Here is a 115,343-nt window from a genome sequence, read left to right on the forward strand (position 1 = left end):
AATACATATAGAAAAGTAGAATGGCACGCATTCCATAGTAACTGAAACGCTCCCACATTTCCGTAAAGAACAATGTTGATAGTCCTCTTGGTTGTCCAAAGAAGGACTTATCATTGCTTACGTCGCTTTTGTTATTCAATTTATTTCTTCCTCCAAACATCTCTTGGTAATTAAAATTGATTGTTTCTAGCAGTATTGCTTCCCAAATTCTCCTAAAAACAACAAAAGACACCTTTTGAGGTGTCTTACAATGCCGGCTAGGCGACTTGAACACCCGACCCTCGGTTTACGATACCGATGCTCTACCAACTGAGCTAAGCCGGCATTATAGAAAAAGATGCTAACTTTCAATTCAGAAGGTTAACATCTATCACTACTCCGGCAGGCGGACTCGAACCGTCGACAACCTGATTAACAGTCAGGGGCTCTACCAACTGAGCTATGCCGGAATAAACGCATGGCAACGTCCTACCCTCGCAGGGAGCGATCCCCCAACTACTCTCGGCGTTAAGAAGCTTAACTTCTGTGTTCGACATGGGAACAGGTGTATCCTTCTCACTATCGTCACCACACTTCTCCGATCCACTTCCGCGGCTCGTGTGAAAGAAATTTATTCTCTCAAAACTAAATAATATCGAAATCTTCTCTTTGAGAACACCACTTTGTGGTTAAGTCCTCGACCGATTAGTATTGGTCCGCTCCATGTATCACTACACTTCCACTCCCAACCTATCTACCTGATCATCTCTCAGGGGTCTTACTTCCATAAATGGAATGGGAAATCTCATCTCGAGGCGAGTTTCACACTTAGATGCTTTCAGCGTTTATCTCATCCATACGTAGCTACCCAGCGATGCTCCTGGCGGAACAACTGGTACACCAGCGGTATGTCCATCCCGGTCCTCTCGTACTAAGGACAGATCCTCTCAAATTTCCTACGCCCGCGACGGATAGGGACCGAACTGTCTCACGACGTTCTGAACCCAGCTCGCGTACCGCTTTAATGGGCGAACAGCCCAACCCTTGGGACCGACTACAGCCCCAGGATGCGATGAGCCGACATCGAGGTGCCAAACCTCCCCGTCGATGTGAACTCTTGGGGGAGATAAGCCTGTTATCCCCAGGGTAGCTTTTATCCGTTGAGCGATGGCCCTTCCATACGGTACCACCGGATCACTAAGCCCGACTTTCGTCCCTGCTCGACCTGTCTGTCTCGCAGTCAAGCTCCCTTGTGCCTTTACACTCTGCGAATGATTTCCAACCATTCTGAGGGAACCTTTGGGCGCCTCCGTTACTCTTTAGGAGGCGACCGCCCCAGTCAAACTGCCCACCTGACACTGTCTCCCGCCACGCTTAGTGGCGCGGGTTAGAGGGTTCACACAACGAGGGTAGTATCCCACCAACGCCTCCACCGAAACTAGCGTTCCGGTATCTACGGCTCCTACCTATCCTGTACAAGTTGTACAAACACTCAATATCAAGCTACAGTAAAGCTCCATGGGGTCTTTCCGTCCTGTCGCGGGTAACCCGCATCTTCACGGGTATTATAATTTCACCGAGTCTCTCGTTGAGACAGTGCCCAGATCGTTACACCTTTCGTGCGGGTCGGAACTTACCCGACAAGGAATTTCGCTACCTTAGGACCGTTATAGTTACGGCCGCCGTTTACTGGGGCTTCATTTCAAAGCTTCGCCGAAGCTAACTCATTCACTTAACCTTCCAGCACCGGGCAGGTGTCAGCCCCTATACGTCATCTTACGATTTTGCAGAAACCTGTGTTTTTGATAAACAGTCGCCTGGGCCTATTCACTGCGGCTGATCTTGCGATCAGCACCCCTTCTTCCGAAGTTACGGGGTCATTTTGCCGAGTTCCTTAACGAGAGTTCTCTCGCACACCTTAGGATACTCTCCTCGACTACCTGTGTCGGTTTGCGGTACGGGTAGTTAAACTCTAACTAGAAGCTTTTCTCGGCAGTGTGACATCAGGAACTTCGCTACTTAAATTTCGCTCCCCATCACAACTTGTCCTTAAAAGATAAAGCATTTGACTCTATCTAAGACTTGTTGCTTGGGCACACTTATCCAACTGTGTGCTTTCCTTAGCCTACTGCGTCCCTCCATTGTTCAAACAAGTTTAACTAGTACAGGAATCTCAACCTGTTATCCATCGTCTACGCCTCTCGGCCTCGACTTAGGTCCCGACTAACCCTGGGAGGACGAGCCTTCCCCAGGAAACCTTAGTCATTCGGTGGACAGGATTCTCACCTGTCTTTCGCTACTCATACCGGCATTCTCACTTCTAAGCGCTCCAACAGTCCTCACGGTCTGCCTTCATCGCCCTTAGAACGCTCTCCTATCACGCCACCTTACGGTGGCATCCACAGTCTCGGTAATATGTTTAAGCCCCGGTACATTTTCGGCGCAGAATCACTCGACTAGTGAGCTATTACGCACTCTTTAAATGATGGCTGCTTCTGAGCCAACATCCTAGTTGTCTATGCAACTCCACATCCTTTTCCACTTAACATATATTTAGGGACCTTAACTGGTGGTCTGGGCTGTTCCCCTTTCGACGATGGATCTTATCACTCACCGTCTGACTCCCGGACATAAATCAATGGCATTCGGAGTTTATCTGAATTCAGTAACCCTAGATGGGCCCCTAGTCCAAACAGTGGCTCTACCTCCATGATCCTAAGTCCGAGGCTAGCCCTAAAGCTATTTCGGAGAGAACCAGCTATCTCCAAGTTCGTTTGGAATTTCACCGCTACCCACACCTCATCTCAGCACTTTTCAACGTACACGAGTTCGGTCCTCCAGTGCGTTTTACCGCACCTTCAACCTGGACATGGGTAGGTCACTTGGTTTCGGGTCTACATCTGCATACTCAGTCGCCCTATTCAGACTCGCTTTCGCTACGGCTCCGTTTCTTCAACTTAACCTGGCATGCAAACGTAACTCGCCGGTTCATTCTACAAAAGGCACGCCATCACCCATTAACGGGCTCTGACTTCTTGTAGGCACATGGTTTCAAGAACTGTTTCACTCCCCTTCCGGGGTGCTTTTCACCTTTCCCTCACGGTACTGGTTCACTATCGGTCACTAGGGAGTATTTAGCCTTGGGAGATGGTCCTCCCGGATTCCGACGGAGTTACACGTGTTCCGCCGTACTCAGGATCCTGAACTGAGGGATCTTCATTTTGCCTACGGGGCTATCACCCGCTCTGGCCAGTCTTCCCAGACTGTTCGGCTATGAAAATCTTTGGTAACTCAAATGTTCAGTCCTACAACCCCAGGAAGCAAGCTTCCTGGTTTGGGCTGTTCCCCTTTCGCTCGCCGCTACTCAGGGAATCGATTTTTCTTTCTCTTCCTGTGGGTACTGAGATGTTTCAGTTCCCCACGTCTACCTCCAGCCACGCTATGAATTCACGTAGTGGTAACAACGGATTAATGTTGTTGGGTTTCCCCATTCGGAAATCTCCGGATCAAAGCTTACTTACAGCTCCCCGAAGCATATCGGTGTTAGTCCCGTCCTTCATCGGCTCCTAGTGCCAAGGCATTCACCATGCGCCCTTTATAACTTAACCTAACTTTATCGAAGATAAAGTGGTTTTGAGTTTAGCGATTATTTTAAGAACTAATCTTGTTGTAAAACTCTATAAAACGCAATGTTCTCGGTTTAATTATCTGATAATTAAAATTAGAAAATTTTTCGATATTATTTAGTTTTCAAAGAACAAATTCGACGGCTAAGCCGTCAATGGAGAATAGCGGGATCGAACCGCTGACCTCCTGCGTGCAAGGCAGGCGCTCTCCCAGCTGAGCTAATTCCCCAAAAATGTATCAATGGGCCTAAATGGACTTGAACCATCGACCTCACGCTTATCAGGCGTGCGCTCTAAACCAGCTGAGCTATAGGCCCGTTTCGCGCGGTATACATTTGAGAGTAGACCTCTCAAAACTAAACAAAGTTTCGACATATGTGTAGGTTTCCGTTTCTAAATATCCTTAGAAAGGAGGTGATCCAGCCGCAGGTTCTCCTACGGCTACCTTGTTACGACTTCACCCCAATCATCTGTCCCACCTTAGACGGCTAGCTCCCGAAGGTTACTCCACCGGCTTTGGGTGTTACAAACTCTCATGGTGTGACGGGCGGTGTGTACAAGGCCCGGGAACGTATTCACCGCGGCATGCTGATCCGCGATTACTAGCGATTCCAACTTCGTGCAGGCGAGTTGCAGCCTGCAGTCCGAACTGAGAACGGTTTTAAGAGATTAGCTTAACCTCGCGGTCTCGCAACTCGTTGTACCGTCCATTGTAGCACGTGTGTAGCCCAGGTCATAAGGGGCATGATGATTTGACGTCGTCCCCACCTTCCTCCGGTTTATCACCGGCAGTCTCACTAGAGTGCCCAACTTAATGCTGGCAACTAATAATAGGGGTTGCGCTCGTTGCGGGACTTAACCCAACATCTCACGACACGAGCTGACGACAACCATGCACCACCTGTCATTCTGTCCCCGAAGGGAACGCCTAATCTCTTAGGTTAGCAGAAGATGTCAAGACCTGGTAAGGTTCTTCGCGTAGCTTCGAATTAAACCACATGCTCCACCGCTTGTGCGGGCCCCCGTCAATTCTTTTGAGTTTCAACCTTGCGGTCGTACTCCCCAGGCGGAATGCTTAATGCGTTAGCTGCAGCACTGAAGGGCGGAAACCCTCCAACACTTAGCATTCATCGTTTACGGCATGGACTACCAGGGTATCTAATCCTGTTCGCTACCCATGCTTTCGAGCCTCAGCGTCAGTTACAGACCAGACAGCCGCCTTCGCCACTGGTGTTCTTCCATATATCTACGCATTTCACCGCTACACATGGAGTTCCACTGTCCTCTTCTGCACTCAAGTTTCCCAGTTTCCAATGCACTTCTTCGGTTAAGCCGAAGGCTTTCACATTAGACTTAAGAAACCGCCTGCGCTCGCTTTACGCCCAATAAATCCGGATAACGCTTGCCACCTACGTATTACCGCGGCTGCTGGCACGTAGTTAGCCGTGGCTTTCTGGTTGGATACCGTCACTGCATGAGCAGTTACTCTCACACACGTTCTTCTCCAACAACAGAGTTTTACGACCCTAAAGCCTTCATCACTCACGCGGCGTTGCTCCATCAGACTTTCGTCCATTGTGGAAGATTCCCTACTGCTGCCTCCCGTAGGAGTCTGGGCCGTGTCTCAGTCCCAATGTGGCCGATTACCCTCTCAGGTCGGCTACGTATCACAGCCTTGGTGGGCCTTTATCTCACCAACTAGCTAATACGCCGCGGGTCCATCCAGAAGTGATAGCCGAAGCCATCTTTTAAAAGAAAACCATGCGGTTTACTTTATTATGCGGTATTAGCATCTGTTTCCAGGTGTTATCCCCCACTTCTGGGCAGGTTACCCACGTGTTACTCACCCGTTCGCCACTCACTTTATAGTTAAAATCATCTTCGATGCAAGCATCTCTAAATCATTCAACGAAAGTGCGTCCGACTTGCATGTATTAGGCACGCCGCCAGCGTTCATCCTGAGCCAAGATCAAACTCTCATATTATACTTGAGTTTTTACAAGCTCATTTGTTGTTTCATTGTTTAAAACGAATTGACTTCGCAAATGTTTGCTTCAAAATTTTCATTTGAAGACCCTACACATTTTACTTTGTCGAAACTTTGTTCAGTTTTCAAAGGTCTACTAGGACGCTGTTAAAAGATATTAATTAATTTTGACAGCTATATAATAATAGCATCAGCAATTAATTGTGTCAAGAAGAATTTGAAATAACTCTTTTGCCTCAACACCACATCTCTTAAGCAACGGGTACTAGTATAACCAAAAAAGCGTCCATTGGTCAATACCCAATTTCATCATAATTCCATATCATATTGATGCGAATCTTATAAAATCTAAAAAACACGAACGATTATATCATTTGACGCCTTTTTATTTCTATTTATCTCATTCATAGATCAATTTTATCATTTTTAATATATTACTATCTGCAAAACAAAAAAATAAACTATTTGCAAAAAAATGCAAATAGTTTATTTTATCTCTATTTATCTGGACGCATTGTTGGGAATAATAACACATCACGAATTGAAGGTGCATCTGTTAAAAGCATAACTAACCGATCAATTCCAATTCCAAGTCCACCAGTTGGCGGCATTCCGTATTCCAAAGCTTCGATAAAGTCTTCATCAATACCTTCGGCTTCATCATTTCCTTGCTCACGTTCAGCAACTTGTGCTTCAAAACGTTCACGCTGGTCAATCGGATCGTTTAACTCGGTAAAGGCATTAGCAAATTCATTACCCTTGATGTAGAGCTCAAAACGATCTGTGAATCGAGCATCGTCAGGGTTTTTCTTAGCCAAAGGGGAAATTTCTACTGGATGACCATAAATAAAGACCGGTTGCGTTAATTTATCTTGAACTAACTGTTCGAAGAATTCATTAATGATATGACCAACTTGCCACCATTCTTCATAGTGAATCTTATGTTCATCAGCTAATTTGCGAGCATCTTCCAAATACATCTTGGGCCAGAAATCAACCCCAGTATACTTTTTAATTGCATCAACCATGTGCATGCGATCAAAATCTTTGCCTAGATCTAGATCAGTTCCCTGATAAGTGATTTTACCATCTGGCGAAACTGCTTTAACGGCTGCTTTAAAGATTCCTTCTGTTTCGTTCATCACATCATGAAAATCAAAATAAGCAGTATAAGTTTCTAGCATTGTGAACTCAGGATTATGACGCGTATCCATCCCTTCATTCCGGAAAACACGGCCAATTTCATAGACTCGTTCCATTCCGCCGACAATCAGTCGTTTTAAATGAAGCTCCAAAGCAATTCGGAGATACAGGTCAATATCTAACGCATTATGATGGGTAACAAATGGACGTGCATTTGCACCACCGGCTTGACCATGCAAAACTGGTGTCTCAACTTCGGAATAATCCAAGTTGTCCAAGTATTTACGAACTGCACTAATAATCTTGGTTCTTTTGATGAAGCGTGCAAAACTATCATCATTAGAAATAAGATCCAAATAGCGTTGACGATAAATTTGTTCCACGTTTTGCAAACCGTGATATTTATCAGGAAGTGGACGTAGGGCCTTTGTAAGAAAAGTTAAGTCTGTTGCCTTAACCGTTAATTCTCCCATATCCGTTTTCATCACTTGTCCAGTAATACCGATAAAGTCACCTAAATCAGCTTGTTTAAAAAGTGCATATTCATCTTCACCAACCGTATCTTTACGTACGTAAATCTGCATCGTACCTTTGCGATCTTTAAGATCTGCAAAGCCTACTTTGCCTTTACCACGTTTAGACATCATTCTTCCGGCAATCGTTGCCTGAACATTCTTTTCCTCTAACTCTTCTTTATCTAGATCACTGTATTGTTCATGAAGTTGATTAGTTAAATGGGTCCGTTTAAATGCATGTCCAAAAGGATCAATCCCCTTATCACGTAAATCCTGCATTTTCTGGCGCCGAACTTTCAACTGATCGTTCATATCTTGCTCTTTTTGTGCCACTTAAAAATCCTCCTCTACCATTAGTCTCACGTATCTATGATGCCTATTTTGCACCAAAAAAGCAAGTGGATAATCACCTTGCCATTTGTTGACGTTTAATTTCTCGCTCTTGTTGCTTCTCTGCAAACTGGTCAAAGATGTCATCCATCTCTTTCTCAGATTCCGCATTATTCAACGCAACCTTAGTTCTTGCAGAATGGGAAATTCCCTTAAGGTAGTATGCAGCCTGCGTTCTAAATTCCCGAGGGCCAACATAATCGCCTTTTAGCTCTACCAAACCATGTAAATGTTCCTTCGCAATTCTGATCTTTTCGGCTGGTTCTGGCTCGTCCACCAGTTCACCAGTTTCAAGATACTTGGAAACTCGGTTCAGCATCCAAGGATTTCCTAAAACTGCCCGACCGATCATCACTGCCGTCGAACCAACTTCGTCCAACATCCGTTTTGCATCTTCAGCAGTCCGGACATCCCCATTTCCCATAAATGGAATTGTGAGTTGATCTGAAACTTCTTTTAAAATGTTCCAGTCGGCGTGTCCTGTATACATTTGTTTTCGTGTTCGACCGTGCATAGCTAATGCCGAAGCACCGGCACGCTCTGCAGCCAATGCATTCTCAACCGCAAAAATATGATCGGAATCCCAGCCAGTTCTCATCTTAACAGTCACTGGCTTCTTAACAGCGTCTGTTACATAAGAAACCATCTCATAAACTTTGTTGGGATCTAGAAGCCAACGTGCGCCAGCTTCTGTTTTGACAACTTTATTGACGGGACAACCCATATTAATATCAATAATATCGGCTTCAGTATGCTGATCCACAAACTTAGCAGCTTCTACCAAAGTTTCTTTAGTGCCCCCAAAAATTTGAATACTCATTGGATGCTCATGAGGATCCACATTCATCATACTCAAAGTTTTCTTATTTTTATACATGATTCCTCGATCAGAAATCATTTCACAAACAACTAGTCCTGCGCCAAATTTTTTACAAATTAGACGAAAGGCAGAATTTGTTACACCGGCCATCGGTGCCACAACAAGCTGATTGGGAATTGTTACATCACCAATTTGCCATTCCATATTTTTCACCTCATAAAAAGTGGTCTAAGTTACGTTAATTAAATCAGTTCATTGGGATACAATCTCTCGTTTACTGACATCATGAGATTTATCATAGCACACAACTGATATCCTACCAAACAAAACTCAATTCTGAGCTTGAAGTAAAATAGTTTTCAGTTCAGTTTCGTCAAATTGATATTTGTTTCCGCAAAAACGACAATTAACTTCTGCACCATGGTCCTCTTGAATCATCGTTTCAATTTCTTTGGCAGGCAAACTTGCCATTGCAGCTGCAAACCGTTCTTTGGAACAATCGCAGACAAAAGAAACGGGCATTTTATCCAAAACTTTTATTTTGTCATCACTAAATAACAACTTCAAAATATCTTCAGGTGTTTTTCCTTGTCTCAATAAATCTGACACAAGGGGTAAATTGGATAAGGTGGTTTGTAACCGATTGATGGCCTCATCACTTGCCCCGGGCATCACTTGAATCATGAATCCTCCAGCAACTTCAACACTCTCATCTGGATTCACAAAAACAGATACTCCAACTGAAGATGGAATTTGTTCTGATTGGGCCAAGTAATACGTGAAATCATCACCGATTTCACCGGAAGCCAATCCAACGTTACCAGTAAATGGATCCTTTAAACCCATATCCTTAGTAACCGATAATGTTCCTTGATTACCAACAGCCTTGCCCACATCGATATGATGCTGCTTGTTCAACGGTAATGAGACATGCGGATGCTGTAGATATCCTTTCACCGTCCCATTAGCATTGCCGTCAACGATAATTCCGCCAACCGGGCCGCCACCATTAATTCTAACGGTCATTTTATCGTCGCCCTTTAGTAACGATCCAGCTAACATGATCGTACCCACTAGTGAGCGACCTAGCGCAGCGGTGGCAGCACTCCATGTATCGTGCCGCTTTTGAGCTTCTTGAACCAGATTGGTGCCATTAATCACATAGGCCCGAAACATCCCATCGTTAATGATACTTTTTATTAAATAATCTTTCATGTTTTCTCCTCAGCTTTTCTTTTCACCGTCTTATATTTTCACACATTTTGTTGTCGAAACCAACCCAATGATACAAAAAACAGTAAACTTTGGAATTTGTCCAAAAGTTTACTGTTCTATAGTTTGAATTTAAAGATTTGTGTCATCATCTGAATGATCATCTTGTGAATCCTTTGAAGAATCACCAGAATTTTGATCGTGAGAACTTGGCAAACGATGATCACTGCCAGATGCATCCGAATCATGTTCACTTGGTGTATTCAGAGTTGTATCTGAATCATCCTTGTTATCATCATCCGCATGACGTTCAGCTTCTTTACGCTCTAATTCACGTTTGGATTCTTCGAATGTAGCAGCTTTTTCACTTGGAAAATCAGATGCTGCCCCACTTTCAGGCATCTTTCCGGTCTTAAACAAGCTTAAAATTTGCTTTTCATCCAAAGTTTCATACTTCAACAAGGCTTCAGCAATGATCTTATGCTGTTCACGATGTGAAGCAATGATATCTAATGCAGTCTGATGGCCTTCATCAGTAAGCCGACGAATTTCATCATCGATGACACCGGCCGTCTTTTCAGAATAAGCAGGACCGTTTTCGCCATAGTATGATTGTCCAGGTGCTGACAACTCAACTTGACCAATCTTGTCGCTCATCCCGTACTGAGTAACCATTGCTCGAGCGATTCCAGTGGCTTGTTCAAAGTCATTAGAAGCGCCAGAAGATTTAGAATTAAAAATCGTCTCTTCAGCAGCACGACCACCCATTAAACCAGCAATCTGCTCCATGGCGTCTTTTTTAGACATCAAGTTTTGATCTTCACGAGGAAGCATGATGGCATAACCGCCAGCACGACCTCGAGGGACAATTGTAACTTTATGAACAACTCGAGCGTCATTCAAAACTAACCCAACAATTGTATGACCGGCTTCATGATAAGCCACCGTCTTACGTTCAACAGGACTAACAACAGCATTCTTCTTGGCTGGACCAGCAATAACTCGATCTTCAGCTTCATCCAAATCAGAAGCATCAATAACCTTCTTATTACGGCGTGCCGCAAGTAATGCAGCTTCATTTAGCAAGTTTTCAAGATCTGCACCAACAAACCCTGGAGTCTGTTTTGCGATCTCATTTAAATCGACATCTTTATCTAAAGGCTTGTTTTTAGCATGAACTTTCAAAATTGCTTCACGGCCACGAACATCTGGACGACCAACTAAGATCTTTCGATCAAATCGGCCAGGACGGAGTAAGGCTGGATCTAAGACATCAGAACGGTTAGTAGCCGCCATGACAATCACACCTTCATTACCCGTGAATCCATCCATTTCAACCAGCAATTGGTTCAAAGTTTGTTCACGTTCATCATGGCCACCGCCAACGCCACTACCACGTTGACGACCAACCGCATCAATTTCATCAATGAAAATGATCGAAGGTGAATTCTTTTTAGCTTGATCAAATAAGTCACGTACTCGACTAGCACCAACTCCGACAAACATTTCAACGAAGTCTGAACCAGAAATTGAGTAAAACGGTACACCAGCTTCACCAGCAACTGCTTTTGCTAATAAAGTTTTACCAGTACCAGGAGGCCCCTCCAAAAGGACACCAGCCGGTATGCGGGCACCTAACGAAGAAAACTTACGAGGATCCTTCAAGAACTCAACAACTTCAACTAGTTCTTGCTTTTCTTCTTCTTCACCAGCAACATCAGAGAAACGAACTTTATTGGCTTTTTTATCAGCCGGTTTAACCTTTGACTTACCAAAGTTCATAACACCTTTGCTACCGCCACCGCCACCTTGGCCGGCCTGGCTCATCATCATATAGAAGAAGACGATAAAGATAAGAAGTGGTAACCCAGTGATTAATAACTGTACCCAGAAGCTATTAGAAGCTTCTGGTTTTGTGTTCATTTTAACATTTTCCTTTTGTGCGGCTCGCGTAATTTGTGCAGTCGTAGAATCATTCTGCAAAACTGTTGTAGTAAAACTATCTACTTTTGTACTCGAACTTGACGCTGGGAATAAACCAGATTGTGTAGAACCCTTTTGTGCAGTACGATACTTACCGGTAATTTTATAAACCCCGTTCGTAGGTTGCACGTCAAAGCTCTTAACTTTATTCTTTTGCAATTGCGACACAAAATCGCTCGACGAAATCGTCTTGGTTTGTGTAGAAGTGCCTTGTCCAGTGAAGAAATAAATAATTCCTACAATAGCCAAGAAAATAACGATATAAAACAAACTGTTTTTTAAAAGTCCGTTGTTATTCCCTTTTTTATTCATTTGAATCCTCCTTGATAACGGTTTTACGAATGGAGAGCAATCCTCTGCTTTACCTTCGATAGATAGATAATATCACACTTGACCAATTTTGACCAATTATTTATCCAGATAAATTTTAGGCTTCAAAACACCGACGTATGGCAGGTTACGATACTCACCTTTATAATCGAGACCGTAGCCGACAACAAATTCATCAGGAACTTCAAAACCAACATAATCTGCTTTAACTTCCAAAACCCGTCCGGTTGGCTTATCTAATAAAGTACAAACTCGAACGCTTTTAGCATGGCGCTGTTTTAAAAGATCAATAATATACTTCAAAGTTCTTCCAGTATCGACAATGTCTTCAATAATCAAAACATCACGATCGGCAACATCTTGGGTGATATCTGTCACTAGCCGAACTTTTCCAGAAGACGCTGTACCGCCGTTATAGCTGGAAACATCAATAAAGGCTAACTGCGTGTACACATCCATTTGGCGCAAAACATCTGTGGTAATGAAAACAGCTCCGGACAACACACTAACTACAACTGGCGTTTTGTCCTGATAGTCGTTTGTTATTTCTTTTCCCAACCGTTCACATGCTGTGGCAATCTCTTCTTGACTATACAGAATGCGCTCAATATCATTATTCATCAATTCAATTCCTCCAGATTATTTGTTTTCCAGATTATAAAGTACGGTTTCTGCTGATCATCAAATGGCTCTTTCAGCCAACTTTTGCGAATCCCCAATAACCAAATTGGTTGGTGATTAGCATCCACTAGGACTGGCCAACTCTCTCGTTGTGCGATTGGCACTTTAGCATCCAGCAATACGCGCCGAACAACTTTATGTCCGCCAGCCTTCAAACGCAGATTCTCATCTGGTGACGATTTTTCAACGCTAAAAGGCTCTTCAATTTGATTTTCACTTAATTTCATGACTTGACTAGTATCCAGCAAGTCTTGGGATAGTTCATCTGCTTCAAACACACCCACCATACCGTACCCGGAAATTTCATGCCATTGATTTAATTTTAACATAGAATCCGGCGTTTCAAGGCTTTTTTTCTGCAATTCGTTTGCCGGATAAAATCCAAATTGTTGATAGTTCTTCATAAATACTAACTGATGGGAAATCTGAATGTTCCCCGTTGGCTTCTGCTTATTATGTAAGAGTTGTAAAATCTCGTGCCGTTGTGCATCCGTCAGCTGTCCTGCACCCAATTTTTTTGTAGCAATCTCTTGTAAAACTAAATCTTGCCACTCCAGACTGAATTTCAAAAAAAGGGTTGTCTTAAATCCGTCTTTTTCAATTAATTGTTGCACAAGTTCTTGCGCACGTTGCCTGGTAGCCCGCATTAAAATTTGGAGCTGGTTTTCATAGTTTTGAATATGCGCCAAAAGCTGTGGATTTTCTTGTTTGAGTCTTGGCACAATCTCTTGTCGCATGCGATTTCTCGCGAGATTTTGATCCGTATTGGTTTGATCTTCATACCACTTTACATGATTTAAAGTTGCAAATTCCCGAATCTGAATTTTTGAAAAATTTAGGAGCGGGCGTTGAATTTGCGTCTGCTCAGTTAATTGGCGTGCGCCAATCCCTTTTAGTTGTTGTAAGGAGCCCCCACGCACTAATTTCAGCAAAAACGTTTCAGCTTGATCATCTGCATGATGGGCCGTAAACAGGAATCGTGCCCCTGTTTGGTCGGCAATGCGCGTAAAAAAATTGTACCGTACTTTGCGAGCCGCATTTTCAATCCCTGTTTTGGGATGTTTAGCTACCGGCCAAACTTCGATTTCTAATTTTAGGTGATGTTCTTTTGCGTAAGCTTCAATAAAAGCTTGCTCTTCTTCGCTTTGCTTCCTCAACTTATGGTTCACATGAGCAATCACAATTTGGGGCCGTTTTGAACGGGGAAGGTTCTCTAACAAAGTAAGAAGTACCATTGAATCCACACCTGTAGAAACTCCCACAACAACCGTTGTTTTCGGAGTTAGCTCGTAATCACGAATGACTAAATTGAATTTATTTGATAACTGACCTTTCAATGTGCACTCACCTTCTACCCTTTTAAAAAAAGCCCGACCAAAACGACAGTTTTGCATCGGACCTCATATTCTATTTTGTTATATAGGACAAACCTTTTTAGCTACGACGACCACCACGGCCACCACGTTTGCCTTCAGTATTGTGTTTTAAGGTTGTCAGACGTACTTCACTGTCCTTCAGAAATCCAGACAACAATGAGTCAAAATCTTTTGGTTCTTCATGATGACTATTATTGCTATGTCCCTGATAATGAGAGCTTGGTTTTGAAGAATGATGTGAACTAGTGGTATGTCCAGCATGATTTGAATGCGTCGAATTACTATGCTGCTCTTGTGCCGGTTGTTCCTCAGCTTTACGAATTGATAACCCTATTTTTCCATCATCGCCGACCGTTAGCACTTTTACTGTGACCGTATCACCTACAGTTAAAACATCATGAATATCCTTCACAAATCCATTGGAAACTTCACTGATGTGGACTAATCCAGTTTTATGATCACCCAAATCAATAAACGCACCAAAATTAGTGATTCCCGAAACCTTGCCAGATACTTTTGACCCAACTTCAATTGCCATAAAAAAGTACTTCCTCCTTAGACTATGTGTAATTAGTATAGCACCACATACAGTTGAGTGCGAGTAAATCATAGGTGTGCTTTTACAATAAAAGAGACCAATTTGAACTTGAAGTAATCGGCTTCAATAAAATTAGTCTCTTTTTAAAATTTCTTAACGCTAGTTTTGACTTACATCTGAAGAATGATCAGAAGGTAAACTGTAAATAATTTCACCAGCCTTGCTGTAATAATACTTCTCTCTAAGTAGTTTTTGTAAATAATTATCGTTATTTAGTTGTTTAACCTGAGTATTTAGGGTTTCATTTTGGCTCTTGGCCGATGCGTAACTTTTCTTACTTGTTTGAATCTGTTGATCGACTGCCGACCTTTGATAATGCGTATGTATAAGCTGAAAAGAAAAAATCCCAACAAAAACAATAAAAATTCCCATAATAATATAGAAGCGATGCAGGCGAGCAGTACGAATGTTACTTATTTTTTCAGTAGCTGTTGTGCTATGTTTTTTTGTATTATTCATATTACTTACCATTTTATAACCCCACTTCTAAAATTTCACCATCTCTACCTGCAATTATAACAAGGTCCCATGAGCCTGTCCATGGCTTTGCAGCAAAGAATTCATTAATTTTTGTAAGTGGTTTCTTAAACACTAAAAAAAGGTCAGCTTACCAACAAAGTGGAAAGCTGACCCCAAATAATTCAATTCTACAGGTAACTGTGGGAATTTTTTTAATTTTTTATTTTCGATAATCTTTTTCGTAATCTTCTGCCAAAATTGTAAACATGCGCTCGGCATCATCCTTTTTAGTCGTTTCCAGGAGTTCATCCACTCGTATGGTGAGGGTTTTATTCCCGAATTTGATTACTAATTTGTCATCGACCACGACATTAGATGATGATTTTGCTACCCGATCATTAATCGTGATTCGTCCTTGATCTGCAATTTCTTTGGCAATTGAACGCCGTTTAATAATTCTAGAGATTTTTAAAAATTTATCTAATCGCATCTTTTTCCTCATTTCTTGTTATCTAATATTTTTTTGAGTAATTTTTTCCCATAGGGGATCGTTAGCCATTCTCGAATGGTAAACAATCGCAATCCAATCGCTACGCCACTAAAAGTTAAACCGCCTAATAAAACAACCACCACAATCATGATTCCTAATTCTATGCGTCCCGAGTTAAAAAAAAGTGATAGTAGCACCATTTTACTCCAATTCACCACAAGTACCATACTTCCGCTTGCAAGGATCAACTTTCCGAAAAAGCCGATATCCAGTCTGAGATTGCCTTTTAAGGAATCTGAGCTACCAAGTTGCATGAACACTAAAATCACAGCTAAGCTCAAAATGGTTACCAAGCTTGCACCATTGATCCCATATTGCTGTACAGCAACTCTATTTAATAAAAGTTTGACACCCAAACCGACAAAGAAAGCTACAATAGCTGGTTTGAACACATTCACACTTTGAAGAACGCTATTATATGTGGCAATTAAAGCGGCCAAAACGATGGCCACCACATAAATCATAATTGCTGACGTTCCCTCGGTATTTCCAAATAACAAGCGGTTAATCTGGGGCATTAAGGTCATCATCCCTACCGTTGCAGCCACCGAAATTGCCAAACTAATGTGTAACATTGATTGGACAGTTCGTTTAAACTCATAACGATTATGTTTTTGTACCGCTTTGGTTAGCGACGGCAGTAAAGTTGTTGAAAATGAAGTTGCCACCACTAATCCTAATTGAACTAAGGGTTGCCCTCGATCATAAATTCCTTTTAAAGATTTAGCTGCCTTGTTAGAAACTCCGCTCGCAACTAACCCATTCTTAACAGTAAAGGAATCAATTAATTGCAATAAAATGATAATTGCTGCAAATAAACAGATTGTGCCACCTTCAATTAAAAACCGCTTGCTTAATTTCTTATAACTAGCAATCGGCCCCGTTTGCGTCGGTAGTGGCCCAAATATTTTCTTTTTAAACAATCGTAAAAAATATAGTGTGCTCACAATGGCAGCCACAACGGCTCCGGACATTGCCCAGGTTCCCATCCGGTAAACATTCCAGTCCTGATTAACAGCTGTATATGCCACGCCAATAATAATTACTACCCGAACAACTTGTTCCATCACTTGTGATCGCGCCGTTGGAATCATTTGAAAGATTCCCTGATAATAACCCCGACCAACTGCCAAAAAGGGCATAAAAATAAACATCAGTGAAACGCAGCGGATAAGAGGTGTCAACCCAACATCCCCCATACCATGAGCAATTTCTGGGGCAAAACTTAATAATGAAACAACAATCACCAATGAAATGACACTTAGGATAACAAACGCTTTTTGAGCAACTTTGATTTTTTGACTTTCAGTCTCTTGTTCTGCAACTAATTTGGACACAAAGACAGGAAAGCCACTCAAGGCAAACGTAATCCCAATCCCATAGATGGGATAAATTTGTTGATAAACGTAAAATCCGGTGTTGCCCACTAAGTTTTGAAGTGGAATTCGATAAATAGCGCTTAAAACTTTAGCAACTAATGACGCGAGGGTTAAAATAAACGCTCCTTGCATCGCATTTTTCATCTTGTTATTTTGCACGGGAGTGCCCTCCTATTCAGCTACGCCACTTTTTTGATCAACGCTTCAACAAACTCTTTTAATTGCTTTAACCAATCTTTTTCTTCCATTTTTGGCTGAATCACTAACTTAATCTGCATTTTCCCACCGTCGACATTCACCATAGCTTTCAACTTGGTTGCAGACAAGGCTTCAAAAATATCAGCTTGTTGTAATTTTCCAGTCGCTCGAGGAGAGAGCGTGACTTGAATTGCATCTTCATGTCGCTGAATTTTTTCTATTAACGCTTCATCGGCCAACATCTTAATTTGGCCAATGGCAAGGAGGTTAGTAACCTCTACTGGATATTCTCCAAATCGGTCAATTAAATCTTCTTGGATTTCAACATACTGATCTTGATTTTCAATTTGCCGAATACGTTTATACAGTTCAATCTTTTGCCGTTGATCTTCAATGTACGTGCTTGGTAAATAAGCTTCAACACCCAATTCAACTTCTGCATCAGTTGTGACTTTGGCTTTTTTACCTTGTTTTTGATTTACCGCATCTGTCAACATCTGCGTATATAAATCATACCCAACTGAATCGATAAATCCATGTTGTTGCTTGCCGAGTAAGTTTCCAGCACCACGAATGGATAAATCACGCATAGCAATTTTAAAACCTGAACCAAGTTCCGTAAAATCTTTGATAGCTTCCAAACGTTTCTCACTAACTTCGGTCAACACCTTATTAGGTTTGTACGTAAAGTAGGCATACGCCACCCGGCTACTTCGCCCAATGCGTCCTCTCAACTGGTACAGCTGAGACAAGCCCATGTGATCAGCGTTTTCAACGAACAAGGTGTTCACATTAGGTATATCTACACCAGTTTCAATGATCGTTGTGGTCACTAACACATCGTATTCTCCTTGGACAAAGTCATACAAAACGTCTTCCATTTGTTTTTCAGACATTTGCCCATGAATGTACGTCACACTGGCTTCCGGCACTAGCGCTTCGACCTGGCTTACCGTCTCTTCAATATCTTCCACCCGGTTATGCAAATAAAAAACCTGTCCACCTCGTTGCAGCTCGCGGTGAATCCCATCGCGAATTGCACCAGCGTTTTCTTCCATTACATAAGTCTGAATTGGATAACGGTTGGTTGGTGGTGTTTCAATCACGGACAAATCACGGACACCAATCATCGACATGTTAAGGGTCCGCGGAATTGGCGTTGCCGTTAAAGTCAAAACATCAACTTGGGACTTAAGGCTCTTAATTTTTTCCTTATGTTTCACACCAAATCGTTGCTCTTCATCAATAATCAGTAATCCTAAATCTTGAAACTTCACATCCTTGGACAATAACCGATGAGTTCCCACCACAATATCAACCGTGCCATTTTGTAAACCAGCTAAAGTTTCTTTTATTTGTGGTTTCGTCCGGAATCGGGACAATACTCCGGCTGAGACCGGATAACCACTAAATCGATTGATCATGGTTTCATAATGTTGTTGCGCCAAAATGGTTGTGGGCACTAAAAAGGCAACTTGTTTTCCATCTTCAATTGCTTTAAATGCCGCCCGCAAAGCAACTTCCGTTTTACCGTAACCGACATCCCCAACTAATAAGCGATCCATCGGTTTTGCCCGTTCCATATCTCGTTTAATTTCCGTGACACTGCGCAATTGATCAGGAGTCTCGGTGTACGCGAAATCGTCTTCAAACTGGCGCTGGTAATCGTCATCTTTTGAAAAGGCGAATCCTTTTTCTGCTTCTCGTTGGGCATACAGATCCACCAACTCGTCAGCAATATCTTCAATTTTTGCAGCTACTTTACGTTTTGTTTTGGCCCAGTCGCTTCCGCCAAGCTTGCTTAATCTAGGATGCTTTCCTTCAGAAGCAACGTATTTTTGAACTAAATTTAGTTGTGTAACCGGAATAAATAGTTTCCCACTGCCGGCATATTGAATGGTGATATAGTCTTGATGGACGCCATCTACAAACATTGTGGTCATGCCAGTGTAGCGGCCAATTCCGTGATTCACATGCACAACGAAGTCTCCGGGCTTTAGTTCCGTGTAACTCTTAAGTCGTTGCGCGTTTTCCATTTTTTGCCGCTTAGGCCGTTTTTTAGGAATTTTCGCAAATAATTCATGCTCTGTAATCACAACTAAATTAGCATCAGGATATTCGAAACCACTCGTTAGTTGTCCTTGGATGATGGTAACGGCTCTTGGTTGAACCTCTTGATCACGTGCGACAACCGCTGAAATTTCAAAATCTCTAAGCGTTGAACTAACTTTATCCAGGCGATCCTTTTTTTGAATAAGGACCACGATGGTCTGGGCTTGTTTTTGCCAACGGTCCATTTCGGTTTTTAAAACCGGCATTTGCCCATAAAACTCTTGCATTGCGCGTGTTCTAAGATCTACCAACTGGTCTAGTCTTAATCTTCCAAGACCCTTTTGGAATAGCGATAATAAAATCTGTGGCTGTTCATGCTCCTTCATTAACTTACGAACTTCAAACCCAAATTTTTCCGTTGAGATCACTTGATGTTTTTTTAATTTATCAGCAACCCACTCGGCATCGTCATCTTGAAGATCACGTTCGGCTTCTAGGATTCGAGAATAGTCATCAAAAACAAGCACACCAGAATCGTCCATATAATCCAGTAGGCCATCTTTTTTATCATAAAGATAATCCGCAAGGACAATATCTTCAGGTTGCACATTTCGGTCTTGCCAGCGGGCCAAAATATTCTCCGCCTGGGTCTCTAACATCTGAATGTCATTATCGGTTTTTAAACGCTTTTTTTCTTTTTCAACCGCCTTTTGATAATTTTCAATCCCTTTTTGTAGCATCGCTTTTGTCACAATAAAGTCGGTGGCCGGCAAAATGGTCACCGTCTCAATATTTTTCACACTACGTTGGTTTTCTGAATCAAAATAGCGTAAAGAATCAACTTCCGTATCAAAAAAATCAATTCGCACTGGATAGTCGGCGTTTAGCGGATAAATATCAACAATTGACCCACGCACCGCAAAGTCTCCTGGGCGCACAACCATTTCTTCCCGCACAAATCCCATATCAACCAATTGATCTTCAAGATCGGTCAGCTCAAATTCTTTGCCAACCTTCACTTCAAGAACAGCCTGTTGCATAATCTTTTTTTGAGGGAGGAACCGGCGCAATCCCGAAACAGAGGTCACATAAACTCCCGGTTCATTGGCAATCAGCGCGTGTAAAAATTCGGTTCGTTGCCCACGATAAATTGGCGCACTAGTTGCCGCTGAGGCCGCTAAAGTTTCCTCGACCGGAAATAAATGAACTTGTGCGTCATCAAGGATATTCTGTAAATCATCAGTTAATTGCTGAGCGTGATACAAATTATCTGAAATTGTTAAAATTGGCGCTTCTTTGGCGCTAAGTAACTCACTTAGCAAAAGCGTTTTTGCGGACCCAACTAGTCCTGTAACCAATTGACGACTATTCGGAATTGTAGCAGTCAGAACCTGTTGAACTTCTTGACTTTGGGCAAAGAAATTCTGAATGTTCATAATAGTCTCCTTTTAGGCCTTAATTATATTTGTTCATTAAATCTGCAATCGACATGCCGTTTACCCAGTCTTCTAAGCCGCTAATACTGTGATCAACACTTTCATCAAACAAGGGTTGCTGGGTAGCCGTAAATTTGCTCAGCACATAATTCACAACCGTTGTTTTTTGGGGATGATCTGTCCCAACTTTTAGGCGATCAAAATCTTGAGTCTTTAAATGAGCAATTAAACTTTTTATACCATTATGGCCGCCAGCTGCTCCTTTTTTCCGAAACCGAATTTTACCGACTGGCAAATCCATATCATCGTAAACAACAATCAAATCAGCAATGTCGATTTTATAATAATCTAGTAAAGGCCGAACAGCTCTTCCAGAGTCATTCATATAAGTTGAAGGTTTAACTAATAAAACTTTTTCTCCATTAATGACTGTAGTTGCAAGGCTCGCTTCCATTTGATGTTTAGAAAAGGGTGCCTGGTGAATCCGGGCAAACTCGTCCACAACCATAAACCCAGTATTATGTCGTGTGCCATCATATTTTGTGCCAATATTTCCCAAACCAACAATCATTTTCATTTTGTATTTACTCTCCCATTATTTTTGCCTGAAACATGCAAAATGGCCGAACAGAATTAATCTGTTCAGCTTTCCGTTTAACAATTACTCAATTGTAGCATATTCCCCTATCCGTTGCAGTTTTGGCTTCTTAATATCAGTTAAAAATTCCAAAATAAATTTTTAAATCTAAAAATTAAAACCCAATCAATTCTCAATGTTTTTATAAAAATTTGAATTAGGCAATGCGAAGTTAAAGGGTAACGTGGTATACTGGTAGCTGAAATCATAAATTGAAAGGATGTTACTATATTGTCTAATACACCAAATCATCAAAAAGTTGTTTTAGTCGGCGACGGCGCTGTTGGTTCTAGTTTTGCATTTGCTATGGCTCAACAAGGAATTGCCGAAGAATTTGTCATTGTGGATGTAATTAAGGATCGTACTCAAGGAGATGCACTTGACCTTGAAGATGCAACCCCATTTACTTCACCAAAGAAGATCTATTCTGGCGAATACTCAGATTGCAAGGATGCTGACTTAGTTGTTATCACAGCCGGCGCACCTCAAAAACCTGGCGAAACTCGTTTAGACCTTGTAAACAAGAACTTGAAGATCTTATCAACAATCGTTAAACCAGTTGTTGACTCAGGTTTCGATGGTATTTTCTTGGTTGCTGCTAACCCAGTTGATATCTTAACTTACGCTACATGGAAATTCTCAGGATTCCCTAAGGAAAAGGTTATCGGCTCAGGAATTTCATTGGATACCGCTCGTTTACGTGTGGCTCTTGGTAAGAAATTCGATGTTTCACCTGCTTCCGTTGATGCTTACATCTTAGGCGAACATGGTGATTCCGAATTTGCTGGTTACTCAGCTGCTACAATCGGTACAAAACCATTGCTTGAAATTGCTAAAGAAGAAGGCGTTACAGCCGACGATCTTGCTAAAATTGAAGACGATGTTCGTAACAAAGCTTACGAAATCATCAACAAAAAAGGCGCAACATTCTATGGTGTTGCAACTGCTTTAACACGGATCTCAAAAGCAATCTTACGTGATGAAAATGCTGTTCTCCCTGTTGGTGCTTACATGGACGGCCAATATGATGGTTTGAAAGACATTTACATCGGTACACCAGCTGTTATTAATGGTTCTGGTTTGGTACGTGTTATCGAATCACCATTAAACGCTGATGAAAAACAAAAGATGGCAGATTCTGCTAAGACTTTGAAACAAGTTTTGACAGATGGTTTGGCTAACTTAGAGAAATAAAGTTAGACTTAACATTAAATCCGAAAATAGACAATTCGCGAAGTTTCTTTTAGCGAATTGTCTATTTTTTTGTTTCCAAAAAATTTCAGTTGAGAGCTTTGGCAGTTTAAAATAGCTATTGCGGTCTTATCACTTTTTTGGTATCTCGAGTTATGTATGTATAAATTAGAAATGAGGAGAATAGAATGAGACATCAAGCAAAACATTCATGGCGTTTTCTTGGCCTTTTCGTTGTTTTATTGGCCATCATTTATGGCATTGGCAGTTACCACTTCGCCAGCAATGATCGTTTCCTACCAAACACCAAGATTGCGAGCGTCAATGTAGGAAATAAAACGACCAAGCAAGCAACTACGCTAATCACTAGCAAGCTGACCAACCGGGAATTTTCCATTACCCAAAACGGTAAGACTTTAACCAGTTTTAACACAAATCAAACGGGACTCAAGTTTCAATCTCCTTCCCTAAAGTCAGCCTTAAAGAACCAAAATAGTTGGGCTTGGCCCCTCCACCTTGTAGGTAGAGTGGAAGCCAGCAAAACAACAAAGTTTACCAGCACGACTACAAATAGCAGCGAGTTTAATAAATTGGTTGCAACCGAAGCTGCTAAACTAAATCAGAATCGAACGGCTGCCAAACCGGCCACGCTTAAATTGCGTAACGGTAAGGTAACCACCACAAAAGCCACTCAAGGTAACCAAATTGACGCAACCAAGTTAGCAGCCAGCCTCAAAAAGGCTCTCAATAATGGAAAAACTAGCCTAAATCTTAACTCCACAGTCTACAAGACTGAACCAACTAGTTCTTCAACCAAAGCTGCTAGCGATGCTAAGTTGGCTCAGGCAATCGCTAACGAAAAGGCAGTATATCACATTGGTGGTTATACGGTTACGATTCCCAAAACCGAACTTGCAAAATGGATCACCTATAACAATAATCAGGTTTCTCTGAATCAATCGCTTGTAAAAGCATATGTCACAAAACTTGATAATAAATACAAAACTTATGGAAAAACAAAAACATTTAAGAGTACGCTTCGGGGGACTGTGAAAGTCAGTGGTGGTCTCTTTGGCTGGAGTATCAAGCTAGACGATGAAACAGCTGCCCTCACAAAAGAAATTCTCAAGGGTAAGAATTTTGAACGGACACCTGTGATTCAAGGAACTGGCTATAACACTAAGAAACAGATTATCGGAAATACCTATGTTGAAGTTGATAAAACCAATCAAAAAATGTTTATCTACGTTGACGGCAAACTCAAACTAAAAACAAACGTTGTAACAGGCTTGCCACCAAAGCAAACTACCACAACCGGTGTTTGGTCCGTTTGGGCGAAGAAACGAAATGCCACTCTAAGAGGTAACGAACTCGACGGCTCATCGTATGCATCTAAAGTTAGCTACTGGATGCCAATTGATGATACCGGAATTGGGATTCACGATGCCTCATGGCAACCAACCTTTGGGGGAACCTGGTATAAAACTCATGGTTCAAATGGCTGTATTAATACACCCCCATCTGTGATGCCAAAAGTTTATAAACTCGTTGCACTGGGAACGCCAGTCATCGTCTTTTAATTGAATAACTACAAAGAATGCGATAGATTAATGAGAGTTCTCATTATTTTATCGCACTCTTTTTGAAAACATGCTATTATTAAGTTTGTGAAGACTACTTTTATTCAGTTGGAGGGATGTTATATGCTCTTAAAATCACTTGTTAAACCAAAGGAACGTTTAACCACCGTGCGTGAAGACGCGATTTTGGAAGAAGCATTAAAAATTCTTGAGGATTCTGGCTTTCGTTGTGTACCTATCTTAGATGAAACAGGTCAGTTATTCCGCGGAAACATTTACAAAATGCACATTTATCGTCATAAATCACGAGGTGGTGATATGAGCCTTCCCGTGACAACCTTATTAAAAAATGCTACGAAATTTATTTCCGTTAACTCAGCATTTTTTAACGTTTTCTTCTCTATTAAAGATTTACCATATATTACTGTTTTAGATGATAACAATCATTTTTACGGTATTTTGACCCATGCGCGACTATTAGACATGTTATCTCAATCATGGAACGTAAATGTCGGTAGTTACGTCTTGACCGTAGTTTCTATTGGTGAACGTGGCGACTTAGCCTCAATGGCTAAAATCATCACTAAATATACGTCAATCTCCAGTGTAATGTCATTGGACGCTCAGGGTGGTGAGCTGGTTCATCGGACTCTCTTTACGCTCCCTTCTGATGTTGGTAAGAAGAAGCTCGATCGGATCGTGGATAATCTTGAACGTAAAGAATTCCGAGTCCCTGAAATTGAAGATTTACAATCCTATGATCATATCTAAGGGTTTAAAAAAACGATCGCCAGTTAAAGGCCATCGTTTTTTTGCGCTTATTTATCCTCAATCCGTTGACTAAAATGCACGAATTTATCTAGATAATACATAATTGGAGCTGTAATGGTCATGATGATGAGCTCTGAAACAGCCGTTGTAAAGTAAGTCCACCAAAACGGTAGGTTTAGTGTCAGCTTTAACTCCAACGCGACTAAGCACATCGAAACCGTGAATAAGATAGTATTTAAAGCCATCTTTTGCCAAGTCTTTGGTAATTTGGGGCTCACATACGCCACAATCAACAAAGCTAGTAATGTTTGGCCTGTTCCAAAAATCACATTTGGAATTGAATTTCCGGGACCAAATGCATTAAACAACAATACTCCTGCCACGATTCCCCAAATATATTTCTTGTTAAAGACTACTAAATGATTCAAGCCTTCAGAAATCCGAAATTGAATTGCATTAGAAGCCAATCCAAAAACACCAACTAGTAGCGATAAAACAATATACAATGCAGCTACCATCGCATTGATAATCCAGGATTTCGTTTGATGATTACTCAATATAAATACCTCCTTAGTTTTTTTGTGTGGGATAATTGCGAACCACGAACCTTTTTATGATATCATAAAATCATCACTAAATCAGGAGGCTCCTATGAAAAACGCACTGATGATCCGGCCATTTTGTCAATCTGATGCCGAATCACTTTATAAAATTGAAAACAAAATTTGGAATTCAAATAATACCCCCGTTGTAATTGACTATCCAACTCCTCAAAGTTATTTGCAGGATCATTCCAGTGAAAATACCATTGTGGCGCTCGTTAATGACCTGCCAGTTGGTTCGATTGAATATCATCCTGCCACTTCAAAACCCGCATCCAAATATACCTGGACTTTCGGAATCGGCGTATCACCAGACTATCAATCAGATGGTATTGGTAGTCAATTACTGGAGCATTTCAAAAAGTTTGCCCAGAAATCTGGCGTTCATAAAATCCATCTCAGAGCGTTAGGAACTAATCCTGGTGCAATCCATTTTTATCAAAAACATGGTTTTGAAACAGAGGGAATCCTAAAAGACGAATTTTTCATTAATGGTATTTTTGTAGCTGACTACCAAATGGCTTATTTTTTCGACTAAACCTGAAATTTTTCTTCAATGTAGGCCTTTAACACGATTGCTTGGTTGTGCGTTTCATCTTTAGCCCCATAAAGAAAAATAACGTCTTGAGTTTTCAGTTGTTCCTTGATCTTATCCAGAAATCCCCTAGTAAATTCGGAACTGTTGAGTTCCGCTACATATTTTTTTGTGAATTCAGTAAACTTTTCGGGATCATGTCCGAACCATTTCCTCAGGTCGGTACTTGGTCCTATTTCTTTTGCCCACCAATCTAACTGAGCGTTAACTTTAGAAATTCCTCTTGGCCACAGCCGATCTACCAGCACCCGATAGCCACCTAAATATGCCGGTTTGGTATAAATTCTTTCCAACTTGATTTGCATCATCAAATTCCTCCAAAAGAAAAAGGCAACCACCGACTAATCGGCGCTGCCCTTTTCTTATTATGTGCTATTTCAACAATTCCTATGTATGTTGAACGTTTTCGGCTAGTCCGACACTAACCTTTAAGGCTGCATCTACCTCTAGCATTTTGCTGGTGGTCAATTGTCCGACTTGATCCTTAAGCCGTTGTTTATCAATTGTCCGAATCTGTTCCAGCAAAATAACTGAATTTCGTTCAACGCCTGTCTCTGCAGCTGTAATTCCAACATGAGTTGGCATTTTTGGTTTTTGTATTTTAGCAGTAATAGCTGCCACAATCACAGTAGGACTATAGTGATTACCGATATTGTTTTGAACAATTAGAACAGGGCGCAAGCCACCCTGTTCAGACCCAACTACAGGAGACAAGTCAGCATAAAAAATGTCGCCACGTTTAACGTTGGCTTCACTCATTACGTTTGTCACCCCTATTTAATTTCTCAAAAATTCGTTAGAACACTCGTCATCACAAGCTTGAAAATCTTGTACAATCTGCTCATTCAAATTAGCCATCGTTGCATAGCCTTCAATTAGCTGTTGAATAAGATCAAATTGGTGATTTGTAAAATAACTTTTTACCATTTCATCGGAAACTTCATCCTGACTCACACCAAATAAATCACAATAAGCTTGTAAGTGACTCACTGTTACATCATTATTAGTTACAACCATTTTTTGCAGATTATTTTCCATGATCAAAACTCCCGTCTTTATCCGTGAATTACCATTACTATATCACGTTTTGATGGTAAATGGTAACAAATTTGTTAAGATTTTTGATTATGAAGATAGATTCGTGGAATTCGTGCAGAAAATCCACACACAATCTCATAACTAATGGTATGGGCAGCTTCCGCAACTTCTTCCATTTTAATTTCTTGATCTCCACTTTTACCAACTAACACAACCTTGCTACCCACCGCATATTCACGGGGCAACTGAATCATCAGTTGATCCATACAAACCCGGCCAACAATTTCACAGAATTGACCATCAACCAGAACATGGAACCCTTGCAGATTGCGTGGATAGCCATCAGCATATCCGATCGGAACTGTGCCAATCCATTCATCTTCTTGGGCGGTGTAAGTAGCACCATATCCAACTGACCGGCCTTTTTTTAACCGCTTAGTAAACACTAGCTCCGAACTGACAGCCATCGCTGGTTTTAATACGTAAGGTGACGGAATCGCTTCTCCAGATGGGTTTAGCCCATAAAGCGCAATCCCAAACCGAATCATATTGCCTTCGCAAACCTGATGCCATAGACTCGTCGCAGAATTAGCCACATGCACATAACGTGGGCGCTTAGGGACAACGGACATAAACTCGTTGAACCGTGAAAGTTGCAGTTTGAAATAGCGGTCGTCTAACTCATCAGCCGTTGAAAAATGGGTAAAGATTCCTTCAAACAAAAGCTGCTCTGAATGTGCCTGTAGATAATCAATTGCGGGTTTTAATTCGTCTCGATCTTGAAAGCCGATTCTGCCCATTCCCGTGTCCAATGCTAGATGAACCCGGAGCGGCTGATCACTTTGCAAAGCTTTTGTTGCCTCTTCAAGCCAGGTCAAACTGCCCACAGCTACTGATATTTTATTATCAGCTAATAGCTGGGCATATTGTGGCTCCACAATTCCTAATATCAAAATCGGTTGTGAAAATCCGGCTGATCTCAATTCCAATGCTTCATCTAAAATAGCGACACAAAAACCTGTCGCACCAGCTTCTACTACAAAGCGAGCAACTTCAATCAAGCCATGCCCATAACCATTGGCCTTGATTACCGCAAATAAGTCGTTACCTTGATACAGACGTTTTATTTCGTGATGAATATTTTCGCGAATGGCTTGTGCGTCCACTTCAATAATTGTTGGTCGGTGTGTGCCTGCATTCATAAGAACGATTATCCTTCCTTTTCTAAGATTACCTGAGTCATTACATATTGTTTTGTATGCGTAATGGAAACATGCGCAATGCCATTAAAGGGTTGTTGAGTTACTCTAGGACGTCCAGAAGGTTCATCCAGAATCTCAATATCTTGAAAACCAACCCCGGAACCAAGGCCCGTACCAAAAGCTTTACTGTATGATTCCTTGGCTGAAAAACGACCTGCCAAAAATTCATGGGCACGAACACCAGAATATTTTTGATAAATTTTTTGTTCTTTGGGTGTTAATACACGTTTGGCAAATTTGGGGTGCTGCGTCTGAACTTTTGTCACACGGTCAATTTCAGTTAGGTCAATTCCCGTTCCATAGATCATAGGCTCATCTCCAAGATAAAGTTTACTACATGTTAACAGAAAACTTTCCATCCACAAAAGTTTTCATTCTTCCGTAATATTAAACCTTTTTAAGTGTAAGGCGGAAACCATAGAAAGTAAAACTCATCTTTCTCAAAATAAGATGAGTTTTTTTCATTTTGACCTTTTAGATTATAGCAAAAAAGAGGGTCTCTGTCAAATCGTATTGGTGGAGATTTTGAACGGCACATTCACTTCGGTGAATGTGCTTTTTGTTTACTCATGAATTAAACTAATCCGGATAAAGAAGTTGTCAATATTTCGAAAACCAAAACAGTTACGCTTTAATGCCTTGATTTTACGATTAAGTCCTTCAATTGGACCGTTGGAAAATGGATAACGACAACTGTTTAGAAGGGCTGAACCATTTTTGATAAACGTGTTGATCGTTATGTCCATTTGATTACTAGTGGGTTGGTAGTTAGTAAGTAAGGATTGGAACGCATTAGCATCCTTTTGGTGTATGGCACTTAAGATACCTTGATAGGTTTGATACACAGATCTAAATCTGGGAAAAGCGTCTAGAGCTAAATCAATGGCGTTTTGTTGCGTCATATACTCGTTAATTCCGCGTAAATAAACAGCCTTAGAATCATTAACTTTTATTTCATCAAGATGAAATAAACGCCATTGAGATTTTAAAATATGATAAATTCGTGAATGCTTATCTTGGATAGTACGAATGGTCTGCGTGCGTTCATTATCTAAGGCACGCCCAGCCAGTTGAATAATATGGAAACGATCGATAATCGTGGCCGCATTGGGAAATAAGCGATGAATGAAGCTGCCATATTCAGCATTCATGTCAATCGTCACTGATTGAACTTGGGCACGTTCTTGAACCGAAAAACGAGCTTCAAAGTAGTCAATGATATCTTTACTTAGCCGATCTTTTAAAGTAACAATTCGGCGATGACTAACGGCATCGCAACAATTAAAGGACATCCAGTGATTACAGGAACGAAATTCATCAAAGCAAAGATTCTCTGGGAGATGTTTAACACGATAGGCTAAGTGAATATTGGCATTTAGGATTCGTTGAACACTGCTTGGCGAAATTCCACAAAGTTTAGCAATTTCTTTACTCGTCAACATATCGCGTGCCAAAACGATCACTTGATGTTTGATATTATGTGTGAAAGTTTCGTTACGATTAACCAACTTAGTTTTAGCACCACAGGTTTTTGAACAATCTTTACATTGGTATCTTTGACGTTTTAAATGCATTTCGTAACGACCACCGGATAAGGTTCCTAAACGCAGGTGACTCATGTGAGTTCCGTTTTTAATTAAGCTTTTATGGCCACAATGTGGGCACTTTAAAAGTTGATAAGACAAAGTTGCATGGACGACATGAATACGTTGGTTTGTGGAACACCGTTCTTTAGAAATACCAGTGACAATTAAGTTTGGGTCTGTTATTTCGAATAAGCATAAGATAGGATTAGTTAGGGACATCTGAATTTCCTCTTTTCGATTTGTTTTGGCGATTAAATCGTAGCACAAAGAGGACAGATGTCCTTTTTTATTTTTCTGATTTTCAAAACAGACAAAAAACCGGTATTAGTTATTCACCAATACCAGAAAGTGTAGACCCAAAAAAGACGATTACCAAACATTTGTGACCAAATGTCTAAGTAATCGTCTCTTCATATTAATTTCTAATTATGTTCGCGAATGGTAAATTTGCGATTCGATGAAGAATGACGATTTCCACCGTTATTGCTACCATTACTGCTACTATTATTCTTCTTGTAGTTACTGTGACCACGATCAGATGACTTGCCACGACTGTCGCGGCTATCACCACGTCCGCCACGATAACTACTACTGCTATTGCTGCGACGCTTGTTGTTACCACGGTAACCACCGCCACGATGACCGCCACCATTATGACCCTTGCCGCCCTTATGGTTTGGCAATGGTCGTTCAGGAGTGATTTTCACCTTAACTTGGCTTGAATCAGTCTTCGTCTCACTGTTAAGTAAGGCTGCAGCTAATTGTTCAGGAGTGTACTTTTCAAGTAATTCCTTTGTTTGGTCACTGAATTGGTCTTCTTTTGTGCCCTTAACAAGATCATCAATAGCTTTTTCAGCAATTGTCACACGACCTTGGAAAGCTTCAGCATCTGTTGGTGGCTTAAGAGGAAGCAAACGCTTCTTAGTAAGCTTTTCAACATCACGAAGATAATCCATTTCCCATGGGGTTACAAATGTAACGGAAACACCATGTGCTCCAGCACGACCTGTACGGCCAATTCGATGGACATAACTGTCAGGATCTTGTGGAATATCATAGTTATAAACATGGGTAACTCCAGAAATATCAAGTCCACGAGCTGCAACATCAGTAGCAACTAAAATGCTAACTTGACCATTTCGGAATTTTTGTAAAATACTTGAACGACGTTGTTGAGTAAGATCACCATGAATCCCAGCAGCATTGTAGCCACGAGCTTCTAATCCACGGGAAACTTCATCAACACGACGCTTTGTACGTCCAAACACCAAAGCCAATTTGGGTGTTTGAACATCCAAAATGCGAGTCAACATATCAAATTTTTCAAATTCTTTTGATTTAATATAGTATTGATCCACTAAATCAGTAGTTAATTCTTTTGATTTAACTGTGATTTGCTCTGGATCTGTCATGAACTTCACACCAATTTTTTTCATAGCTGGTGGCATTGTTGCTGAGAACAATAAAGTCTGACGACTAGATGGTGTTTCTGAAATGATAGATTCGATATCAGGCAAGAAGCCCATATCTAACATATCATCAGCTTCATCCAAAACTAATGTTTGAACATTTTCCAACTTAATTGTGTGACGACGAATATGATCTAACAAACGACCAGGTGTCCCAACAATAATTTGAGGATGACTCTTCAAATTCTTGATTTGGCGACGAATATCGGCACCACCATATACAACTTGCACTTTAACATGTTTTTCTCTACCTAAACGGTAAAGTTCTTCTTGTGTTTGAATGGCAAGTTCACGAGTTGGTGAAACCACTAATGCTTGCACATTAGGGTTATTCACATCAACGTGCTCTAAAATAGGTAAGCCAAATGCGGCTGTTTTTCCCGTTCCTGTTTGAGCCTGACCAATAATATCTTTGCCAGCTAAAACATGGGGAATTGTCTGAGCTTGAATCGGGGTTGGTTCCGTAAAACCACTTTCTGCGATGGTTTTTTGCAACTCATCCGATAACTCAAAATCTGTAAACTTCAAATAAATTTCCTCCTAGTGATATCGTGAAGCGCTTCTGTCAGAATCCAAAAGAAAATCCGTTCTTTTATCTTGCAATTCTGCGAAGTCGCTACTATAAACTTATAAACATAACCCTAATATCATACACCCGCGCATATAAATAAGCAAACCAGACCAATTGCTCTGATTTGCTTATACCGCTTCCTTTATGAGTCCCTCAAGCCTGCCAAGACTTTCTCAAGATGAATCCCGTGGCTCCCTTTTATCAGGATTTCATCTTTATTGGTTAATTTTGCATGCAGATCCGCAATTAACTGATCTTCTTGTTCAACTGAGTACCAATGAATCTGCTCATTTGGATACTTAGCTTTTAAGACGTTCTCCAAAGCCTTCATGTGGTTTCCCACCAAGTAAACCTGAGAAATTAGTTTAGGATCCAAATGATCAGATAAACTAATATGCATGGCATCAGATTGTTCGCCTAATTCCAACATATCTCCCAAAACAGCCATCCGTGAACCTGATGTTTCCGTACGGCTGAAAGAATCTAAAACTTCCTTAGCGGCTGTAGGATTAGAATTATACACATCACTCAAAATTGCTTCGCCAGCACTGCCTTGAACCCATTCAGTCCGGTTATGCGTAATCTGAAAATTACTTAACGCATCGCCAATTTTAGATGGATCCACATGGTAAGCCTTAGCTACCGCGATGGCCGCCAAAGCATTCATCACATTATACTTACCAATCATTGGAATTCGATACGTTTTCCCTGGCACCAAATTAATCTCAAAGTCTGTATGATCCTTTGCCCACTGAATATTGCTAGCAAAAAGATCATCAGCCGCACTTTCTCCAAACGTATATTGTTGCTGCTCCACTTGCTTACTACGTTCTCTTAAAAGAGGCTCGTCACCATTGTAAATAAACAAACCGTCTTCTTTTAAGCCATCAGTAATTTCTAGTTTGGCATCAGCAATTTTATCGCGGGTGCCAAAAAATTCAATATGCGCCTCCCCGATCATTGTAATCACAACTGTATCGGGCTGAACCATTTTGCTTAAGAAATCTAATTGTCCAGGATGATCCATACCCATTTCAACAACCACAACTTCTGTATTGGCATTCATATTTAATAACGTGATCGGAACCCCAATCCCATTATTAAAGTTAGCCTCTGTTTTAACCACATTATACTCAGTTTCTAATAGAGATGCGGTCATGTCTTTTGTCGTAGTTTTCCCATTGCTGCCGGTAATTGCCACGACTTTTGGATTAATTTTTTTCAAATAATAAACTGCTAATTTTTGTAATGCCGTTAGTGGATCGTCCACAACTAAAGCTGGATAATCGCTAGGTACATCTTCATGATCTTTAGCCCATAATGTCGCAACCGACCCATTTTTTATGGCAGTATCCACAAATTCATGGCCGTCACGCTGACCCTGTAATGGAATAAATAGTGAATTTGGCCGTGCCTTGCGGCTATCAAACTCTACGTTTGCAATCGTAATTGCCGCCCAAGTTTCAGGTACATCTTCAATTCCAATCGCATTGGCAATCTCTGTCAACTGCATTTTCATTTTATCCATACTCCTAATTGTTTTTAAATTTAGAACCTTTAAATTATACCACATACCGTTTTTTGGCTATTTTCTTGCTCATTTTAATAAAAAGAATTAAGACAACAAGTCTGTTATCCAGGCTCGCATCTTAATCCAAAGTTGTAAATTTATTTTAAAACACAGACATTAAGTCAATCTTTAATAAAATTGATCATCCTCAAATGCGTGTGAATCGGTAATGACTAAATGCCAATGCCCACTCACCATATTATAGCGAAGGACCGCCACTTGTTTTGCCTTATTATATAGCGAAGTCCGACTGCGATAAATTGGTGATTGGCCGTTTTCTTCAGCCATCAAAATTGGCACCCGATATTGTTTTTCTTGCTCAAAAGCTTGGTCAAACGCAAAAATAATTCCGCTACTTAGAATTGGGGTCAACTGCCGCAACATTGATTGAGGGATATCCGCAAAGTTATCAAACCTTCTAAACATCCTGCGTTCGTTAAATGCTTGCCGTGTATGCCGAATTAATGATCCATTGAGGACAGGATAAAAGCTCTTCAGCTTTCGATAGTAAACCTTTAGATGTTTACTTCCTAACGAAAGAAAAGCAAAATCATTCTGCAATTTATAAGAAAATGGTGTGGTGTAATGGGTATGCATATGTCCCAAAAACAGCAACTCCGCAATTTCTTCTGGTAGTAATTCGTCTAATCCATCTGAACGAGAATAATCTAGCCAACTAATATGCTCTGCTTTAGGGTTAGTTAGATATTTGCGGATATTAAAAGTCCCGCTAACTGTATTTAGTTGGGTATGCGGATCAATACTTAAATTATCGTTAATTGGCGTGTTTAACACCAAAATATGCGTTGGTATTCTTGGAATGCCACGTAAGAAGTCTTCAACACTTAGTCCTCTTGAATATATCAAGTTTGCGATAGGCTCCAAGTGGATATATACGAAATCATCCCGCATGATCTTAATAGCTCACTTTCACTAAATTATCTGTTCAAGTTATTATTATACGCCCAAATTTGTTAAAGAACTTACATCTTTTCAAGTCTTTCAATTCGTTCCTCAATTGGTGGATGCGTATCAAACAAATGAGAGAAACCCTTTTTCTTCTTTAAAGGATCCGAAATGTACAAAGCCGCGCTAGTCGGGTCTGCTTCTTTCATGGGATCACTTGAAGAAATTTTTTCTAATGCTGTAATCAGGCCTTGCGGATTTCGCGTAAGTTCCACGCTTGAAGCATCGGCTAAATATTCCCGATTCCGGGACAATGCCATCTGGGCAATCGACGCAGCTAACGGTCCCAAAATAATCAACAATATTGAAACAATTAGTAACACAATCTGCATGTTGCCACCTTCTGAATTGTTGTTATTGCTTCGTCGTCGGTTGCCACCGCCCCACCAAAACGAATGCATCCCAATATTTACCAGCATCGAAATGGCCGCAGATAATGCCAATGCAATGGTTTGTAACCGAATGTCATAATTTCGAATATGAGAAATTTCGTGGCCTAAAACGCCTTCCATTTCTTCTCGGTTTAACCGCTGCATAATGCCGCTTGTCACCGCAACCGCAGCATGTTTAGGATCATTACCAGTTGCAAAAGCATTCGGACTTGCATCATCAATTATATAAACTTTTGGCATTGGAACTTTACCAACTAAAGCCATATCTTCAACAATGTGCCAAAGTTCCGGTTGCTCATCTTCGCTAACCTCGTGGGCGTGATTCATCCGCATGACGACTGACGTTGATTGTGAAATCATGAGTCCCATATAAACGATTGCAATCACGGCCGCCATGATTAGGCCTGAGGTAGCACTATTAAAAAATACATACCCCAATGCACCACCAATTAAGAGGACCAATAAACTAAATCCCACCATGACATAAACGGTTCGCCGCTTATTACGTGCAATTTGTTGAAACAGCATTGTTAATCACTCCCTGTCAGCCTACAGATTCTATAAATCTTCGTACTTTTTAAACGATACATCTGGTGTCTTGGTTTCTTCCTCAGGCACTTGTAAGTATGTGGCAGCTTTAAAACTTGTCATTCCAGCGACCAAATTACTTGGGAAGGTTTGTAACTTCATGTTGTAACTAGCCACGCTTGAATTAAACAATTGCCGTGAATAAGCGATCTTATTTTCTGTATTCGTCAATTCTTCCATTAACTTTGTAAACTCGGCGCTTGCCTTCAAATCTGGATAATTTTCAGATAAGGCGAACACACTCTTTAACTGACCGCTCAATTGATCAGACAACTGCATGGTTTGTAGTCGTTCTGCATCCGTTGTTTGTGGCTTGTCTGTTGCAGCCACCAATTGATTACGTAATTCAACCACTTTCGTAAAGGTGCTTTTTTCATATGAAGCATACCCTTGAACGGTTGAAACTAAATTGGGAATCAGATCATTCCGTCGTTTAAGTTGGACATTAATTTGGCTCCATGATTCTTGTGTATAAGTTCTGGCCTTTACCAGATTGTTATATAATAAAATATACAATCCAATTAAAAGGACCACAACAACTGCGATTATTATCCCTGTCATGTGAATTCTCCTCTACAATTTGATACCTTGATGATACCAGACCGCCGCCGCTTTATAAAGCATTAGGTAAGTAATTTAAAAACTTTTAGGATTAGGTGATTTTATGAAAAAAATTTTATTTGTTTGTCTCGGTAATATTTGCCGTTCACCCATGGCTGAAGCACTATTTCGCCAAAGAATTATCCAGGCCAACTTAAATGAACAGTTTCTCGTCGATTCAGCAGGCACAAGCGATTGGGAAGAAGGTAATCGTCCTCACCCGCAAACTCTGGCGGTCTTGAAAAAGCATCATATCCCCGCCGAGAATTTGGTTTCTCGTCCAGTTTCTGCTAGTGATTTTCAAAAATTCGATCTGATCATTGGCATGGATCATCAAAATGTTTCAGATCTTAAGACTTTGGCACCTGCCGCATCCCCCGCAAAGATTAACCTGTTCATGTCCGTTGCTTCCCAAAACAAAGATTCTGATGTCCCAGATCCTTGGTATACGCATAAATTTGAAGCAGCTTATCAACAAATCTCTGCCGGTGTTGATCAGTGGATCACTTTTTTAACCAATCCCCAAAAATAAAAGACCCGACATTTGTCGGATCTTTTTTGGTTAGATTTGAAGAAATTTACTTGTTATTGAAGTTTTTTGCAAAGCTCTGTTGAATTTTTTTCGGAGCTTTTTTGTATGCAACGGAACCTTCGTATTTACCGCGGATCATCAATCGATTGGCCCCGGTAGCATCACAAGTAATGAGGGTAATCAATTTTTTGTTTGGGACATCTTCAATGACATCCACCCGCGTGGCCGCAATAAACTTTCGTTCGGTGGCTTTATAACTATAAATCCGTTTAAGGTCTGTCACATAAATCATCATCCCAGGCCGCATCTTCCAATACAAAGGACTAAATAAAACATCCTTACGAACCATATGGTGCCCAGCTAACGCATAGTTGCCTTGCCCCATTTTCATGTCGGCTTTTAACGCAGCCGCTGTTAATGCTAAATTTTCGTTCGTTACACCATTTGTTATGGGTAGGTTTAGTTTTACCTGGGGAATACTTATTTCGCCCACTACGTCCAATTTTGAAGCATTAGCGCGTGCCTTAGCTACCGTTTGAAAGTCCAGCGACTTAACACTTTGAAAATCATAGCTGGCTTTCTTCTTTTTATTTTTCACAATTGTTTGTTGGGTAACCTGGGGCTTATACGAATCAACCAACCAATTTTTAATTTGCGCATTAAAAATCAACGCCAAACTCAAAACTAATAAAAGAAGAACTAGGATTGTGGCTAACCATTTTTTTACTCTGTTATTCTTTTTAGACATGTGCGTCTCCTCATCAATCAAATAGTGGTATTCTAATAAATATAGTTTTTATTGGTCTAATTTAATTTTAGAAAGGTCGTCTGATTTTGATTGCCAAAATACAAGGTTTCTTTTCAAAAAAGCGTGCGCCATGGGAACAAAATCTAATTGTCCTTTGGTTTGGCACCTTTATGGCCGGAATGGCTTTTAGTGAAGTTATGCCCTTCCTGTCGTTATATGTCGACACTCTTGGCCAATTTAGTAAGCAACAACTTACATTTTACAGTGGTATTACATATTCTGCAACTTATTTAGTTACCGCTTTAGTTTCACCAATCTGGGGAAGGTTAGCCGATTCTAAGGGGCGAAAGTTAATGATCCTCCGGGCCTCCTTAGGAATGGCAATCGTCCTCGGTGCAATGGGTCTTGTGCAAAATATCTGGCAATTGATTGCATTGCGGATGCTTCAAGGTGTTTTTTCCGGATATATTAGTAACTCCAATGCACTTCTTGCCACGGAAACTCCGAAAGAAAAAAGCGGCCTAGCGCTAGGAACCCTTGAAGTGAACCCATAAAATTGGACAAATATTTATGCTGCTTTTTGAACGGCGAGTTCTCGGTATTTTACCGGAGACTTGCCGTTTAATTTTGTTTTGATTCGACGATTATTATAAAAGCCTATCCATTCGGTCATTGCTTGGATTAAGCTAGCTTTATCTTCAAAATGTTCATCCATCATTTCAGCCTTCATAATGTGAAAGAAAGACTCCATCGCCGCATTATCAAGACAAGTTGCTTTACGTGACATGCTTTGATAAACGTGATGTTTCTTTAAAACCTGCTGCCAGTGTCGATGTTGATACTGAAAGCCTTGGTCAGTATGGACCGTTGTCCGGTAATTTAGTTTTGGTAGTTTTTCTAAAGCCTCCTTAAGTGGTTTAATTGCGAATTTAACTGTTGGATGTTCACTAATATTGAATGCTAGAATTTCTCCAGAAAACAAATCAAGAACTGGTTCGAGATAAACTCGTTCGTTCATTCCCATGCTTCCATATCTGAATTCACTAACGTCTGCGACGAGCTTTTGATAAGGTCTATCGGTTTTGAAGCGTCGCTTTAAGCGATTAGTGGCAATTTTACCCACTAAACCTTTATATGAATTATATTTTTTGGTTTGTCGATTAAAGGCATGACACAACCACCAGTGTTCCTGCATAATTCGTAAAACGCGTTTATGATTAACTTTAAATCCTAAATCATGTAATGCAGTTGTAAGTCTTCGGTAACCGTATTTTTTGGTGTATTTTGGATCTTTTTGGCGAATCTCGTCTATTGCTTGAATAATCTGGTCATCATCAAATTTACGTCTCTTATGACTCTGAGTGTAGTAATAAGTGCTGCGTGGAATTTGGATTACTTTAAGAATCAGCTTGATAGAAGTTTGGAATAGTTGCCTTAACTCGATGGCTATTTCTGAGATTTCTTTTGTACTGATTTTTTCCGAGTTAAGGCCTCTAATTTTTTTAGGTAGGTGTTCTCAATCTTTAACATTTCATTTTCTTTTTGAAGCTGTTTTAAATCCTCTTTGGCTGTATAATTGTCCTTTTGGACAATGGGTTTGCGGCTTTTATTCTTGTGTTTCACCATGTTCTTGGCGTTGCCTCGCTTTCGCTCTAGACCCACAATTCCTAATGCTTTAAACCGACTTTCCCATTGCCAAATAGTACTCGGCGAGGATAAGTTAAAATGTAAGGCAGTTACTGGAAGCGAGGCCTGATTTTGTTTTCTCCAGTTTAATACATTGACTTTGAACTGGCTAGCATATTCTAAATCCATTGCTTTGCGTTTAAGACCGTTAAGGCCAAATTTCTCATATCTTTGAATCCAATTTAAAACTGTGGCACTACTACCAATCCTGTATTTATGTGCTAATGAATTAACGGTCAGACCACCCAAATATCCAGTTACTACTTTCACTTTGAAATCAAAATTAAATTTAACCATAAAAGAACCCCCAAGATTAGATTTTATCTGTCCAATCTTGGGGGTTCACTTCACCTTTCGACTGGCTATGTCAGTGGAAACTTGATTGGTCCGCTGCTTGGTGGTGCCTTAGCCGAGTTTTTCTCGTACAGAGTAACCTTCTTTATTACAGGTGGTCTTTTACTAATTGTCTTTTTTCTCAGTTATTTTTTTGTCCATGAACACTTCCATCCGGTACAACGTGCCAAAGCGTTGTCTACCAGGGAAGTCATTGGTAAATTACAAAATCCTAAAATCGTATTTGGCATGTTTATAACCACCATGATCATTCAAGCATCCAATAATTCGATTACTCCCATTTTAAGTTTGTATGTCCGCCAATTAATGCATAACATCGGCCCGGTTACGTTAATTGCCGGTGTGGTAGCAGCCATTCCCGGCATCGCGACCTTATTCTCTGCACCTCGTTTGGGCGAAATTGGAGATCGAATCGGCACTGAAAAGATTTTATCAATTGGCTTTATTTTTGCGATTTGTATGTATATCCCCATGGCGTTTGTGCACACCGTTTGGTTGTTAGCTTTCTTCCGCTTTATGGTGGGAATCTCTGACGGTGCTATGTTACCAGCTGTTCAAGCCATTCTTTCTAAACGATCTCCTGCTGAAGTAACCGGCCGTGTTTTCAGCTGGAACCAATCCTTTCAGGCTCTTGGCAACATGTCCGGTCCACTAATTGGCTCCGCTGTTTCTGGCGCTTTCGATTACAGATCAGTGTTTATCTCAACTTCTGTGCTAGTCGCCTTAAATTTTATCTTAGTTCAAATAAATACCCATTCCGATCGACATGCAAGGACAAACTAAAAAACCAGTTTATCTTTTAACCACCAAAATTTTGGTGACTTTTAGATAGACTGGCTTTTATTTTAGACAATAAAAAAGTTCAACCCGGCATTTCTGGGTCTACACTTTCTGGTATTGGTGAATAACTGATACCAGTTTTTATTTTGAAAATTAAAAGGACATCTGTCCTCTTTGTGCTACGATTTAATCACCAAACAAAATCGAAAAGAGGAAAAACAGATGTCCCTAACTAATTCTATCTTAAGCTTGTTTGAAATGACAGACCCAAATATAACCGTAACTGGTGTTACCAAGAAACGTTGCCCGAATGGACAACGAATTCATGTCGTTCACGCCAACCTTTCTTATCAGCTTGTGAAATGTCCCCATTGTGGCCATAAAAGTCTAATTAAAAACGGTACCCACGTTAGTCATCTAAGGTTGGGAACCTTATCAGGCGGACGTTATGAAATGCAGCTAAGACGACAAAGATATCAATGCCAACATTGTTTAAAAACCTGTGGAGCTAAAACTAACCTCGTTAGACGTAATGAAACTTTTACCCACAATGTTAAACATCAGGTCATTGTGCTAGCTCGTGACATGCTGACCAGTAAAGAAATCGCTAAAATTTGTGGCATTTCACCAAGTAGTGTGCAACGTATTTTAAATGCAAATATTCACTTGGCTTACCGTGTTAAGCAACTTCCACCAAATCTTTGTTTCGATGAATTTCGTTCCTGTAATCACTGGATGTCCTTTAATTGTTGCGATGCCGTTAGTCATCGCCGAATTGTTACTTTAAAAGATCGGCTAAGTAAAGATATCATTGACTACTTTGAAGCTCGTTTTTCGGTTCAAGAACGTGCCCAAGTTCAATCAGTGACGATTGACATGAATGCTGAATATGGCAGCTTCATTCATCGCTTATTTCCCAATGCGGCCACGATTATCGATCGTTTCCATATTATTCAACTGGCTGGGCGTGCCTTAGATAATGAACGCACGCAGACCATTCGTACTATCCAAGATAAGCATTCACGAATTTATCATATTTTAAAATCTCAATGGCGTTTATTTCATCTTGATGAAATAAAAGTTAATGATTCTAAGGCTGTTTATTTACGCGGAATTAACGAGTATATGACCCAACAGAACGCCATCGACCTTGCCTTAGATGAATTTCCAGAATTCAAAACTGTGTATCAAACTTATCAAGGCATTCTAACTGCTATCCACCAAAAGAATGCCACGGGATTTAAAAATTTGATTACCAACTACCAAGTAGCTGGTAATCAAATGGACGTCACCATTTCAACCTTCGTTAAGAACGGCTCAGCAGTGCTCAACAGTTGTCGTTATCCGTATTCTAACGGTCCTATTGAAGGACTTAATCGCAAAATCAAGGTATTAAAGCGTAGCTGTTTTGGTTTTCGAAATATTCATAACTTCTTCATTCGTATCAGTTTAATTCATGAGTAAACAAAAAGCACATTCACCGAAGTGAACATGCCTTCAAAAATCTCTACCAATACAGTTTGACAGAGACCCGCATTTCTGCGGGTCAAACTTTTTAAAATGCTTATTTGTTGTCGTCTGTAAGACCGTATTTCTTGTTGAAACGATCGACAGTACCATCGACTTGGTTGAACTTCTGACGACCAGTGTAGAATGGGTGTGAGTCAGATGAAATTTCAACACGAACTAATGGGTATTCTTTACCATCGTCCATTGTGATTGTTTCGTCGGTTGTCTTCGTTGAACCGGAAATAAATTTAAAACCAGTTGTTGAATCCTGAAATACGACTTCGTGATAATCTGGATGAATTCCTTTTTTCATGTTAGTACACTCCTTTGCCATGAGTCATTTACTGAGACATAGTTATTTTTCATTATTAATCAACGACCACTATAATATCATGAATATCTGTTAGACGCAAACCACTTTTTAGCGAGATGGTCGTTTTCGCCCTGTTGATTTGAACTTGACGTTTTCAATATCATGGATAAACTCTTGATCATTTTTTGTATTTTTTAAAAATTGTAATAGTTGCTCCGTTGTATCAAGCGAATCTCCGGTCATTGCACGGCGAATTCGCCACACTTCATCTAAGGTCCCTTGAGGCAACAAAAGCTCTTCTTTTCTGGTTCCTGATTGTTTAATATCCAAAGCAGGAAAAACCCGCCGTTCTGCAAGTTCACGCGACAAAACTAATTCTGAATTACCCGTTCCCTTAAATTCTTCATAGATGACATCATCTAACCGACTTCCTGTGTCAACTAGAGTTGTGCCCAGAATCGTTAAGCTGCCGCCCTCTTCGATATTTCGAGCTGCCCCAAAAAACTTTTTGGGTTTATAGAAGGCCGCTGGATCAATCCCTCCAGAAAGGGTGCGCCCACTCGGTGGAATCACCAAGTTGTACGCCCGGGTCAAACGGGTAATGGAGTCTAATAGGATCACAACATCTTCTTTATCCTCAACCAAACGAAGTGCCCGTTCTAAAACCAATTCAGAAACGCGAATATGGTTCTTTGGTTCTTTATCAAACGTTGATGACACAACTTCGCCTTTGATCGAACGTTCCAAATCAGTTACCTCTTCAGGCCGCTCATCAATTAGTAAAACAATGAGTTTAACTTTGGGATAGTTGGTTGTAATTCCGTTGGCGATGGCTTTTAAAAGCGTGGTTTTTCCGGCTTTTGGTGGAGCCACAATTAGTCCCCGTTGTCCAAAACCAATTGGAGTAAAAACGTCAACTAATCTGGTCGCTAAAGCTGTTGAGGTGGTTTCTAACTTAATTTGTTGTTTGGGATAAATCGGGGTCAATGCTGGAAAATGAGGCCGCTGCTTGGCGTCTTCTGGATTTTTACCATTAACCCGATCAACGTGCATAAGTCCATAATAGCGCTCGGAAGGTTTGGGATGTCTTGCCTTACCTGTAACAAGATCCCCATTACGAAGGCCAAACCTAGTAATCTGCGAAGCCGAAATGTAAATATCTTCTTGAGAGGGTCCGTAATTAATTGGTCGTAAAAAACCGAAGCCTTCTTGAGACACAATATCCAAGACGCCTTCCATTTCCACAAAATCTTGTTCTTTTGCCTGTGCACGAACCAGGGCCAGCGACAATTCCGCTTTGTTCATTTGTCCATAATAAGGAATCTTAAATTGACGCGCAAAACTATAGATTTGTTTGAGCGTCATATTTTGTAATTCCGCCATCGTTAGAAAATCGCTCATAAATACCCCTATTTCACTACTTCTGCTTCATCACTCACAATTTCAATATCGGCACCTAATTGCTGTAATTTATAGACAATTCGATCATACCCACGAAGAATATTCTCTGCTTTCCGAATCGTCGTCGTTCCGTGCGCCATAAGTCCGGCAATCATTAACGCCGCTCCTGCACGGATTTCTCCGGCTTCAACTGTGGCGCCATGCAGCTCATCCGTGTGATTAACGATGATAATATCATTTTCAACGCGAATGTCAGCGCCCATCTTTTGAAGCTGTGAAATATGTTTAATGCGTTTAGGATAGATGCTATCAATCACCAAACTGCTGCCGCTTGCTTTCATTAACGCAGGCGTAATTGGCTGTTGTAAATCAGTCGCAAACCCAGGGAACGGATTCGTTTTGATTTCAATGGCATGCAAATTAGTCGTCTTAGGCACATAAATACTGTCTTCTCCAACTTGCAGGTCTACGCCCAATTCAATCAGTTTTGAGTTAAAAGACTCCAAATGTTCCGGAATAATATTATTTATTTGAATTCCGTCACCAATTGAAGCTGCTAATGACAAATAAGTCCCAGCTTCAATGCGATCTGGAATAATTGTATGCGTTGCATTACTGCCTAGGCTATCTACACCCTCAATCCGAATCACATCAGTCCCAGCGCCCCGAATCTTGGCGCCCATACTATTCAAAAAGGACACTAAATCGATGATCTCAGGCTCACGAGCTGCATTCTCAATGGTTGTTTGACCATGAGCTTTAACAGCTGCCAAAATCACATTGATTGTTGCTCCAACTGACACGACATCTAAAAAGATATGTGCCCCATGGAGTTCATGCGTATCAGTTGTAATGTAGACAGAATCATTTTGTTCGTTAACCGTAGCTCCCAAAGCCTTGAATCCCTTAATGTGTTGATCGATTGGACGAGGCCCAATATTATCGCCACCAGGAAAGCTTACAGTTGCCCGTTTGAAACGACCAAGCAATGCTCCCATAAAGTAGTAGGAAGCACGCAAACTTTTAATTGCCTTACTAGGTAAGGCACTTTCAATTATGTTAGTTGGATCAATTTCCATGACACCATCTTTAAACGTAGAATGTACATTCATAGATTCAAGGATGATCATTAGATTATGAACATCTAAAATGTCAGGAACAGAGTCTAGGCGGACAGGGGTGTCGGCTAAAATTGCGGCTGGAATTAATGCCACTGTGCTGTTTTTTGCACCGCCAATTGTTATTTCACCGGAAAGTTGTTGTCCGCCTCGGATTACCATTTTTTTCATGTGTACTTTCCTCACTTATAAACATCCTAATAATTGTACAGTCAATTCTAATCATAAATAATCTATATCAAAAAAACAACCATAAATTTAAAGAAATTCCCATCTGAACCCGTGTAAGGGTTATTTTGTCTTAATAACTTATTCCTGATTAACTTATTTTTAATTTTTAGGCTCTAAAATAAAAAAATAGCGGATGAATTTAAAAAATTCAGCCACTACTCTTAATTTTATTGATTATGCGTTAGCAGCTTCAATGAAGGCTTTAAATAATCCTTCTGGACGCTGTGGACGTGATAAAAATTCTGGATGATATTGAGAAGCCACGAAAAATTTCTTCTCGGGCAATTCAATAACTTCAACCAAATGATTATCAGGTGATGTTCCAGAGAACACTAGTCCATGTTCTTGCATGGCATCCCGATATTCATTGTTAAATTCAAACCGATGACGATGACGTTCTTGAATGACATCCTGATCGTCATAAGCTTTTGCAGCTACAGAACCGGGTTTCAACTTGCATGGGTAAAGTCCCAAACGTTGGGTACCGCCCATGTCCTGAACGTCTTCTTGATCGGCCATTAAATCAATAATGTTATGTTTTGTGTCTTTATTCATTTCAGTAGAATTGGCATCCTTGAGTCCAAGGACATTGCGGGCATATTCAACGGAAGCCATCTGCATCCCTAAACAAATTCCTAAGAATGGCAAATCGCTCTCTCGTGCATATTGAATAGCTGTAATCATACCTTCAATCCCACGATCCCCAAAACCTCCAGGGACAATTAACCCGTCAACGTCGCCCAAAACTTCACCCACATTTTCTGGTGTAATTTGTTCGGAATCAACTTTTTTAATTTCGATTTTGGCATTAACTGGGTAACCGGCATGTTTCAAGGCTTCAGAAACAGAAATATAAGCATCTTGCAAAGCAACATATTTACCAACCAAGGCAATCTTCAGAGTATGATCGAGTCCATTACGGACATGTTCCGTCATTTGACGCCAATCTTCCATGTCAGCCTGTGGGGTTTTCAAACCAAAGTGGTCCATAATAATTTGGTCCATTCCTTGAGCCTGAAGGTTTAAAGGAATTTGGTAAAGATTATCCACATCGCGTGATTCAATCACGGCTTCTGGATCAACGTCACAGAACAACGCAATTTTATTTCGCATTGATTGGGTAATTGGTTGCTCAGTTCGGACAACCAAAATGTTTGGTTGAATCCCAACCCCACGCAATTCCTTGACACTATGTTGCGTTGGCTTAGTTTTCATTTCGCCAGCTGCTCGCAAGTAAGGAATCAAAGTTGTATGGATATAAACCACATTTTCAGAACCCACTTCACTCTTCATTTGACGTAAAGCTTCTAAGAATGGTAATGATTCGATATCACCAACCGTTCCCCCGATTTCAGTAATCACGATGTCTGAGTCGGTGATCGTGCCGGCACGCATGATTTTTTCCTTAATAGTGTCTGTAATATGTGGAATTACTTGAACCGTGGCACCTAAATAGTCACCATGGCGTTCCTTTTTTAAAACCTCAGAATAAATTTTTCCTGTTGTCACATTGGAATACTTATTTAAATCATTATCGATGAATCGTTCATAGTGACCCAAATCAAGATCTGTTTCCGTCCCATCATCTGTAACAAAAACTTCCCCATGTTGATATGGGCTCATCGTTCCGGGATCCACATTAATGTATGGATCAAACTTCTGGATGGTTACTTTCAAACCGCGATTCTTAAGCAAACGTCCGAGAGAAGCTGCAACGATTCCTTTTCCAAGTGAAGAAACAACACCGCCAGTGACAAAAATATATTTAGTCATTTTCTAACTCCTTTGAGGTTTTTTTAAGGGACAATCAAGAAATAATAAAAATGCTCCCTATTCATTTGGAATAGGGAGCACAATTTAAAATCCGTACTGTTGGCTTTGCACACAGCAAAGCGCCCAATAAAGATAATACAAGGTAACAAAGATAATGTCAAGCCTCGAAAAAGGTCTTATTCATCATCGTCAGAGTCATCATCGTCAAGTTCTGAAAGTTGCCCTTCAATCCCATCTGGTAAATCATCATCAGGTAAATCGTCACTGTCATCGTCTTTTGAGGAATCTGTGTAATCATCATTACTTGAATCAGCATCAAAATCGTCATCATCGTTTCCGGCAACAACATCATCATCTTCTGGATCATCAGCATCATAATCAATTACATCATCATCGTCAGCAGCATCAACTAAGAAAGCATTAACCTTCTTACGTTTCTTATGCTTAGGACGCGTATCATCTTCGTCTTCTTCAGTATGAATAATGGCTTCATCAATGGATTCGAAGGGATACCATGTTCGTAGGCCCCAACTGTTATCACCCAAAGAAATAAAGCTACCATCAGTATTTAAATCTGTATAGAATTGTGACAAACGTTCACGGAATTCTTCATCGGTTTTGCCAAGATACTGTTGAACTTCATTAGCGAGATCCACGAAAGCCATGGAATCACCGTGTTGCGCAAGAATTGCATGTGCAACCTCGATTAATGAAAGTTCTGTTTTGTCTTGTCCATCAAAAATTTTCAAGTCCAAAATGTTGCACGTCCTTTCAACAGTCTACTCCCTATAATACATTACTTAAGCTGTAAATTGCAATCTAATTTTGTAGTCTCCTAATAAACTTTCACCGGCAAACAATTGGTAATCAACTTTTACGGTTCCAGAAATTGGTCGATCACGCATGCGAATCTCTAAAAACGGCGTCACCGTGTCCACTGGTAAAATTCCATACGGCGTTCGATAGCGCGCCTGAATTCGTTTGCCATCACTAAAACGCAAACGTAATTTATTCTCGCCAGCTCGTGTTAACAACACATCCCCGTCTTCGTCAATTTTCATTGTTACTGGTATTTCGTTTTTTGTATGCTCATCTGTTTCTTGATAACGTAAATAAACTGAATCGCCCATTTGAAATAATTGGCCATCTTCGTCAAAAGCAAAATGTGATTGTTCGCCCTCTTGAGTAATAAACGTATCTAAATGGATGGCAATTGGCACACCAGTATCTAGTTCATCCATAAAAGTTGGCACCCCTTTTCAAAAAAACATCTTCCTTATAGTATAAACCAAAATGTCTCGTTCATCATAGTGTTTTGGCTTTAAATCACCAATCGCTAAAACTTTGTTATACTATTAATAAATAGTTTAAATGAAGGGAAGCTTGTTTCATGGATTATCGCAATAAATTGTTACCAATGGAAAAAGTGTTTCGAGATCCAGTTCATGATTATGTCTACGTCCAAAATCAGGTCATTTTAGATTTGATTAATACAAAAGAATTTCAACGGTTACGTCGTATACATCAACTGGGCACGACTTCACTTGTTTTCCACGGTGCTGAACACACCCGCTTTTCTCATTCATTAGGCTGTTACGAAGTTGCCCGCAGAATTTGTGATAATTTTGAACGCAACTATCCGTCACAAACACCAGATGATGGTCTCTGGGATAATTCAGAACGGCTAGTTACCCTTTGTGCCGCTCTTCTACATGATATCGGTCATGGTGCCTATTCTCATACTTTCGAGCATATTTTTCACACCGATCATGAAAGCTATACAGAACAAATCATTACCAATCCTGAAACTGAAGTCAATCAAGTTTTGCGCCAAGTGTCACCTAAATTTCCTGACGAAGTGGCTAGCGTCATTTCACACAAATATCCCAATCCCCAGGTTGTTCAAATGATTTCTAGCCAAATTGATGCCGACCGGATGGACTATTTACTTCGTGATTCTTACTATACTGGCACTAATTATGGCACATTTGATTTAACGCGGATTTTACGGGTCATGCGCCCCTACAAAGGTGGCATCGCCTTTTCAATTAGTGGCATTCATGCCGTCGAAGATTTTATTGTTAGTCGTTTTCAAATGTACTTACAGGTTTACTTTCATCCCGTTTCTCGTTCGATGGAAATGATTTTAAGCCACTTGCTGCAACGAGCCAACGAAATTTATGGCAATAATCAAAATGAGGCTGAACAACAACGCGAATTCATCCCCTATTTTCTAATTCCGTTTTTTAATCACACGGCAACTGTCGCAGATTACTTACGTTTAGACGACGGCGTTTTAAATACGTATTTTCAACAGTGGGAGGATGACAAAGACCCCGTCTTAAACGACCTATCCAATCGCTTTTTAAATCGAATTCCACTTAAGTCTATGCGTTTCACCCATGAAACAGAATACTTGCTGCCAGAATTACGTCAGTTGATCGAAAAAGCTGGTTTTAATAGTACGTATTATACGGCCATCAACGATAGTTATGACTTACCTTATGACGCTTATGACCCTAGTACCAGCAAACCACGAACGCAAATCGAGCTCATGCAACACGATGGCAGTTTAGTGGAACTATCGACCGTTAGTGCTCTGGTAGCTGCCATCACCGGCCGTGTTTCTGGAGATCAACGTTTCTTCTTCCCGAAAAAAATGTTGTCTCAAGACGACGGCGAACTTTTTCACCCAATCTATAAAGAATTCCAAACTTACATTAAAAATGGCGTTTTATTAGACGCAAAAGGAGACCATCTTTCATGATTAAAATAATTGCCATTGATTTAGATGGCACACTCCTCACGGATGACAAACACATTACCGTCAAAACAGTCGCTGTGATCAAAAAGGCTAGTCAAGCTGGCATCAAAGTCGTTTTGTGTACCGGTCGCCCACTTACCGGTGTTGCTGAGCATTTGCGCACCCTAGGGCTTTCAGGTGACGATCAATATGTCATCACTTTCAACGGTGCTTTAGTCCAAACAATCGAGGGGCAAGTGTTAATTCACCATACCTTAAATTATAATGACTATGTTGATTTAGAGGCCTTAAGTCGCAAATTGCACAATCATTTCCATGTTGAAACAGAAAATCATATTTATACTGCCAATAAAAACATTAGCCCGTACACGATTGGCGAAAGTTTTTACGTCCGAATGGGGATTCGCTATCGCGATGTCAATGATATGCCAACTAGTTTAAAGATTTCTAAGGCGATGTTCATTGATCCCCCAGAAAAAATTACGACTCTTCAAAAGAAACTTCCCCAAACTTTTTTGGATAAATATACTTTTGTCCAAAGCGAGCCTTATTTTCTTGAGGCTCTCAACAAATCCGCCAGCAAAGGTAACGCTCTGAGAGATTTAACTAAACGTCTTGATTTGCTTTCTGAAAATGTCATGGCGATTGGCGATCAAGGAAACGACTTATCCATGCTGCAATTTGCTGATACAGCGGTTGCCATGGGAAATGCCATCCCCGAAGCCAAAGAACTTGCCTCATTTGTTACCAGTACGAATGAAGAAGATGGGGTGGCCAAGGCCATTCAAAAATTTGCTTTTTAATCATCAAAATAAGGACACGCTGTTTTTTAAACAGCGTGCCCTTTTTAATTTAAAACAATGAAATTAAAACACTGACGACAATCGTAAAGCCACCAATATTCAAAAAATAATGCGCTGGTTTTGTAATCACAATTGGACTATTTTTCTCCCGACCGACTTTATGCACATCAATCTTCTTGCGATCCGCTTCATCTTCGCCTTTAGCTGACCGTCTAAACCAGCCTGTAAACAGATGACCACGTTCCAAAATAAAGAAAATACCAATCAATAAAAGTAATAATCCCGCCATAAAAAAATGATTGCTGACGACGATTATATTTCTAACAAATACCCAGTCGATTAGCATTAACACCACAATTATGGCCTCACTGGTTATGGATTTGTGCTTTTTTATATATTCCGTAATTGTCACACCTTTAACTTGAATTATGTTTGTATTATACCAGTTAATGGACATCTTCGTGGGTTCTTTTTAGCCGGCCCAGTTTGGGTTTAAACGGTAGGCCCATTTTTTGTTCTTGTAAAGCGGCATTAATAACCCCGCCAATTAACATAATTTCTGCCAACAAATCCAACCACAACATGATGACAATGAAGGTGCCAATCGTTTTATAGGTGGTTACTTCACCACCAAAATAACGTAAATATAAGGTGAAAAATTGGGTTAAAATAACAAGTCCACTCATCGCAAACAGCGCACCCGGCCAAACGTACCGCCAGCGCACTTTAGCTATTGGAACAATCATATAAAGAACCGTCAAAATGAACCCAACCCCGAGGATCGTAACGGGCCATTTGATAATTTCCAGAAAGCTAACAAAATCTGGTGGCAACTGAAGAATCGGCGCCAGATATGATAATAGGACCTGACCAAATGAGAAAGATAAAACAATCACAATTAACGCGACCATGAACAATAAAACAATCAGAAAGGATAAAATGCGCGTCAATATCGCATTCGTCGTATTTTCCATGTCATAAGTCGCATTTAGAGCTTGTTGAAAAGCGTTGACCCCTTTACTGGCCGACCAGAGGGCCACCACCACTCCGATCGAAAGCACACCACCACTGTTGGTCGTTAACAGTTGCTTAACTAACGGACTCAAAATTTTATAAATGTTTTCCGGCATAATTCGATTAATGTATTTTAAAACGGTGTTGACCGGTAAATCTAATAGAGGTAATACATTGCCAATTAACAATAACAAAGGAAAAAAGGACAGCAACGTATAGTAGGCTAACACAATTCCATTATTCGAGATGTTTCCTTTTTTATACCGACGTAGAAAAATGGTAGCAAATTCAAAAAAAGATGTTCTTCGAAATTTTCTTAGCATGGCCGACCTCCATGGATCCGTTTTCTTTCAGTTTATCACGTTAAATGGGCTTATAAAAATAATAAGAATAAAAAAAAACAGCCTACGTAGTTTTATAACTACCCTACGTAGGCCGTTTTTTAATTATGGTTCTTTGCAAACTTATTCATCTTCTTCGTGCTTATTTAGCTGTTGCCGAAGAGCTTCATTTTCGGCTTCTTTAGCTTTTAGCTTTCTTCTAATTAACCAAAATGCGATGACAATTAGGATAAGGATGATGAGTACGCCGACGAGAATGTAGATCCAGGTGTAATCTTTTTTAATTGACACATCTTTAGCATTCAACTTAGCAGCTTTTTCACGGGTAATGGTGAACGTCTTCTTGAAATGCCAAGTCTGTTTTTTTGATTTGGCCGTGATGTCCATGACATATTTACCTGCCTTTAAGCTTTGCCCGTTCAATTGAAGTCCGTAGTTGAAAACAGAATTTGGTGCCATTTGTAAGTTTGAGGATTTTTGGTGATAGATCACTTTTGAGCTACCATCTTTTGTCACCTTCGCATTTACGGATAACTTGTTGAGATATGTGGCTTTTACGTTACGAAGTCTGGAGTTAATTACATTTCGTAAATTAACTTGTCCGGGCTTCACGCTTGCCAATTTCATATGTGGCTGTACCTTTTTAGTATTCTGTTGTAACACTACTCCAATGAGATAAGCATACTCATTTGTAACCGTAGTTCCCTTACTTTTCTTCTTGTCTTTATCAGCATTTTGATTTTGATCCTTAAGCCGCAGTCCCCCCACCATAACGCCATCAAACTTTTCTTTCGGCATTGTTATTTTTAAATGGATCTTCTTTGTTTGCTTACCATTTAAAACTACTGTTTTCTCTACTGGTTTGACATAGTCTGCCAAGGAATATTTTAAACTTGTATCAAAATTTTTCTTGGCAACCCTTTGGTACTCAACTGTCCCGTTCAAATTGGTCGTCGCTGTGTTGACCTCGGGTTTAATTTTAACCTGTTTTTTTGAACTATTTGATACCGTTACAGTCACGGTTTGTGTAGCTCCAGGCTTTAAATTCAGATCAAAGTACGTAACATGTTTATCTACTTGATTTTTTGGGAGGTTAGCTTCTACCCCAAAAGTTAATTCGTTCGCAGAGACAGGTACAGTCAGCAATACTCCCAATACCATTGTCATTAAAATCAAGAATAAATTTTTTCGTTTCACAGTGACGACCTCCTTACCAGTTTAAATTAACTATTTGTTGGTGTATCAGCTAAACTCCATGTCAACGTTGTATTATATTTAGTTGCATTGGGATGAGCAGCTGCCGGCACCATTAGTTTAACTGTTGAACTTCCTTTTGTTCCAAATGCGTCAACCCAAGTCCCTGAACCACCACCTGCTTTTGCATTCATAACATTCAGGGTTGTTCCGTCTGGATTTAAAGCAAGATTTGCATTTGTAGTTGATGTTACGGTTTTATTTGATTCCGGATAATTGTTAGTCGGTGTTCTAGTGTCACCATTACCAATTGTTATTGCAGCACCGGTTAATTGATCAGTACCATCTGTAAATTGACCTTTTTGGCTGACTGTTAAGCTCCATCCTTTAGGTGTCCCAGCACGTTGGTCAGTAACTTGAACATAGTTAGCAACCCCATTATCATCCAAAGCGGTATAAGTTGTATCTGTAGTTGGAATATCATGTGTTCCGAAATCAAAATCAGATACATAATCAATTGACAGAGGACCTTTTTCACCAGTACCTGGGTTTGGTCCTGGAATGTCTGGATTTTCTGGATCTACTGGGTCCGTTGGTCCGGTATTATTTTCCTTAAATGTTACTGTTGCGTTTGAATCCTCCACTCGATTATCAGCCGCAAGAGCTGTAACTGGGGCAACCGCTCCTAAAACAAGGGTTCCAATACTAAGAACTGAGAGTAATAATTTTTTGTTAATCATGAGTATCGCTCCTTTTCATTTTCCAATGTCTATTTTGCTTTCAGCAAAATCCTATTATCAACACGGATGTCCATCCTTGCTACACCGCTAAAGCGGCTAGTCGGACTGGCTCCTTTTCATTTTCCAATGTCTATTTTGCTTTCAGCAAAATCCTATTATCAACTTACATCACATTATTTTTTAAAATCGTGCCTGCTTACCTGATCTTTTCTTCATCCAATACCAACCAATTACGACAAATCCTAAACTACCAAACACTTGTAAAATTCCATCTGATTGTTCATCAGTTTGCGGTAAAAATTGTTGCTTCTTTGCTGTTGAAACTGGAACCGTTGACTGAATCTCTGTATCTGATCCATTATTTGTCGGCACCTTTTTGGCAGGCACTAAATTTTCTGCTGGTACTTTGCTTGGTGGATCTGTTGGATCAACTGGCACCGGTGCTGGTGGATCAACTTTTGTAAAACCCACGCGCCCTTCTGACGTAACCTCTGAGACATGGGTATCACCGCGAATCGGTGAATTTATCAAACACATTGACGTAATCGTCAATATTGTGAGTAGCAAACCTCTTTTCACGTGACCTCATCTCCTTTGCTAATTTCCTGGCGTATCTTGCAAGGTCCAAGTAACCGCGCCAGCATAAGATTCTCCAGCTACTGGTTGCCCGGCTGTGGGTTCAAAAGCTAGCCCGTTTTTGCTATCCCAAGCACCAGAAATATTGGTCGTGGTATTCGGCTCGGCTTTTGCCAAACTTTTTACCGGAGCTGCTTCTGTTCCTAAAGTATAATCAGTTCCGTCATTGATATAATGGAGACTATTTGTGAGAACCCCACCACTTGTTGTACTTGTCATTTGCTTAGACAATGTGGCTGTTACGCTCCAACCGTTCATTATTACCCCTGATGGAATTGTTCGTGTATCCTTTACTGCCAATGCATTTCCAGTGACTGCTTTTGGCATATATACTTTTTTTCCTGTAGCCGCAGCGTCAAGATCTGTTCCAAAACTAATGTTGCTTGGGGCTGTGAGGGTTAACTCACCAGCAATATAAACAATTCGAAAGTTGGCGTTACGAATATTCTTTGCAGGATCTGTAAATGTAACAACTAATCTGTAAACCGAGCCTACTATTGAACTACTATATGTTGGTAGATTTTTAGCAGGAATCATATAACTAAATTTGTCTGATTTACCGCCACCGCTTGTATTAATCGTACCAAAGCTTTGCTCAACATTAGAATTGGGGGCTTCAGGTCCATTGCCTGACTGTTTTACTACCTTATAAGTCACTTTAATAGCTTCTTTATCAGAATCCTTTATAGAGCCACTTATTGGTTGGCCTGTACTCTGGTTGTAATAATAAAGATAAGAAAGCTGAACTATATTATTACTTTGATCCAAAGCAATAGACGCAGTTGTTAATGATCTTCCCGATATCGTCTTCTTCGATTCAGAACTGGCTGCAGATTCTTTTTTCTCTGCTGAGCTGGATGAAGATTCTGCGCTTGTTTCTGAAGAACTACTTTCCGAAACGACGTCGGCGCTTGAGCTACTCTCTGTTTGTTCTGCATTACTGGAAGCGGTTGATGAACTCTCAGAAATTGCTGAAGAGCTTGTCGAATCGGTCTGCGTATCTGATGCAGAGGAACTTGATGATTCCACTGGTGCAGCTATCGCAGTTGTTTGCACCACGTTGCTTGTAACTAATTGATCTGCACTCAAAACACTCATTGAAAACGTTCCGGCTGTTTCCGCAACTAGCGGAATTGTAAAACTTTTAGCTGTTTGACCTGTTACTGTCAGAATCAACTTGTCTGATTCCTGGTGTGACTGAAAACTTGCTGCTTGACCATTCTGCTTAAGCGCTGTTTGGTCAAGTTTCATCCCCGTTGGCACCACTAAAGTAAAGTTCTCCGAATCCGCTGTCAATTCTCGTAGCTGAGTAGCCTTGACCTCGACCGTATCCCCAACATTCACTGAGGATTTTGCAACGGTGAGACTAAACATTGGATCGGCTTCTTCTGCATAAGTGTTCCGATGACTATAGAATCCAAAAATACTAGCCAAAGTAACAAATACAAGTAATGACTTAAGAATTCTTTTCACAACCATCACCTCTCTTTGTAGAATTCCACTTCCTTTTTACAAGATAATCATAACAGGATTTCTATGACAGCGATTTCAACTTTTTTTAGTTAACTAATTATTTTTGATAGTAAATGGAACTGACAATAATAATAAACATACGTATTAATACCCAAAATACAGAAAAAGTGCTAACTATCAGCTTCGATAATTAGCACTTTTGGGTTTTATAAATTTATTTAGTTATTTTAACATCAAATGATGCACCGGTGTTTGTGCATAAAAATTGGTTTCTACAATCTTTTTTATTAGCTCCAAATCATGCTTGGTACCTAGGTTTGTCAACCAATATGTATAGTCTGTATAATCATATGGTTCCTCATGATAATTTGTTAAAACTAAGTCATAAGCATTCCCAGGTTGATAATAGGTCACTTTTACCCGAATTTCCTTTTTGAAAATTTGACGTACAGAATCGATAATTAATTGGCTAATATAGTAGTCAAATGTTGTATCCACCCCGATATCTATATCTTTTTTTGTTGATATCGAAAATCACGAATAACAAATAATAAGCGGCGCTGAAAGTAAACCTCATTTTGTTTAATCAAGGAACGAAGCGAAACGGAGGCATGCGTTTTAAAAATTTGCATAAGTTCCTTAACAACCGTTCTAGCTTCTTGAGTAAAGAAATTATGGACATAGTACTTCGCGTAAATTTCATCCATATATTCTAGATTCCCCTTAAAACAGAATGGTCGTGCGCAAATATCAAATACTAATTTCATTAATTCAAAGGGCCACTGGCTTCGACTTACTTTCAAAGTACCGGTAATGGTGTGATTCATCTCCTCCACAAAATCCGCTAATTGCGTTTTTTGAGAACTATAAATATCATAGAAGCGCCGCGCCACATTGGTTTTACTGTTAAAAATGGACATACTAATTAACAGCACACACAAAGCTTCCGCCTCAAATTGCTCTTTTTCAGCCGATCGCATATGAAAGGCTTCATGATAGCAGCTACGAACTTGTTGATATAACTCATTTTTCTTATATAGTTCTTTAACACGTCTGGGAATTTCAACATTCATTTCAGATTGAGACTCGAGGCGATGTTGTGAAATGATTAACCATGAATCAACCCGATGAACCGCCTCTGAATGAAAATAGAAATGGAGACTTTCTTGAAGCTCATCGATAAATTTATCGATATCAAAACTCATTTTGGGTGGGAAATAATTTGTTAGTTGAAATAATATATAGTAGAAAAACCGAATTTGTAATTCACTACCTTGAACACGCCCATTATGAATAGATAATTCGAATTCTTTCAGAATCTTGTTCAGTTGCTTTACCGCGCGATACAAAGAGGCCTCACTCATACTCAGCTCATTTTGTAATCGAAAGTTTGTGACATTTCCGTGTTCATATAAAGTCATCAGAATTTGAAATTTAGGTGATTCCTTTAAATAACGTTTAAAAACCCAGTCATCTAAGGCAAAATTTTGAATCAACTCAAACTCTGCTGTGTTAGTTCCGATCGTAAATAAAACCTTTTTTTCATCAATTAAGGGCTGTACATCAGTTTGCAAATCCTCTAAATAACGTTTTAAAGTAGCTGGCGATAATTTGAAGCTTTGCGTCAAAGTTTGTTTTGAAACGGGACCATCATTTAAGTAAAGTGTTTCTATTATTTTGAATAAGATTTGCTGCGTTTTTTCTAATAAATCCGCCTTATACATAATTTCCGTTCTCACCTCAACCTTTTTTTCGTTCTGTCTCTTACTTTCACCTTCTACCTTACCATAAAATTTTGGTATTGCTTTCATTAGTAATCCTTTTGTGACCATTTTGTCATCTCCATTGCGTATGCACAGAAAAAGGGCTTGGAAAACAAACCAGCGTTTGTCTTCCAAGCCCTATTCACTTACTTTTATTCTACTCGTGGTTCTCTTTTTTCGTCCATTTTATGACGACCTTGATTCATCGCCCGTTTGGCATCATTCGTTTTTCTGGAGGCAAAATCACCTGTCGTGTCTGCCGCACTTTTTACTTTATCTTGAACGGTTTCACTGTCATTTTCGTACTCTTCACGCGTTTTGACATCCACCACGTTCACATTTACTTCAATGACTTCAAGATGAGTCATTTCTTTTACTTCGCGCGTAATCACTTTTTTCATTTGTTCAAAGATATCTTCAATATCTGTACCGTATTCCGCCACAATATCCATATCCACGGCTACTTGTTTCTTACCGACCTCTGTATTAATTCCGGCACGCACATCGTCGTTATTAACCAGTTTGTCTTTGACGTTAGAGAAGAAGCCCCCATCAACGGTTAATAAACCATCAATTTCTTCTAAAGCAATGCCAATAATCTTTTGCACTACTTTATCTTCATAAGTTAACTCACCTTTTACTGACACATCATTTTGATGATCATTATTTGATTGTGATGAAGTTGGTCGCCCTGAGTTTTTTACGTTATTTCCATTAGGAATACCGTTCTTACTGTTTGGTTGCATTACGTCTTTTTCCTTCATGATTAAATTCCTCCTAGTTTTTGTTGTTCAAGTATTTTTCCAATAGCTTTGTTTTATCTACATACATCCCGACGGCAACACCCAAAACTACTAAAATAACTAGCAAAAGAGTTTGGAAAAATCCGATTGTGACCAATAATACCGCCAAAATCAAACCAATAATGCCACCGATAATGGGAAGTTTGTATTTATCAATGAGTTCTTGCATGTAAGTCCTCCTACTCTACGCGGGGCTGGCCGGAAGATGTAGCAGTTCCTCTTGTTTGGTAACGTTCCAGCTTCACCTTCACTTTAACTTTATGATTAGAGCCAACTAAATTCTGCACACGCTCCTCTACCCGATTTGACCACTCTTGTGTGTGATCTACCAAGTCCGAGGTGCGTTTGATATTGCCCCTAACATTAATTTGAATCCGCCGATTAGTCGCCGTCGTATTTACTTTCGGATCACCGATAAAATCTTTTTCGTTAAGCATTGATCGCACAATACCATCAATGGCTTTCTTATGAAGAGTTAATTTTCCTCGGTCATCTTTTAGTTTAAACGTTGTCTTGTTGTGTGGTAAAAATACAACGACGATCAGCATAATTAGAGAAAGACCCGCAATCACTAATGCCAACCAGAAAAGCGCGCTATGGGCATAGTAATTGGTAAAGAAGAATTCTCTAATTGCGTTTAAAAACATCGAGCTAGATCCCCACGGCCATGTTAAAGAGATAACCACCAAACAAAGCAGCAGAAGCACTAGCGAACAAATAATAAATAACGTTTTGGACCATTTGTTCATAACTTTGTCCTCCTATAGATTAATGGCTTCTCCACCTGTCACCCCGTAGATTTGGGCAGTCACATAACTAGCCTCATTCGAAGCTAAGAAAACATAAACTGGCGCTAACTCCACTGGTTGTCCAGCCCGCTTTAATAATGAATCCTGACCAAATTTTGGAAGGGCAGCTTTGGGTTGCCCCTGATCTAGCTGAATAGGTGTCCAAATTGGGCCAGGCGCTACACCGTTAACTCGAATCCCCTTGTCAGCCAGTTGCTTGGCAAGAGTGACTGTAAAATTAGCAATGGCTGCCTTGGTTGCGGCATAATCCATTAAATGCGCGCTGGGATTAAAAGCCTGAATCGAAGTTGTCGTCACAATACTGCTGCCTGGCGGCAAATGTGGTAAAGCCTCCTGAACTAGGGCAAACATCGAGACAATATTCACCTGGAAAGTATCCTGAACTTGTTTAATCGGGAGCTCTTCAATTGAAGGTTGGGAGATTTGCTGACCAGCGTTTAAAATTAAGGTATCTAGTCCACCAAACTCTGCCAACACTTTTCGCACAATTTCTGCGGGAACATCATCTTGGCGAAGATCAGCTGGCAGCAACAATGATTTACGCCCTGTTTCTTCAATGTAATGAGCAACTTCTTGTGCATCACGTTCTTCTCCAGGAAAGTACTGGATTGCTACATCAGCGCCTTCACGGGCTAGTGCAATTGCTGCGGCCCGTCCAATTCCAGAATCACCACCTGTAACTAAGGCACGCCGATTTTCTAACTTGTGATTTCCACGATAACTGTTTTCACCACAATCAGGAATTGGCTTCATTTCGGCTTGAAGAGCAGGTGTTTCTTGGTTCTGCTTTTCAAAACCATCCTCATGGTATAAATAACGAGGATCCTTCAAATCCGGTTCCATTAGCTTCACTTCCTTCTCTGTTTGATAATTTAAGCATATCGAAAAAAAAGGACCAATGGAAGATAAATGCTCATTATTCTCTTATAAATACAATAAGGCTGTTATGTATTTCAAAGTAAATCGTTTGCAAAAAAAGATTGATCAACTTGACCAATCTTCTAGAAAAATATTGAAAATAATGAACTTTTCTGTTTTGGACTATAAAAATTATCAAAATAAAAAACCTGACTATTCCAACCACACAGATTATGTCTGGTTAAGATAGTACAGGTTAGTTAAATAAACTATTTTTCATAAACGCCACTGATCGTATTCAATTTAGAAACACTGCCGGTCTGGGCATTATATCGATACATGCCAGTCAAACTTCCAACTGTATTAGATGAATTATTTTGACGCACTTCAATCTGGTAATAATTAGTGCCAATCTGGTTTACTCCATATGAGAGACCCGCCTGATTTGCAATTCCGGCGGCACTCTGGAACGAAGAAATAACCGAATCTGTTTCCTTATCCGTTAAATTGCCAATTGGTTCTGAAGATGAACTGGTTGTTGTGCTGGAACTTGAGTTTTGACTAGCAGACGAATTACTAGTTGCTGAATTAATCTGACTAGTTAAAGCTTTCCCTTGATCCTGTAAGGCTTTTACCCCACTGATACTTGATGACAAATTATTAAGTAAGGCAAGATCTGCAGTTGCGGTCTCGTAATACCCGTTAGAAACGGCGTCATAGGCATTTTGATAATATTTTTTGGCATTCTGTAATTGAGTCGCTTGATCTCCCAAACTTTTGGCTTGTGATTTTAACGTTGAGCTATTCGCTTGCTCAGAGGTAATCTTGGCTAAACTAGAATTTGCTGACGTTGTATCGCCATTGTTCAACGCCTCTTTAGCAGCAAGATAATTTTGGACATTCGATAACAGCTCACTAACTTTTCCGTTTGTTTCATCAAGTTTCTGGGCGGACTTCAACGTTGCCAACGCATTATCGGTTTTGCCATCCTCAATTTGTTTTTGAGCTTTCATATATAAAACGGCGGCTTTTTGTTGGTTAGTTTTTTCGGACTTAGATGATGTAGAAGAACTGTGTGCATTTCCACTTTGTTTACTGGTGCTGCTACATGCGGCTAAGGAAACTAACATCAGCACTGCAACTACGCCAACTAGGCTTTTTTTTATTTTTAATTGTAAGGTCATGATTTTCTCCTCCTTGGCTACATTATACCATGTTCCCCCTAATGCGTTATTAACAAGTAGGTTAAATAACACAGAGTTGTCATAATCAATGCCAAAACATTAATCCATTTAAACATAACGATTAAAGCCAAATATTCTCGAAATGCTGCAAACGGCAAATAGTGCATGGTTGTAGGTGCGCTGATTCCCGTCATCGTAGAATTCAACTGTTTAGCAATTAAACCCGCGCGAAAGACATGAAAACTATTGGTTACAAAAACGGCTCGGTGAAAGACCTTTTCCTTTGTCATCAAGATTTGCGAAAATCGCAAGTTTTCATAAGTAGATGTAGATCGGTCCTCTTGAATAATTTTCGAATTTGAAATTCCAGCTTCGATCAAATAATCTCTCATCGCCTGGCTTTCAGATATAATCTCATCAGTCCCCTGACCACCAGAAACCACAAATTGAGGATGACCACCACGTTTTAGTTGTTTTCGATAAATAGCAATTCCCTTATCAAGGCGTTTTTGCAGAATTTTAGAAACAGTTCCATCAGGCAACAAGCCCGCCCCCAAAATGACGATAAAATCCACTGCATAACGAACTGGCAATTCATCGAGAACGGAAGCTACTGCGTATGAAATAAAACCAATCATGAAATACGCTGTCCATAAATAAAATATCCCCAATAAAACCCAAAGCAGTGAACTATGAAACATAAATAAATTAAGTAAGGTAAGAAAAAACATTGCTAAAATAAGAAAACCAACCATTTCCAACAATCGATATCCCGGATGAACGCCAACTTCTTGGATTAATCGCCGACTATAAATAATACAAGCTAACGCAAAAAGAGCCAGAGCAATCGGAATAATTATTGTAAACGCCAAGCTGCTAATCATTAATAACACTTGCATCCAGGGAGCTTGTGTTGCTTCAAGCCACTGCCAACCGGCAAAGAAAAAGCATATCACACTAGCAGTAAAAAAATAGCCATTTAAAAAACGACGTCGATCAGTTAACCATAATGTCACAAAAACAGCTAAACAAATACTGCCCCAATAGCTGAAATTCATCCTCTTCACCTCACTTCTCTATCTTCATTTTAGAAGGAATTTAACCAAAAGAAAAGTTTAAAACTTATTCATCTTTTATCGTTTTGTTTCCCTTACACCAAAAAAAAATTAAATTCAAGTCTTTCATTTAATTTATTTCGTAATACAATATATAGTGTTGATTGATTTTTAAATCAGAACATATAGTATATGGCCATATACATAGAAACAAGAGAGGAAGAGAAGCAAATGTCTAATTATTTACACTTTTTGGCACATCAATTGAAGGGGTGGCCTCAACAAAACTACTATCTATTTTTCTTCAGTCTTGGCTGTCAGATTATGACTCTAGTCAGTGCCCCAATCACAGCTTTAACCATCACAACTTTCATCGGAACAACTTTAGGTGTTTTATGTATTTTAGCAATTAACGCTGCTAAATCTGTTAACGGTTGGTTAGGAATTTTATCAGCAATTTGTTTTATTGTAACTGGTTTAGCCGCCAAAAACTACCTAAGTATGGCTGAACAATTGGCTTATGTTGTCACCCTTGATTTACCTGTTTTATTGAGTTCAAGCTGGAACGTCAACATGGTTTCTAAGATTCGTAAGTTCACTGGTAAAACTTGGTTTGTCGCAATTGCTTCAACCATCGTTGTTTACTTTGTTTCAGGATACTTAATTGGAACCTTCACCAACGATCCTCGTCCTTGGGTTGATGCAATTAGCTTCTCGATCAGTTTAACAGCTGGTGTGATTTGCTTCCTACGTTTCAACAACCAATACTTCTGGTGGGTTGCTTCAGGACTTGCTCAAATGGTTCTCTGGTTCATTTCATTCCGTCAAGGATCAGCAACACTTGCCATGTTTGTAAATAGCTCAATCTACTTGATCAATGATGTTTTGGCATTTACAACATCTCCATGGTATAACAAAAAAGAACGTGCTCGTCTTATTAAAGAAGAAACAAATTACGGCGAAGAAACAGCTGCCGACGTGTCACACGCACATGCTTAAACAACTAAAAAACGCCCTTTTAGCGACCGCTGAAGGACGTTTTTTTGTGATTTAAAACATAAAATTTTGAGCAAGACTGTAAATAAATTTCGGTTGCTGGACTCCTCGTAATTTTCAAAAAAATTCCTGAGTAGTAGACCAACTTCGTTTACTTTTATTTTGTCTTTCTCATCCCAAAAATTGCAGAAACGATTAATACAACAACAATTGCACCGATTATAGAAGGAACCAGTGCCATTCCTGCTAATTGGGGTCCCCATGTACCTAACAAGGACTGGCCTAACCATGCTCCGACCAATCCACCGACAATATTTCCGATCCACCCTGCTGGTAAATCTCTACTTGTAAGTGCACCGGCAATTGCTCCGATAATTCCACCAATAATTAAAGCCCATAGCCATCCAAACATCGCTGTTCACTCCTTTATTTTTTGTCTAAATACCAACAATTTCAACTAGTGATCACTTAGTTGCCAACATAGACTTTTCACCATCCAAGATGGGATTTATCTACAAGGTTAGCATAGCAAATTTCCATTGCTCGTTTCAAGAGAACTGCTTATGATCATCATTTATTATTGCTTATATTAAATATGATATCTGGTAAAATTCTGCTACCTCTTTTAGCATAGGCAAGTAAACTTTCGAGACTATCTTTTGCATGCATCCTTAATTTGGCTTATGCTATAAACTATAGAGCGTTTTCATTAATCAATTATTCTAAATTTAGGAGATGTTAACTATGAGCCATGCAATTCCACAACTCAAACTAAACGACGGGGCTGTTTTTCCCCAGATCAGCTTTGGTACTTACAAATTAAACGGAGCTCCTGGTGTCAATGCCTTTCGGAGCGCTTTAGACAATGGTTATCGCGCATTAGACTCAGCCTACAACTATGAAAATCATGGCGCAGTTGGTGAAGCTATTCGTCAAAGTGATATTCCCCGCTCACAAATTATGATTACTTCTAAACTACCAGGCCGTCATCACAAGTATGATGAAGCTCTAGAAACTATTCAGGAATCTCTTTATCAAACCGGCTTAAAATACTTTGACTTGTACCTCATTCATTGGCCAAATCCAAAGGAGGATCACTACGTAGAGGCTTGGAAGGCTTTAATAGATGCCAAAAAATGGGGCCTAATTCGCTCAATTGGCGTTTCTAACTTTTTACCAGAACATATTGATCGCTTAATTGATGAAACAGGTGTCACCCCAGCTGTAAACCAAATTGAACTCCATCCCTATTTCTCCCAAGGACCACAACGAGAATACGACGCTGATCATCACATTATTACTGAAGCCTGGAGTCCTCTTGGACGCGCAAGTTCAGTTTTAGAGGACCCGGTCATTCAAAAAATTGCCGACACCCATCATAAAACTGTGGGACAAGTAATTCTCCGTTGGGAAATTCAATTAGGCGTTCTGCCAATTCCAAAGTCTAGTTCTAGAGTACGCCAACGGGAAAACCTCCATATCTTTAACTTTGAATTGACTGAAGAAGAAATGGAAGCAATTACTAATCTGGATCGTCCAGATGGCCGCAATAAAAATCAAGACCCTGCGGTGTATGAAGAATTTTAAATTGTAAGCAAAAAGAATTGGCAAAACTCGAGATGAGTTTTGCCAATTCTTTTATTTAATCCTCATTACCCATTTTCTTCCAGTCTTTACCCCAGATCACACCAACAATTTCTTCGCCTGTGTGTGACATAATTACTGGTCCCAATTGATTGCTCTCAAATTGAGCAGCGGGAAATTCTTGCTGGATGGTTTCTTCCCATTTAGCACTCAATTCATGATCCACACCATAAATGATAGAAACTCGAAAATCTTCAGCGCCTCGATCTAAATCTGAATGTAAGTTTTCCAAAACTTTTTGGAGAGCGCGTTTCCGCGTACGCTCCTTGCTTTGAATCACAATCTGACCTTTTTCATTCATATCCAAAATTGGCTTAATGCGTAACAGGTTGCCCATAATTGCGGATCGGTTGGTAATCCTCCCAGACCGCATCAAAAAGCTTAAATTATCCACCATAAAGTCAACTTTTGTCGTCTCTCGAAGATGCTTCAAAAAGGGAATGATTTCTTCCCCTGTTTTTCCTTCTCGTCGTAACTTAGCAGCCAATAGCACCATATTGGCCTCCCCTTGACTGGTCATTCGCGAGTCAAATGGTAACACTTTAATTTCCGTAATACTTTTAGCATATTCGGTTAAATTCTCAATAAAACTTGTGATTCCACTAGATAAATGAATACAAATTACTTCATCATAATTCTCTGCAATTAACTTATCAAACACTTCTTGCATCTGCCCCAAAGTAATTTGAGTTGTTGAAGGCATCAGTCCTGAAGTTTGAAGCTTTTCATGGAACAGCTGATCATCAATATCAATATTTTCTAAGAGCATCTCTTGACCAAAAATTACCGTAATTGGGACGACGATAACGTCATTTTCACGAACCTGCTGATCAGTAAGATAAGCCGAACTATCCGTTACAATTGCTGTTTTCATACATTTCTCCCTACTATTTAATTACGCATTTAGTTACTTATTAGTATAAAGGGTTACACCAGAATAGCAAATAAAATCCCGTTAAATTTCAAAATATGTCACGCTGCTAATTTAAGGCACGTAAGGCAAAAATTGGATCGTTCTGTAAGAAAATAACTAGATCAACTACCCGCACTACATACTATTATGTAATATCCACCGTTAATTGTGACATCGCTACCAATTGCGCTATAATAGCATTATGAGTTAAAGAAGGAGCAATTATTAATGAATTACAAACCAGAAAAGGATTACCTCAGCATCGATGTTGGTGCAACTTACACCAAATATGCGTTAATCGATCATAGTGGTAGTTTAAAGGTAAAATCCAAATTTAATACGCCCCGCGATAGTGTGGACAGTTTCTTGAAAAAAATCTACGAAGTCATTAATGAAGTGCTTCCTAACATTAAAGGAGTAGCTTTTAGTGTGCCTGGTAGAATCGACCAAAAAGAACAAATCATTTACCATGGCGGCGCTCTTCCAATGCTGCATGGCTTGAGCTTAGGAAAAATTATCACCCGACGCTATAAATTACCTGTCAGTATGGAAAATAGCGGTAAATCAGCAGCGTTGGCAGAATTATGGCTAGGAAATCTGAAAAATATCCAAAACGGAGCTGCTATTATTTTAGGCACTTCCGTAGAGGGTGGCATTGTTTTAAATGGCAAGCTTTGGCACGGGTCAAACGCTCAAGGTGGCGAACTTAGCTTTATGCTTTCACAAATTAATGGGACTGCCGATGATCCCAACAATTTAATGTTTACCGCAGGTTCCGCAGTCCAGATGATTGATGATATTGCAACTGCCCTTGATTTTGGTGATCGTACAGATGGCATGCGGGTCTTTAAGGCAATTCAAAATGGAGAAGAACAGGCGCGCCAAATTTTCGAACAATATTGCAGAAGAATTGCCTACATTATAGTAAATACCCAAGCAGTTTTGGACCTGAGCCGCTATGTGATTGGTGGCGGAATCAGTAGTGAGAGCATTCTGGTTCCAGAAATTAAACATCAATTACAACTATTACGTGATGAAAATACCTTATTAAGAAAAACCTTAGACGCTCCGGAAATTTTAACTGCTAACTTTAAAAGTGATGCTAATCTTTATGGGGCGCTCTATAATTTACTTCTTCAGTTAAACGACAAAGATTTAATTCCTGATTTTCAAAATGAAGAATCGTCTACAGACACCACTGAAGATAACTTAAACGACTAACAATTTTCCAAAATAAAAAGCGATCAACTCAGACTTTCTGAATTGATCGCTTCTGTTGTTTTTTAGATTACTCTTCCACACCACTTTGCGTGAGTTTCAGAATTGCTACTCGCATAATCGAAAGATTAATTTTCTTTTCAGTCTCTTCATCCAGTTCTAGGTACTTACTGACGTATTTATCCAATTCCTGATAAACGTCACTAGCTTCCAACTCTTCATCAGAAGCACTTTGATATTTGGTCAACACCGCTTTTATTTCGTCTTCTTCCACTGCATCAGTAAAATCAGTTACGATTCCGGCCCCGTCATACATTTCATTTAAATTTGTCTTAGGATCGATATCTAGATAAAAATCGGATAGTGGTGTCTCAATCAAAACAAACCCTAAATCACTGTAGTTATCGGTATGAACAACTGCTCCACCCTGCTCACCACAATCAATAAAGACATAGTAATCATGACGATTCTTATCTTTCACAAAATAATCTACACCGGCCAAATTTGGCAGACTCTGAATCACACTTTGACTGCTCACTTCAATTGATTGTCCTGTTTCATTAATTTTTGCTAATGTTGGGTATTGGTAAAGCATTTCAAACCTCCTACACTGATTTCTCAGCGATTTCATTTCATAAAGTATCATTATACAACTAATTATTCAAAATGCATGCGAAAAGTCAAAAAAACTATTGAATGAGATAAACCTTACATTCATATGGCCGCAATGTTTCGTTTTGATCATCTGAATAATTACCGATTAACTCAACTTTATTACTTTGTTGACTCAGGTCATACCAGCGTTTCACTGTCCGTTCTGTAAAGTTACTAATCACTAGGAGATCCTGATCATCTAGGCGACGAGTATACGCCCAAACTTGGTCATCATCCGGGTCTAACAATTGATAATCGCCATAGACAATGATGTCATACTGTTTACGCAATTGATTCATTTTGCGATAAAAATTAAACACAGATTGCTCGTCATTGACAGCTTGAGCGGCATTAATTTTTGTGAAATTAGCATTGATAGCCAACCATGGTGTGCCTTTGGTAAAGCCCGCATTTTCAGTTTCATCCCATTGCATCGGTGTTCGTGCATTGTCACGAGAAGAATGCTGTAAATACTTCAACATCTCAGTAGCCGTGGCTAATTGTTTCTGATCAACGAATTCATGATACGCATTTAAGCTTTCGATATCTTGATATTGGTCCAAATTCTTAAACTTGGCATTGATCATTCCAAGTTCCTCTCCTTGATAAATATAGGGAGTTCCTTGCATAAAATGCAGCGTTGCGCCCAACATTTTGGCCGATAACACCCGATACTTGGCTTGATCGTTTCCAAATCTGGAAACCACCCGAGGTTGATCATGGTTATTCCAATACAACGAATTCCATGCCTTACCATTTAAATCAATTTGCCATTTCGACATAACTTGTTTTAAATCTGTAAGCTTAACGGAGTTTGTGCTCCATTTTCCCAAGGCGGGATTTTCATTACCATCCAAACCCATATGTTCAAACTGGAAAACCATCTCTAGCTCGTGGCTGTCAAAACCAGTATAACGAATTGCGTCCCTCGTTGTAGCATTCGGTGTTTCCCCCACTGTCATCACATCATAGTTAGACAGAACTTGCTCATTCATTTCTTTTAAGTAATCATGCACGTGAGGCCCATTAGCCGCCAAATTCGCTTGTCCTTCTGTTTTCACATCAGGCAATCCTTCCGGTTTTGAAATCAGGTTAATTACATCCATTCGAAAACCGTCGACCCCTTTATCAAGCCAAAAACGCATCATTTCAAATACCGCTTTTCGAACATCTGAATTATCCCAATTCAAATCAGGTTGTTTTTTTGAGAACAAGTGGAGATAATATTGCCCCGTTTGCTCATCAAATTGCCAAGCAGAGCCACTAAAGGCACTTTGCCAATTATTAGGCTCAGCATCATTTTTAGGATCACGCCAAATATAATAGTCCCGAAAGTCATTGGTTCTGCTCTTACGACTTTCCATAAACCAATGATGTTCATCAGAAGTGTGATTAACCACCAAATCCATCATAATTTTTAGTTTTTTGTCGTGAGCTGCCTTCAATAACCGATCAAAATCGGCCATCGTGCCAAACTCAGTCATAATCTTTTCATAATTTGCGATATCATAGCCATTGTCATCATTCGGTGATTGATAAATTGGATTCAGCCAAATCACGTCGGCCCCTAATTTTTTAATGTAGTCGAGATGTTCAGTTACGCCGTTCAAATCACCAATTCCATCATCATTTGTGTCCTGAAAACTTCGCGGATAAACTTGATAGACGACTGCTTCTTGCCACCAGTGTTTTTCCATGAACAAAACTCCCTCATATTATAAATTTTAAAACCTGTCTTACATCCATTATGGCTTTCATCGGAATCGGTTTCAATTATCCCGATTATCTTTTAAATCATTGAAATTAGGTTATTAAACATATGCAGCCCAATATTATAGCGAATATCTTTAGTATAGGCATACGTAATTGCCAATAACCATCCCATCATTGCATAGATTAGCCATCCGAGGATGCTACTAATATCATGCACAGCGCCAAAAACGGCCCCACTTAAAAATACGCCAATAAACTGAATTTTTTTGTCAGATGAATTAAAAAACCAATTAAAGAAAAAACCTCGAAACAAAATTTCTTCAATGATCGGTGCGAAAACGATGGCATCCAGCGCCATCCACCAAGGAACAGCTTGCGCAAAAGCGATAACCGTTTGCTGGTTCTCTGATTGTGGTAAAGCATTAGCTCGGTTCAACCAGATTTGAAAAGCAATAAATAAAACCCACACAATCACAATTATTATCATAAAACCCACAATTTTTTTCGTAGGCTTCGTGCGACCAAACTGCCCGCGATTTTTTGTTTTAAGTTGCGTTGTATACATCTGAATAAACAGAACTAACATAAAGGCTGTCGTAATTAAATACATCACAAAAGCAACCAGCACAAAAAAATGATTATTTGGCATCTCAGAAGCCATTTGAAGCGGGATGGTCCCAATTTGATAAATGAAAAACATCCCAATAAATTTCAAAAAATTAAAGAAAATTTGTTTCCAATTAATTGTCATCAAAATGCCCCCGATATGTTCTAATGTTGGTTTTAGTTTAGGCGTTACCGTCCGCAAACGCAACTCCCGAATTTAATTTTCTTAATTATCCCTATCCCTTCACTATTGTAAGCGATTGCGGTATTCTTGAATTAGGCTATAATTTCAAATGTTTAAAAAGATACTTTCGGAGGCGCTACAATGAAAATTTCCCAACAAATTCATAATCAATCCACTTGGTTCACTTTAACCAATGACCATAATATTTCAGTCATTATTAGCGACTTTGGAGCCACTGTCATTGCCATTAATACCCCTGACAAAGACGGTCATGTCGCCAACATTACTTTGGGATTCATGCATTCTCATGACTATGCGAAGCACCATGACTATTTTGGCGCAAGCGTTGCGCGAGTTGCCGGACGTTTAGGTAACACTACTTGGGAAGGCCATCAGTTGGATAAAAATAGTGATCCCAATCATATCCATGGTGGTGCTCACCCCTCTATTAGCTACTCGCATTGGGGTCTGATTAAACTCATTAAGACAGAAACACAAGTGGGTGTCGTTTTGCGTTATGTAAGTCCAGCAGGTGAAAATGGTTACCCAGGACGACTGACAATTTTTGCCATGTTTGTTTTGGATAAAACTAATAAATTCACAATTACTTATTTTGGCGAAACTGATGCGACAACCTTATTCAATCCAACAACCCATATCTACTTTAATTTGTCAGGAAATGCCCAAGACCGAATCGATAATCACCAATTAACCCTACAGGCAGATGCTATTGCCGAAACAGATACAAATAAAGTGCCAACCGGAAAATTTCTTCAAGTAGCTGATACACCTTATGACTTCCGAAAAACTGGTGCTTTGGGTAAGCAACTCGCAAAACTCCCAAATGGATTAGACACCCCTTTTAAACTAAATCAGATCACAGATAGTCATCCCCAGTTAAAATTATTTGATCCCAAATCTGGTCGCCGAGTTGCAATTCACACCAATTCTAATGCCATGATTCTATTTTCCACAACCGGTTTTGAAGGCGACTTTTTGGTTGATGGCAATCGAAAAATGACGTCACAGTTAGGCTTAGCGATAGAACCTCAGATGTTACCAGACGCACCCAATCACCCAGACTTTGGTAACATTGTTATTAAACCCGGAGATCCCTTGATTTATCAAAATACGTATACGTTCAACTGATTCCATTAAAAAATCCTGCACTTTTAAAAAGTTACAGGATTTTTTAATGTCTATTTTTGAAAAGCCAGTGCTAACACTGAATACGTTAATTCTTCAGTACTGGAAACCACTGTATCAGCTTCAGCCAAATCGCTCGGATTACCAACACCCACTGCAATTGCTCCTGCGGCCTTAATTGCTTGCACGCCAGCCTTCGCATCTTCAATCCCCACACACTGCGTTGGATCTGCATTAATTTTGGCCGCCGCTTCAAGAAAAATGTCTGGAGCTGGTTTCCCGTGTGCTACCTTGGCTGGATCTGCAATTGCATCAAATTGCTGACGCAACCCTAGCTTCTCTAAAATGAATGGCGCATTTTTACTTGCTGAGGCAACTGACAATTTTACTTTGTTTGCTGCCAATTCATCTAAAAGATTCTCGATGCCAGGTAAAATATCAGCCTGGGTCAGTTTGCCAATCTCTTTTAGATACAAGTCATTTTTATACTGGGCCATTGCATCAACCTCAGCTGCCGAATATTTGTCTGCCATTTTGGCAAATTTCAAGATTCGGTTCATGGAGTCAATTCGGCTAATTCCTTTAAGGTCACTTTCAAAACTAGCTGGTAGGACCACTCCTAATTTCTCTTTAGCCAAACGGCTCCAAGCTTTGAAATGAAATTTTGCGGTATCTGTAATAACCCCATCTAAATCAAACAAAACACCTTGCATACTATCGACCTCCCACTAAATTCAAAGCTTTCCCATTTAATTTCACATCTAATGGGTCACCCTTCAATAAATGAATCTTAGTTCCAGATTGATTTACTTGAACTTCAATTAATCGCTCTCTGAAGTTTATCCGGAATTGATAGGAAGTCCATTTTTTTGGTAAGAATGGTTTAAAGGACAAGGTATCGTCTTTGACCCGCATTCCTGCAAATCCTTGAACAATTGCTAACCAACTACCAGTCATCGAAGTGATATGGAGGCCATCTACGGTATCATTATTATAATTATCCAAATCTAACCGAGCTGTCCGGCCATACATTTCAACTGCTTTGTCTTCATAATGTAAGTCAGCCGCCAAAATGGCATGAACAGAAGCGGAAAGACTGGATTCATGTACCGTTAGTGGTTCATAGAAATCAAAGTTCCGTTTCTTAACATCTTCAGGAAACTGATCAATGAAATACCAAATTCCTTGGAGCACATCTGCCTGTTTAATGTATGGAGACCGTAAAATTTTGTCCCAAGACCAGTGCTGATTAATTGGTAATTGATCCTTTGGAATCGACGAAACGGGTGCTAAATCTTTATCTAAGAAACAGTCGTTTTGAACAAAGATTCCTAGCTTCTTATCTTCAGGAAGATCTATCTTATCAATAATATCTTGCCACTGTGCCTTTTCGGTTTCAGAAACATCAAGTTCACCTAGCTTTTCAGAACTCACTTTTTTCAGTGATGCCAATGTATACTTCAAAGTCCACTGTGCCAACAAGTTAGTGTACCAGTTATTGTTCACATTATTTTCATACTCATTGGGTCCTGTAACGCCATGAATCATGTAAACACCATTCCGTTTTGACCAGTGAACCCGATCAGCCCAGAATCGTGAAATGGCCGTTAAAACATCAATGCCCTTAGTTTTTAAGTATGTTTCATCACCGGTATAGCGCGTGTAATTATAAATAGCATAGGCAATCGTGCCGTTTCGATGAATTTCTTCAAACGTGATTTCCCATTCGTTATGATTCTCAATCCCGTTGAACGTTACCATCGGATATAACGCGCCCTTAAGGCCTTGCTCACGGGCATTGTGAAATGCTCCTGCCAATTGATTATAGCGATATTCCAGCAAATTTTCTGACACTTTTTTATCCGCTAGAGATAGATATAACGGAATAGCAAATCCTTCAGTATCCCAATAAGTAGCACCACCATATTTCTCACCAGTAAATCCTTTCGGCCCAATATTCAAACGCTTATCTTCACCATAAAATGTCGAAAATAATTGAAACAAGTTGAACCGAATGCCTTGTTGAGCGGCATCATCGCCAGTAATTTGCACATCTGCTTTTTCCCAGCGTTTTGCCCAGGCCTGCGACTGGTCTTCTACAAGTTTTTGATAAGGCTCATCAGAAACTTTATTTGTTAAAACCTGCATTCCAGCCTTTAAAGTAGCCTCATCATCATAATCACGAGATGTGACGACAACTACTCGTTTTTCAAACGTGACCGCCTGTTTGGCTTCAAGTTTACCTGTAAACTCATTGACTACCTTCTGGTCAGCATCTGGTTGCTCAACAGATTTGAGATCTGTTTTATGGGTCATTTCCATGCCAACCGTAAATTGTGGCGTGCCAAAGTTGTTAGGCTTTGTTTCTGCAATTAAATAGCCAGCATTAGAAGTTTGTTCTTTTGTCTGTAAATTCCAGAATTTTTCATCATAATTCGTATCTTCATTGAAAACATCAGCGTCAATTTCAGAAACAACCTTGACTGTGACAGGCTGATCGCCTAAATTTTCAATTAGATAATTGACATCAAAAAGCTCTTTTTGGGTAACGCTTACAAAACGTTGAATAGTAAAACGCACGTTTTTATTTTGTTCAGTTACCGTAAATCGACGAGTTAAGATTCCGGTTTTCATATCCAAAGATAATTCAAAATCTTTGATCGCAATCTTTGCTAAATCAACTTTTAGATCATCTAACCAAACATTTACCTTGTCAAAATTCACCGCGTTAATAACTTTCCCAAAATACTTTGGATAACCATTTTTCCACCAACCAACAACTGTTTTATCAGGATACCAAACTCCACCAATATAAATTCCGGAGTGTGTATCAGCAGAATAGTCTTCTTCAAACATCCCCCGCATCCCCATATAACCATTGCCAATACTGGTCATGGACTCCTGAAGCCGTTTATTCTTTTTATCAAGGTCATGCGTAACAATTTTCCATGGATCGATTTCAAAAGTTCGTTGCATGAGTGCTACTCCTCCTCTATTAAAAAGAGACCAGGCAAGACTTACGCCCGATCCCTTTTATAATGTTTATTCAATAGTTGCTTCTGTATCCATATCAAAGAAATGTGCTTTACTCATTTCAAAAGCCATTTCTACATTTTCACCAGGCTCATGATAATCTCTAGCATTAACCTGCGCAACAAACTCTGTATCTCCTGTCTTAGAATAGAGCATTGAGTCTACCCCCAATAACTCAGAAACCACAACAGTCGCGTCTACTACCGAATCAGGCATAGACTGAATTGCAACTTGTTCCGTATGAATGTCCTCAGGCCGAATACCGACAACTAATTTTTTATTATTATATCCTTGATCAACTAATTTCTTTAATCGTCCCTCCGGAACAACAACGTTTAAGCCTTTATCATTAATAACATGACCATCACGTAAAGTTGCATCAAAGAAATTCATTGCGGGTGATCCCATAAAACCTGCCACAAATTTATTGACTGGCTCATTGTAAAGCTGTGAAGGAGTTCCTACTTGCTGAATTTTACCTTCATTCATAATTACAATCCTATCAGCCATAGTCATGGCCTCAACCTGATCATGAGTAACATAAATCATGTTTGTTTGTAATCTTTGATGTAGTTGTGCAATCTGCGTTCTCATCTGGACACGCAACTTTGCATCCAAGTTTGACAAAGGTTCATCTAAAAGAAATAATTTTGCATTTCGCACAATCGCTCTTCCCAATGCAACTCGTTGTCGCTGACCACCTGATAGTGCAGCCGGTTTTCGCTGTAAGAATTCAGTTAATCCAAGAATCTCAGCTGCGTTCTCAACTTTTTTTTGAATTTCTTCTTTAGGCATCTTTTGAATTTTTAATCCAAAACCCATATTATCGAATACCGTCATATTTGGATATAATGCATAATTTTGGAAAACCATTGCAATGTCTCGATCCTTGGGAGCTACATCGTTCATAACTTTTCCGTCCATTACCAAATCACCATCAGTAATGTCCTCCAACCCAGCTATCATTCGCAAAGTTGTGGATTTTCCACAACCAGAAGGACCAACAAAAACAATAAATTCTTTATCTTTAATGTCTAAGTTAAAATCACTTACTGAATATGATGAATTCCCATCATACTCTTTATAAATATGCTTTAAATTAATCTCAACCATTATGACATCCCCTTTAGATTTTAATTTGGTAATTGTCTATCATTAAATTGTTATAAAATTTCAAGAGATCCTATTTAACTTTAATCACAAAGGATTCATATGGTCTCAATTCATAACTGGTTAAATCAACCATCTCTTCGTCATAATTTCCAAGAATTATATTTTTTTGGATACCATACTTTGGTAGCTTAATCAGATTTTTTTGCTGATCAAAATTCGCAATTACTATAAATTTGTGATCCTTGTCTTCTCTTACATATGCAAATACGTTTTCCGGAACCTCTTTAATTTCTATAAAATTACCCCAAACAATTGTTTTGTAATGCTTTCTCAAGTTAATTAATTTTCTATAAGTATAAAAAACTGATTTGGGATCTTCTAATGCTTGTTCAACATTTATTTCACTATAATTTGGGTTCACATGTAACCAAGGAACACCAGTTGTAAATCCAGCTTCTTTTGTATTATTCCACTGCATCGGTGTTCTGGCATTATCGCGACCTTTTTTGTTAATAGCTTGAATAATCGTATCTTTCTTATATCCCCTAGCTTCTCGTTCTTTATACATATTGATGCTTTCAATGTCATCCACTTCAGAAATATTCTTTATAGGGTAATTTGTCATACCAATTTCTTCGCCCTGATAAACATAAGGTGTACCTTTCATCATATGCAAGATAATTCCAAACATTTTAGCACTTCTTACCCGATACTCTTTAGAGTCGTTACCCCACCGGGAAACAATTCTTGGTAAATCATGATTATTCCAAAACAAGCTGTTCCACCCGTGTTGCAAAGACGTTTGCCACTTATATAGCACCTTTTTTAGATCCTTCACTTGAAGTGCTCTTAAATCCCATTTTTCTCCATTCTTCTTTTGATCTAACATACTGTGTTCAAACTGAAACACCATTGAAAGCTCATGCCGACTTGGGTCAGAATACAATTCAGCATTTTCAGGAGTTGCTCCCCACGTTTCACCAACCGTAAGCATATCTTTTCCAGAAAACGTATTAGAGTTCATTTCCTGAAGATAATCGTGGAGTCTTGGACCATTTTCAGTAATTAACTGATCTGGTTGTTTGCCAATTAAATCAATAACATCCATTCTAAATCCGCCAATTCCTTTTTCAATCCAGAAATTCATCATTTTCCAAATCGAATCTCTCACTTGACTATTCTCCCAGTTAAGATCTGGTTGTTTTTCACTAAACAGGTGAAAATAATATTGACCGGATTTTTTGTCAAAACTCCATGCACTTCCACCAAAAGAAGCTTTTAGACCATTGGGTTCTTTACCATTCACTGGATCTCGCCAAATGTAAAAATCTCTATACGGATTTTCCTTTGACTTTTTTGCCTCAACAAACCATTTGTGCTCGTCAGAAGTGTGATTCACAACCAAATCCATCACAATTCTAATTTGTCGGGTTTTTGCCTCATTAATCAATTTGTTCATATCTTGCATAGTTCCGAACTCGGACATAATATCTTGATAATCTGAAATATCATAACCATTATCTGCATTTGGAGATTTGTAAACCGGACTTAACCAAATTGCTCCAATTCCAAGTTCTTTCAAATAATCTAATCGGCTAATAATTCCTTGTATATCACCAATTCCATCACCATTGGAATCTTGAAAACTTCTTGGATATATTTGGTAAACAACTGTTGATTGCCACCAATGTTCATTACTTTCACTTTTCACAACATTCTCCTCGTCCCTATGTTGATATTTATTTAACAGAACCACTCGTTACACCAGCAATAATATATTTCTGGAAGAAGACATACATTAGTAACACTGGTAATAACACCAATACATACGAAGCAAACGCTAAGTTATATTGTGTAGCAAATTGCCCTTGAAAAACATATTGCGCCAATTGCAAAGTTTGCTGATGCGGATCACTCAATAATACCAGTGGCATTAAGAAATCATTCCAAGTCCACATAAACGAAAGAATTGCTACGGTTGCATGCATTGGCTTCATCAATGGAAAAATCACTTTAAAGAATACTTGATACGGCTTTGCACCATCCATAATTGCAGCTTCTTCCAAAGCTGTCGGAATTCCTTTTACAAAACCTGAATAAAGGAAGATATTTTGTGGTAACCCGAACACAATATATAGAAAAGTAATTCCAATGATATTATCCATATGAAATGCACTTACCTCTTTTACCAAAGGAAGCATGATTACATTAAATGGAATAAACATGGCACTTATAAAATAGTAGTACATCATATTAAAAAATTTATTTTTTAACCTGTATCTAGTAATTACATAAGCTGCCATTGAGTTAGTAAAGATCGTAAATATAATATTTACCACGGTAATAAATAAGGTGTTAAAAAACATTCGGGGAAAATTGGTCATTGACCAGGCATTAGCAAAGTTTTCCCAATGTAGTTTTTTAGGCAAAGAAAGGATATTTGTCATTTGTGAAGGATCCTTTAATGCAATTACTATTGTTATATAGATTGGACCGAGTATTGCAAATATCGCAATGACCATTAAAACACTCGTAAGCGTCCAGTTAATGTGTTTATTTTTTGCATGTTTCTTTGGTCGAGGCGCATTATTGTTCACTTTTACATTTGCTTGCATTAGCTTAATTTCTCCTCTCGTTTATTTAAGATTCTTAACTGAATCAGTGATATTACAAGAACTACCAAGAATAGCACCACTGCATTGGCAGATTGAATAGCAAACTGTGATCCTTGAAAACCTTGAGTATATATTTCAACTGAAATGGAGGTCGTACTATTTCCGGGTCCACCGTTAGTCATTGCCATAATTTGATCAAATACCATCAGATAACCTTTTACTGACAGCACTAAATTAATAGTAAAGAATGGGGCAATCAGTGGAAATGTAATGTTCCTGAACTTCTGCCATGGTCCAACTCCATCTAGTGATGCAGCTTCATATATTTCCGGATCTACAGACTGTAAACCTGCCAAATAAATTAATGTGTTAAATGCTAGGCCTTGCCAAATAGTAACAATCAAAATTCCAATCCAAGCATGCGTCGTACCTAATATGTTGTTGTATAAAGCGGGAAAATGCATAAAATGTCCAAATTGTGGAATCAAATTTCCAAAAATAAACTTGAACACGAATCCTACAATTAAACTTCCTAACATGTAAGGCAAAAAATAAACTGCTTTTAAGAAATTTTGAAACTTAATTTTACTGTTCAATCCAATAGCAATAGCAAGCGCAATTGCATTAACTAACACGGTTGCAAACAAGGCAAACTTGAAGGTGAACCAATACGCGTCTGTAATATTGCCATTTCCAAACATATATAAATAATTTTTTAGTCCAACAAACTTCCATGAACCATAGCCGGTCCAGTTAGTAAAGCTATAAAACACTCCACGAAGAAATGGAACCGTGTGGAAAATGAAAAATAGAATACCAATTGGCACAACCATCATATAATAAGTGAACGGTATCTTTTTCCCTTTTTTCCTACTTTTCATTATTTCATCACTAATCCTTTACATTTGCCGAATCAAACGCTTTATCAGCTTTTTTTAAAGTTGCTGTAATATTTTTAGAATCGCTCATGCCTTTAGTTTGATTTACACCTGTTTGTGTAAGAACTGCAGTCATATCAAAGCCATCTGGATAATAGTGATCTGGATAATTTACAACATCACCTTTAGTCAGGTAAGAAGAAATTCCTTCAAGTGAAGCATCTTTCTGTGCAACGCCCTTAATTGCTGAGAAAGAGAATTGCTGTTTATTATATAATTGCGAACTCTTTTTACTCATCAAAAATTTAACGAACTTCTTATCAGCTGCTTGATTCTTTGATTTTTTAGAGATAGCAAACGCAACATCAATACCTGATGTAACTTTATTTTTACTGCTATCATTATTAACAGGCATCTTAAACATGTCTAATTTGACATTCTTCTTTAATTGCTTAGCTTGTGGAATTACAAAGTTACCATTGATCATCATGGCTGCTTTTCCTTCAGCTAAAGCTTTTGTCCCATCGTTGTACGAAGTACCCATGTAATCAGATTGTGCATACTTACTAAGAGTTAAATATTTTTGCACAACCGCCTTATGTGAACTCAAGTATGTTGTTTTATTAGCCAGTCGTTTATTGATCCATGAACCATTAATCATGTTTGAATCCAGCTGGTTGAAGACTCCCATTGTGGTCCAACTATCCTGGAAAGGTAATTCAAATGGTGTAATACCATGTGCTTTTAAGGTCTTTGCATCAGCAATTAATTCATTCCATGTAGTTGGAGTTTTAGTGATTCCAGCCTTAGCAAATAATGTTTTATTATAAACGATACCAGATGCATTAGTTGCATAAGGTACTGCATCTAGCTTGCTTCCCTTGGAAATTGATGTAATCATTTTTTGGTACGCAGGCATCGTCGTCTTCGTAAACGATTCACCACTTAAATCTTCCAAAACACCAGCTCTTTGTACTTGCTGATAATTTACATCTCCACTAACTGCCATAACATCAGGAATTGAATTTTTGGCCAAGTCAGACTTTAAAACTGTTCCTGCGTTACTTGGTGATGATAATTGCACTTTAATATTTGGATTTTTCTTTTCAAATTGAGAAATTAATTGTTTATACGTTCCGGCATTTTCTGTTTTGGTTGAAAAAAATTGAATTGTTGTCGACTTGGAAGATGAATTACCACATCCGCCAAGTAACAATGATAATGACAACATGCTCGTCAAACCGACTAATAATTTTGTACTCTTCTTCATTTTATTTTCCTTCTTTGCTATATTTTTCGTTGCTTAACTAAAACGATATTTACTACCCTACATTCACTCGAAAACTCTTTTCTTTTATAAAATGCCTCCCCTAAATAAGTCAATCAAATATTTTTTTGAACACCTTTATTGTTATACGTCTGAGTAACAGTTGCAACCGCTTTCTTGATGTTACCGTTAACAATTTTATTCATTTTCAATAACGATAGGGTTCTGAGCCACTTTAATAATCCCTCGATTTACTCTTATGTCCGAATCATCTATTAGATTACGGTACAAGCCACTTTTAAGTTGTACTTTAGCTATACCATTCTTACTTCGTAGGGAAAAGATTCCAATTCTAGTTTTATTTTTATTAGCGAATTGTACTTGCACGATATCATTTTGTTCACTTATTAATTTATATTTACCGTCAATTTGTACATCATCTTGTTTTAATTCATGCATCTTTTTTATTAGATTTGATAAATCCATATCAGTATTCCACTGAAGTTTGTCTTCTTCGAATAGAGATGGTGTATGCACCAATCCGTGCTCTTGCCCCGCGTATACCAGCGTGGCACCCTTCTGAAACTCGGAAAAAGCAGTCCAATTAACTAAATCATTCTCATTTGGAATGATATTATGTGCTCTCAAATTATCATGATTCTCAAGATTCCGCATTTTAATATAGTTGGCCGGATAAGTTAAGTCCTGTCGATTCAATACTTTTACATAATCAGCTAAAGTTGTCTTCCCGGCAAAATAATCATGCCAATCTTGATCGATATCATAATCATACGCCATATCAAAAGCACGATAAATTTCACCATCTGAAGAAATCCAGAACCCTTTGCTACGAATCTCGCGAATGTAATCTCCTCCCGTTGATTCCGCTAACCAAACGAGATCGGACTTAACTTCACCAACTTCTTTACGAGCCGCTAACCAAAATGGCAGCGGTACTTGTGGAGCAACATCGCAGCGAAAGCCATCCGCAACCTCTGCATACTGTTTCAAAGTTTCAATTTGATAGTCCCACAATCCTTTGTTGCTGTAGTCAAGCTCCGCCACATCAGACCATTCAGGATTCTTGTTATACAAATGCCCTGCTTCATCATGTAAAAACCATTCAGGGTGTTCTTTCAACAAAACAGAATCTCTTGATGTATGGTTATACACAATATCAATCATCAGTTTCATCCCTAATTGATGAATCTGATGTGCCAAGTGAATGAGATCATCCCAAGTCCCTATCGCAGGATCGATTTTACGGTAGTCTTGAATGGCATATGGTGAACCCAACTCACCTTTTCGATCTACCTTACCAATCGGATTAATGGGTAATAACCAAACAAAGTCTGTTCCCAAATCTTTAATTCTTGGAAGATCCTTCTCCAAAGCCTTTAGTGTTCCCTCCTGCGTGTGATTTCTTACAAAAACACTGTAAATTTGTGTTTTGCGTAATTCGATATTTGTGTCATCTGCCATTAGTAAATCCCCCTATTTTAAGTTTTCTGATTTTTATTATTTAAAGTTGCCGCTACTCTTCCATGACCACAATGCTGCCACCCGCAGCCATTGTCACTACGTTATCCACTAATGAATTTGCTTTGTTTGCCAAAATTGTGTGAATAATTTTGATCGTTGGAATTCGGTAATTTTCGGGCTGCTTCCCTAAATTGACCACCACAAATCCTTTTTGACCATTCAGTTCGCGTTCGTATGCATAAATATTTGTCTTTGTATTCAATAACACATAGCTTCCCTCAGAGAACAATGACGTGTTCTTAATCTTCAAAACCGCCCGGTAAAAGGCTAACAGGCCCTCACTATCTGATTCAGCATCTTCTGCAGTCACTGTATTATGATCTGCCCAATTCCAAGGATGATGTTGTGAAAAACCGACATATTTCTCGTTTTTCCATTGGAATGGTCCACGAGCAGTCATTTCGTCTTGTTGGTTAAGCAATTGAATAATATCGTCATCCGCATAACCAAGCCCTTGCAATAATTGAATTAAGTCCATCGCCCGTTGATCGTGAAAATCCTTTAATTTTTTATAATTCAGATTACGCATCCCGATCTCTTCGCCATAATAAATAATTGGAATTCCCCGTTGCAAATACATACAAACTGCTAAGGCCTTAGGAAAATCTTCATCTCCGGCGTTCACGTTCAAGCGATCCAAAACACGACTAATATCGTGATTTCCCCACGTTAAGGCTGGTAAACTAATATTTTCAAGAACTGCTTCCCACACGGAAAAAGTTTCCTTCAAATGAGTAGGATCTAGCTGCCGTGGTTGAAAAAATTTAGGAATATTGGGATCTTTAAATGGATAAATTTCACCATAATTATCAGAACTAACCACCATATCGCAGCCAAACTGATTAGGTCGTGTATACTCAGCCGCTTGATAGGCGTCAGCCGACGACGCTTCTCCGAGGAAAAACACCTCCGGATTGTCATCCTTAACAAGCTTGATAAAATTCTGCAAATAAGTTTTGACGTTTGGTAAATTGGCATAAAGTGACGAGTCCATTGGGAACTCGGTGTCTTGATTCAAAATGTTTTGCTGAAGATTAGCTTTTGCAATATGAATGAACGCGTCCAAACGAAAACCATCTACACCCTTATCAATCCAAAACTTGGCAATATCTGCCATTGATTTACGGACTTCAGGGTTATGCCAATTCAAATCAGGCATCCGTTTGTCAAATAAGTGACAGTAATACTGCGCTCCTCCATTCGGATCTTTTTCCCAGGCGCTGCCGCCAAAAAATGATCCCCAATTATTCGGGCGCTCACCATTATTTTCACCCCAAATATAATATTCGCGAAAAATGCTATCTTTGTTTTTTATTGCATCTTGAAACCATGGATGTTGATCCGACGTATCATTGATGGGTAAATCCAACAACAAATACATTTTTCGCTTATGCATCTCAGTGACCAGCTTGGTAAAATCATCCATCGTGCCAAGGATCGGATCAATCGCAAAATAATTTGAAACATCGTAGCCATTATCAACTTGTGGCGAAACAAAAATTGGATTCAACCAAATTGTGTTTGCTCCCAGTTGCTGAACGTAATCTAGCTTTTCAGTAATTCCAGCCAGATCACCCACCCCATCGTTGTTAGAATCTTTAAAGCTTTTCGGATAAATCTGATAAATCACTGCTTTTTTATACCATGCACCCATCACAAACGCTCCTCTTTGAAAACCTTTTCATTGAAAGCATAAAAAATAAGCCTGCTAATTGCAAGGCCTATTGGCAATGTTACCGATAACATTATTTTGAAAGCTCGCGAATAGTGCCGCCCATACTAATTTTCGGTTCAAACATTAACGAACCATCGCTCTCAATATGATTTGTAATCTTATCAAGCAACTTTTCACCGCACGCCATCCCCATTTCAACAATTGCTTGTTTAACAGTCGTAATTTGTGGAAAGGCAACTTGATTTAAAAATACACCATCAAATCCAGTCACACCATAATCTACTGGAATTAAACCTCCACAACTTTCAATGCCCCGTTCTGCACCCAAAGCAAGTCGATCTGAGGCACAAATAAAACACGTATCAGGGCCAAAACTATCCCAATTGTCGATCACAAACTGTTGGGAAAGATGGCTATGATTATCGAATCGATGAATTTCTGAAACCATTTGATTTTCTTGAATCAATTGTAAATAACCAGCTTCGCGTGAGTATTCAAACGATTCATGGCTATCCATCCCAATAAAAATTAATCGTTTATATCCACGTTTAACGGCCAAATCAGAAATCATAAATGTCCCGGCCTTATTATTCGTATCCACGAAATCAAATCCAAACCGATTTTCACCAAAGATTACCAATGGCTTTTTTAAATCCCCGATCCAATCAAAATCCTTTTTTCGCATGCCAGTCACGACATAGCCATCACAATTTCCAATATCAAAATTTCGTCGCGTTACCAGTTGTAAAGAATACTGTTGAGCGTCTAGCGCACGGGCGATCCCAATCATCAAGTTCATATAATAGGGTTCCGTTGTATCAATATCTTCCAATACGCAGAACTTAATAATTTGGGTACTATTATTTACCAGCGCCTTGGCTGCAGTATTTGGATGATAATCTACTTCACGCATAGCCTGATAAACAAGTTGTTTTAAATCTTCTGTAACTTTATCTGGATGGTTGATCACCCGAGAGACCGTCATTTTTGAAACGTTAGCTATTTTTGCGACATCATTTAAAGTTGCCATTGAACATCTCTCCCCCAATAATTTCTACTCATATTTTTATTATACCAAGTAAGCCCTTTCGAAACCCACATTATTTTAAGAAAACCTTTACTTTCATTTCTTTGCCTTAACTACTGCCTATCGTTCTCGAAAATGTGCTACACTTTTTAGAGGCCCAACGATAGGTAACTTTATACGTTTGGCCTTCATTAATTTAATTTGGATATATTAAAAAAATCATTATTGAAAGAAGCGAAATTTAATTTTGAAAAAAATATTAGTTATCAACGCTGGAAGTTCCTCACTTAAATGGCAGTTATTCAGCATCGACAACCTTTCTCTCATTAATAAAGGCGTTATGGAACGGATGAACACTCCTGAAGCCATTTTCACAATTGTCCGCAATGGCGAGGACTTCACACAGCAAATCAGCAACTTAACTTACAAACAAGGTGTCGAGCTGTTGTTTGACCAGCTTAAACATCTCCATTTGATTAGTGATGTTTCTGAAATTGCCGCTGTTGGACACCGTGTAGTTGCCGGAGCGACAAGCTTCAAACATCCTACACAAATCACTTCGTACAACATTGCTCAGCTAAAAGCTCTCAACAAATACGCACCGTTGCATAATCCGGTCCAAGTAGAATGTATCGAAACGCTTATGGATGTCCTTCCTGACAGTACACCACAGATTGCCGTTTTTGACAGTCAGTTCTATCTGGACATGCCCGAAGAAACTGCCCTTTATGCAATTCCTTATGAGTATTCAATGAAGTACCAAATTCGTAAATACGGCGAACATGGCATTAGTCATGAATATGTCTTACATGAAACTGCCAACTTTTTAAAAAAGGACTATCATGATCTAAAATTGGTCACACTTCATCTTGGTGGTGGTGCTTCAATCACGGCTAGTCAAAATGGTGAACCTTTCGATACCTCAATGGGCTTTACTCCCCTCGAAGGTCTGCCAATGGGCACTCGTTCGGGTTCTGTCGACCCCGCCGTCGTGCCTTTCTTGATGAATGAACTCCATGTTAACGCCGATCAGATTATTGACATCTTTAACAAAAAATCTGGTTTACTAGGCGTTTCCGGAATTTCAGCCGACATGCGCGATATTGTTTCAAACTCATCTACAAATCCCCGTGCAAAACTAGCCTACGACATGTTTATTAATTCGGCAGTTAAACACATTGGTGGTTACTTTACTGAAATGGGTGGCTTGGATGTGATTACCTTCACCGCAGGCATTGGCGAACATCAAGCTTCTCTACGGACTGATGTTATTGACCGTTTAGCAGTTCTGGGGATTAAACTTGATGAAGAACGCAATGAAAACGGCAAGGGACCACGCGTTATTAGTGCGGATGATTCCTCCGTTAAAGTATTAATGATTCCTACTAATGAAGAATTAGCGATTGCTAAATCTGTTAAAAACCTAACGAGTACAAATTAAAAAAGTGACAAACTGATATTTTCGAAACTCATCGAATAATCTCAGTTTGTCACTTTTTATTTTTTGGAATTTTTCGAAACTTTTAATAAATAATTCCCACAATAACCAAAGGCCACTGCTCCAACAATGCCAATCCAGAACTTGTCAGAAAAGTCTCCTTGCCGGATTTGATTAATGACAACCCCAATCAGTCCAAGCACAATTAAACCATCTAAAATTAATAAAATAACTGTTGAAAACTTCATAACGCTCTCCTCTTACCCTACTCATTTTCATTATCTAGCGTCACATTTTCATGTAGACCATCCACACGACGTAAGTTTCGCATCGTTCTCATAAATGACACAATCAAAACTGCAACGGAAGCTAACCAGGCCAAGGGACTTGCGAAACAGGCTGCGATAAAGCCGAACTGAGGTACCAACACAATTCCGACAAAAATCCGTGAAACCAATTCCGCCACACCAGCCATTGTTGGTGCAAAACTCCGTCCAAGTCCCTGTAATGCATATCGTACCACAAAAAGAATCGAGAGTAAGAAGTAACTTGTGCTGACAACCAAGAAATAGGTGTGAGCCAGCCTCGTAACTTCAGGCGCTGAGTTTCCAATAAAGAGATTGACCAGCGCATTACTGTTCAAAATAATGACGACCGCAATAATAAAACTAAAGATGACGGTCGCAATCAAACATTGCTTAATTCCGACTAAAATTCGCTCATAATTCTTTGCCCCAAAGTTTTGCGCTGTAAAAGTTGCCATGGTAATTCCTAATGACACCATTGGTTGCGTAGCTAATGAGTCAATCTTCCCAGCAGCTGTATAGGCCGCGATCGATTGCGCACCTAATTGGTTTAAGGAAACTTGTAAAATAATGGACCCAATCGAAATTATGGAAGCCTGAAATCCCATTGGCAAACCAAGTTTCAGTTCCTGTTTAATCATATCGCGATCAATTTTCATATCTGAAAGCCTTAAACTTAATTCAGGAATATGGCGTCTGATGTACCAAACGCATAGCAAACACGAAAATAGTTCGGCAGTCACAGTTGCAATTCCTGCACCTGCAATGCCCATGTTTAGACCGATTACCAATACAATATCTAAAATAACGTTAGTGATGGCAGCAATAATTAAGAAAATAAGGGGAGTCCGACTATTTCCCAAGGCTCGCAACATATTTGCAAATAAATTATAAAATACGGTAACTGCTAATCCCATAAACATAATTCCAATAAAAGTTTCTGCCCCGTCTAAAAGGACCTTAGGTGTTTGCATCAAGACTAGCAATGGTCGCGCCAGTCCAACACCAATGATGGTAAGAATTACGCTCACTGCAATACAAATCCAAATACTATTCGCAAAGCTTTTTTTTACGCTTCTTAAGTCGCCAGTCCCAAACTCTTGCGCGGTTAAAATTGAGAGACCAACTGTCATTCCTTGCGCAAACCCAATGATCAGTCCGCTTAAACCAGCTGTTGCCCCAACGGCAGCCAAGGCATTTACACCAACTGCTCGCCCGACAATTAAGGTATCTGACAGCGTATAAATCTGTTGAAAGATATTCCCCAAAAATAATGGAATACTGAAAAAAATAATTCCTTTAATTGGACTGCCCTTAGTTAGCGAATGTTCCATGTATTAAGCCTCCTCAAAAACCGCCATTTCAGATATGAAACCGATTTCTATAGTTATTAGTTAAGTTTATATTATAACTTGTTGAGTACTAATTACAATGAATAAAACCATGATTTTACCTTCCCACGATAATTTCACAACTTTTTAAATCGTATTTTAGGTTTTTAAATGGAATTTTTAACTAGTATTCCACCATGATTAAATCAATATACGAACTATCTAAATAAACTAATGCATTTTATTACGTGTTTTGTGTAGATTTATCTTTTGAAATCGTTTATGATAAACATACATCATAAGAAAAGAGGAAAATCATGTCAAATTTTTTTGAACTAAAGAAGAATGGAACTACTGTTTCAACAGAAATTACCGCCGGAATCACGACTTTCTTCGCGATGTCATATATTTTATTCCTGAACCCGCAAATCCTTAGTCAAACCGGGATGCCGGCTCAAGCCGTATTTTTAGCCATGATTATTGCCTCTGTTACAGGAACTCTAATCATGGGACTCTTTGCCAACGTGCCTTATGCGTTAGCTCCTGGAGTTGGGCTGCAAGCTTTCTTTACATATACAGTCGTTATGTCACTTGGCTTTACATGGCAAGAAGGACTAGCACTTGTTTTCTTTTGTGGTGTTATCAACATTGTGATCACCATTACCAAACTCCGAAAAATGCTGATTACAGCCATTCCTAACACCATCCAACTAGCAATTAGTGGTGGAATTGGTGTCTTCATTGCTTACCTAGGTTTAAAAAATGCTAATATTATTCAATTTTCTAGTGATTCTAGTAGTATTGTCTCCATTAACGGTCAGGCTTATAATTCCGCCGTTACCCATTTCAGCCACGGTGTTACGAGCGTGGTCACAGGTGGTGGAATTACGCCATCAATGTCTATGTTCAACAACCCCAGTGTGATTCTAGCTCTTATCGGGATTACCCTCACGATCATTTTACAAATTAAAAAAGTTCCCGCAAGTATTTTAATCGGGATTATTGTCACAACCATCATTGGCATCCCCATGGGTGTGACGAATTTACATATTTCTGACGCGAATTCCTTAGTAAACTCAATTGAAGCTTTGAAAACAACTTTCTTAGCGGCCTTTTCATCTAAAGGAATGGGCTCGCTATTTAATGATAGTCACCGATTAATCTTAGTCTTTATGACCATCCTTTCTTTTAGTTTATCTGATATTTTTGATTCACTTGGTACCTTCATTGGTACTGGCCGTCGCACTGGGATTTTTTCCGCGGAGGATGAAAAGGACCTCGAATCAAATCCGGGTCTTTCTTCTAAACTAGATCGGGCGCTGTTTGCCGATTCAATTGCGACTGGGGTCGGGTCATTATTCGGAACTTCTAACATCACAACCTACGTAGAAAGTTCTGCTGGGATTGGTGCTGGTGGACGAACTGGTTTAACAAGCGTCACAGTAGCCGTCCTCTTCTTACTAAGCAGCTTTGCCTCTCCATTACTCTCAGTCATCCCTAATGCCGCAATCGCTCCTGCATTGATCATTGTCGGGATTATGATGATGAGCTCATTTCAAGAAATTAATTGGAATAGTTTTGAAGAAGCCGTTCCTGCATTTATGGCATCTATCTTTATGGCGTTTTGTTACAATATCACATACGGAATCGCCGCAGGCTTTATCTTCTACTGTATTGTCAAACTGGTTACTGGAAAAGCAAAAGAGGTTCATCCCCTTATCTGGATTGTCTCAGCTCTCTTTATCCTCAACTTTACGATATTAGCCATTGCTTAAAATTTAGTTTTTAAAACAAAAAAATTCGTTCAACGATCTAAGAGATTATCTCTAGATTATTGAACGAATTTTTATTGTTTGTTATGCACGAAAAACAGATTTTTCTGTTTAGTACCAGCCGTTTGCTTGCCAGAACGCTTTAGCAGCAGTCCATGAGCCGTAACGTGAAGATACGTATGAATTAGCAACCTTTTCTTGGTTAGCAGCTGAGTAATCACCATTTAAGTATGATGAACTCAATTGATATTTACCAATGTATTGGCCGTTAGTAGCTGTGTATGAACCGCCTGATTCTTTGTTAGCGATCCATGCTTTAGCTGATGAGTCACTACCACTTGTTGTTGATGTGGTGCTAGTAGAAGCTGAACTCTTTGTATTTGTGCTTTGTGTGTTAGCTGACTGACTCTGTGTAGTGCTTTGAGTAGTTTGAGCTGATTGTTGCGTTGAAGCAGAAGAACTTTGTGCGTTGTTCTGTGAACTTTGTGCGCTACTTTGTGTATTCTGATTAGTTTGTGTGCTTTGTGAACTAGCAGCTGGAGTTGTAGATGTTGTACTTGCGCTGTCGCTCTTAATTACTAACTTTTGGCCCACATAAATCAAGTTAACATTTGAAATGTTATTGTCGTTTGCCAATCCTTGATAATTTGCATCTTTTTTGAAATTGTATTCAATTCCAGAAAGTGTATCACCAGATTTAACTGTATAAGTTTCATCTGCACTTGCTGCAGTTGTTAAAGCAAGTGTACCTAATGTAATAGTTGATAGAAATGCTACTGAAAATTTTGTGAATTTATTTAACTTCATATTTCAAGGAGATATCGATTTAGGGTATTTCTGAAATGTTTTGTAACTAGCAGGGCCGAAACCAGCCACGGATCCCATGGTTATCGATTTAGTAAAATGACAAAAATGATTTAAAAATAACAAAAAAACTCGATTTTTTTCGAATTCTCCTATTTATCATCACTTTAATTGTATTTTTGCTTTACTTTTAACTCTTGATCCAACAAAAAAAACAGCCTCAAAATTTCAATTAAAGAAATCTTGAAGCTGTTCGACATTCAGTTTTAGATTAAAGGGCCCAAGCAGCCATGCCTTGTGCTTTGTACAAGCTAACAGCAGCATTTACTTGTTGTTCAACGGAACCACTACTAATGTGCATGTTTTGGAATAAACCATAAGCACCACTAGTACTGTTACGAACAGTTGGTTGCCAATTTGATTCACGTGTAATGATCATGTTCCAAGTAGAAGAAGAAACACCGGTTCTTGATTCCATTTGGCTTAAAACGTATTCCTTCATGTTGCTACCAGTATAACTAGTGGAACTTGATGAAGTTGTAGAGGTCTTAGAACTTGATGTGTTTGAGCTCTGCTTGTTTGTTGATGAACTTGCAGTTGATTTTGTTGCTGTGACGCTCTTAACTGCAGGTGTTGATTTAACTTCATTCTTTGTTGCAACCTTAACTTCACCATCGCTCTTAAGCAACAATTTTTGGCCAACATAGATCAAGTTAACGTTCTTGATTTTGTTGTTTGTTGCTAATGCTGAATAATCACTACTCTTGTTTAAGTCGTAAGCAATTTGTGAGAGTGTGTCACCAGATTTAACTGTGTAAACTGAATCAGCACTTGCTGCTGCAGTTACTAAAGTTGAACCCAAGGTTACAGTTGATAATAATGCTACGGAAAATTTTGTAATTTTGCTTCTTAATGTCATGTATAAGCTCCTCGTTTGTTTGTAAGTTTTTGTTTGCTATTTAATTTATGTGCTTATACTACCCTCTATTTTTTACAAACATATTTCAAGGAGATATCGATTTAGGGTATTTCTGAAATGTTTTGTAACTAGCAGGGCCGAAACCAGCCACGGATCCCATGGTTATCGATTTAGTAAAATGACAAAAATGATTTAAAAATAACAAAAAAACTCGATTTTTTTCGAATTCTCCTATTTATCATCACTTTAATTGTATTTTTGCTTTACTTTTAACTCTTGATCCAACAAAAAAAACAGCCTCAAAATTTCAATTAAAGAAATCTTGAAGCTGTTCGACATTCAGTTTTAGATTAAAGGGCCCAAGCAGCCATGCCTTGTGCTTTGTACAAGCTAACAGCAGCATTTACTTGTTGTTCAACGGAACCACTACTAATGTGCATGTTTTGGAATAAACCATAAGCACCACTAGTACTGTTACGAACAGTTGGTTGCCAATTTGATTCACGTGTAATGATCATGTTCCAAGTAGAAGAAGAAACACCGGTTCTTGATTCCATTTGGCTTAAAACGTATTCCTTCATGTTGCTACCAGTATAACTAGTGGAACTTGATGAAGTTGTAGAGGTCTTAGAACTTGATGTGTTTGAGCTCTGCTTGTTTGTTGATGAACTTGCAGTTGATTTTGTTGCTGTGACGCTCTTAACTGCAGGTGTTGATTTAACTTCATTCTTTGTTGCAACCTTAACTTCACCATCGCTCTTAAGCAACAATTTTTGGCCAACATAGATCAAGTTAACGTTCTTGATTTTGTTGTTTGTTGCTAATGCTGAATAATCACTACTCTTGTTTAAGTCGTAAGCAATTTGTGAGAGTGTGTCACCAGATTTAACTGTGTAAACTGAATCAGCACTTGCTGCTGCAGTTACTAAAGTTGAACCCAAGGTTACAGTTGATAATAATGCTACGGAAAATTTTGTAATTTTGCTTCTTAATGTCATGTATAGACTCCTCGTTTGTGTGTAAGTTTTTTGGTTGTTTAATTTATGTGTTTAATACTACCTTCCGTTTTTTACAAACATATTTCAGAGAGATATCGATTTTACCCGTTTTTGAAACATTCTGTAATTCAACCAAAATAGAAAGCGTTGCAACCTTCATGAACATTAAACCTATAGAATCATAAAATTACATCAAAAATAGCAAAAAACTGGGAATTATTGGAAATTTCCCAGCTTTTTGCCTGTAAATATCGTATTTTGAGTTCAAATAATTTTTCCTAGCGCCGATTTACCAATAGATGAAAAGAATTTTATAACCCGAATTTTTATCTTTCTACTATAGTATATCCATCAACCTACATGGATATTTAAAAATATTCGCCTTTAATTTACATCGTTTTTACTATAAAGCATGGATCTGAGTCAAGAATCCGGACACGTTTATGTATAATTTAAGCGACTAATTCTTCCTTTTCATTCGGGGTTAAATAATCAATGGCACTATGAATCCGATCATTGTTGTAAAAGCTCTCAATGTAGCTAAATAAAGCCACATTTGCTTCATCAAAATTTTGGTAATGGGTCTGATAAACTTCCTCTTTTTTTAAGCTGGCATGGAATGACTCCAGAACTGAATTGTCATATGGACAACCGCGCTTGCTATAAGAGTGCTGGATATGGCGTTGTCGTAGAAGTTCTTCAAAGGTGGTGCTGCGGTATTGACTGCCTAAATCGGTATGAATGATCAACTGGTCTGTTACTTTTCTGGTTTCAAAAGCTTGTTTTAAAGTGTCGAGCACTAGATCGGCAGTCATGTGACGACTCAACTTGTGGGCAATGATTTTACGTGAATACAGATCCTGGATGCTTGATAAATAACACCAGCCATCAGCTTTGGTGTGAACGTAAGTGATATCGGCACACCATTTTTGATTTGGTGCTGTCGTGCTAAAATCCTGAGCGAGCAGGTTCGGATAATTCGCTTCGTCGATATTATTTGCTTGTTGGTAATGCCACTTCTTTAGGGTGATCGATTTAAGTTCCATTTGGCGCATTAAACGCTGAACTAACTTGATGCTTGCGGCTAGTCCCTCTTTTTTCAATTCCTTTAAAATCTTAGGAGCGCCATAGACCCGACGGTGATTATAATAAATGCGCTTGATCGCTTGGCAGAGCGTCTTTCGATGTTCTGCTTGTGGTGAGATATAATGATTCTGTTGATCATAATACGTGGAACGAGGGACTTGTAGTACCTGACAGATCTCCTTAATGCGATGTTGCTTTAGATTTGGTTTGATTGCGGCTTGCCAATCTTCCGAGCTTACTTTTTGGCGAATATGGTTAAGGCTTTTTTTAAGATATCATTCTCACTTTCAAGCCGATTAAGACGCTTCTGTAGCGCTAAAATATCAGCTTTCGAGGCACCAGTTTCTTTGTCCTCTTTGTATAAATTGATCCATTTGTAAATAGTGACATTTGCAATACCATATTCATTTGTAAGCTCAACTACCGAGGTGCCATCCTGGTAGAGTTTAACGATCATTTTTTTGAAATCAACTGAGTATTTCTGTTTAGACATCAGAACACGATCCTTCCTATAATGGCATTATACTAAATCGTGTCCATAGATTCATACTACATCCAGCATTCTCAAATAAATTTTACCTGGTCGCTAAGCACTTTCTATCGTTTTAAACTAATTAATTTTTTTATATTCTAATTAATGACCAAGGGCCCTTGGATCTTAGCTTACAAGGAGATTCAAGAATTGGAAAAACAAACGATTCAAGCAGGTTTTAATTTTTTATTGCAAGACGACAACGAAAAAATTATATTTGGAGCGGCCAAACGGTTACACATTTCACCTGTCCAAACCAATTACGATGATTTTATTCAAGAAGGCTATTTAGCCTTCGTTCAGGCATACGCCCGTTACCCTTCTTTAGTTGCCGATGATCCCCAAAAGTTTCGCGTATTTGCTTATCAGGCCGTTTATTGGCGTTTACTAGACTTAATTCGGCAGACTTCTCGAGTAGCAGAAAAAATTCAATTTGATCAAGAAACTTTAGATGCACAACCACAATCATCAGGTGATTTAGCTTTTGACGCCATTTATACCGATCAACTATTTCAAGAACTCTACCAATGCTGCACACTTGCTGAACAAAATTTCTTAAAAGATTGCTATGTCCTGCATCTTAAAAATAATGAAATAGCGGCCAAACATCACGTTTCGCGCCAGTGTGTTTCTAACTTACGGCGTAGTGTAGGTAATAAAGCGCTAGCTCAAATATCAAAAAATAGCCACTAATTCATTTAACAATGTTAATATATATAGTGATTAGAATAATTCATGTCGTAACAATCTGCGACATAAAGGAGGAATCATGATGGCTACTGTCCATCCCGACTATGAAGTGATTTCAAAAGTATATGCAATGATTCAAAATATAGATAATGACTTACAAATTAAATTTGCCGTTAGTTTTGAACAATTTCGTATTTTGCACTTTATTTCCAGCATCCAACCAAAGGAAACGACTGTAAGCATTCTCGCAAAAGAATTTCGCTCAAATACTTCTGCCACTTCTCGAAAAGTAAGTGCTCTTTACAAACAAAATTTAATTAAAGACCATGTTTCCGGAGATGATCGTCGAACGCATTGGATAACGCTGACTCCCAAAGGAATCTCCACAATTAATGAACTAAAGGAATTCGTTGATGATTATCTACCAGAGATCGAAAAACAGATAATCGCAACCCTTTCAAAAAATATGACAGATTTAATATAACAGTTTTAGTTATCACGCTTTGACTGGCATTGTTGTAAAAATACAACGTGCCAGTCTATTTTTATGGGTATTTTTTGTAAATTTGCCTTGCCATTATTAACTTTTTTTCTGTTTAACAGTTATAACTTTTAAAAACTATGAATATTTCTTACTAATTAAGCCTTTCTGGGGTTGCCAAAAAACATATAGTTGTGTTTCAATTACATTAACGGCCTTGAATATTATTAGACAATAACTTTTTTACCGTGCAATCATTATAAAGGAAGAGGAAATATGATGTTGAAGTCAAACCCAATGGAATTTGCCAATTTTTCCAAAATGTATCGTTTGTTTCTACAAACTGATAGTCATTTAAAATCTACATACTCAATTAGCTTTGAACAGTATTGAATCATGGCCTACATCTTATCTCTTAAGCAACAAGAAGCCACCGTTAGCGAAGTTGGCAATCATTTCGGATCCAGTTCACCTGCTATTTCTCGCAAAATCCGGGTTTTATTTAATTTACACTATATTGTTGATCATGCAGATTCACATGATCGCCGAGTCCATTGGTTGAATCTAACTCCTGAAGGTAAGGAACTAACTTCAACGGTTGCCGATTTCTTAGTCGAAAAAATTCCAGACATTGAAACTCAAGTTGAAGAGTTATCAAAGACTGATTTAAATCATTAGTACAAAAATAAAAAACCAGCAAACAAGGTGAAATTTCTTTTACCTGTTTGCTGGTTTTTATGTATTATTTGATTTTATTAAATTTAGTTGGCGACTTCAGACGTTATCAGTCCACAATCTTCAATGTAATTTTTCCGCCTGCACGGCCCACGATTTCATCTAACGTTTTAAACGAAACGTTTGCCCGACCACTTTCCATTCTGGCAATCTGGGATTGGCGTTTCCCGGCCTTTTCTGCTAATTGGGTCTGTGTGTAACCTTTACGAAGTCGGAACTCCACTAACTCTTTTGCAACTTGAATCTTAATCTCATCTTCCTTAGTCATCTCTTGTTTGATCATCAATACTTCCTCCATCTCATATTATGCATTTACTTCTTTTTTAAAACTTTTAAAACCTCTAACGGTGATTCAAAAATATATTCTGCATCTTTAAAATTGGCACCTGGAATTGATCCCCACTTTGCATTTCCAAAATCAATCCCAGCTGCATGTGCTGCTTGCATATCATAGGGTGCATCCCCAATGTACAAAAACTGGCTTTTAGAAATTCCGGGGAACTTACGCATCCCAGCCAAGATTGGATCGGGATTAGGCTTATGTTTCTCGGTATCCTCCGCAACAACTACTTTATCACTCTGGTTGGCAAATTTATATTGTGCAACTTGTGTCTTCCAACCATACCGTGTTTTAGAAGTCACCATGCCAATTTCCACATGTTGTTTTTTCAACTCCGCAAAAAGTGTATCTATTCCGAGAAATTCTTGGACTAGCTCTTGATGTTTCAAAAATTCCTCGCCATAATCACGGACCGTCTGTTCTGGATCAGGGGAGCCTAAGGTTTTAAAAATCTCTACTGCTGATAAGCCCATTAATTTGCGGGTTTTCTCTTCTGTCACCGGAATCGCCAAACGCTCAAAAATTGGTTTTACCGTGGCCCAGACAGCCAAATCTGTTCTCAGCAAGGTATTATCGACATCAAATAAAACAACTTGGTACATCTCTTCAACTCCCCCTCTTTTTTAATGAAACAAACAATGCATTATATCATAAGAAAACGGTTCCCCTCAATGCCCCATTTAAATTTTTGCTTTTCCAATTTATATTTCCACTTATTCAAATCCAAAATACGCAATTTTGCCCACTTTTTACAAAAAAATAAGCCGGAAAATTCCGACTTACTTTTAAAATAAATTAATTATCTGAAATTAATCTTTAACATTTTTCAAACCGAGCTTTTGCCTATGTGTGACAAAATAATAAATTCCGCCAATCACAATTGGATATAACAGAACAATGACACTTTGAAGGACCATGCCATTACCGACTCCATTAATTGCATAATTAAATGCGCTCATTGCATGGGTTGCTGGTAACAACTCGGAAATTGCATGGTAAAGTGTGGTCAACATTGACGTTGGTAGAAGAACACCTGCCAATTGAACTAACATCAATACTAATGAGAATAAGATCCCAGGAGCACCGAATAATAAATCAATGAAGACACACAGAGTTGTGAAACTGACGGCCGTAATTGCAGCAGCTACCACTAACCCGATTGGATGGACAACTGAAATCCCATCAATTCCGACAAATGCTAACACTCCGACAACTTGTAACAAGGTCAATAGGAGAAGCATATTATTCGAAAGTCCAAAGCCACTGTGACGATGCCCTTTCCGACGAGCATATTGACCCAACTGATTTAAGATAGCTGCGATAAACAGAACCATCGCAATTACCAATGGTGCGAAGATATTTTTGACAGAACCTACAGATTCCAAAGTTTCGTTTTGACTTACTGGATTCACAAAATGATTAACATTTTGGGGATCTGCATTAACGTTTTTAACTTGGTCGGCACCATCTGCCAACTTAGAATTTAACAAACTAATTCCTGAACTAGCAGTTTTCAGACCATCTTGAACTTGGTCAGATCCGGCTGCCAATTGATCAGCGCCAGATTTACCTTGTTTAGCGCCGGATTCCAATTGGTCAGCACCACTAGTCAGTTGAGAACTAGCATTGGTAAGCTTTGTGCCACCTGCTACCAATTTATTAGCACCTGTCGATAATTGGTTAACACCGCTAATTAGGGTTGGTACTTGGCCATTCAAGGTTTGAAGACCAGTACTTAATTGTTGTGAACCAGAATTCAATTTAGAAGAATTTGAATTCAAAGTCGTCAGCCCACTCGTCAATTGACTAGAACCGGATTTAAGTTGACTAACACCGCTAACCAAACTAGGAACTTGACTATTCAAGCTTGATAACCCGGTTGTCACTTGTCCAGAGCCACTCGTTAATTGTGTGACACCTGATGTTAAACTTGGCACCTGACTATTCAAACTACTTAATCCTGTTTGAACTTGAGAAGCACCTGACGTCAGGCTATCGTTGCTTGCAGCTAATTCAGAAGCCCCATCACTGACTGAACCAACACCTGCTGTGTACTTTGATACGCCCGTTGTATAAGTTGTTACACCCGCAACTAAGGAATTTTCGCCGTTCACTTGATCATTTAGTTGTGCAATTCCAGCAGTGAGTTCCTTGAAATCATCCAAGTTAGCGCTCAGTGTTGGTAATTGTTTCTCAAGTGATTGTAACGTTTGAACTGTACTATCACTCATTAATGGTGAAGACAATAATTCGTTAGCCTGGCTCACAACGCTGCTTAAACTGGAAAGAGCCTCTGTCGTGTTGCTGTCGACGTTAACTTTATCCAAAGTAGTCGCCAAACTATTAATCTTATCCTTGGCACCACTTAATGCCTTTAAACTCGTTCCTGTTGCAGCTACTTCTTTTGCGGAAGCTGCTGCATTTGTGGCACTACCTGAAGCCTGACTCTTAGCTTCCGTTAATTTAGCCTGATCGGCCGTGCTCAAATTTGAGGAATCAATATCACTTAATAATGTAGCAACCTTTTGACTTTGAGTTGCTGAAGTTTGAGCTTTCGTTGCCGCGTCAGTCAATGCAGTTGTTGCACTATCAAGACTAGCAAACGAGGTATTTATATCTGCTAAACTACTTTTTGCATCACTTAATTCAGTTAAAACATCACTTAAACCTGACAACTGCTTTAATACTGGTGCCAAAGCTTGCAGTTTTGTTTGTAATTCTTGAGCACTCTGAATTGTTGCCGGTGCATCCTTCAAGGTTTCCATTGCAGCTGTACCAGTTGCTAACAATTGTTGCATATCTGCAATCTTAGTATTAGCCTCAGTTGCTGCCGTATTTAATTGCGATACCCCTTGAGAAAGGTCAGTGGCACTTGACAATAAGTTTGTCGAACCATTATTTAACTCGCTAGAACTACCATTTAAAGTGCTTAATCCGCCATTCAAGGTGGTTACCCCAGTTGTATATTTATTGATTCCAGCAGATAAACTAGTTGATCCGGTGCTTAATTGATCAACACCAGTAGCTAATGCCCCAGTTTTAACGGATAAGGTCTTTAACCCATTAGTCACTTTGGTAGAACCGTCAAATAATTGGGTGACCCCAAGTGGTAAGGCAGCAGTTTTACTCGAAAGCTGTGCCAAACCTGTACTAAGTTGACTAGCACCAGCTTGAGTTTTAGAAACGCCGGCTGTATAACTATGCACGCCGTTATTGAGCGTTTTGCTTCCTGTGGTTAACTGCTGCACACCTGAAGCGAGTGGCGCTGTTTTTGACTTCATTTCACTCAAGCCCATTGCCAACGTTTTATTTCCAGAAGCCAATGTATCCACACCAGTTGCATAAGTATTAATTCCATCGCTCAACTGTTTGGTACCATCTTCAAACGTTACCATGCTTGTGGCTAACACATGCAAGTTACGATCAACTTTGGCATTACCATCTTTAAGTTGAACAATTCCGTTTTTTAACTTTTTAACTCCCCCAGAGCCACTTTTAATTCCGGATCCTTGGATTTAGGTCAAGAATCTGGACACATTTTATGTATAATTTAAGCGACTAATTTTTCCTTTTCATTTGGAGTTAAATAATCAATGCTACTGTGAATTCGAGCACTGTTATAAAAGCTCTCAATGTAGCTGAATATTGCAGCATTTGCTTCTTCAAAATCCTGATAATGGTGTTGGTAAACCTCTTCTTTTTTCAAACTGGCGTGAAATGATTCCAAACATGAATTGTCATAGGGACAGCCACGCTTGCTATAAGAATGGCGAATATGGTGTTGCGCTAAGATCTGTTCAAAGCCAGCACTGCGGTACTGGCTACCCAGATCGGTATGCACAATTAAGTTATTAGTCGTCTTTCTAGTTTCAAAGGCTTGTTGAAAAGTGCTGATCACAAGATCAGCAGTCATATGACGGCTGATTTTATGGGCAATGATTTTACGTGAATATAAATCCTGAATGCTTGATAAATAACACCAGCCATTGGCTTTGGTGTGAATATAAGTTATGTCTGCACACCACTTTTGATTTGGACTGGTTGTACGAAAATCTTGCGCGAGTATATTTGAATAATCAGTCGCATCAATATCATTAGTTTGTTGATAATGCCACTTCTTGCGCGTGATTGATTTTAACCCCATTTGGCGCATTAATCGTTGAACTAGCTTAATACTGGCAGTCTTACCTTCTTTTTGTAACGCTTTTAGAATTTTAGGTGCCCCGTAGATACGTCTAGAATTAAAGTAAATGCGTTTAATCGACTGGCTAAGTGTCTTACGACGCTTGGCTTGTGGCGATACATGATTCTGCTGATGTTCATAGTAAGTTGAGCGTGGAACTGAGAGTACTTTACAGGTTTCTTTGATACTATGGTGCTTCAAATTAATATCAACGGCTGTCTGCCAGTCATCTGGGTTTACTTTTTGGCGAATATGGTTAAGGCTTTTTTTAAGATGTCATTCTCACTTTCTAGCTGTTTCAAACGTTTTTGCAACGCTAAAACATCTGATTTGGAAATTCCACTTCCTTTGTCTTCTTTATATAGATTAATCCATTTGTAAATAGTTACATTTGATACACCATATTCGTCTGTAAGATCAGCTACCGGGGCGCCATCCTGGTACAGCTTGACAATCATTTTTCTAAAATCTACTGAGTACTTTTTCTTGGTCATAAAAACACAATCCTTCCTATTATGGAATTATACTAAATCGTGTCCATGATTTCATACTACCTTCACCTAACTGATTAATCGAACTTAGAAGTGTCTTATCATAAGACTTCTGAATGCTTGAAACAACTTCCGTTTTTACCGAAGAAGCTACCTGTTCGTTAATAAGTTCTGAAACATAACTATTATGCTTCGACAACTTAATCTTTAAATTACTAGACTTAGGATTTTCATCTAAAGCAGTTGTAATATTTTTGGAAAAATCTTTCGGAATTGTAATCGTCATCAGATAACTACCATTCTTCATTTCCGCTTTTGCTTTTTTAGCAGAAACAAAATGCCATTTAACTTGTGTATTATGGCTCAAATTTTGAATCACTTGTTTACCAGCATCAACCTTTGTATCCTGAAATTCAGCCGATTTGTCATTATTCACTACCGCCACGTTCGTATTAGTGGTGTGTTCTTCTTGCGAAGTATTGATATATCTAAAAATCACACCAGTCAATAAGATTGGAATTAATAGTGCCAAGATCAAAAAACTCCATCGCTTGGTTCGCGGATTCCAGTTCTTAAAAATCATGTCTTTACCATCTCCTGTTTTATTTCGCGCAGTTAACTTACTTACCAAAGTAAAACTTTAATATTTGTTTAAGCTCAGGTCAAAAGACGGTAAATTTATTTGATACTGGTTATTTATTCAAAAAAATAGTCCAAAGCCTAATAGATAAGGCCTTGAACTAGTTTACGTAATATTTCTAATTTTTTGATTAAAATGCTTCAAACACCTGATATTCAGGCAATTACATTATTTTTAGTTAAAAAGTGACAAAGTATTGAATCTGAAACATCATATTTTGTGAAACGAATTCGCTATCAACCTACATCCCACAAGTACTATGCTCAGTTAGACATTTAAAAGAAAGTCATATATTTTTGAAAAATGGCAACCATTTCTGGCTTATCCAACATCATTTCTGGATGCCATTGAATCCCCAAAAGCGGTCGGCCAGGATCACTTGGTGCCACAGCCTCCACCACGCCATCTTCCGCAAATGCCAACGGTTTTAACGCACTTGCTAAAGTATGAACCATTTGATGGTGCAAGGAATTCACAAGAAGATGCTTTCCTAAAATATCTTGTAACTCAGGTTTGACGGAAACCTCGTGCGTAGCAACATTGCCCAACTTTTCTGGTGCTTGATCATGTTCGACTATCACCGATCGGGTTAGCAGTGATTGATCTTGATAAAGTGTCCCACCAAGGGCAACGTTGATAAGTTGCATCCCACGACAGATTCCTAGGATTGGTTTGTGACTATCCCACGCAAGCTTAAATAACGCCAATTCAAACTCGTCTCGTTTTAAAGAAGTTGTTTTTAATAACGGATCGGGTTCTTCTCCGTACAAGGTGGGTGTCACATCCTGACCACCGGGTAAAAATAACCCATCAATGTTTTCAAAATAATCTTTCGCCGTTTCTACCGACTGAATCGGAATAACCACCGGTAATCCCCCAGCCTTAGTGATGGCATCAATATTTCCTTGAAACGTGTATGTTGCGTGGTTGTGATAAAAAATTGTTGAATCTCCGGTAAACATATTACCAACAATACCGATTCTGGGTTTCATGAGTTAGGCCTCCACTTTTTTGATGTTCTTAACAGTTTCTACTCTTTTTTCTGCCAGGCAGCAGGACAACTCCACAAGTCAGAGGCAAAAAAATAAGTAGGGCTCACAGCGGGATGCGATCCCGCCTCCGCCCTACTTATTTTTTTACCTCTTAACGACTTGTTCCGTTCACTTTTTCGTTCACTACTTTTCTATATAAGCCGTCTTATAATTCCATTGTGTTCCAGCCGTATTGTGGATAACGCCCTTCAACTTTGGATTTACCAAGAAGGAATAATTGGTTTGATACAGCGGTGCAATCGCTGCCTGCTTTACGACCAACTGGTCCGCCTTAATCATATCTTCCCAACGCTTATTCTTATCATTAGCATCTTTATTCTGGGCGTTTTTAACTAACTGATCGTACTCGCTATTACTCCATTTTCCGTAATTGTAACCACTATTTGATTGCAATACTTGCAAATGAGAAATTGGGTCTGTGAAATCGGCTCCCCATCCGGAAACATAAATATCAAAGTCTCCCTTGGCTGCTCGTGAATACGCAACCTTTGATGGAATGTTTTCCAAATTAACTTTCATGCCTGATAATTCTTTTTGTAATTGAACTTGGAAATATTCTGAAATGTTTTTATCATCAGCATCATTTGTCGACATCAACGTGACGTCTAACGTTTTTTCACCAATTTCCTTCATTCCTTGTTTCCAGAGCTTCTTAGCTTTAGCACTATTATAATTAACAGTGTCTTTTACGTAAGCTTCATCAGCGAAATCTTTGCCAGTCTTAGGATCTTTCCCTAAATCTGTAGGCACAAAACCCTTTGGTGTTGTTGAAGCATCACCGATAACCTTATTAATTAATTGCTTGCGATCGACCGCCAAAGAAATAGCCTGACGAATATGTTTATTATTCATTGCCTTGCGGACTTTCGCATTTGAAGACTTGAAATTGAACGCTAAGAAACGCGTAATACTATATGGCACTGTTTGATAATCAGAATTACTCTTAAAGTTCTTAATCTGAGCACTTGAAAGCTGTGCCATATCTAACTTTTTCGATTGATATAAACTTACAACCGTTGAAGGATTTTCATTAACTGAATAATTAATCTTACTCAACTTAACTTTGCTCTTGTCCCAATACTGATTATTTTTCACAAATGACCAATGATCGTTAGTTCCTGACCAACCAGTCATCTTAAATGGACCGGTATAAACCATATATTTAGAAGTTGTGGCATATTTGCTACCATACTTATCAACAACTTTTTTGCTAACTGGTGAGAATAGTGGATAAGTCATCAATGCTTTGAAATAAGCAATTGGTTCATCCAAATGAACCACAAAAGTTTGACTATCTGGTGCTGAAACTCCTAATTTAGAAGGGCTTAATTTCCCTGAGTTAATTTTATCAGCATTTTGAATTCCGGAGAATAAGTATGCATATTGCGATTTTGTGTTTGGATTCAGTGTTCGTTGCCACGAATAAACAAAATCTTTAGCCGTTATTTTTTGACCGTTACTAAATTTCGCATTTTTTCGAATCTTGAAAGTCCAAGTTTTGCCATCTTTCGAAACTTTTCCGGAAGACGCTAAGCCGGCAATAGGTGTTCCGTTCTTACCTAAGCGATACAAGCTTTCAAAAACGTTTCCTGTTTGACCGTATCCGGTAGCTTTCGCAATATCGATTGTATCTAGCGGTGCGTCCGCCGATAAGTTAAGTACTTGATCTGATGCCAAGGATCCGGAACCCGAGTTATCAGAACTATGATTGCCACAGCCAGCAAGCACCAATACAAGTCCGGCAGCTAATGTGGTTGAAATTATCCATCTTTTCTTCATTATAATAAGTCTCCCCTGATTTTAAATTTTCTATGTGTTGGAATTAGTGACGCGGATTTCATCTAACTTTGTTTTTTTATTTAAACACGGACAGCCTGGTGACATTCGGCATCACTTCCTTATAAAGTTATTTTCTATAACAAACAAAAAACCGACTAACTGCGTATGCAATTAGTCGGTTCACATTTTTAACCTATTTCGAGTATTTCTAGGCAAATGTTAGCGAAAGATAATTACGGTTTGCAGCTACGCAAATAATCATGTTGTTTTCTTGGCAACATGGCATACAACATTTAGTTTGCATTTCTGTCTTCATCATAATTATCTTCCTTTCTTCTGTTTGTTAATTCAATACTTAGAATATCCAATTACTTATTGTAAGTCAAGCAAAAACCTAATTTCAAGCAAACTTTTTGATAACTAATCTAAATCTTCACCATTACTTTCGATAACTTTTTTATACCAATAGAAACTCTTCTTTGGTGTTCGTGCGTAATCACCTGTTTGATCATCATGCCGATTAACGTAAATAAAGCCGTAGCGTTTCGACATTTGCCCGGTACTTGCCGAGGCCAAATCAATACATCCCCATGGTGTGTAACCAATTAAATCTACGCCGTCATCGATTGCTTCTTTCATCGCAACTACATGACCTCGCAAATAGTCAATTCGATAATCATCATTAATCGAACCATCTTTTTCAACTTTATCGTAAGCACCCAACCCATTTTCAACAATCATCAATGGCAATTGGTAGCGTTGATAAACTTGATTCAAGTAAATCCGCAAACCTTCAGGGTCCATACTCCAGCCCCAATCACTATATTTCAAGTAAGGATTTTTAGTTCCAGATGACATATTACCATTAACTTTTTCTTGTTTTTCAGGATGAATTGTCACAGCCCCTGATGAGTAATAACTGAAACTGTAAAAATCAACCGTCCCGTTCTTTAAAGTTTCTGCATCACTTGGATCCATATCTAACTTAATATCATGTTCACGCCAATACTTCTTGGCAAATGCTGGGTAGGCCCCCCGTACGTGCACATCGCCACAGTAGAAATTGTTCATTTCCATTTGCTGTTGAGCCATTAAAACATCTTTTGGATCTGCCGTCAGTGGATAGACTTCTGAACCGGCAATCATACAACCTACTTTATTTTCTGGATTAATTTCATGAGCCAATTGGACGGCTTTTGCGCTCGCCACCAGTTGGTTGTGGACAGCTTGGTACGCATTTTGAACCATATCATGAGAGACGGGCGCAAAAATTGAATCGCCGTCCTTGACTGGCACACCAGCCTGAATATAACCACCGCCAAACATTAATGCGGTATTAATTTCGTTAAACGTCAACCAAAGATGAACCTCATCTTTATAAGATTCAAAAAGAACTCGACAGTAATTTTCAAAGAAATCAATGACTTTACGATTTAAAAAGCCGCCGTATGCTTCAGTCAAATGATAAGGGACTTCGTAATGCGAAATGGTAACTAACGGTTCAATTCCATATTTATGACATTCTTGAAAAACTTTATGGTAAAAATCAATTCCAGCTTGATTAGGCTTCTCATCATCCCCATTAGGAAAAATTCGGGTCCAGTTAATTGATAGCCGGTAAACTTTATACCCCATGTCAGCGAGTAATTTAATGTCTTCTTTATAATGATGATAAAAGTCACTTGCCGTGTGAGAAGGATAATAAGCTCCCTCTTCCACCTTTGCAGTAAAGTGCCGTGGCTTTTCTAGCGTGCCACCTGTTAATAGATCTTGGACACTAACTCCTTTGCCATCAACATCCCAGGCACCTTCAATTTGGTTGGCTGCAGTTGCGCCACCCCACAAGAAATTCTTCGGAAATTTTTCTGTCATTACTTTTCCTCTTTTCTCTTTGATAGTAATTTAATACTTAGTATCAGTTTAACCGTTTTCAGAAAGCGCTGTCAAATGTTAATTCAAGACTTATTTTTCTGAGGTTTATTCCCTTTCATCTACATGTTTATTTAGTCAATTTAGTTTCTTTTGTGATACGATATGAACAGACAGAACCCAAAATACAGAATACAGGTGATTTATTATGAAACTCGCTTTAATTGGAGCTGGCCCACGCAACTTAATGGCTTTAGAACGGTTACTAGCCTGGAATCGACGGATGCCCGTTAAAAATTTAGATATTCATCTTTTTGATCCAGCGGGAATCGCAGGACGCGTTTGGCAACCAGATCAACCACAAGAACTTATAATGAATTCACTCGCGGCCAAAATTACGCTTTTCACCGACCATACGATCGAAATGGAAGGCCCCGTTTTACCAGGACCAACCTTATTTGAATGGTCGCAACGATCTGGTAACCAGTTTATTCTTGAACATCATTACCAAAATGAAAAAGCATTTCTAAACGAAATCAGCCATCTGACTACCAATAGTTATGCCAGTCGGGGATTGTTTGGCATCTATCAAGAATGGTACTACCAACAACTGCTTAAAGATCTTCCTGATTCAGTCACGGTTACCTTTCATCTGGAACGCGTAACCGGAATTCAGCGGCTAACTGGCCATACCTACAAGGTGAATTTCGATGACACTGCCGAAACTTTTGACGGCATCTCAATGGCCTTGGGAGAAGGTTTAGCACAAGCCAGCGATTCCGAAAAAGAGCTGGCCCAGTTTGCGAGCGAAAATAATCTCACTTACTTACGCAGTGGCTATGCATCGGAACAGAATTTCGATAAGATTCCTGCCAAATCAAACGTTTTGCTACGCGGTTTGGGCTTGAATTTCATGGACGCTATGATCATGTTAACAGCTCATCGCGGCGGTAATTTTCAACGTTTAGATGATGACTCACTTATTTACAAACCATCTGGCACTGAACCCAAGATTTATGCCGGATCCGGACGGGGATTTCCTTATCATGCCCGTGGATTCGATCAAAAATCAATCGGAGAAACTCGCCCCCTTTACTTCTTATCAAACCAAATTGTGGCGCACATGATTGATAAACAAGAACAAATGAGCGGTCAGAAGTTTTTGGATTTAATCTACTCGGATGTAATTTGTACTTATTACACAAAGCTGGTTGCTCAAAAGTACACCGGCGTGAGTGCCCATGAATTTGAACAGGCCCTCCAAAAAGATCCTCTTTCACAACAAGTTTTGGACGATTACGGAATCTCTCAAGAAGACCGGTTTAACTTGGAAAATCTGGCCCATCCAGAAGGCAATGCAAAAACTGCCGATGATTTACAAAAAGTTATGATTCAGTACCTAGAAAAAGATATCGCCGAGGCCAAACGTGGCAACAAGATGAGTCCCTTCTCAAGTGCAATGGAAACTCTGTGCGAATTGCGGACAAATATTCGTAAGGTCATCACCTACAAACTAATTTCTGATGACGACTATGCAAAGTACATTTTAGGCGGTTTTAATAGTTTAAATAGCTTTCTGGCGGTTGGTCCACCAATTTTAAGATTGGAACAACTTTTGGCATTAATTAAAGCGGGTGTAGTTGAAATCCTTGGACCAAAATTGACGGTCGAAACTAACCAACAACATTTTCTAGCTTATTCAAAACAGTTTTCCGATCGTAAAATAGAAGTAGATGGCGTTATTGAAGCAAGATTAGCCTCTGTGGATATCCGAATCAGTACAAATCCATTAATTCAAGATTTGTTAGAAACGGGAATGGCTCGTCCGTACGAACTCCACTTCAAAGATGGCAGTACCAAATAATTAGGTTCAATGGACGTGACCACTGAAACTGCCGAAATGATTGATAACGATGGTAATCCGGTCCCCAATGTTTACATCTGGGGAATTTCAACGGAAGGTCGCCACTGGCTGACAAATGGTAGCCCAATTCCAAGTGTCAATGATGTCCGTTTGCGAATGGCAGATATGATTGCAAACCAGATGCTGAGTTATAGTGAGTGAGACAAGTTGAGAAGAAGGAAATCACAAGGACGACGGATGCGGGATCGTAATCCCGCGGGAGACGTGCTTGTGATTTCCTTTTTGACTTGTTGAGCTGTCCTAAGATGAGTGAGTGAGACAAGTCGGTAAAAAAGAAAAGCACAAGGGCGACGGATGCGGGATCGCAATCCCGCGGGAGACGTGCTTGTGATTTTCTTTTTGACTTGTCGAACTGTCCTAAGAAGAGTGAGTGAAACAAACTGAAAAAAGGCTAAATATAACTGTTCTGGATGCCAGAAGAATTTCTGGCTGGAAGGATAGTTATATTTAGCTTTTTGGTTTGTTGAGCTGTCCTAAAGAGTGAGTGAAACAAACTGAAAAAAAGCTAAATATAACTGTTCTGGATGCCAGAAGAATTTCTGGCTGGGAGGATAGTTATATTTAGCTTTTTGGTTTGTTGAGCCGTCCTAAAGAGTGAGTGAAACAAGTCGGTTAAAAAGAAAAGCACAAGGGCGACGGATGCGGGATCGCAATCCCGCGGGAGACGTGCTTGTGATTTCCTTTTTGACTTGTTGAGCTGTCCTTAAGAAGAGTGAGTGAAACAAAAATAAACAAGCCTGAATCAGTGACTAACACTGGTCCAGGCTGTTTGACAATTCATTGTAAATTAACCCTAACTGTCCGTGATTTACCGTCCGATTCTGTAATTTGAATCTTAATCTGATCGGTTCGGTTTTTATAATCATAAGTTAGATCCAGATCACGAACTTGTTCACCTTCATCAATATCATCATCGCGCTCAACAGAATTTAATGTTGTGCCAGCCTGAGTAACCTTAACCTGGGCAAAGTTAGCAAACGGTGCTTTCTTTTCCGATTTAGGCTCCCAGGAAACCTTAACTTCGAGTTGACCATCGTCTAATTCTGCCTCAACTTGATGCACCGTAAATTTATCAAATTTCCAACTACTATCCAACAATGACATTTCATCATCGCTATTTAATGTTCTCGACGAACTGGATTGACTTGACGCAGAATTTTCTTTAGTCGAACTTGAAACGGAACTGCTTGATGAATTGTCCGATTGTTGTTCATTGTTAGTATTATTGGAACAGCCACCTAAGAAAAGAAATAGAGAAGAAAGAAGCAGCAATAAAGTTGTTTTTTTCATAAGATCCTCCTATATAGTGAGTAAAATAAGTTGAGAAAAGCTAAATATATATATCTATTTTGAAGGTCAAAAAAATGCCACCTGCAAGATACTTATATTTAGTTTTTTTTGCTTGTCGATCTGTTCTAAAAAATATTAAATATTAAATTTATTTAGTTGTTTTATTTGAATACCTGTCCGTAATAATACAAGTCTTGTTGATTTTCCGGGCTAACACTGATCTTAGTCACACTACAGTTTTGGGGCTCTTTAAAAGCCAACGGATCTGTTGCCTTTACTGCATTTTGGGCAAAACTACGCGTCGTAAATCCATGAGTAACAATAATTATTTTCTGATTTGGATACTTTTTTTGCATGTCGTTAGTAAATTCAGCAACCCGTTCTTCAACGTCTGTAAATTTCTCACCATGCGCCGCTTTATAGTATTCTGGATAAACTGCGTTGCTTCCGGGAATGAAATATTTCAGATACTTGGCTTTAAGGTCTGCATCATATTGACCATCCCAATCGCCATATGAGATTTCAAGCAACCGATCATCAACTTCGACTGGCAAATCATGTCCTGTATTCAGAATGTTAGCTGTATCTTTGGCACGGGTCAGCGGGCTCACAATCAAACGGTCCGCAAAACTAATATCAAAATGATCATGCAGGACTTGAGCTTGTTTAATCCCATTTTCGTCCAGCTGCGAAGGTTCCGCATCCACTTGTCCCTGTTTAAAACCCATTGTATTGCCACGTGTTTCGCCATGGCGGACGATGTAAAATTCTGTCATATTCAATCCTCACTTCTCTACAATTAATAATTCAATATTACAGCTATTGTAGAATAAATGAAAACCCTTTTACATATTTCCGCCATGAACTTCGGCAATATTATAGACAAGTGCAAAAGCATCCGGTGCCAATATATGAATTTGATTCAAAATATGTTGATACTCTGAATTTTCCACCACAATCATCAACATTTGCTTCTTATCACCACTGTAGCCACCTCTGACATCAAAAACAGTAAGGCCCTTTTCCATCAAGGTTACCAAGCTATGTTGAACCTCATCCAGATTCCCGTCACTCATAATATAAATAACTTTTTTGCGATCCAGGCCGGTCTCAATGTAATTCATGATCACCATGGTTAAAATCGATGAAAAGATGGCAAGAAAGAACGCTTCAAATCCGGAAACAAAAATATTGAAAAAACAGACTATCCCGTCCACTGCCAGCAATCCAACAGCCGGTTTTAGGTTGAAATATTTTTTAAAGATTAATGGCGGTACAGTGGTTCCTCCACTAGACGCATCTATGCGATAAAGAAGTGCAACTCCTGCTGCAAAAATGGCTCCGCCCACAATGACCGCTAACAAGCGATCATTTACCAGCTTAATTTGTGGCGTTATCGCTAAACACATCGGAAGTAACAGACTACCAAATGTAATCCGGGCTGTAGTTGCTTTATCCAATGTGAAATAAGAAAGGATCAACATTGCCACGTTCAATACTAAAACGACGATCGACATATTAAGTCCAAAACTTTCGTGCAATAAAATGGCAATTCCGGTCGTTCCACCGGATGCCACGTTATGTGGTGCGTAAAACATGTTAATCGCGACGGCAATGATCTCCAACGCGACCAGAATTAAACCCATTTGTATGAGCCAATGATATTTACGTTTGCTCAACACATCACCTATCTTTCTTGTGGTTTACTTATTAACTTTATTATCGCAAATTTTCTTTCATAAAGCTAATGATGTGTATAATTGAAGACGAATATTAGCAAAATAAAAAGACTTCATTTGCCAATTCATCTGACAAACGAAATCCATTTTAACGATCCAGAACTAATTCAATAACTTTTTTACGAGTAGCCACGTTAAGATGCGTGACGTTTTCTGTAAGAATTTTTTCATACTCCACTAACGCATCTTCGGGAAGCGGCGTATTTTTGCTCAAAGCCACCAGTACATCATCCACCGTTGTATTCAATGAAACAGTCATAAAAATGTTCATTTTTTCAATTACATCTCTTAATAAATCCGTCAGCAAACCATTTGGCTTCCCATTTATATCGGTAATGACTAACTGATGGCTGTTCACCATTGCGTGATCAATCCGACTAATTCGTACTACATCAAATACCGATATCATTGTGCCAACCCCGTTTCTGCATATTATAACCTGCATTATAGCTCAAAAATTGGAAACAAGACAAGACGAAGAACTTTTGAGCAGAAATTAGTTCAAATGTATAAACCGTAACCTAGAAATCTGAACTTGTAGCTTTCATTATTTCAACACCTTTATTTGTCAGTAGGTAGCCGGTCCCTGTTCCGTCAAACGTTAATCCCTCGAACTCTCGGGTTGCAATTGCCTTTCCTTGAGCATTAGACGTTTGGAAAGTTTCAGCACGCACATCACTTGCAGATAAACTACTTGAATTTCTCCTAAAACCTAAATAGTCATTTATTTTCTTCATAAAACAAAAATCCCTCTACATTTATCAAATAAACCATATTAGTTCATTTAATAAGTGTAGAGGAATTTCGCAAATCTTTTCATTTTTTTAAATTTACATTTTATACTTATTTGCCAATTCATAATCAAAAATCCAAAGCATACCTACCGAGAACAATAACGAACCCACAATTACTGGTATAGAACTACCATTCTTTTCAGATGTTTGTGGTAAAACGCTGGAATTACTAGTAATGTACTTATTAGAAGTGCCTTTTATCGCATTTTCAGTGTCAACATTTGTTTTGCTTGTAGCATTAGCATTTGTAACAGTCTTGGTTTTGTCTGCTTTACTGTATGTTTGTGCATTGTTCTTATTATTCGAATTTGTAGAAGGCGCCTTCTCCACTGTTATTTTTATATTCGAAGTTGGATCTTTCATGGTTGCGCCTTTGTCCAGGCTTTCCTCTATCGAATCAGACCAACTACTCGTGTTTGCAGAAGACGTTTTAGCTACTGTTATTTTTGTGTCAAAACTCGGGTCTTTCATTGTGGCTCCTCGTTCTGAACTATCAATACTTTCCTCTCTCACATTGTCTGCATTCGTTGTAGCTGCATGTGTTACGCTACCAAAATTCATGAATAATGAAATTGTTACCACTAAAACTATGACAATCAATCTTTTTTTATTTAACATATCTTAATTCCCCCCATTTTACTTTTACAGTCGTACATTTGCCACTACTGTTGTAAATATTGATAAACGAAATTATCGTTTTCAGTGGAAATACTAACACACTATTTCGTGTTCATCAAATCAATTTTCACCCATCGTTAGTAAAGTATAAATATTGAAAAAGTAATTAAATTAGCATATTTTCCTTACGTATATTCCTTTACTTACCCTTTGTATGTTGGTAGGATAATCACTGTAATTTGATTGAGAGGAAGAAGAAAAATGAATACAAATTTTTTAGATGCTTTAAAGCAACGACGTACAATTTATAATCTCGGCAAAAATGTGACCTTACCTGAAACTGACATTAATCACTTAATTAAATCGGCTATTCGTGAGTCACCAACCGCGTTTAACAATCAAACTCTTCGTGCAGTTATTTTGTACGGTGAAAAACACGATCAACTTTGGGACATCGTGGCCAATCGCTTAAAATCAGAAGTGCCCACTGAAGAAATCTACGCTGGCACTAAACAAAAAGTTGATAGTTTCAAAGCTGGCTTCGGGACTATCCTCTACTTCACAGATCAAAGTGTGGTTGCTGATTACGAAAAACAGGTTCCTTTATATGCAACAAACTTTGAGGCGTGGGCAGAACAAGGCCTTGGTGGTGCGCAACAAAACGTTTGGACTGCCTTATCAGAAAATAAAATTGGAGCTAGTTTACAGCATTACAATCCACTCATTGATGGTGAAGTGCGCATTGCCTTTGATATCCCAACAAATTGGGTTTTGCGTGCTCAAATGCCTTTTGGGTCAATTGAAGCCCCTGCTGCTGCTAAAACCTACTTAGAAGATGACAAACGATTCCGCGTTCTAAAATAAATTATATTTAAGCATTCTCAATTTTTTAATGGGGATGTTTTTTTATAAATTTAAATTTATAGTTAAAAGTCAATAAGCTAGCACTAATGATGAGAATACCCTACAATAGAACTAGTTATTCAACAATGGAGGTTTATTTAATATGACGACTTTTGTGATTTTTTTAACCGCGCTAATCGGACTTGAACACTTGCTTATTATGCTTTTAGAAATGTTCGCGGGTCCTAACACGCAAGCCAAGGCTTTTGACCTGTCACCCAGCTTTGTTAAACAACCTAGTGCCCAAGTGGCTTTTGGTAATCAGGGTATTTACAATGGTGCCCTTGGCTTACTGATCATTAGCACATTATTCTTTTTTAGTGGTCCAACTTTGATAACCATTCTGCGCCTTTTAATGTTTTTCGTGATGGTTGTCGGCACTTACGGCGGTTTAACTGCTACAAAGAAAATTTTTGGTCTCCAATTGTTACCTGCTACCATCGTTTTTATTTTGTTATTTTTAGTCTGATTACATCAAAATAAGCATGCCTTATTTGAGCTTTTTCTCAACTTTGGCATGCTCTTTTCTTTTCAAGCTTTTTTAATTTTATGTATAAAAAAAGAATCCAAGATCTTCTCATTTCTTGGATTCCCCTATGAGGAAGTACCCCAACCACTTAATTGTTTTTGCTTTGAAATAACCTTACACCTTCACAACTATCTATTTTTCTTTCGTAAAACCTCACAGATCACGCATCACACACCGAATCTCCTAGTCTTACTAATTATCTTTATCGATCTTTGCTCTAACCCACTCGACTTATCTATTTTATATCTACTGGTGCGATTCAAGTAGTCTCCTACTGATTCCACACTTGTTCGAGCTTCAGCGAGCTTTCCGATCGTTTAAACAGTTTATCTTATCGATGTTGAAATTCCTCCAACAAAATTCTTGTTCCTGTCGCTAACTGTCTATCTTCGTTACAATCTCAGACTTTATCTTTACATCGCGTCTGTAGATGATGTTTTTAAATATTCGTTTACTAGATTGGCCCAAATTTAACCAGCTAGCATCAAACTGAGAAGAACTTTCTGGTTGGGGAGTTATCCCCTTCCTCAACTCTTATAATAGCACGGTGTGCAATCGGTTACAATTAAATTGCTCACCCTATTTTCCTATTTGTTTTCGCCACTGATCTTCAGTAATGGCATACAACACATCATCCACCGTTCGTCCTTTTAGTTGTGTATTATTGTGCAACACACCTTCCTTTTGCATACCAATCTTCTGCATGACACGTCCAGACTTTGGATTTTCTGAACAATGTAGCGCCTCAATTCGTTTCAGTCCTAGCTCTGCAAATCCAAGTCGTAAAACACGAGTTGCAGCTTCCGGTGCATACCCATTTCCCCAATTCTCACGTCCAATTGCATAGCCAATTTCCGCTTTTAAATCTGGTGCATCCAAACGAAAATCGATTGTGCCAATTAATTTGTGATTAGCTTTTAGTTTGATCCCCCACTTACCCTGAGGAGATTTGACAAAATAGTTCAAGATTTCCGTTTTTGCTTCCGTCAAATTTTTGTAATAGTCAAATGACAAATACTTCACAGTTTCTGGATCCTTTGCGTAAGCATACATATCTTCCGCATCGTCCACGGTTACCGGACGCAAAACAGTCTTTTTGTTTCTAAACGATTATTCAATAAAAGTTTTTCTTCAATTGTCATTACTAAATCTCCCCGCTAAATTGTAAATACTATACCGTTTGAAAGATTAAAAGTCAATTTGATTTGTTTTCTTACATGTATCAGTCTGCAATATTAGGTTGTTTTTCATTAGAATTAGGTTAAACTAATCCTATAGCATTTTTTATGAAAGAGGTCATTATATGTATATCAACCGAATTAAAAACCTACAAACAAAATTAACCAGTTTAAAAATAGATGGTTTATTGATTGAAAATGAATTCAATCTTCTCTATTTAACTGGTTTTGATGGCCAACAAGGTGATGGCCGTTTAGTCGTCACCCCATCTGGTGCCACCCTCATTACTGATGCACGTTATGAAGAGGATCTCAACGAACGTTTAGAAAATGGCATCCAGCTTGTTATCACGCGGGATTACATGAAAGTTATTACCAAGTTAGTGCACACGCAATCTATCAAAACATTGGGATTCGAAGACACAATCATTTATTCAGATTTCGCCAAACTTGAACAGTTACCCAATTTAAAACTACAAGCCACTGATGGCGTTGTAAATCACTTGAGAGCAGTTAAAGGCCCTGAAGAAATTACTGCCAATACGAAAGCAATTGAACTTTCTGACCAAGGATTTAACTATTTATTAACCCAAATCAAACCCGGATTAACCGAAATTCAAGTTTCTAACATTTTAGATAACTGGATGAAAGCTCATGGGTCAACCGGTGCTTCGTTTGAGACCAT

108 protein-coding genes, 4 tRNA genes, 3 rRNA genes, 2 pseudogenes and 1 riboswitch (2 of these 118 cut by a window edge) are annotated in these 115,343 nt (G+C 39.1%); of the genes and pseudogenes, 24 read left to right on the forward strand and 93 right to left on the reverse strand.

What is annotated here, in order from left to right; all coding sequences use genetic code 11:
* The 20 genes from PI20285_RS07615 to pth form a co-directional block, all read right to left on the reverse strand.
* On the reverse strand, nucleotides 1–139 hold the 5' end (the start) of the coding sequence (locus tag PI20285_RS07615) for a peptide MFS transporter (protein ID WP_236698829.1). It extends 1,340 nt beyond the left edge of the window; the window shows 139 of its 1,479 coding nt (coding positions 1–139); it begins with the start codon at nucleotides 137–139; the stop codon falls past the left edge of the window.
* A 112-nt stretch (nucleotides 140–251) separates the two neighbouring features.
* Nucleotides 252–324, reverse strand: a tRNA-Thr gene (locus tag PI20285_RS07620).
* Between the two features lie 52 nt (nucleotides 325–376).
* Nucleotides 377–449, reverse strand: a tRNA-Asn gene (locus PI20285_RS07625).
* A 6-nt stretch (nucleotides 450–455) separates the two neighbouring features.
* Nucleotides 456–572: ribosomal RNA gene (gene rrf, locus PI20285_RS07630) — 5S ribosomal RNA — on the reverse strand.
* Nucleotides 573–664: 92 nt separating this feature from the next.
* Nucleotides 665–3,587: ribosomal RNA gene (locus PI20285_RS07635) — 23S ribosomal RNA — on the reverse strand.
* A 174-nt stretch (nucleotides 3,588–3,761) separates the two neighbouring features.
* Nucleotides 3,762–3,834 (reverse strand) — tRNA-Ala (locus PI20285_RS07640).
* A gap of 13 nt (nucleotides 3,835–3,847) precedes the next feature.
* Nucleotides 3,848–3,922 (reverse strand) — tRNA-Ile (locus PI20285_RS07645).
* A gap of 90 nt (nucleotides 3,923–4,012) precedes the next feature.
* Nucleotides 4,013–5,590 (reverse strand): 16S ribosomal RNA (locus PI20285_RS07650).
* Together the 16S, 23S and 5S rRNA genes with 4 tRNA genes alongside form the textbook arrangement of a ribosomal RNA operon.
* A 499-nt stretch (nucleotides 5,591–6,089) precedes the next feature.
* On the reverse strand, nucleotides 6,090–7,562 hold the full coding sequence (gene lysS / locus PI20285_RS07655) for a lysine--tRNA ligase (RefSeq protein ID WP_105782265.1): 1,473 nt from the start codon (nucleotides 7,560–7,562) through the stop codon (nucleotides 6,090–6,092).
* Between the two features lie 94 nt (nucleotides 7,563–7,656).
* Nucleotides 7,657–8,664: a tRNA dihydrouridine synthase DusB gene (gene dusB, locus PI20285_RS07660; protein WP_057774353.1), complete on the reverse strand. Its 1,008-nt coding sequence runs from the start codon at nucleotides 8,662–8,664 to the stop codon at nucleotides 7,657–7,659.
* 126 nt (nucleotides 8,665–8,790) lie between these two features.
* Entirely contained in the window at nucleotides 8,791–9,675 is an 885-nt protein-coding gene (gene hslO / locus PI20285_RS07665; protein ID WP_057774351.1) for an Hsp33 family molecular chaperone HslO, read from the reverse strand.
* 129 nt (nucleotides 9,676–9,804) lie between these two features.
* Nucleotides 9,805–11,967 (reverse strand): ATP-dependent zinc metalloprotease FtsH, encoded by a 2,163-nt coding sequence (gene ftsH / locus PI20285_RS07670; RefSeq protein ID WP_057774348.1) that lies wholly within the window; start codon nucleotides 11,965–11,967, stop codon nucleotides 9,805–9,807.
* A 96-nt stretch (nucleotides 11,968–12,063) separates the two neighbouring features.
* Nucleotides 12,064–12,606 carry a hypoxanthine phosphoribosyltransferase gene (hpt, locus tag PI20285_RS07675; RefSeq protein WP_057774345.1) on the reverse strand — a complete coding sequence of 181 codons (543 nt, stop codon included), beginning with the start codon at nucleotides 12,604–12,606 and terminating at the stop codon, nucleotides 12,064–12,066.
* Entirely contained in the window at nucleotides 12,606–14,003 is a 1,398-nt protein-coding gene (gene tilS / locus PI20285_RS07680) for a tRNA lysidine(34) synthetase TilS (RefSeq protein ID WP_057774343.1), read from the reverse strand. Before tilS ends, hpt begins: the two co-directional genes overlap by 1 nt.
* 97 nt (nucleotides 14,004–14,100) lie before the next feature.
* Nucleotides 14,101–14,580, reverse strand: coding sequence for a S1 domain-containing RNA-binding protein (locus PI20285_RS07685; RefSeq protein WP_057774341.1), 480 nt, complete (start codon nucleotides 14,578–14,580; stop codon nucleotides 14,101–14,103).
* A 159-nt stretch (nucleotides 14,581–14,739) separates the two neighbouring features.
* A complete protein-coding gene (locus tag PI20285_RS07690; RefSeq protein WP_158694985.1) occupies nucleotides 14,740–15,099 on the reverse strand; it encodes an FtsB family cell division protein in 360 nt (119 codons plus the stop codon).
* Between the two features lie 220 nt (nucleotides 15,100–15,319).
* Nucleotides 15,320–15,589 (reverse strand): RNA-binding S4 domain-containing protein, encoded by a 270-nt coding sequence (locus PI20285_RS07695; RefSeq protein WP_057774335.1) that lies wholly within the window; start codon nucleotides 15,587–15,589, stop codon nucleotides 15,320–15,322.
* A gap of 8 nt (nucleotides 15,590–15,597) precedes the next feature.
* Nucleotides 15,598–17,187 carry a putative polysaccharide biosynthesis protein gene (locus PI20285_RS07700; protein WP_057774332.1) on the reverse strand — a complete coding sequence of 530 codons (1,590 nt, stop codon included), beginning with the start codon at nucleotides 17,185–17,187 and terminating at the stop codon, nucleotides 15,598–15,600.
* Between the two features lie 20 nt (nucleotides 17,188–17,207).
* Nucleotides 17,208–20,714 carry a transcription-repair coupling factor gene (mfd, locus tag PI20285_RS07705; protein WP_057774329.1) on the reverse strand — a complete coding sequence of 1,169 codons (3,507 nt, stop codon included), beginning with the start codon at nucleotides 20,712–20,714 and terminating at the stop codon, nucleotides 17,208–17,210.
* Nucleotides 20,715–20,733: 19 nt separating this feature from the next.
* Entirely contained in the window at nucleotides 20,734–21,291 is a 558-nt protein-coding gene (gene pth / locus PI20285_RS07710; protein WP_057774326.1) for an aminoacyl-tRNA hydrolase, read from the reverse strand.
* 291 nt (nucleotides 21,292–21,582) lie between these two features.
* Between pth and PI20285_RS07715 the strand changes: the two genes are divergently transcribed.
* From PI20285_RS07715 to cbpA, 3 genes are all read left to right on the forward strand, one after another.
* A complete protein-coding gene (locus tag PI20285_RS07715) occupies nucleotides 21,583–22,545 on the forward strand; it encodes an L-lactate dehydrogenase (protein WP_057774324.1) in 963 nt (320 codons plus the stop codon).
* A 185-nt stretch (nucleotides 22,546–22,730) separates the two neighbouring features.
* Nucleotides 22,731–24,122, forward strand: coding sequence for a L,D-transpeptidase family protein (locus tag PI20285_RS07720; RefSeq protein ID WP_057774322.1), 1,392 nt, complete (start codon nucleotides 22,731–22,733; stop codon nucleotides 24,120–24,122).
* A gap of 123 nt (nucleotides 24,123–24,245) precedes the next feature.
* Complete coding sequence (cbpA, locus tag PI20285_RS07725) at nucleotides 24,246–24,893, forward strand: cyclic di-AMP binding protein CbpA (RefSeq protein WP_057774319.1); 648 nt, start codon at nucleotides 24,246–24,248, stop codon at nucleotides 24,891–24,893.
* 47 nt (nucleotides 24,894–24,940) lie between these two features.
* Here cbpA and PI20285_RS07730 read toward each other — a convergent pair whose 3' ends face one another.
* Nucleotides 24,941–25,450 carry a QueT transporter family protein gene (locus PI20285_RS07730; protein WP_057774316.1) on the reverse strand — a complete coding sequence of 170 codons (510 nt, stop codon included), beginning with the start codon at nucleotides 25,448–25,450 and terminating at the stop codon, nucleotides 24,941–24,943.
* Nucleotides 25,451–25,457: 7 nt separating this feature from the next.
* A riboswitch (PreQ1 riboswitch) is annotated at nucleotides 25,458–25,502 on the reverse strand.
* Between the two features lie 42 nt (nucleotides 25,503–25,544).
* Between PI20285_RS07730 and PI20285_RS07735 the strand changes: the two genes are divergently transcribed.
* A complete protein-coding gene (locus PI20285_RS07735; RefSeq protein ID WP_057774314.1) occupies nucleotides 25,545–26,033 on the forward strand; it encodes a GNAT family N-acetyltransferase in 489 nt (162 codons plus the stop codon).
* On the opposite strand, the gene PI20285_RS07740 is transcribed toward PI20285_RS07735, so the two are convergent.
* The 11 genes from PI20285_RS07740 to PI20285_RS07790 form a co-directional block, all read right to left on the reverse strand.
* On the reverse strand, nucleotides 26,030–26,395 hold the full coding sequence (locus PI20285_RS07740) for a DUF488 domain-containing protein (RefSeq protein ID WP_057774359.1): 366 nt from the start codon (nucleotides 26,393–26,395) through the stop codon (nucleotides 26,030–26,032). The genes PI20285_RS07735 and PI20285_RS07740 overlap by 4 nt on opposite strands.
* An 82-nt stretch (nucleotides 26,396–26,477) precedes the next feature.
* Nucleotides 26,478–26,849, reverse strand: coding sequence for a type II toxin-antitoxin system PemK/MazF family toxin (locus PI20285_RS07745; RefSeq protein ID WP_057774311.1), 372 nt, complete (start codon nucleotides 26,847–26,849; stop codon nucleotides 26,478–26,480).
* Nucleotides 26,850–26,867: 18 nt separating this feature from the next.
* Nucleotides 26,868–27,128 (reverse strand): hypothetical protein, encoded by a 261-nt coding sequence (locus PI20285_RS07750; protein ID WP_057774308.1) that lies wholly within the window; start codon nucleotides 27,126–27,128, stop codon nucleotides 26,868–26,870.
* A 74-nt stretch (nucleotides 27,129–27,202) separates the two neighbouring features.
* Nucleotides 27,203–28,330, reverse strand: coding sequence for an alanine racemase (gene alr, locus PI20285_RS07755; protein WP_057774305.1), 1,128 nt, complete (start codon nucleotides 28,328–28,330; stop codon nucleotides 27,203–27,205).
* Nucleotides 28,331–28,338: 8 nt separating this feature from the next.
* Nucleotides 28,339–28,698: a holo-ACP synthase gene (gene acpS / locus PI20285_RS07760; protein WP_057774302.1), complete on the reverse strand. Its 360-nt coding sequence runs from the start codon at nucleotides 28,696–28,698 to the stop codon at nucleotides 28,339–28,341.
* 255 nt (nucleotides 28,699–28,953) lie between these two features.
* Nucleotides 28,954–30,243, reverse strand: coding sequence for an ISL3 family transposase (locus PI20285_RS07765; RefSeq protein WP_245080566.1), 1,290 nt, complete (start codon nucleotides 30,241–30,243; stop codon nucleotides 28,954–28,956).
* A gap of 155 nt (nucleotides 30,244–30,398) precedes the next feature.
* Complete coding sequence (gene cshA / locus PI20285_RS07770; RefSeq protein WP_057775407.1) at nucleotides 30,399–31,973, reverse strand: degradosome RNA helicase CshA; 1,575 nt, start codon at nucleotides 31,971–31,973, stop codon at nucleotides 30,399–30,401.
* 185 nt (nucleotides 31,974–32,158) lie between these two features.
* Nucleotides 32,159–33,535, reverse strand: coding sequence for a UDP-N-acetylmuramoyl-tripeptide--D-alanyl-D-alanine ligase (locus PI20285_RS07775; protein ID WP_057775405.1), 1,377 nt, complete (start codon nucleotides 33,533–33,535; stop codon nucleotides 32,159–32,161).
* Between the two features lie 180 nt (nucleotides 33,536–33,715).
* The gene (locus PI20285_RS07780; protein ID WP_231908617.1) at nucleotides 33,716–34,453 is read right to left on the reverse strand and encodes a hypothetical protein; all 738 of its coding nucleotides are present in this window, start codon (nucleotides 34,451–34,453) and stop codon (nucleotides 33,716–33,718) included.
* A 116-nt stretch (nucleotides 34,454–34,569) separates the two neighbouring features.
* Nucleotides 34,570–35,472: a zinc metalloprotease HtpX gene (htpX, locus tag PI20285_RS07785; RefSeq protein ID WP_057775401.1), complete on the reverse strand. Its 903-nt coding sequence runs from the start codon at nucleotides 35,470–35,472 to the stop codon at nucleotides 34,570–34,572.
* A 30-nt stretch (nucleotides 35,473–35,502) separates the two neighbouring features.
* Nucleotides 35,503–36,093: a LemA family protein gene (locus PI20285_RS07790; protein ID WP_057775399.1), complete on the reverse strand. Its 591-nt coding sequence runs from the start codon at nucleotides 36,091–36,093 to the stop codon at nucleotides 35,503–35,505.
* Nucleotides 36,094–36,196: 103 nt separating this feature from the next.
* On the opposite strand from PI20285_RS07790, the gene PI20285_RS07795 reads away from it, so the two are divergent.
* Nucleotides 36,197–36,664, forward strand: a complete 468-nt coding sequence (locus PI20285_RS07795; protein ID WP_057775396.1) for a low molecular weight protein-tyrosine-phosphatase — start codon at nucleotides 36,197–36,199, stop codon at nucleotides 36,662–36,664.
* Nucleotides 36,665–36,710: 46 nt separating this feature from the next.
* On the opposite strand, the gene PI20285_RS07800 is transcribed toward PI20285_RS07795, so the two are convergent.
* Nucleotides 36,711–37,412 (reverse strand): class A sortase, encoded by a 702-nt coding sequence (locus PI20285_RS07800; RefSeq protein WP_057775395.1) that lies wholly within the window; start codon nucleotides 37,410–37,412, stop codon nucleotides 36,711–36,713.
* An 89-nt stretch (nucleotides 37,413–37,501) separates the two neighbouring features.
* Between PI20285_RS07800 and PI20285_RS07805 the strand changes: the two are divergent.
* Nucleotides 37,502–37,963 (forward strand): annotated as a pseudogene (locus tag PI20285_RS07805) (MFS transporter); the annotation flags it as partial.
* A 17-nt stretch (nucleotides 37,964–37,980) separates the two neighbouring features.
* On the opposite strand, the gene PI20285_RS07810 reads toward PI20285_RS07805, so the two are convergent.
* Nucleotides 37,981–38,910 carry an IS3 family transposase gene (locus PI20285_RS07810; protein ID WP_105782215.1) on the reverse strand — a complete coding sequence of 310 codons (930 nt, stop codon included), beginning with the start codon at nucleotides 38,908–38,910 and terminating at the stop codon, nucleotides 37,981–37,983.
* Nucleotides 38,859–39,395, reverse strand: coding sequence for a helix-turn-helix domain-containing protein (locus PI20285_RS07815; protein ID WP_063696809.1), 537 nt, complete (start codon nucleotides 39,393–39,395; stop codon nucleotides 38,859–38,861). Before PI20285_RS07815 ends, PI20285_RS07810 begins: the two co-directional genes overlap by 52 nt.
* Before the next feature lie 54 nt (nucleotides 39,396–39,449).
* Here PI20285_RS07815 and PI20285_RS07820 point away from each other — a divergent pair.
* Nucleotides 39,450–40,235: pseudogene (locus PI20285_RS07820) on the forward strand (MFS transporter); the annotation flags it as partial.
* 171 nt (nucleotides 40,236–40,406) lie between these two features.
* The gene (locus PI20285_RS07825; RefSeq protein WP_245080569.1) at nucleotides 40,407–41,696 is read left to right on the forward strand and encodes an ISL3 family transposase; all 1,290 of its coding nucleotides are present in this window, start codon (nucleotides 40,407–40,409) and stop codon (nucleotides 41,694–41,696) included.
* 100 nt (nucleotides 41,697–41,796) lie between these two features.
* Here the strand turns inward: PI20285_RS07825 and PI20285_RS07830 are convergent, their stop codons facing one another.
* From PI20285_RS07830 to PI20285_RS07855, 6 genes are all read right to left on the reverse strand, one after another.
* Nucleotides 41,797–42,054, reverse strand: a complete 258-nt coding sequence (locus PI20285_RS07830; RefSeq protein WP_057773253.1) for a type B 50S ribosomal protein L31 — start codon at nucleotides 42,052–42,054, stop codon at nucleotides 41,797–41,799.
* A gap of 108 nt (nucleotides 42,055–42,162) precedes the next feature.
* Nucleotides 42,163–43,455, reverse strand: coding sequence for a transcription termination factor Rho (gene rho, locus PI20285_RS07835; protein ID WP_057773251.1), 1,293 nt, complete (start codon nucleotides 43,453–43,455; stop codon nucleotides 42,163–42,165).
* Nucleotides 43,456–43,463: 8 nt separating this feature from the next.
* Nucleotides 43,464–44,744, reverse strand: a complete 1,281-nt coding sequence (locus tag PI20285_RS07840) for a UDP-N-acetylglucosamine 1-carboxyvinyltransferase (RefSeq protein ID WP_057773249.1) — start codon at nucleotides 44,742–44,744, stop codon at nucleotides 43,464–43,466.
* A 234-nt stretch (nucleotides 44,745–44,978) separates the two neighbouring features.
* Nucleotides 44,979–46,577, reverse strand: coding sequence for a CTP synthase (locus PI20285_RS07845; protein WP_057773246.1), 1,599 nt, complete (start codon nucleotides 46,575–46,577; stop codon nucleotides 44,979–44,981).
* A 176-nt stretch (nucleotides 46,578–46,753) separates the two neighbouring features.
* Nucleotides 46,754–47,332, reverse strand: a complete 579-nt coding sequence (rpoE, locus tag PI20285_RS07850; protein WP_057773244.1) for a DNA-directed RNA polymerase subunit delta — start codon at nucleotides 47,330–47,332, stop codon at nucleotides 46,754–46,756.
* A gap of 45 nt (nucleotides 47,333–47,377) precedes the next feature.
* Nucleotides 47,378–47,818: a YwiB family protein gene (locus tag PI20285_RS07855; RefSeq protein ID WP_057773242.1), complete on the reverse strand. Its 441-nt coding sequence runs from the start codon at nucleotides 47,816–47,818 to the stop codon at nucleotides 47,378–47,380.
* 149 nt (nucleotides 47,819–47,967) lie between these two features.
* Here PI20285_RS07855 and PI20285_RS07860 point away from each other — a divergent pair, with 149 nt between their 5' ends.
* Both PI20285_RS07860 and yidA read left to right on the forward strand, forming a co-directional pair.
* Nucleotides 47,968–49,344 (forward strand): HD domain-containing protein, encoded by a 1,377-nt coding sequence (locus tag PI20285_RS07860; RefSeq protein ID WP_057773240.1) that lies wholly within the window; start codon nucleotides 47,968–47,970, stop codon nucleotides 49,342–49,344.
* Nucleotides 49,341–50,144 carry a sugar-phosphatase gene (gene yidA, locus PI20285_RS07865; RefSeq protein ID WP_057773238.1) on the forward strand — a complete coding sequence of 268 codons (804 nt, stop codon included), beginning with the start codon at nucleotides 49,341–49,343 and terminating at the stop codon, nucleotides 50,142–50,144. Before PI20285_RS07860 ends, yidA begins: the two co-directional genes overlap by 4 nt.
* A gap of 49 nt (nucleotides 50,145–50,193) precedes the next feature.
* Here yidA and PI20285_RS07870 read toward each other — a convergent pair whose 3' ends face one another.
* The 14 genes from PI20285_RS07870 to PI20285_RS07940 all read right to left on the reverse strand — a co-directional run bounded on the left by PI20285_RS07870 (nucleotide 50,194) and on the right by PI20285_RS07940 (nucleotide 62,017).
* Nucleotides 50,194–50,601 (reverse strand): DUF3899 domain-containing protein, encoded by a 408-nt coding sequence (locus PI20285_RS07870; protein ID WP_057773236.1) that lies wholly within the window; start codon nucleotides 50,599–50,601, stop codon nucleotides 50,194–50,196.
* Nucleotides 50,591–51,481, reverse strand: a complete 891-nt coding sequence (locus PI20285_RS07875; RefSeq protein ID WP_057773235.1) for a YihY/virulence factor BrkB family protein — start codon at nucleotides 51,479–51,481, stop codon at nucleotides 50,591–50,593. The genes PI20285_RS07870 and PI20285_RS07875 overlap by 11 nt, the downstream gene beginning before the upstream one ends.
* A gap of 141 nt (nucleotides 51,482–51,622) precedes the next feature.
* Nucleotides 51,623–52,696: a WxLIP family cell surface protein gene (locus PI20285_RS07880; protein ID WP_082623258.1), complete on the reverse strand. Its 1,074-nt coding sequence runs from the start codon at nucleotides 52,694–52,696 to the stop codon at nucleotides 51,623–51,625.
* A gap of 26 nt (nucleotides 52,697–52,722) precedes the next feature.
* Nucleotides 52,723–53,433 (reverse strand): WxL domain-containing protein, encoded by a 711-nt coding sequence (locus PI20285_RS07885; RefSeq protein ID WP_057773232.1) that lies wholly within the window; start codon nucleotides 53,431–53,433, stop codon nucleotides 52,723–52,725.
* A 180-nt stretch (nucleotides 53,434–53,613) separates the two neighbouring features.
* Complete coding sequence (locus PI20285_RS07890; protein ID WP_158694986.1) at nucleotides 53,614–53,964, reverse strand: LPXTG cell wall anchor domain-containing protein; 351 nt, start codon at nucleotides 53,962–53,964, stop codon at nucleotides 53,614–53,616.
* Between the two features lie 66 nt (nucleotides 53,965–54,030).
* A complete protein-coding gene (locus PI20285_RS07895) occupies nucleotides 54,031–55,542 on the reverse strand; it encodes a hypothetical protein (protein ID WP_105782218.1) in 1,512 nt (503 codons plus the stop codon).
* Between the two features lie 222 nt (nucleotides 55,543–55,764).
* Nucleotides 55,765–56,040: a hypothetical protein gene (locus tag PI20285_RS07900; RefSeq protein ID WP_057773226.1), complete on the reverse strand. Its 276-nt coding sequence runs from the start codon at nucleotides 56,038–56,040 to the stop codon at nucleotides 55,765–55,767.
* A gap of 8 nt (nucleotides 56,041–56,048) precedes the next feature.
* Nucleotides 56,049–57,353 carry an AcpB/EbpR/MafR family transcriptional regulator gene (locus PI20285_RS07905; protein ID WP_158694987.1) on the reverse strand — a complete coding sequence of 435 codons (1,305 nt, stop codon included), beginning with the start codon at nucleotides 57,351–57,353 and terminating at the stop codon, nucleotides 56,049–56,051.
* Between the two features lie 104 nt (nucleotides 57,354–57,457).
* Nucleotides 57,458–58,069, reverse strand: a complete 612-nt coding sequence (locus PI20285_RS07910) for an Asp23/Gls24 family envelope stress response protein (RefSeq protein ID WP_231908633.1) — start codon at nucleotides 58,067–58,069, stop codon at nucleotides 57,458–57,460.
* Between the two features lie 13 nt (nucleotides 58,070–58,082).
* Nucleotides 58,083–58,277, reverse strand: a complete 195-nt coding sequence (locus PI20285_RS07915) for a DUF2273 domain-containing protein (RefSeq protein ID WP_057773223.1) — start codon at nucleotides 58,275–58,277, stop codon at nucleotides 58,083–58,085.
* A 10-nt stretch (nucleotides 58,278–58,287) separates the two neighbouring features.
* Entirely contained in the window at nucleotides 58,288–58,857 is a 570-nt protein-coding gene (amaP, locus tag PI20285_RS07920) for an alkaline shock response membrane anchor protein AmaP (RefSeq protein WP_063698697.1), read from the reverse strand.
* 12 nt (nucleotides 58,858–58,869) lie between these two features.
* The gene (locus PI20285_RS07925; protein WP_057773218.1) at nucleotides 58,870–59,760 is read right to left on the reverse strand and encodes an SDR family oxidoreductase; all 891 of its coding nucleotides are present in this window, start codon (nucleotides 59,758–59,760) and stop codon (nucleotides 58,870–58,872) included.
* Nucleotides 59,761–60,044: 284 nt separating this feature from the next.
* Nucleotides 60,045–60,959 carry a hypothetical protein gene (locus PI20285_RS07935; protein WP_057773216.1) on the reverse strand — a complete coding sequence of 305 codons (915 nt, stop codon included), beginning with the start codon at nucleotides 60,957–60,959 and terminating at the stop codon, nucleotides 60,045–60,047.
* Between the two features lie 38 nt (nucleotides 60,960–60,997).
* On the reverse strand, nucleotides 60,998–62,017 hold the full coding sequence (locus tag PI20285_RS07940) for a YdcF family protein (RefSeq protein WP_057773213.1): 1,020 nt from the start codon (nucleotides 62,015–62,017) through the stop codon (nucleotides 60,998–61,000).
* A 228-nt stretch (nucleotides 62,018–62,245) separates the two neighbouring features.
* On the opposite strand from PI20285_RS07940, the gene pnuC reads away from it, so the two are divergent.
* Complete coding sequence (pnuC, locus tag PI20285_RS07945) at nucleotides 62,246–63,013, forward strand: nicotinamide riboside transporter PnuC (protein WP_057773211.1); 768 nt, start codon at nucleotides 62,246–62,248, stop codon at nucleotides 63,011–63,013.
* A 154-nt stretch (nucleotides 63,014–63,167) separates the two neighbouring features.
* Here pnuC and PI20285_RS07950 read toward each other — a convergent pair whose 3' ends face one another.
* Nucleotides 63,168–63,422 (reverse strand): GlsB/YeaQ/YmgE family stress response membrane protein, encoded by a 255-nt coding sequence (locus PI20285_RS07950; protein ID WP_057773210.1) that lies wholly within the window; start codon nucleotides 63,420–63,422, stop codon nucleotides 63,168–63,170.
* Nucleotides 63,423–63,754: 332 nt separating this feature from the next.
* On the opposite strand from PI20285_RS07950, the gene PI20285_RS07955 reads away from it, so the two are divergent.
* Nucleotides 63,755–64,597: an aldo/keto reductase gene (locus PI20285_RS07955; RefSeq protein ID WP_057773208.1), complete on the forward strand. Its 843-nt coding sequence runs from the start codon at nucleotides 63,755–63,757 to the stop codon at nucleotides 64,595–64,597.
* Between the two features lie 55 nt (nucleotides 64,598–64,652).
* Here the strand turns inward: PI20285_RS07955 and PI20285_RS07960 are convergent, their stop codons facing one another.
* Entirely contained in the window at nucleotides 64,653–65,528 is an 876-nt protein-coding gene (locus PI20285_RS07960) for a DegV family protein (protein ID WP_057773206.1), read from the reverse strand.
* A 267-nt stretch (nucleotides 65,529–65,795) separates the two neighbouring features.
* Here PI20285_RS07960 and PI20285_RS07965 point away from each other — a divergent pair, with 267 nt between their 5' ends.
* A complete protein-coding gene (locus PI20285_RS07965; protein WP_082623257.1) occupies nucleotides 65,796–66,788 on the forward strand; it encodes an ROK family protein in 993 nt (330 codons plus the stop codon).
* A 67-nt stretch (nucleotides 66,789–66,855) separates the two neighbouring features.
* Here PI20285_RS07965 and PI20285_RS07970 read toward each other — a convergent pair whose 3' ends face one another.
* The 3 genes from PI20285_RS07970 to PI20285_RS07980 all read right to left on the reverse strand — a co-directional run bounded on the left by PI20285_RS07970 (nucleotide 66,856) and on the right by PI20285_RS07980 (nucleotide 69,903).
* Nucleotides 66,856–67,380: a hypothetical protein gene (locus PI20285_RS07970; protein WP_057773204.1), complete on the reverse strand. Its 525-nt coding sequence runs from the start codon at nucleotides 67,378–67,380 to the stop codon at nucleotides 66,856–66,858.
* Between the two features lie 94 nt (nucleotides 67,381–67,474).
* Nucleotides 67,475–69,136, reverse strand: coding sequence for a glycoside hydrolase family 13 protein (locus PI20285_RS07975; RefSeq protein ID WP_057773202.1), 1,662 nt, complete (start codon nucleotides 69,134–69,136; stop codon nucleotides 67,475–67,477).
* A 92-nt stretch (nucleotides 69,137–69,228) separates the two neighbouring features.
* Nucleotides 69,229–69,903, reverse strand: a complete 675-nt coding sequence (locus tag PI20285_RS07980; protein ID WP_057773200.1) for a CPBP family intramembrane glutamic endopeptidase — start codon at nucleotides 69,901–69,903, stop codon at nucleotides 69,229–69,231.
* A 180-nt stretch (nucleotides 69,904–70,083) separates the two neighbouring features.
* Here PI20285_RS07980 and PI20285_RS07985 point away from each other — a divergent pair, with 180 nt between their 5' ends.
* A complete protein-coding gene (locus PI20285_RS07985; RefSeq protein ID WP_057773198.1) occupies nucleotides 70,084–71,091 on the forward strand; it encodes an aldose epimerase family protein in 1,008 nt (335 codons plus the stop codon).
* Nucleotides 71,092–71,141: 50 nt separating this feature from the next.
* Here PI20285_RS07985 and pgmB read toward each other — a convergent pair whose 3' ends face one another.
* The 10 genes from pgmB to PI20285_RS08035 form a co-directional block, all read right to left on the reverse strand.
* Complete coding sequence (gene pgmB / locus PI20285_RS07990; protein ID WP_057773196.1) at nucleotides 71,142–71,801, reverse strand: beta-phosphoglucomutase; 660 nt, start codon at nucleotides 71,799–71,801, stop codon at nucleotides 71,142–71,144.
* Nucleotide 71,802: 1 nt separating this feature from the next.
* Complete coding sequence (locus PI20285_RS07995) at nucleotides 71,803–74,064, reverse strand: glycoside hydrolase family 65 protein (protein ID WP_057773194.1); 2,262 nt, start codon at nucleotides 74,062–74,064, stop codon at nucleotides 71,803–71,805.
* Between the two features lie 66 nt (nucleotides 74,065–74,130).
* A complete protein-coding gene (locus PI20285_RS08000; protein WP_057773192.1) occupies nucleotides 74,131–75,234 on the reverse strand; it encodes an ABC transporter ATP-binding protein in 1,104 nt (367 codons plus the stop codon).
* A gap of 70 nt (nucleotides 75,235–75,304) precedes the next feature.
* The gene (locus PI20285_RS08005; protein ID WP_057773190.1) at nucleotides 75,305–76,945 is read right to left on the reverse strand and encodes a glycoside hydrolase family 13 protein; all 1,641 of its coding nucleotides are present in this window, start codon (nucleotides 76,943–76,945) and stop codon (nucleotides 75,305–75,307) included.
* A 28-nt stretch (nucleotides 76,946–76,973) separates the two neighbouring features.
* Nucleotides 76,974–77,849 carry a carbohydrate ABC transporter permease gene (locus PI20285_RS08010; protein WP_082623256.1) on the reverse strand — a complete coding sequence of 292 codons (876 nt, stop codon included), beginning with the start codon at nucleotides 77,847–77,849 and terminating at the stop codon, nucleotides 76,974–76,976.
* On the reverse strand, nucleotides 77,849–78,730 hold the full coding sequence (locus PI20285_RS08015; RefSeq protein WP_057773188.1) for a carbohydrate ABC transporter permease: 882 nt from the start codon (nucleotides 78,728–78,730) through the stop codon (nucleotides 77,849–77,851). Before PI20285_RS08015 ends, PI20285_RS08010 begins: the two co-directional genes overlap by 1 nt.
* 10 nt (nucleotides 78,731–78,740) lie before the next feature.
* Nucleotides 78,741–79,997 (reverse strand): ABC transporter substrate-binding protein, encoded by a 1,257-nt coding sequence (locus tag PI20285_RS08020; protein WP_057773186.1) that lies wholly within the window; start codon nucleotides 79,995–79,997, stop codon nucleotides 78,741–78,743.
* A 195-nt stretch (nucleotides 79,998–80,192) separates the two neighbouring features.
* A complete protein-coding gene (locus PI20285_RS08025) occupies nucleotides 80,193–81,476 on the reverse strand; it encodes an alpha-amylase family glycosyl hydrolase (protein ID WP_057773184.1) in 1,284 nt (427 codons plus the stop codon).
* A gap of 52 nt (nucleotides 81,477–81,528) precedes the next feature.
* On the reverse strand, nucleotides 81,529–83,190 hold the full coding sequence (locus tag PI20285_RS08030; protein WP_057773182.1) for an alpha-glucosidase: 1,662 nt from the start codon (nucleotides 83,188–83,190) through the stop codon (nucleotides 81,529–81,531).
* 91 nt (nucleotides 83,191–83,281) lie between these two features.
* Nucleotides 83,282–84,241 carry a LacI family DNA-binding transcriptional regulator gene (locus PI20285_RS08035; protein WP_057773180.1) on the reverse strand — a complete coding sequence of 320 codons (960 nt, stop codon included), beginning with the start codon at nucleotides 84,239–84,241 and terminating at the stop codon, nucleotides 83,282–83,284.
* Between the two features lie 244 nt (nucleotides 84,242–84,485).
* On the opposite strand from PI20285_RS08035, the gene PI20285_RS08040 reads away from it, so the two are divergent.
* On the forward strand, nucleotides 84,486–85,679 hold the full coding sequence (locus PI20285_RS08040) for an acetate/propionate family kinase (protein ID WP_057773178.1): 1,194 nt from the start codon (nucleotides 84,486–84,488) through the stop codon (nucleotides 85,677–85,679).
* Nucleotides 85,680–85,735: 56 nt separating this feature from the next.
* On the opposite strand, the gene PI20285_RS08045 is transcribed toward PI20285_RS08040, so the two are convergent.
* Both PI20285_RS08045 and PI20285_RS08050 read right to left on the reverse strand, forming a co-directional pair.
* Nucleotides 85,736–85,924: a hypothetical protein gene (locus tag PI20285_RS08045; RefSeq protein ID WP_057773177.1), complete on the reverse strand. Its 189-nt coding sequence runs from the start codon at nucleotides 85,922–85,924 to the stop codon at nucleotides 85,736–85,738.
* A 17-nt stretch (nucleotides 85,925–85,941) separates the two neighbouring features.
* Entirely contained in the window at nucleotides 85,942–87,315 is a 1,374-nt protein-coding gene (locus tag PI20285_RS08050) for an MATE family efflux transporter (RefSeq protein WP_057773175.1), read from the reverse strand.
* Nucleotides 87,316–87,629: 314 nt separating this feature from the next.
* On the opposite strand from PI20285_RS08050, the gene PI20285_RS08055 reads away from it, so the two are divergent.
* The gene (locus PI20285_RS08055; RefSeq protein ID WP_057773173.1) at nucleotides 87,630–89,087 is read left to right on the forward strand and encodes an NCS2 family permease; all 1,458 of its coding nucleotides are present in this window, start codon (nucleotides 87,630–87,632) and stop codon (nucleotides 89,085–89,087) included.
* 108 nt (nucleotides 89,088–89,195) lie between these two features.
* Here PI20285_RS08055 and apf read toward each other — a convergent pair whose 3' ends face one another.
* The 5 genes from apf to PI20285_RS08080 form a co-directional block, all read right to left on the reverse strand.
* Nucleotides 89,196–89,891: an aggregation-promoting factor gene (gene apf / locus PI20285_RS08060; RefSeq protein ID WP_057773171.1), complete on the reverse strand. Its 696-nt coding sequence runs from the start codon at nucleotides 89,889–89,891 to the stop codon at nucleotides 89,196–89,198.
* Between the two features lie 268 nt (nucleotides 89,892–90,159).
* Nucleotides 90,160–90,807, reverse strand: a complete 648-nt coding sequence (locus PI20285_RS08065) for a LysM peptidoglycan-binding domain-containing protein (protein WP_105782220.1) — start codon at nucleotides 90,805–90,807, stop codon at nucleotides 90,160–90,162.
* 350 nt (nucleotides 90,808–91,157) lie between these two features.
* Nucleotides 91,158–91,805, reverse strand: a complete 648-nt coding sequence (locus PI20285_RS08070; RefSeq protein WP_105782220.1) for a LysM peptidoglycan-binding domain-containing protein — start codon at nucleotides 91,803–91,805, stop codon at nucleotides 91,158–91,160.
* Between the two features lie 452 nt (nucleotides 91,806–92,257).
* On the reverse strand, nucleotides 92,258–93,142 hold the full coding sequence (locus PI20285_RS08075) for an IS3 family transposase (RefSeq protein WP_105782154.1): 885 nt from the start codon (nucleotides 93,140–93,142) through the stop codon (nucleotides 92,258–92,260).
* Nucleotides 93,127–93,384, reverse strand: coding sequence for a transposase (locus tag PI20285_RS08080; RefSeq protein ID WP_063698079.1), 258 nt, complete (start codon nucleotides 93,382–93,384; stop codon nucleotides 93,127–93,129). The genes PI20285_RS08075 and PI20285_RS08080 overlap by 16 nt, the downstream gene beginning before the upstream one ends.
* A gap of 189 nt (nucleotides 93,385–93,573) precedes the next feature.
* Between PI20285_RS08080 and PI20285_RS08085 the strand changes: the two genes are divergently transcribed.
* From PI20285_RS08085 to PI20285_RS08095, 3 genes are all read left to right on the forward strand, one after another.
* Nucleotides 93,574–94,116, forward strand: coding sequence for a sigma-70 family RNA polymerase sigma factor (locus PI20285_RS08085; RefSeq protein WP_057775472.1), 543 nt, complete (start codon nucleotides 93,574–93,576; stop codon nucleotides 94,114–94,116).
* A 76-nt stretch (nucleotides 94,117–94,192) separates the two neighbouring features.
* Complete coding sequence (locus PI20285_RS08090) at nucleotides 94,193–94,597, forward strand: MarR family winged helix-turn-helix transcriptional regulator (RefSeq protein WP_158694988.1); 405 nt, start codon at nucleotides 94,193–94,195, stop codon at nucleotides 94,595–94,597.
* 393 nt (nucleotides 94,598–94,990) lie between these two features.
* Entirely contained in the window at nucleotides 94,991–95,272 is a 282-nt protein-coding gene (locus tag PI20285_RS08095; RefSeq protein ID WP_057775475.1) for a MarR family winged helix-turn-helix transcriptional regulator, read from the forward strand.
* Nucleotides 95,273–95,378: 106 nt separating this feature from the next.
* Here PI20285_RS08095 and PI20285_RS08100 read toward each other — a convergent pair whose 3' ends face one another.
* From PI20285_RS08100 to PI20285_RS08140, 9 genes are all read right to left on the reverse strand, one after another.
* Nucleotides 95,379–95,612 (reverse strand): helix-turn-helix domain-containing protein, encoded by a 234-nt coding sequence (locus tag PI20285_RS08100; protein WP_057775477.1) that lies wholly within the window; start codon nucleotides 95,610–95,612, stop codon nucleotides 95,379–95,381.
* Between the two features lie 29 nt (nucleotides 95,613–95,641).
* Nucleotides 95,642–96,271, reverse strand: a complete 630-nt coding sequence (locus PI20285_RS08105; RefSeq protein WP_057775479.1) for an HAD family hydrolase — start codon at nucleotides 96,269–96,271, stop codon at nucleotides 95,642–95,644.
* Between the two features lie 207 nt (nucleotides 96,272–96,478).
* Nucleotides 96,479–99,064, reverse strand: a complete 2,586-nt coding sequence (locus tag PI20285_RS08110; protein ID WP_057775480.1) for a YhgE/Pip domain-containing protein — start codon at nucleotides 99,062–99,064, stop codon at nucleotides 96,479–96,481.
* Between the two features lie 155 nt (nucleotides 99,065–99,219).
* Complete coding sequence (locus PI20285_RS08115) at nucleotides 99,220–100,104, reverse strand: IS3 family transposase (protein WP_105782191.1); 885 nt, start codon at nucleotides 100,102–100,104, stop codon at nucleotides 99,220–99,222.
* Nucleotides 100,089–100,346 carry a transposase gene (locus PI20285_RS08120; protein ID WP_017866964.1) on the reverse strand — a complete coding sequence of 86 codons (258 nt, stop codon included), beginning with the start codon at nucleotides 100,344–100,346 and terminating at the stop codon, nucleotides 100,089–100,091. The genes PI20285_RS08115 and PI20285_RS08120 overlap by 16 nt, the downstream gene beginning before the upstream one ends.
* Nucleotides 100,347–100,365: 19 nt before the next feature.
* Nucleotides 100,366–100,926: a YhgE/Pip family protein gene (locus PI20285_RS08125; RefSeq protein ID WP_105782222.1), complete on the reverse strand. Its 561-nt coding sequence runs from the start codon at nucleotides 100,924–100,926 to the stop codon at nucleotides 100,366–100,368.
* A 332-nt stretch (nucleotides 100,927–101,258) separates the two neighbouring features.
* Nucleotides 101,259–101,975 (reverse strand): gamma-glutamyl-gamma-aminobutyrate hydrolase family protein, encoded by a 717-nt coding sequence (locus PI20285_RS08130; protein ID WP_057774831.1) that lies wholly within the window; start codon nucleotides 101,973–101,975, stop codon nucleotides 101,259–101,261.
* Between the two features lie 183 nt (nucleotides 101,976–102,158).
* Nucleotides 102,159–103,814, reverse strand: coding sequence for a peptide ABC transporter substrate-binding protein (locus tag PI20285_RS08135; RefSeq protein ID WP_057774828.1), 1,656 nt, complete (start codon nucleotides 103,812–103,814; stop codon nucleotides 102,159–102,161).
* 420 nt (nucleotides 103,815–104,234) lie between these two features.
* Nucleotides 104,235–105,686 carry a glycoside hydrolase family 1 protein gene (locus PI20285_RS08140; protein WP_057774825.1) on the reverse strand — a complete coding sequence of 484 codons (1,452 nt, stop codon included), beginning with the start codon at nucleotides 105,684–105,686 and terminating at the stop codon, nucleotides 104,235–104,237.
* 205 nt (nucleotides 105,687–105,891) lie between these two features.
* Between PI20285_RS08140 and PI20285_RS08145 the strand changes: the two genes are divergently transcribed.
* Together PI20285_RS08145 and PI20285_RS08150 are read left to right on the forward strand one after the other, a co-directional pair.
* Nucleotides 105,892–107,547 carry an FAD/NAD(P)-binding protein gene (locus PI20285_RS08145; RefSeq protein ID WP_057774822.1) on the forward strand — a complete coding sequence of 552 codons (1,656 nt, stop codon included), beginning with the start codon at nucleotides 105,892–105,894 and terminating at the stop codon, nucleotides 107,545–107,547.
* Nucleotides 107,548–107,556: 9 nt separating this feature from the next.
* Nucleotides 107,557–107,748 (forward strand): hypothetical protein, encoded by a 192-nt coding sequence (locus tag PI20285_RS08150; protein WP_057774819.1) that lies wholly within the window; start codon nucleotides 107,557–107,559, stop codon nucleotides 107,746–107,748.
* A 636-nt stretch (nucleotides 107,749–108,384) separates the two neighbouring features.
* Here the strand turns inward: PI20285_RS08150 and PI20285_RS08155 are convergent.
* From PI20285_RS08155 to PI20285_RS08180, 6 genes are all read right to left on the reverse strand, one after another.
* Nucleotides 108,385–108,897, reverse strand: coding sequence for a hypothetical protein (locus tag PI20285_RS08155; RefSeq protein WP_057774817.1), 513 nt, complete (start codon nucleotides 108,895–108,897; stop codon nucleotides 108,385–108,387).
* Between the two features lie 161 nt (nucleotides 108,898–109,058).
* Nucleotides 109,059–109,673 carry a histidine phosphatase family protein gene (locus PI20285_RS08160; RefSeq protein WP_057774814.1) on the reverse strand — a complete coding sequence of 205 codons (615 nt, stop codon included), beginning with the start codon at nucleotides 109,671–109,673 and terminating at the stop codon, nucleotides 109,059–109,061.
* A 69-nt stretch (nucleotides 109,674–109,742) separates the two neighbouring features.
* The gene (locus PI20285_RS08165; RefSeq protein WP_057774834.1) at nucleotides 109,743–110,576 is read right to left on the reverse strand and encodes a YitT family protein; all 834 of its coding nucleotides are present in this window, start codon (nucleotides 110,574–110,576) and stop codon (nucleotides 109,743–109,745) included.
* Nucleotides 110,577–110,724: 148 nt separating this feature from the next.
* Nucleotides 110,725–111,045 (reverse strand): hypothetical protein, encoded by a 321-nt coding sequence (locus PI20285_RS08170; protein WP_057774811.1) that lies wholly within the window; start codon nucleotides 111,043–111,045, stop codon nucleotides 110,725–110,727.
* 112 nt (nucleotides 111,046–111,157) lie between these two features.
* On the reverse strand, nucleotides 111,158–111,373 hold the full coding sequence (locus PI20285_RS08175) for a hypothetical protein (protein ID WP_057774808.1): 216 nt from the start codon (nucleotides 111,371–111,373) through the stop codon (nucleotides 111,158–111,160).
* A 93-nt stretch (nucleotides 111,374–111,466) separates the two neighbouring features.
* Nucleotides 111,467–112,048, reverse strand: coding sequence for a hypothetical protein (locus tag PI20285_RS08180; protein WP_057774806.1), 582 nt, complete (start codon nucleotides 112,046–112,048; stop codon nucleotides 111,467–111,469).
* A 261-nt stretch (nucleotides 112,049–112,309) separates the two neighbouring features.
* Between PI20285_RS08180 and PI20285_RS08185 the strand changes: the two genes are divergently transcribed.
* Nucleotides 112,310–112,912 (forward strand): nitroreductase family protein, encoded by a 603-nt coding sequence (locus tag PI20285_RS08185; protein ID WP_057774802.1) that lies wholly within the window; start codon nucleotides 112,310–112,312, stop codon nucleotides 112,910–112,912.
* A 142-nt stretch (nucleotides 112,913–113,054) separates the two neighbouring features.
* Complete coding sequence (locus tag PI20285_RS08190) at nucleotides 113,055–113,420, forward strand: DUF1304 domain-containing protein (protein ID WP_057774799.1); 366 nt, start codon at nucleotides 113,055–113,057, stop codon at nucleotides 113,418–113,420.
* Between the two features lie 639 nt (nucleotides 113,421–114,059).
* Here the strand turns inward: PI20285_RS08190 and PI20285_RS08195 are convergent.
* On the reverse strand, nucleotides 114,060–114,566 hold the full coding sequence (locus PI20285_RS08195; protein WP_226996024.1) for a GNAT family N-acetyltransferase: 507 nt from the start codon (nucleotides 114,564–114,566) through the stop codon (nucleotides 114,060–114,062).
* A gap of 217 nt (nucleotides 114,567–114,783) precedes the next feature.
* Between PI20285_RS08195 and PI20285_RS08200 the strand changes: the two genes are divergently transcribed.
* Nucleotides 114,784–115,343, forward strand: partial view of an aminopeptidase P family protein gene (locus tag PI20285_RS08200; protein ID WP_046872078.1) — the 5' portion only. Its footprint extends 514 nt past the window's final position; 560 of the gene's 1,074 nt are visible here — the first part of the coding sequence; the start codon lies at nucleotides 114,784–114,786; its stop codon lies off the right edge, out of view.

Origin of the sequence: Pediococcus inopinatus (genome assembly GCF_002982135.1) — a bacterium.
GTDB classification, from domain to species: Bacteria; Bacillota; Bacilli; order Lactobacillales; family Lactobacillaceae; genus Pediococcus; species Pediococcus inopinatus.

Coding starts and splice junctions, on each gene's coding strand:
- lysS (WP_105782265.1), bottom strand. CDS start 7,562: ATGAACGATCAGTTGAAAGTTCGGCGCCAGAAAATGCAGGATTTACGT.
- dusB (WP_057774353.1), bottom strand. CDS start 8,664: ATGGAATGGCAAATTGGTGATGTAACAATTCCCAATCAGCTTGTTGTG.
- hslO (WP_057774351.1), bottom strand. CDS start 9,675: ATGAAAGATTATTTAATAAAAAGTATCATTAACGATGGGATGTTTCGG.
- ftsH (WP_057774348.1), bottom strand. CDS start 11,967: ATGAATAAAAAAGGGAATAACAACGGACTTTTAAAAAACAGTTTGTTT.
- hpt (WP_057774345.1), bottom strand. CDS start 12,606: ATGAATAATGATATTGAGCGCATTCTGTATAGTCAAGAAGAGATTGCC.
- PI20285_RS07685 (WP_057774341.1), bottom strand. CDS start 14,580: ATGGCAATTGAAGTTGGGTCAAAAGTATCTGGCAAGGTTTCGGGAATC.
- PI20285_RS07690 (WP_158694985.1), bottom strand. CDS start 15,099: ATGAATAATACAAAAAAACATAGCACAACAGCTACTGAAAAAATAAGT.
- PI20285_RS07695 (WP_057774335.1), bottom strand. CDS start 15,589: ATGCGATTAGATAAATTTTTAAAAATCTCTAGAATTATTAAACGGCGT.
- mfd (WP_057774329.1), bottom strand. CDS start 20,714: ATGAACATTCAGAATTTCTTTGCCCAAAGTCAAGAAGTTCAACAGGTT.
- pth (WP_057774326.1), bottom strand. CDS start 21,291: ATGAAAATGATTGTTGGTTTGGGAAATATTGGCACAAAATATGATGGC.
- PI20285_RS07720 (WP_057774322.1), top strand. CDS start 22,731: ATGAGACATCAAGCAAAACATTCATGGCGTTTTCTTGGCCTTTTCGTT.
- cbpA (WP_057774319.1), top strand. CDS start 24,246: ATGCTCTTAAAATCACTTGTTAAACCAAAGGAACGTTTAACCACCGTG.
- PI20285_RS07735 (WP_057774314.1), top strand. CDS start 25,545: ATGAAAAACGCACTGATGATCCGGCCATTTTGTCAATCTGATGCCGAA.
- PI20285_RS07740 (WP_057774359.1), bottom strand. CDS start 26,395: ATGCAAATCAAGTTGGAAAGAATTTATACCAAACCGGCATATTTAGGT.
- PI20285_RS07745 (WP_057774311.1), bottom strand. CDS start 26,849: ATGAGTGAAGCCAACGTTAAACGTGGCGACATTTTTTATGCTGACTTG.
- PI20285_RS07750 (WP_057774308.1), bottom strand. CDS start 27,128: ATGGAAAATAATCTGCAAAAAATGGTTGTAACTAATAATGATGTAACA.
- alr (WP_057774305.1), bottom strand. CDS start 28,330: ATGAATGCAGGCACACACCGACCAACAATTATTGAAGTGGACGCACAA.
- acpS (WP_057774302.1), bottom strand. CDS start 28,698: ATGATCTATGGAACGGGAATTGACCTAACTGAAATTGACCGTGTGACA.
- PI20285_RS07775 (WP_057775405.1), bottom strand. CDS start 33,535: ATGAAAATGCAGTTGACAGAGATTGCCAATGCGATTGGAATTGAAGAT.
- htpX (WP_057775401.1), bottom strand. CDS start 35,472: ATGCTGTTTCAACAAATTGCACGTAATAAGCGGCGAACCGTTTATGTC.
- PI20285_RS07790 (WP_057775399.1), bottom strand. CDS start 36,093: ATGACAGGGATAATAATCGCAGTTGTTGTGGTCCTTTTAATTGGATTG.
- PI20285_RS07795 (WP_057775396.1), top strand. CDS start 36,197: ATGAAAAAAATTTTATTTGTTTGTCTCGGTAATATTTGCCGTTCACCC.
- PI20285_RS07800 (WP_057775395.1), bottom strand. CDS start 37,412: ATGTCTAAAAAGAATAACAGAGTAAAAAAATGGTTAGCCACAATCCTA.
- PI20285_RS07815 (WP_063696809.1), bottom strand. CDS start 39,395: ATGGTTAAATTTAATTTTGATTTCAAAGTGAAAGTAGTAACTGGATAT.
- PI20285_RS07830 (WP_057773253.1), bottom strand. CDS start 42,054: ATGAAAAAAGGAATTCATCCAGATTATCACGAAGTCGTATTTCAGGAT.
- rho (WP_057773251.1), bottom strand. CDS start 43,455: ATGAGCGATTTTCTAACGATGGCGGAATTACAAAATATGACGCTCAAA.
- PI20285_RS07840 (WP_057773249.1), bottom strand. CDS start 44,744: ATGAAAAAAATGGTAATCCGAGGCGGACAACAACTTTCCGGTGAAATA.
- PI20285_RS07845 (WP_057773246.1), bottom strand. CDS start 46,577: ATGACTAAATATATTTTTGTCACTGGCGGTGTTGTTTCTTCACTTGGA.
- PI20285_RS07855 (WP_057773242.1), bottom strand. CDS start 47,818: ATGGATGAACTAGATACTGGTGTGCCAATTGCCATCCATTTAGATACG.
- PI20285_RS07860 (WP_057773240.1), top strand. CDS start 47,968: ATGGATTATCGCAATAAATTGTTACCAATGGAAAAAGTGTTTCGAGAT.
- yidA (WP_057773238.1), top strand. CDS start 49,341: ATGATTAAAATAATTGCCATTGATTTAGATGGCACACTCCTCACGGAT.
- PI20285_RS07870 (WP_057773236.1), bottom strand. CDS start 50,601: ATGTCCATTAACTGGTATAATACAAACATAATTCAAGTTAAAGGTGTG.
- PI20285_RS07875 (WP_057773235.1), bottom strand. CDS start 51,481: ATGCTAAGAAAATTTCGAAGAACATCTTTTTTTGAATTTGCTACCATT.
- PI20285_RS07885 (WP_057773232.1), bottom strand. CDS start 53,433: ATGATTAACAAAAAATTATTACTCTCAGTTCTTAGTATTGGAACCCTT.
- PI20285_RS07905 (WP_158694987.1), bottom strand. CDS start 57,353: ATGAAAGCAATACCAAAATTTTATGGTAAGGTAGAAGGTGAAAGTAAG.
- PI20285_RS07910 (WP_231908633.1), bottom strand. CDS start 58,069: ATGAAGGAAAAAGACGTAATGCAACCAAACAGTAAGAACGGTATTCCT.
- PI20285_RS07915 (WP_057773223.1), bottom strand. CDS start 58,277: ATGCAAGAACTCATTGATAAATACAAACTTCCCATTATCGGTGGCATT.
- amaP (WP_063698697.1), bottom strand. CDS start 58,857: ATGAACAAATGGTCCAAAACGTTATTTATTATTTGTTCGCTAGTGCTT.
- PI20285_RS07925 (WP_057773218.1), bottom strand. CDS start 59,760: ATGGAACCGGATTTGAAGGATCCTCGTTATTTATACCATGAGGATGGT.
- PI20285_RS07935 (WP_057773216.1), bottom strand. CDS start 60,959: ATGACCTTACAATTAAAAATAAAAAAAAGCCTAGTTGGCGTAGTTGCA.
- PI20285_RS07940 (WP_057773213.1), bottom strand. CDS start 62,017: ATGAATTTCAGCTATTGGGGCAGTATTTGTTTAGCTGTTTTTGTGACA.
- pnuC (WP_057773211.1), top strand. CDS start 62,246: ATGTCTAATTATTTACACTTTTTGGCACATCAATTGAAGGGGTGGCCT.
- PI20285_RS07950 (WP_057773210.1), bottom strand. CDS start 63,422: ATGTTTGGATGGCTATGGGCTTTAATTATTGGTGGAATTATCGGAGCA.
- PI20285_RS07955 (WP_057773208.1), top strand. CDS start 63,755: ATGAGCCATGCAATTCCACAACTCAAACTAAACGACGGGGCTGTTTTT.
- PI20285_RS07960 (WP_057773206.1), bottom strand. CDS start 65,528: ATGAAAACAGCAATTGTAACGGATAGTTCGGCTTATCTTACTGATCAG.
- PI20285_RS07965 (WP_082623257.1), top strand. CDS start 65,796: ATGAATTACAAACCAGAAAAGGATTACCTCAGCATCGATGTTGGTGCA.
- PI20285_RS07970 (WP_057773204.1), bottom strand. CDS start 67,380: ATGCTTTACCAATACCCAACATTAGCAAAAATTAATGAAACAGGACAA.
- PI20285_RS07975 (WP_057773202.1), bottom strand. CDS start 69,136: ATGGAAAAACACTGGTGGCAAGAAGCAGTCGTCTATCAAGTTTATCCG.
- PI20285_RS07980 (WP_057773200.1), bottom strand. CDS start 69,903: ATGACAATTAATTGGAAACAAATTTTCTTTAATTTTTTGAAATTTATT.
- PI20285_RS07985 (WP_057773198.1), top strand. CDS start 70,084: ATGAAAATTTCCCAACAAATTCATAATCAATCCACTTGGTTCACTTTA.
- pgmB (WP_057773196.1), bottom strand. CDS start 71,801: ATGCAAGGTGTTTTGTTTGATTTAGATGGGGTTATTACAGATACCGCA.
- PI20285_RS07995 (WP_057773194.1), bottom strand. CDS start 74,064: ATGCAACGAACTTTTGAAATCGATCCATGGAAAATTGTTACGCATGAC.
- PI20285_RS08000 (WP_057773192.1), bottom strand. CDS start 75,234: ATGGTTGAGATTAATTTAAAGCATATTTATAAAGAGTATGATGGGAAT.
- PI20285_RS08010 (WP_082623256.1), bottom strand. CDS start 77,849: ATGCAAGCAAATGTAAAAGTGAACAATAATGCGCCTCGACCAAAGAAA.
- PI20285_RS08015 (WP_057773188.1), bottom strand. CDS start 78,730: ATGAAAAGTAGGAAAAAAGGGAAAAAGATACCGTTCACTTATTATATG.
- PI20285_RS08020 (WP_057773186.1), bottom strand. CDS start 79,997: ATGAAGAAGAGTACAAAATTATTAGTCGGTTTGACGAGCATGTTGTCA.
- PI20285_RS08025 (WP_057773184.1), bottom strand. CDS start 81,476: ATGGCAGATGACACAAATATCGAATTACGCAAAACACAAATTTACAGT.
- PI20285_RS08030 (WP_057773182.1), bottom strand. CDS start 83,190: ATGGGTGCATGGTATAAAAAAGCAGTGATTTATCAGATTTATCCGAAA.
- PI20285_RS08035 (WP_057773180.1), bottom strand. CDS start 84,241: ATGGCAACTTTAAATGATGTCGCAAAAATAGCTAACGTTTCAAAAATG.
- PI20285_RS08045 (WP_057773177.1), bottom strand. CDS start 85,924: ATGAAGTTTTCAACAGTTATTTTATTAATTTTAGATGGTTTAATTGTG.
- PI20285_RS08050 (WP_057773175.1), bottom strand. CDS start 87,315: ATGGAACATTCGCTAACTAAGGGCAGTCCAATTAAAGGAATTATTTTT.
- PI20285_RS08055 (WP_057773173.1), top strand. CDS start 87,630: ATGTCAAATTTTTTTGAACTAAAGAAGAATGGAACTACTGTTTCAACA.
- apf (WP_057773171.1), bottom strand. CDS start 89,891: ATGAAGTTAAATAAATTCACAAAATTTTCAGTAGCATTTCTATCAACT.
- PI20285_RS08065 (WP_105782220.1), bottom strand. CDS start 90,807: ATGACATTAAGAAGCAAAATTACAAAATTTTCCGTAGCATTATTATCA.
- PI20285_RS08070 (WP_105782220.1), bottom strand. CDS start 91,805: ATGACATTAAGAAGCAAAATTACAAAATTTTCCGTAGCATTATTATCA.
- PI20285_RS08080 (WP_063698079.1), bottom strand. CDS start 93,384: ATGTCTAAACAGAAATACTCAGTTGATTTCAAAAAAATGATCGTTAAA.
- PI20285_RS08090 (WP_158694988.1), top strand. CDS start 94,193: ATGATGGCTACTGTCCATCCCGACTATGAAGTGATTTCAAAAGTATAT.
- PI20285_RS08095 (WP_057775475.1), top strand. CDS start 94,991: ATGGCCTACATCTTATCTCTTAAGCAACAAGAAGCCACCGTTAGCGAA.
- PI20285_RS08100 (WP_057775477.1), bottom strand. CDS start 95,612: ATGATCAAACAAGAGATGACTAAGGAAGATGAGATTAAGATTCAAGTT.
- PI20285_RS08105 (WP_057775479.1), bottom strand. CDS start 96,271: ATGTACCAAGTTGTTTTATTTGATGTCGATAATACCTTGCTGAGAACA.
- PI20285_RS08110 (WP_057775480.1), bottom strand. CDS start 99,064: ATGGTAACGTTTGAAGATGGTACCAAACAGTTGAGCGATGGAATTAAT.
- PI20285_RS08120 (WP_017866964.1), bottom strand. CDS start 100,346: ATGACCAAGAAAAAGTACTCAGTAGATTTTAGAAAAATGATTGTCAAG.
- PI20285_RS08125 (WP_105782222.1), bottom strand. CDS start 100,926: ATGATTTTTAAGAACTGGAATCCGCGAACCAAGCGATGGAGTTTTTTG.
- PI20285_RS08130 (WP_057774831.1), bottom strand. CDS start 101,975: ATGAAACCCAGAATCGGTATTGTTGGTAATATGTTTACCGGAGATTCA.
- PI20285_RS08135 (WP_057774828.1), bottom strand. CDS start 103,814: ATGAAGAAAAGATGGATAATTTCAACCACATTAGCTGCCGGACTTGTA.
- PI20285_RS08140 (WP_057774825.1), bottom strand. CDS start 105,686: ATGACAGAAAAATTTCCGAAGAATTTCTTGTGGGGTGGCGCAACTGCA.
- PI20285_RS08145 (WP_057774822.1), top strand. CDS start 105,892: ATGAAACTCGCTTTAATTGGAGCTGGCCCACGCAACTTAATGGCTTTA.
- PI20285_RS08150 (WP_057774819.1), top strand. CDS start 107,557: ATGGACGTGACCACTGAAACTGCCGAAATGATTGATAACGATGGTAAT.
- PI20285_RS08155 (WP_057774817.1), bottom strand. CDS start 108,897: ATGAAAAAAACAACTTTATTGCTGCTTCTTTCTTCTCTATTTCTTTTC.
- PI20285_RS08160 (WP_057774814.1), bottom strand. CDS start 109,673: ATGACAGAATTTTACATCGTCCGCCATGGCGAAACACGTGGCAATACA.
- PI20285_RS08170 (WP_057774811.1), bottom strand. CDS start 111,045: ATGATATCGGTATTTGATGTAGTACGAATTAGTCGGATTGATCACGCA.
- PI20285_RS08175 (WP_057774808.1), bottom strand. CDS start 111,373: ATGAAGAAAATAAATGACTATTTAGGTTTTAGGAGAAATTCAAGTAGT.
- PI20285_RS08180 (WP_057774806.1), bottom strand. CDS start 112,048: ATGTTAAATAAAAAAAGATTGATTGTCATAGTTTTAGTGGTAACAATT.
- PI20285_RS08185 (WP_057774802.1), top strand. CDS start 112,310: ATGAATACAAATTTTTTAGATGCTTTAAAGCAACGACGTACAATTTAT.
- PI20285_RS08190 (WP_057774799.1), top strand. CDS start 113,055: ATGACGACTTTTGTGATTTTTTTAACCGCGCTAATCGGACTTGAACAC.